Source organism: Agromyces sp. NPDC060279, from assembly GCF_042726785.1.
Taxonomy (GTDB): domain Bacteria; phylum Actinomycetota; class Actinomycetes; order Actinomycetales; family Microbacteriaceae; genus Agromyces.
Genome location: NZ_JBHXBK010000001.1, coordinates 1,201,523 through 1,312,449 on the forward strand (window position 1 = coordinate 1,201,523; position 110,927 = coordinate 1,312,449).

The following is a 110,927-nucleotide window of genomic DNA, read 5'->3' on the forward strand; positions in this document are numbered from 1 at the left end:
CTCGGCGCGAGCCCCGCGGGCGCGGGGGGGTGCCGGGGGGGCCCCGGATAACAGATCGTCGCGGGGGGGACAACCCCCCCCACCACCGCACCCACCCTTCCCTTCCCCCCTCTCTTCCCCCCCCCCCCCGCTGCTCCGATCGCTCAGGCGACCACGTCGTCGAGGCGGGCGTAGCTCTCGGTGAGGCCGCGCTCCATGCCGCTCGCGACCATGCCGTCGCGGGCCTCGACGCTCGGGTAGACCGAGTGGATGGCGAGCCGGGTGCGACCGCCGCCGAGGTCCTCGAACCGGATCGTCTCGATGGCCACGACGTCGGGGTAACCCTCGAACTCGAAGGTCTGCACGGCGAGCTCGTTCTCGCGCACGGAGTGGAAGCTGCCGTTGAACGCGTAGCGCTCGCCCTGACCGTCGACGTGGACGTAGCGGTAGCCGCCGTGGCTCACGAAGTCCCACTGCTCGATCTGCATCTCGTAGCCGTTCGGCCCGAGCCACTGCTTCACGAGCTCGGGCTCGCGATGCGCCCGGAAGAGGCGTTCGACCGGCGCGTCGAACTCGCGGACGATGTCGATGAAGGGCAGGCCTTCGGGGGCGGTGATGGTGACGGGGTTCGTCATGATGGACTCGATTCCGGTGCGGGGCCGGCGGCGCCGGCGCCCGGGTCGGATGCCTCGGCCGAGGCATCCTGCTTCGTGGAAGGCGACCCGCCCGCTGGCGGGTCGTCGGCGAGCAGCGCGTCGAGCGAACGGAAACGCTGCTCGTGGATCAGCCGGTAGCGGTCGATCCACGCGGTGAGGGCTTCGAGGGCGGCGGGGTCGAGGTGCACGGGCCGACGCTGCGCGTCGCGCGTGCGCGTGACGAGCCCCGCGTGCTCGAGCACCTGGATGTGCTTCGACACCGCCTGCTTGCTGATGGCGAACGGCTCGGCGAGCTCGTTGACCGTCGCGGGCCCGCGGCTCAGGCGGGCGATGATGCGGCGGCGCACCGGGTCGGCGAGGGCGAGGAAGGCGCGGTCGAGGCGCTCGTCGGACGACGGGTCCAGGATCATCTCGCGCCCCCTCTCGTTCAGTGCCGTTCTTGATCAATCTGTCGCTTGATCAACCATCTGGTTGATTACCATACGCCGGGGCGCCCTGCGCGTCAAGCGATCTCCGAAACTCGTCGGCCCCGATATCCGCGCACCCCTCGCGCGCGGCCGACGAGGGGAGCAGAATCGGCGCGAAAGCCGATTCGATCGAAGGAGCAGTGATGTCCGTCACGCTGAATCCGTACCTGAACTTCCGCGACGAGGCGCGCCAGGCGCTCGAGTTCTACCACTCGGTGTTCGGCGGCACGCTGAACATGTCGACCTTCGCCGACTTCGGCCAGGCCGACGACGCGGCCGACGCCGACAAGATCATGCACGGCCAGATCGACGGCGACCACGGCGTCACGCTGATGGCGGCCGACACCCCGTCGCACCTCGAGTACCGCCCAGCCGCCGGATTCTCGGTCTCGCTCTCGGGCGACGACGACGCCGTGCTGCGCGGCTACTACGACCGGCTCGTCGACGGCGGCACCGTCGTGGAGCCGCTCGTCGTCGCGCCGTGGGGCGACGCGTTCGGCATGCTGGTCGACCGCTTCGGGATCAGCTGGGTCGTGAACATCTCGGGCAGCCCGCAGGCGTAGCGCGCCGGGCGCGCTCCCGCGCTTCCGCGCTCCCGCGCTCCCGCGCTCCCGCGGCGAAAGGGTCGCATTCCGACATCCGGTGCCCATCTCGGGCATCCCAGTGTCGGAATGCGACCCTCTCGTCAGTGTGGAGCCGGCGGGGTGGGACGGCTCAGTCGAAGAGCTCGGAGAGCCAGCTCTCCTTCTTCTTCTTGCGGTAGTGGCCCTGCTCGTAGCCCTGGCCCTGTCCGGTCATCTGACGCAGCAGGTCCATCGGATTCTGACCGCCCTGCTGCGCGGGCTGCTGGTACTGCGGCTGCTGGTACTGCGGCTGCTGCGGCGGGGCGGGCTGCTGGGGCGCCTGCGCACCCAGCTCGCGAGCCGCGCGCTCGAGGACCTTGTCGAGCTCGCCACGGTCGAGCCAGACGCCGCGGCAGGTGGGGCAGTAGTCGATCTCGATTCCGCTGCGCTCGCTCATCACGAGCACGGCGCCGTCAACGGGGCACTGCATCGGACTGGTTCCTTCCAGGTGCGTGTCGCCGGACCGGGCGATCCGATTCCCGCGAGCGTATTCGCCGAAGCTGTGGCGACGCTGGGGCGGCCCGGCAGCCGGTCGGCACCTGGACGGCGCCCGGAAACGATGAACGCCGCGGGGAGTTCACCCCGCGGCGTTCAGGTCGTTCGGTGCCGAGATCAGATCGCGCGGATCTTCTCCGCCTGCGGGCCCTTCTGACCCTGCGCGACGTCGAACTCGACCTTCTGCCCCTCGTCGAGCGAGCGGTAGCCGTTGCCGTCGATCGCGCTGAAGTGCGCGAAGACGTCAGCGCTGCCGTCGTCCGGGGAGATGAAGCCGTAGCCCTTTTCGGCGTTGAACCACTTGACGGTTCCGGTTGCCATGCTGTGTTTCCTTCGTTCGTGCCTATGGGCGGCTCGTGCCCGCCCTGCGCAGGCGACCGGACCGGTCGTCGCGCTCCGCGGATGCCCCGCGGGGGCCGAGGCGGAACGCTCATGGCGGCCGCACTCGAATCGGGTCATGCCGCACGGATGGATCCGCCCCCGGGCAATCAACGTGGAGGCACGGGCGGACGCCCGCTGAGTTGGAGTACTGGCTAACATAGCCCACCTGTGTCTTCCATCGGAAGACTCTCCACATCACGAAATCGGCACAGGATCCGGCTGTGTGTCGGAGTGTGACGCCGATCAGCATCCCGGCCCGCTGGGATTCGCCCGGCAATCGCCGTCGGTGAGCACGGTTTCGAACGTGCCGACCAGCAGCTCGAGCTCGCCGGCCTCGACCGGCAGAGTGCCGGGGATGCCTCGCCACGCGGACCCCGCGAAGCGGTACTCGGCGGCGTAGTGCACGGTCAGACGCACGGTGACGCGCCCCGCGCGCTGGAGGCGGAGCGAGCTGTCGGTGACCGCGAGTTCCGGGAGACCGAGCGCATCCCAGCTGCGGCCTGCGGATTCGGTCACGACCCGCTCACCCGTCGACGCGGACCACTCGTACGAAACCGGGGTGAACACGACCTCGACCGGGCGCCCCAGCAACGTGCCGCTGCGTGCGACGACGCCGGCATCGGCGAGGAGGTTCACCGGCCGCCCGACGATCGCCCAGCCCGACGGCTCGCTCGCGAGCCCGGACGGCCCAGGGTTGAACGAGGCGAGGTCGCGGAGCGTGAGTGCCGGCTCAGGCAGTGCCGGATCCGAGGGCGGCGGCTCCTCGCTCTCCGGAACCGCACAGATCGCCGGGTTCATCGGGCTGCAGTTCGCCGGCGGGGGTGGGGGTGGGGGTGCCTCAGTCACGATCGGCGCAGTTCGCCCCTCGTTGCCTTCATGTGGCTGCTCTTGGGCGTCACTCGGGGACTCGAGCGTTGCCCAGACATCAACCCCATCGGCGACGATTCCTCCCCCTGCAGACACATCAGACCCACAGACACCGCCTTTGATCGCCGAAGCCGTGCATGCAAATGCAGGCGTCGTGGCCACGAGGGACGCAGCGACGACCGCCATCACTGCAACTACTGACAGAAGGTGTCGCCGTCCCACGCTTCACTCCTAACAAGCCGCACTTGATCCTCCGAGGCCCCAAACTCCAGAATCACGGCAACATCGGCTTTGCGATCATCTGGCGTCACGTCGGTCCCACGACTGTCAAAGATCCTTGTCTCACCGACGCCGATGCACGCGTAGGCACGGATGATCTCGGGGTCGGCAGTCGCCACGTACTCGACCAGCCGGATCGACCTGAGCTCAACCGCACCGGTAGCTCTATAGCCCAATCGGGCCATCTCGTCGTAATCAGAGTTCAACTCTTCCAGGAACGGCGGGCCCACCACTTCGCTCAGTCCTGCCCGATCCGCGCCGCCCTTGGCGCTGATTTCGGCATCCACGGCCGCATACGCGGCATACGCGTCCTCGGCGGCGGCGAGGGCCTCCTCGTCGCTCGCGAAGATCGGCGGTGCCGGCGACGTGGGCGGCGCCGAGGGCGGCTCGGCGGGCTCCGCATCGCACCCGGCGAGCGCGGCGGCCAGGCCGAGCACCAGCGCAGCGGCGACGAGGGATCGACGGGTTCGAGGCATCCCTGCACGCTAGGCGACTCCGCCCACCCGGGCGGCCGACTGTCCACAGGCCCGCATCCGCCGCATCCCAGCGCGTCGCAGCGCGACATCCGATCTCTGACCCCCCTACGCTTGGGAACGTGATCTCCCCCACTCGCGCCTCCCTGCTCGCCGCGGCCGCACTGACCGCGCTCGCGCTCGCCGGCTGCACCGGGCAGCCCGCCCCGTCGCCCGCCGCCACTGACGCCGCGGCCACCGAGCCGGCGACCGGCACCTGCAGCGGCATCACGGTCATCGTCGACACCGGCGACCTCGAGCTCACCGACGACGCCTCGGTCGACAGCTGCGTGATCACCGAAGATCCGATGATCGCGGCCGACGCGCTCGCCCGCGCCGGCGTCGAGACCGAGGGCACCGCGCAGTACGGCGACCAGGTCGTCTGCCGGGTGAACGGCGTGCCGCAGCAGGACCTCGCGATCCCGGCCGCAGACGGCAGCGAGTACCACGAGGCCTGCGAAGCGATGCCGGCCGCGTTCGCGTACTGGGCGCTGTGGCAGAAGCCGGCCGACGGCGAGTGGGGCTACGCGCAGGAGGGCCTCAGCACCCTCGAACTGCAGCCCGGCGACGCCGTCGAGCTCCTCTTCACCCTCAACGACGAACCGGCCGCGCCCGCGGAGTGATCCCGCCGGCGCCTTCCACCTCCCCGGGTCACGCCATGTTCCGAATCCGAGCCGCACCGCTGCGGCACGCGGCGATCCTCGCCGTCGGATTCATCGTCGTGCGCGTGCTGTACCGCATCCTCTTCCACGGCGTCGACGGCAGCGGTGCCGTGCTGCTCGACCTGCCGGTCGTGCGCCTGCCCACCCCGTTCGCGCACGTCACGATGCTCGGGCCCATCACGAGCGGCGGACTCTGGAGCTCGGTCGAGAGCGCCCTGCCCATCGCGGCCGTCATCTTCGCGTTCGGGGCGATCAACGCGTGCATCGACCTGTCGAAGCTCTTCGCCCGCGGTGCGCGCGGCGGGCCGCTCCGCGGGGCGGCGCGCACCCTGGTGATCGCCTGGGCGACGGTCCCCGCGCTCGGCGACGCGGTCCGCCAGGTGGCGCTCGCCCGCAAGCTCCGCGGCTCCCGCGGCGCCGCCGCCCTGCTCGTGCCCCTCCTCGAGCGCACCGTCGAGCGCGCCGTCGCGATCGCCGCGGCGATGGAGGTGCGCGGCTTCGGCGCGCAGCGCTCGGTGGACGCCGGGAACGCGACCCCGATCGAGTTCCGCAACGTCGTGCTCGCGTACGGCGCGTGCGCGGACGCCGCGGACGCCGACCCCGGTGCGCCCGTCGAGGGGTGGACGCTCGCCGTCGACGAGTTCGTCGTACCCGCCGGCAGCCTCGTGCTCGTGAGCGGCCCGACCGGCTCGGGCAAATCGACCATGCTGCACGCGCTGAGCGGCCTGCACACGCACTTCGACGACGGCGAGCTGCACGGCTCCGCGCGGGTCGGCGGCATCGACCGCCGCACCGTCCCGCCGCGCGAGACCGCCGGTTTCGTCGGTGTCGTGCTGCAGAACCCGCGGATCGGCTTCGCGAGCGAGACCGTCGCCGACGAGATCGGGTTCGCCCCGACCGCCCGCGGCGTCGTCGCCTCGATCGTCTCCGCCCGCGTCGCCGAGGCCGCGGCGCGCGTCGGCGTGACGGCGTTGCTCGGCCGGGACATCCGCGCCCTGTCGGCCGGCGAGGCGACCCTCGTCGCGATCGCCGCCGCGCTCGTCGAGCGCCCGCGCATCCTCCTCGTCGACGAGCCGCTCGCCGACCTCGACGCCGAGGCGCGGCTGCGGATCCGCGCCCTGCTCGACTCCCTCGCCCACGAGCACGGCGTCTGCGTCGTCGTCGCCGAGCACCGCGTCGGCGAGCTCGCCGCGGTCGCCGACGCCCGCTTCGACATCCGCGACGGCCGCGTCGTGCGCATTCCGACCGGCGCGCAGCTCGAGCCGGCGGACGGGGCGGATGCCGCGAGCGGCGACCGCCCCGCGAGCGGGACGACGGGCGAGGCACGGCTCGAGGCCCGCGGCATCCACGTCGTGCTCGGCGGCCGGGTCGCGGTCGACGAGGCATCCCTCGATCTCTGCGCGGGCGAGATCGTCGCGCTCACCGGCCCCAACGGCGCCGGCAAGTCCACTCTGCTGCTCGCCCTCGCGCTGCCGAAGGACGCGGGCGCCGTCCGCGTGAACGGAACCGACGTGGCGCGCCTGCGGCGCCGGAGTCGGCGCGCGGCGGTCGCCCTCGTGCCCGAGGCGTCCGACGACCTGCTCTGCGCGACGAGCGCCGAGGACGAATGCCGCCGGGCCGACCGCGAGGCCGGTGCGGTGACCGGCACGACGCGCGCCCGCTTCCTCGCCTTCCTCGGCGCGCAGAACGGCACCACCACCGCCGCGCGGCTGCTCGCGAGCCATCCGCGGGACCTCTCCACCGGCGAGCGGCGCTGCCTCGCGATCGCGATCCAGCTGGCGGCGGATGCCTCGGTGCTGCTCATCGACGAGCCCACCCGCGGCCTCGACGCCCGCGCCAGATCGCTCGTCGCGGCGGCGCTGCGCACGGTCGCCGGCGAGGGCCGCGCGGTCGCGATCGCCACCCACGACCACGGCTTCGCGCGCGAGCTCGCCGAGCGCACCGTCGAGATGCGCGACGGCCGCCTCGGCGCCGGCGCCCTGCGGACGGCGGTGTCGTCGTGAAGTGGAGCCCCCGAGTGCAGACCCCGCTCGTCTGGGGCGGCCACCTGCTCGCCGCGGCGGCGTTCGCCTGGCCGCTGTTCGCCCCGGCCGTGCCGGCGGAGGCGCAGGGCGCGGTGCCGTTCGTCGCGCTCGCCCTCGCGCCGCTCGCCGCGGTGACGCTCGTGTTCGTGCTCGACGGGAGCGTGCGCTCCGCGAAGGTGCTCGCGCTGCTCGGCACACTCACCGCGGTCGGGGCCGCGGTGCGGGTGGTCGGTACCGGCGTCGGCGGCATCGAGGCGGTGTTCGTGCTGCTGATCCTCACCGGGCGGGCGTACGGGGCGCGCTTCGGATTCCTGCTCGGGGTGTTCGTGATCCTGCTGTCCTCGACGCTGCAGGGCGGCTTCGGGCCGTGGACGCCGTTCCAGATGTTCGCGTGCGGCTGGGTCGGCGCCGGGGCTGGGCTACTCCCCCGCCTCCGCGGACCGCGCGCGACCCTCGCCGAGATCGCCATGCTCGCGGGCTACGGCGTGCTCGCCTCGTACGCCTTCGGGCTCGTCATGAACTTCTGGTACTGGCCGTTCGCCGTCGGCACCGGTGCCGGGATCTCCTACGAGCCGGGCGCGTCGCTCGGCGAGAACCTCGGCAGCTTCCTGCTGTACTCGCTGATCACGTCGACCGCCAGCTGGGACACGCTGCGCGCCATCACGACGGTGATCGGCCTGGCGGTGGCGGGGCCGGCGGTGCTCGCGGCCCTGCGGCGGGCGAAGTTGCCGCGCGACGCGCTGCGCTGAGGGCTGGGCCCGTGGTTCGACGAGCCTGGTTCGCTGAGCCTGGTTCGCTGAGCCTGGTTCGCTGAGCCCGTCGAAGCGGACGCCCCTTCGACGAGCTCAGGGGACCAACCCTTCGACGAGCTCAGGGAACCAGCCGTTCGACGGGCTCAGGGGGCCAGTCAGACGGAGAAGTACTTCGCCTCGGGGTGGTGGAACACGAAGGCATCCGTCGACTGCTCGGGGTGCAGCTGCAGCTCCTCGCTCAGCTCAACCCCCATGCGCTCTGGGCGCAGCAGCTCGACGACCTTGCGGCGGTCCTCCATGTCGGGGCAGGCGGGGTAGCCGAGCGAGAACCGCGCACCCCGGTACTCGAGCTTGAAGAGACCCGCGGCATCCGCCGGGTCCTCGGCGGCGAAGCCGAGCTCCGCCCGGATGCGCGCGTGCCAGAACTCGGCGAGCGCCTCGGTGAGCTGCATGACGAGGCCGTTCAGCTCGTAGTAGTCGCGGTAGCGGTTCTCGGCGAAGAGCTTCGCGGTGACCGCGTCGATGCTCGCGCCCGCCGTGACGAGCTGCACGGGCAGGACATCGACCGCGCCCGACTCCCGCGACCGCACGAAGTCGGCGAGGCAAAGGTGACGGTCGCGACGCTGCCGCGGGAAGCGGAAACGCAGCCGCTCGGCACCGAGCTCGCCGCCCGAGCCGCCGTCGGGCGCGAGCAGGCCAGCCCTGCCCAGCACCCCCTGCGGATCGTCGCCGTGGTGCAGGATCACGACGTCGTCGCCCTCGGAGACGACCGGGAAGTAGCCGTACGCGACCGAGGCGTCGAGCATGCCCTCGGCGAGGATGCGGTCGAGCCAGTACCGGAGTCTCGGCCGCCCCTCGCGCTCGACGAGTTCCTCGTAGCTCGCGCCGCCGTCGCCGCGGCCGGGCTTCAGCCCCCACTGGCCGAGGAACGTCGCCCGCTCGTCGAGGAACGCCGCGTAGTCGGCGAGCGCGATGCCGCGCACGATGCGGGTGCCCCAGAACGGCGGGGCGGGCACGGCGTTGTCGCGCGCGACGTCGGAGCGCGCGGGCATCGCGTCGGGCTCGGTGAGCGTCAGCCGTGAGCCGGCGGAGTGGATGCGCTTCTTCAGCGCCGGCAACCCCACCTCGGCGGGGTCGGCGCCGCGGGCGATGCGCACGAGCGGCTCCATCAGGGCGAGTCCTTCGAAGGCGTCGCGCGCGTATCGGACCTCGCCGTCGAAGAGGCCGGCGAGGTCGTCTTCCACGTAGGTGCGGGTGAGCGCCGCGCCGCCGAGGATGACGGGCCAGCGTTTCGCGAGGCCTCGGGCGTTCAGCTCCTCGAGGTTCTCCTTCATGACGACCGTGGACTTCACGAGCAGCCCGGACATGCCGATCACGTCGGCGTCGTGCTGCTCGGCGGCGGCGATGATGTCCGCGATGGGCTGCTTGATGCCGAGGTTGATCACCTCGTAGCCGTTGTTCGTCAGGATGATGTCGACGAGGTTCTTGCCGATGTCGTGCACGTCGCCGCGCACGGTGGCGAGGACGATGCGGCCCTTGCCCGCGGCATCCGCCTTCTCCATGTGCGGTTCGAGCAGGGCGACGGCGTTCTTCATGACCTCGGCCGATTGCAGCACGAAGGGCAGCTGCATCTCGCCCGCGCCGAAGCGTTCGCCGACGGCCTTCATGCCCTCGAGCAGGTGGTCGTTGATGATGCCGAGCGCCGTCATGCCGTCGGCGAGCGCGAGCTGGAGGTCGGCTTCGAGCCCCTTGCCCTCGCCGTCGACGATGCGGCGTTCGAGGCGCTCGCCGACGGGAAGGGCGGCGAGCTCGGCGGCGCGCTGGTCGCGGAGCGCGGCGGTGTCGACGCCGGCGAAGAGGTCGAGCATGCGGGCCAGCGGGTCGGAGGTGACGTTGCCCTCGGCGTCGAAGGCGCGGCGGTCCCAGACGAGGTCGAGGGCGACCTCGCGCTGCTCGGGCGAGAGCGAGGCGAGCGGCACGATCTTGGCGGCGTCGATGATGCCGGAGTCGAGGCCCGCCTCGACCGCCTCGTGCAGGAAGACGGAGTTCAGCACGCTGCGAGCGGCCGGGTTCAACCCGAAGGAGACGTTGGAGACGCCGAGCGTGAAGTGCAGCCCCGGGTACGTCTCGTGCAGGCGGCGGATCGCCTCGATCGTCTCGATCGCGTCGCGGCGCGTCTCCTCCTGACCGGTCGCGATCGGGAAGGTGAGCGCGTCGAGCACGATGTCGTGCTCATGCAGCCCCCACTCCCCCGTGAGCTCCTCGACGAGGCGGGTGGCGATGCGCACCTTGTCGTCGGCGGTGCGCGCCTGCCCCTGCTCGTCGATCGTCAGGGCGACGACGGCGGCGCCGTGCTCCTTCACGAGCGGCATGATGCGGCCGAAGCGGGAGGCGGGGCCGTCGCCGTCCTCATAGTTGACGGAGTTCACGACGGGCCGGCCGCCGATCAACTCGAGCCCGGCGGCGATCACGGCGGGCTCGGTGGAGTCGACGACGAGCGGCAGGGTCGAGGCGCTCGCGAGCCGGGAGACGATCTCGCGGATGTCGGCGACGCCGTCGCGGCCGACGTAGTCGACGCAGACGTCGAGGAGGTGGGCGCCGACGCGGGTCTGCTGCTTCGCGATCTCGACGCAGTCCTCGTAGCGTCCCTCGAGCATGGCCTCGCGGAACGCCTTCGAGCCGTTCGCGTTGGTGCGCTCGCCGATCGCGAGGTACGCGGCATCCTGGTCGAAGGGCACGTGCTGGTAGAGCGAGGCGACGCCCGGCTCGATGCGCGGGCGGCGGGATGCCTCGCCGACGACGGGCGCCGAGGCATCCGCTCCCTCGGGCCGGAGCCGCGCGACGACCGCGGCGAGGTGCTCGGGCGTCGTGCCGCAGCAGCCGCCGACGAGGGCGAGGCCGAACTCGCGCACGAACTGCTCGTGCGCCGTCGCCAGCTCGGCTGGGGTGAGCGGGTAGTGCGCGCCGTCGGCGCCGAGCACCGGCAGGCCGGCGTTCGGCATGCACGCGACCGGCACGGGCGAGTGCTTGGAGAGGTGGCGGAGGTGCTCGCTCATCTCAGCCGGGCCCGTGGCGCAGTTCAGGCCGATCGCGTCGACGCCGAGGGGTTCGAGCGCGGTGAGGGCCGCGCCGATCTCGGAGCCCATGAGCATGGTGCCGGTGGTCTCGACGGTCACCTCGACGAGGATGGGCAGGCGGATGCCGCGGGCGACGATCGCCTGCTTGCAGCCGTTCACCGCGGCCTTCGTCTGCAGCAGGTCCTGCGAGGTCTCGATGAGGAAGGCGTCGGCGCCGCCGTCGATGAGCCCTTCGGCCTGCAGGGCGAAGGTCTGCTTGAGGTGCTCGTACGTGGTGTGGCCGAGGCTCGGCAGCTTCGTGCCGGGGCCCATGGAGCCGAGCACCCAGCGGAGGCGCCCGTCGGCGCGCTCGGCGGCCTCGACGCGCTCGCGGGCGATGCGGGCGCCCGCCTCGGCGAGCTCGGCGATGCGCTCGTCGATGCCGTAGTCGGAGAGGTTCGACCAGTTGGCGCCGAAGGTGTTCGTCTCGACGGCGTCGATGCCGACGGCGAGATAGGCGTCGTGGATGCCGCCGATGACGTCGGGGCGCGTGACGTTCAGGATCTCGTTGCAGCCCTCGTGCCCCTCGAAGTCGGCCTCGAGGGAGAGCTCGTGCTGCTGCAGCATGGTGCCCATCGCGCCGTCGGCGATGACCACCCGGCTGCGCAGGGCGTCGAGCAGCGCCGCGGCGCGCGGCGCACGGGGCACCGCCTCGGTGTCGAGGGGGAAACGCGGGGCGCTCGCGCCCGGGGCGGTGGTCAGGCCGGTCACGCGGGCGAGTCTAATCGGGAGGCCCGACGCCGGGCGCGGATGGGTCGCCATGCTGCGCCGGCACTGGGATGCCGATCGGAACGGAGATGGTACCCCGGGACCATGCCGCCTCCCCCGAGCGGTGGTTGCGGGATTTCAAAACACGATATATCGTGACTCCTCGTCGAACGCGATATATCGTGATTTTCCTTGCGTTCGCGGACCGCGTACGCGGATGTCGGCGGGGCGCTGCACAATGGAGCGTCCCTCCGCACCGACACGATCGAATCCCGGAGTCTCCCGTGCTTGCAAAGCTGCTCGTCAGATACCTCAAACCGTACAAATGGCTCTTGCTGGGGGTGCTGGTCTTCCAGTTCCTCTCCGCACTCGCGAGCCTCTACCTCCCGCGCCTGAACGCCGACATCGTCGACGAGGGCGTCTCCCGCGGCGACACCGCCTACATCTGGTCGACGGGCACCTTCATGCTCACGATCTCGCTCGGCCAGATCCTGTGCTCGATCATCGCCACGTACTTCGCCGCTCGCGCGGCCATGCAGCTCGGCCGCGACATCCGCAACGACGTCTTCGAGCGCGTCTCGAGCTTCTCCGAGCGCGAGGTGTCGAAGTTCGGCCCCGGCTCGCTCATCACCCGCAACACGAACGACGTGCAGCAGGTGCAGATGCTCGCGATGATGGCGGCGACGTTCCTCGTGACGGCGCCGCTGCTCGCGATCGGCGGCATCATCATGGCGCTCCAGCAGGACGTCGGGCTGAGCTGGATCATCGGCGTCGCAGTGCCGACCCTGCTCGTGCTCGCCGCCCTCGTCATCGGCCGCATGGTGCCGCTGTTCCGCTCCTACCAGCGCAAGCTCGACGGCGTGAACCGGGTCATGCGCGAGCAGCTCACCGGCATCCGCGTCATCCGCGCCTTCGTGCGCGAGCCGATCGAAGAAGAGCGCTTCCGCGAGGCGAACACCGACATCATGGTCGTCGGCCGCAAGGTCGGCTCGCTCTTCGTGCTGCTCTTCCCCCTCTTCATGCTGATCCTGAACGTCACCACCATCGCGGTGATCTGGTTCGGCGCGATCGAGGTCGACCAGGGCGGCGTGCAGATCGGCACGCTCCTCGCCTTCATGCAGTACATCGGCATCATCCTCGGCGGCGTGCTCATGGCGAGCTTCATGACGATGATGATCCCGCGTGCGGCGGTCTCGGCCGACCGCATCGGCGAGGTGCTGCACGCCGACACCTCCCTCGAGCGCCCGGCCGACGCCATCAGCGAGTTCCCCGAGACCGGCACGGTGACCTTCCGCGACGCGGCGTTCACCTACCCCGGCGCCGAGCACCCCGTGCTCGAGGGCATCTCCTTCAGCGCCGCCCGCGGCGAGACCGTCGCCATCGTCGGCTCCACCGGCGCCGGCAAGACGACGCTCGTCTCGCTCATCCCGCGGCTGTTCGACGCGACGAGCGGCGAGGTCGTCGTGAACGGCGTCGACGTGCGCCGCGCCGACCTCGACGCGCTCTGGCAGACGATCGGCCTCGTGCCGCAGCGCCCCTTCCTGTTCAGCGGCACCGTGGGCTCGAACCTGCGCTTCGGCCGCGAGGACGCCACCGACGAGGAGCTCTGGCACGCGCTCGAGATCGCACAGGGCCGCGACTTCGTCGAAGAGATGCCGGGCGGGCTCGACGCCCGCATCGCGCAGGGCGGCACCAACGTGTCGGGCGGGCAGCGTCAGCGGCTCGCCATCGCCCGGGCGATCGTGCACGCGCCCGAGATCCTCGTCTTCGACGACTCGTTCTCGGCGCTCGACCTCACGACCGACGCCAGACTCCGCCAGGCGCTCTGGCGGGAGCTCCCCGAGGTCACCAAGATCGTGGTCGCGCAGCGCGTCTCCACGATCACCGACGCCGACCGCATCGTCGTCCTCGAGGACGGCGGCATGGTGGGCGTCGGCACGCACGCCGAGCTCCTCGAGACGTGCCAGACGTATCGCGAGATCGTCGAATCCCAGCTCGGAGTGGAGGCCGCACGATGACCCGCACGACCCCGCAGCAGCCGGAGCTCAGCGAAGAGGAGAAGCTCGAACTCGAGCTCGCCGAGCAGGCTCGCATCTCCGCCGACGACTGGTCGGGGGCGGTCGCGCCCGGCAAGGCGAAGAACTTCCGCCAGTCCTTCGGCCGGCTCCTCGGCCTCCTGGCCCCGCACAAGTACGCCTTCGCCCTGGTCTCGCTCCTCGGCGCGGTCGGCGTGGTGCTCACCGTGCTCGGCCCGAAGGTGCTCGGTGAGGCGACCAACCTCGTCTTCGCCGGCGTCATCGGCTCGCAGCTCCCGGCCGGAACGACGACCGATCAGGCCGTCGAGCAGCTCCGAGCAGCCGGCCAGGAGGAGATCGCGAACATCGTCGCCGCCGCCGGGGTCGTCCCCGGCGAGGGCATCGACTTCGTGCGCCTCAGCCAGGTCATCATCCTGGTGCTCGGCCTGTACTTCGCGGCGGCGGTGCTCACCTGGCTCCAGGGCTACGTGATCAACGTCATCATGGTCCGCACCATGTGGCGCCTGCGCGAAGAGGTCGAGGCGAAGATCAACCGCCTGCCCCTCAGCTACTTCGACAAGGTGCAGCGCGGCGAGCTGATCTCGCGCGTGACGAACGACATCGACAACATCACCCAGATGATGCAGCAGTCGCTCTCCGGGGCGCTCACCGCGGTGCTCACCGTGGTCGGCGTGCTCATCATGATGTTCTCGATCTCGTGGCAGCTCTCGCTCGTCGCCCTCGTCTCGCTGCCGCTCATGGCCGTGATCTTCGGCATCATCGGCCCGAAGTCGCAGAAGGCCTTCGGCATCCAGTGGCGCAAGGTCGGCCGGCTGAACGCCCGCGTCGAGGAGTCCTTCTCCGGTCACGCGCTCGTCAAGGTCTTCGGCCGCGAGCAGTCGAGCCTCGAGGCGTTCAAGGCCGAGAACGAGGAGCTCTACCGCGCCTCGTTCAAGGCGCAGTTCCTCTCGAACATCATGATGCCCGGGATGATGTTCATCGGGAACCTGACCTACGTCGGCATCGCGGTGCTCGGCGGGCTCATGGTGGCCGGCGGCCAGCTGCGGCTCGGCGACGTGCAGGCGTTCATCCAGTACTCGCAGCAGTTCACGCAGCCCCTCTCGGAGCTCGGCGGCATGGCCGCCGTGGTGCAGTCGGGCACGGCCTCGGCCGAGCGCGTCTTCGAGCTGCTCGACCAGGACGAGCAGGAGGCCGACGCGGCCGACGCGCCCGCCCCGGCGAACGGCGACGGCACGATCGAGTTCGAGCACGTCTCCTTCGCGTACCACCCCGACCGGCCGCTCATCCGCGACCTCTCGTTCCGGGTCGAACCCGGGCAGACCGTCGCGATCGTGGGGCCGACGGGCGCCGGTAAGACGACGCTCGTGAACCTCATCATGCGGTTCTACGAGCTGAACGGCGGCCGCATCCTGCTGAACGGCCAGGACATCGCCGAGCTCACCCGGCACGACGTCCGCGCCCGCACCGGCATGGTGCTGCAGGACCCGTGGCTGTTCGCCGGCACGATCCGCGAGAACATCCGCTACGGCCGGCAGTCGGCGAGCGACGACGAGATCGTCGCCGCGGCGAAGGCCACCTACGTGGACCGCTTCGTGCACTCGCTGCCCGACGGGTACGACACCGTGCTCGACGAGGACGCCGCCAACGTGTCCGCCGGCGAGAAGCAGCTCATCACGATCGCCCGCGCGTTCGTGTCGCAGCCCTCGGTGCTGATCCTCGACGAGGCGACGAGCTCCGTCGACACCCGCACCGAACTGCTGCTGCAGAACGCGATGGCGGCGCTCCGCGAGGGGCGCACCTCCTTCGTGATCGCGCACCGGCTCTCGACGATCCGCGACGCCGACCTCATCCTCGTGATGGAGCACGGCGACATCGTCGAGCAGGGCAACCACGAGCAGCTGATCGAGAAGAAGGGCGCGTACTACCGCCTCTACAACTCGCAGTTCGAGCAGGCGGCCACCGATCTCGACGCCGAGGCGGCGCTCGGCGACGGCACCGTCGTCACGGGCGAGGCCGACGACGAGTCGGTCGACGGCGAGCGCGGCAATGGCGATGGCCTGAGCGAGGGCGGCGCGACCGCCGACGCCCAGGGCGGGGCTCCGGCCACGGCCCAGCGTTCGGCGGGCTCCGCCGAGACGAGCTAGCCGCTCACCCCACGCAGAACGCCCGCCCCTCCGAGTGGAGGGGCGGGCGTTCCGTCGTTCGCGGGAGCCGGCGGCGGCTCAGGCCGCGGGGTAGGTGTAGAAGCCCTCGCCCGTGGCGACGCCGAGCTTGCCCTGGTCGATGTAGCGCTCCTTGATGAGCGCGGCGAAGGCGCGTTGCTTCTCGTCGCCCATCATCGAGATGTTGTACGCCGTCGTCAGGCCGACGATGTCGTAGATCTGGAACGGCCCCATCGGCGCGCCGGTGCCGATGCGCCAGGTCTGGTCGATCGCCTCGGGCTCGGCGATGCCGTCGACGAGCAGCTCGCCCGCGGCCTGCAGGAACGGCACGAGCAGCGAGTTCAGCAGGTAGCCGGCCTTCTCCTTCTTGATCTCGATCGGGACCATGCCGATCTGCCCGGCGAACTCGACGACCGCGCGGTACACGGCCGGGTCGGTCTGCTCGGTTCCCATCACCTCGGCGGTGTTGTGCGCCCAGACGCGGTTCGCGAAGTGCAGCGCCAGGAACTGCTCGGGCCGCCCGGTGAACGGCGCGAGGGCGCTCGGCAGCAGGGTCGAGGAGTTCGTCGCGAAGATGGTGCGGGCGGGGGCGACCCGGCCGAGCTCCTCGTAGACGGACTTCTTGATGTCGGGGTTCTCCGGCACGGCCTCGATCACGAGGTCCGCGTCGGCGACGGCGTCGGCGAGCACGTGGCTCGTGCGGATGCGCGCGAGCGCCTCCTCGGCCTTGCCCTCGGCTGCGCCGGCCACGCCCTCGGCGCGGTAGGTCTCGGCGAGCTTGGCGAAGCGGTCCTTCGCCGCGGCGAGCGCGGGCTCGTCGACGTCGTAGGCCACCACGTCGAAGCCGTGGTACGCGGTCTGGAACGCGATCTGCGAGCCGAGCACTCCGGTGCCGAGCACGGTGATGTGTTGCATGGTCATTCCTCTTCTCTTGTGGAGCTTCTGGTGGAGCTGCGCGAGCGGCGGCGGACCTCCCGCTCGGGCGACGTCAGGGGCGGGTCTCGCCCTCGGCGTCGCGGTTGAAGCGCTGCAGGTCGCGCGCGAAACGCGCCACCTCGTCATCGCTCCAGTCGGACAGGTGGCGGTCGACGACGCCCTGCAGGATGCCGATCGCCTCGTGGTACGCGGCCCACCCGTCCTCGGTGAGTTCGAGGGGCGTGCCTCGGCCCGAGGCGTCGGCGAGCTCGCGCACGACGCCGAGGCGGACGAGGCCGGCGAGCTGCCGGGACACGGTCGAGCGGTTCAGCCGGAACGCCTGCGCGATGTCGGTGGAGCGGGCGCCCGGGTGCTCGACGAGGTAGCCGAGGATCGACTGCTCGGTCATCGAGAGCCGGGTGCGCGCGGTCCGGGCGTCGGCGACGCCGCGGCGGGAGACGACGATGAGGGCGCTCAGGATGGCGGCGGCGTCCGCGCGCCGCGGGCTTCCGTCGGCGCCCCGCGCTGCTGCTGCGACCATCTCGACCTCCCGGTTCTGCTGTTGCTATATGCAACGCTACGCTCGCCCGTTGCATTCCGCAACACCGAACTGGCGCGGCCGCTCCGCCTCGCTTGCCTCGCCCCGGCCGGGCTGCGAGGCTTGACGCGGAGGTCCCCACCAGATGCCAGCTTCACCATCCACGTCCCACGAGCCGCCCGCCCCCTTCGCGTTCGATCCCGCGAACCCCGTGCACGCCCGGGCGCTCGCACGGCTCGGCACCGAGGAGGTCGCCTGGCTCGGCACGATCGATCGGCACGGCTTCCCGCACGCGGTGCCGGTGTGGTTCCTCTGGGAGGGCGACACGATCCAGGTGCTCGTGCAGCCCGGCTCGGTGAAGACGCGCAACGTGCGCCGCGACCCGAAGGTGCTCGTGCACTTCGAGACCGACGCCGAGGGCGAGGACGTCACCGTGTTCCAGGGCGTCGCCGAGCTCGGCGAGGAGTCCGCGGCCGAGTGGATGCAGCGGCTCGGCGAGCCCTATCTCGCGAAGTACCGCGCCGGGCTCGATCGGCTCGGCTGGTCGCTCGACCGGATGACGAGCGACTACTCCGCCGTGCTCCGCGTGCGCCCCACGAAGCTCATCGGATGGTGACCCGCGTCGCCGCCGCAGCGCCCTGGCGCATCTGGGTCGTCTGGGCGGTCGGCGTCGCGGCGTACATCGTCTCGGTCACGAACCGCACGTCCCTCTCCGCCGTCGGCGTCGACGCGGCGGAGCGCTTCCAGGCGGATGCCTCGACGCTGTCGATGTTCGCCGTCATCCAGCTCGCGGTCTACGGGCTCATGCAGATCCCCGTCGGCCTGCTGCTCGACCGCTACGGCGCGCGGCCGATCATCACGATCGGCATGCTGCTGATGGCCACGGGCCAGCTCGTGATGGCCTTCGCGCCGAACGTGGGCATCGCGATCTTCGCGCGCATGCTGCTCGGGGCCGGCGATGCGGCGATCTTCCCGAGCGTGCTGCGCGTGGTCGCGACGTGGTTCCCCGATCAGCGCTCGCCGTTCATCGTGCAGATGACGGGCATCGTCGGCCAGCTCGGCCAGCTGCTCGCGCTGCTGCCGATGGCCGCCCTGCTGCACGCGACGAGCTGGTCGGTGGCCTTCGGCAGCCTCGCCGGGCTCGGCGTGCTCTTCGCCGTGCTGACGTTCGGGGTCATCCGCAACCGGCCGCCCGGCCGCGACGCCGACATCGCGGTCAACACCGAGACAGGCGCGATCCGCGTCGTCACCTCGGCCGCCGACCTGCGCGAGGGATTCCGCGAGAGCTGGGGGCACCCCGCGACCCGGCTGGCGTTCTGGTCGCACTTCACCACGCCGTTCGCCGGCACCGCATTCGTGATGCTCTGGGGCTTCCCATTCCTCACGAGCGGGCAGGGCTTGAGCCCCGCGACCGCCTCGCTCATCGTGAGCGTCTTCGTCGTGTTCGGCATGATCGTCGGTCCGGTGATCGGGCTGCTCTCGAGTCGGCATCCGATGCGCCGTTCGCGTCTGCTGGTGCTGCCGATCGTCGGCATCCAGGCGGTGGTCTGGATCGCCGTCATCGTGTGGCCGGGCCAGACGCCGCTGTGGCTGCTGTTCGGGCTCGCGCTCGCGCTCGCGACGGGCGGACCGGCCTCGATGATCGCCTTCGACCACGCGCGCACCTACAACCCGAGCCACCGGCTCAGCACGGCGAACGGCATCGTGAACGGCGGCGGCTTCATCGCGGCGCTCATCGCGATCTTCCTGATCGGCCTCGCGATGGACCTGCAGGGCGCGGGCACGCCCGAGAACTACTCGCTCGAGGCGTTCAAGATCGCGTTCCTCACGCAGCTGCCGCTCTGGGCGCTCGGCTCGCTCATGATCGTCATCGAGCGCAAGCGCACCCGGGTGCACCTCGGCATCGAGGAACCCCGCCGCCGGCGCCCGCGCCCTGGCTCCAACCCCAACCCCAACCCCGGGGCATGACGTCAGTATTCGCGGGTCGTGAGCACTCGGCACCCGCGAAAACTGACGTCGTGCGGTGAGCGAGGGCCGGAGGCGGGCTCAGCCGTCGAGGAGGGCGCGCAGCTCGTCCGCGCTGAACCGTGCCTCGGCGAAGTCGACGTCGTCGGGGCCGAGCGCGTCGGACTCGGATGCCTCGCCCCGGCCCTCGGCGTCGACCTGCTCCGACCCCCCTGCCCCCGCCCCGAGCACCCCCGCGACCAGCTCGCCCTTGCGTGCCTGCAGAGCGAGCACCTTCTCCTCGATAGTGTCGGCGGCGACGAGCCGGTAGACCATCACCCGCTCGGTGCGGCCGATGCGGTGCGCGCGGTCGATCGCCTGCTGCTCGCTGGCCGGGTTCCACCACGGGTCGAGCAGGAACACGTAGTCCGCCTCGACGAGGTTCAGCCCGAAGCCGCCCGCCTTGAGGCTGATCAGGAACACCTGCGCCTCCCCCGCCCGGAACCGGGCCGCCTCGGCATCCCGCCGCGTCACCGGCGTCGAACCGTCGAGCAGCGCGAAGGGGATGCCGGCCCCCTCGAGCCGCGCCGCGGCGCGCGCGAGAAACGAGGTGAACTGGCTGAAGACGATCGCCCGGTGCCCCTCGGCGATGAGCTCCTCGAGCTGCTCGAGCAGCGCGTCGAGCTTCGCCGAGCCGAGGCCGTCGTGCGCGGGGTCGATGAGCCCGGGGTCGAGGGCGAGCATGCGCAGCAGGGTGAGCGAGCGGTAGAGGATGAAGCGGCCGCTCTCGTCCTTCACGAGATCGAGCAGCTTCTGCCGCTCGCGCTGCAGGGTCGCGTCGTAGATGCGCCGGTGGGCGGCCGAGAGCTCGACGGCGATCGTCTGCTCCTGCTTCTCGGGCAGCTCGGGCGCGACGAGCTCCTTCGTGCGGCGCAGCAGGAACGGGCGGATGCGTCGCCGCAGCTTCGCGAGACGCTCAGCGTTGCCGTCGTCCTCGATCGGGCGGCGGTAGCGCTCGTCGAAGCCGCGCCGGCTCGGGAAGAGCCCTGGTGCGACGAGGCGCAGGATCGCCCACAGCTCGTCGAGGTGGTTCTCGATCGGCGTGCCGGTGAGGGCGAGCACGAAGGGCGCGCGGATGGCCCGGGCCGCCTCGTGCACCCGCGTTTTCGGGTTCTTCACGAACTGGGCCTCGTCGAGCACGAGCCCGCCCCACGCCACCTCGGCGAAGCGCGCCGCCTCGAGCCGGAGCACCGCGTAGCTCGTCACCACGAGGTCGGCGGCGGCCGCCGCCTCGGCGATGCCCGGCCGCCCCGCGCGCTCGGTCGTGGTGAGGCGCGCGACGCGGAGGCCGGGCACGAAGCGCGCCGCCTCGGCGACCCAGTTCGACGCCACCGAGGTGGGCGCGACGACGAGGAACGGACCCGAGCCCTCCTGCACGCCGTGGGCGACGAGCGCGAGCGCCTGCGCCGTCTTGCCGAGCCCCATGTCGTCGGCGAGGACCGCCCCGAGCCCCGCCGACCGCATGCGGGCCAGCCAGCGGAAACCCTCGAGCTGGTACGGCCGGAGCGGCACCGCGAACCCGGCGGGCGGCTCGATCCGGGCCGGCGCGGCCGAGGCATCCGCGCCCTCCGAGGGCGCCCCGACCGCGGCGACGAGCGCACGCCAGGCGATCGCGGGCCCCTCGAACTCGGCGAGATCCTCGAAGTCCGCGTACAGGGCGAGCGCCTGCTCGCGCGGCATCCTGAGGCCCGCCTCCCACTCGACCAGCCCCTCGGCTTCGGCGATGAGCGCGCGCAGCTCGTCGAAGACGGGCAGCTCCAGCGACAGGTAGCTGCGGTCGACGAGGAGCAACCGCTTGCGCCCCTGCGCGAGCGCACGGAACAGCGGCAGGAACGGCACCGGCTTGCCGTTCACGGTGACCACGACGCCGAGGTCGAGCCAGTCGGTCTTGGGCGACTCGACCATCGTGACCCGCAGCTCGGGCGGGTCGAGCAGCTCGCGGTAGTCGGGGCGCTCGCCGCGCTCCTCGATCACGAGGCGCCGCGTCTCGGCAAGGCGCTCGAGCTCGGGCAGCCGCTCGGCGACGAAGCGCGCGGCGTCGATGCCGCGCAGCACGACCGCCTCGAACGGCACCCAGCCGAGCACGTCGAGCACGCGCGCGACGAGGTCGGGGTCGCGCTCGGCATCCGCCCGGCCTTCGCCATCCTCCGCGTCGGCTGCGGTCGCCTCGGCGACGCGGCCGTCGGCGAAGCGCCAGCTCCACGCGACGCGCACGACGTCGCCCGTCTCGTAGCGCAGCTGCAGCACGAGCTCGGCCGGTGGGGCGGGCGGCGGCTCGAAACTGCCGTCGGCGCTCTGCACCGGCACCGCCTGGGCGAGCGCGAAGTAGTGCGTGCGGGTGAACTCCGCGAGCTCGGCGGCGGGGACCCGCACGGGATCGGGCCACTCGAGGAGTGCGAGCTGCGCGGCCGACGGCGGCGCGGCGAACGGGGCCAGCTCGATCGCGCCCCGTTCGAAGGCGGCGCGGTACAGGCCGTGCCGGCCGATCGTCCGCACCCCGGTGAGCGGCACCGGGGCCGGCGCCCGCGGGCCGGCGAAGCGCGCCACCGGGGCGAGGCTGAGGCCGCCGTCGTCGGCGCTCGCGTCGAGGCCGAGCTCGGCGGGCCCGAGCACGTGCACGGTCGGGGTCGCCTCGCCGCCCACGAGCGGGATGCCGAGGCGCACCGCCTCGGCGAGCAGCGCCCAGAGCACGGGGCTCTCGTACTCGTCGAGCGTGATCCAGTCGGAGCCGTAGGGGGTGTAGACGCCGGGGTTGCCGCCCTTCAGCAGCGCGAACTGGGCGAACCAGCGGGCGTGCACCGGGTCGTAGCCGCCCGCCTCGCCCTGGTAGGCGACGTTCTGCCAGGTGAGCCCCTGCTTCACCCAGGCCCCGCGGGCGCCGCGCGTCATCGGCCGGGCGGCGAGCCGATCGACCTGGGCGAGGCGGGTGGCCGGCTCGTCCTTCGGGCCGCGCCACTGCCCCGGGCGGAGCTCGAGCCGGTGCCGCAGTTCGAACTGCAGCGCGAGCGGGGTCGGCATCTGCCTGCCCGCCGCGGCTGACGCACGCCCCTCGGGTGCGGCCGACGCGCCGCGCGCGCCCGGGTCTCGTGCTGGGACGAGTCCGTCGAGCGCCGCGCGCCAGTCGGCGGGGTCGGTCGGCGTCACCACACCATGCTCGCAGCTCCCGCCGACGTGCGGGCGCCGGGCGCGTACGAGGTGCACGACGGATGCCTCGGCGCCCCCTCTGCGCCGGCGCGCCGAGGCATCCGTCGTGCGAATCGCGTGTGTGTCGGGGCGGGGCGGGGCGGGGCGGGGCGGGGCGGGGCAGGGCGGGGCAGGGCAGGGCAGGGCAGGGCAGGGCGGCTCAGCCGAGCACGTCGGCGAAGAAGGCGTCGATGCGCTCGGCGAGGCCCGCGACCCGGGCCGCGACGATCTCCTCGACCGGCGGATCGAGCGGACCGCGCAGCGGCGGCTGCCGCACTCGGGCGTGGCAGCCGAGGTCCTCGCACGCGAGCACGCCGACGGTGTCTCCGCGCGGCCCCGCCGCACCGGCGCGCGGCGCGGTGAACATCGCCACCTCCTCGAACCGGGCGGTGAACCGGCAGAAGGTGCACATCACGGCCCGGTCGGGCCGGCCGGGCGCGCGGGCGATCGTGAGCAGCAGCCCCTCCGGCCGAGGTGGTCCCGAGGGCGTCGCCGCCCAGCGCACGAGGTAGCCGCGGTGGCGAGCCCGGCCATCGCGCCAGGCGAGCACGTCCCGCGCCGACCAGTCGAGTTCGCCGAGGGCGCGCGGCAGCAGCATGGTGCGGCGCACCCGTTCGTCGGTGTTCCGGATCGACCCGCGGATCTCCGCTGGGGTCATCGCGCGCATGAGTGCACTCCTCTCTTGAATTGGGCATGTGCCCAACTTCACGCTAGAGCAGTTTTGGGCGCGTGTACAATTCGAGGGTGAGCTACCTGTCGCACGACGAACGACGCACCGAGCTGCTGCACGCCGCCGTTCGCGTGCTCGAGCGCGACGGCCTCGCCGCCGTCACCTCGCGCGCCGTCGCGAGCGAGGCCGGCGTCTCCCCCGGGCTCGTGCACCACCGCTTCGCGAGCACCTCCGAGCTCGCCGCCGAGGCCTGGCTCGCCTACGTCGAGCGCGAGCGCACCGCCTACGAGCTCGAGACGCCGACCCCGGGCCGGGCCGCGGTGGACGCGTTCTTCGCCCCGTTCGCCGACGGCGACCTCGCCGGGCTCGCCCGGTGGGCGGATGCCTGGCGCCACGCCCAGAGCGACGAACGCTTCGCCGGGGCCTTCGCCGAGAGCTACCGCGCGCTCGAACGCTCCCTCGCCGCGCGCCTGCCCGGCGCGGGCGACCGCACGGCCGCCGCGAGCCGCCTGCTGCTCATCGCCTTCGGCGTGGCCGGAGCGCAGCGGATCGATCCGGCCCTGCTCCCCGCCCCCGGGGCACTCATGGCCGCCGCCATCGACCGGGAGCTCGCCACCCCCTGAGCCCGCGCGCCGCCATCCACCCCGCGCCATCCGCCAGCCTGCGCACCCTCCCGCCCCTCATGACGTCACTTTTTGCGGGTGCGCGAGCCCCGGCACCCGCAAAAAGTGACGTCATGAGGGGCGGGAGGGGCGGGAGGGACGGCAGGTCAGGGCTGCTGCTCGACGATGCCCTCGGCGTGCTCGGCGACCCAGCCGACGAGGGGCAGCATGCGCTGCATGAGCTCCTCGCCGAGGGGGCTCAGCGAGTACTCCACGCGCGGCGGCACCTCGGGATAGGAGGTGCGCACCACGATGCCGTCGGCCTCGAGCGTGCGCAGCGTGGAGGCGAGCATCTTCTCGCTGATGCCGTCGACCTCGCGGCGCAGTTCGCCCCACCGCAGGGTGCCCTCACTGAGGGCGAGCAGCACGAGCACGCCCCAGCGGCTCATGACGTGGTCGAGCACGACGCGGGTCGGGCAGCCGTGGGTGAAGATCTTCGGGCGCTCGATGCGCAGATCCGCAAGACTTACCTGCATGTGGGTACCTTACCGAAAAGTGGGTACCCTCCGGAAGGAATGCGGATGTCGCGGCATCCGGTTGGCCCATGGTGACGCCGGAGAGGCCGGCGCTTCCGAAAGGACCATCGCATGACCATCCTCGTCACCGCCGCCTCCGGCCAGCTCGGCCGCCTCGTCGTCGACGCGCTGCTCGAGCGCGGCGTCGCCCCCGCCGAGCTCGTCGCCACCGCCCGCGACACGGCGAAGCTGCAGTCCGCCGCCGAGCGCGGCGTGCGCACCGCCGTACTCGACTACGACCGCCCGGAGACGATCGCCGCCGCGCTCGACGGCGTCGACACCGTGCTGCTGATCTCGGGCAGCGCCCCCGGCGCCCGCGCCGCCGGGCACCGCAACGTCATCGACGCCGCGAAGGCTGCCGGCGTCGCGAAGCTCGTCTACACGAGCGTGCCGAACGCGACCACCGCCGAGTTCGTGCTCGCGCCCGACCACAAGGCGACCGAGGAGGCGATCGTCGCGTCCGGCGTGCCCGCCGTCATCGCCCGCCACAACTGGTACACCGAGAACTACGTCGGCGACGTGCAGCAGGCCGCCGAGTCGGGCACGATCGTCGCGAGCGTCGGCGACGGCAAGGTCGCGAGCGCGACCCGCGCGGACCTCGCCGCCGGGCTCGCGGTGCTGCTGACCGAGGACGGCCACCTCGGCGCCGTGTACGACTTCTCCGGCGAGCACGCCTGGGGGTACGAGGAGCTCGCCGCCGCGGCATCCGAGCTCACCGGCCGCGAGGTCGTGTACACCCCGGTGTCGAGCGAGGAGCACGTCGCCGCACTGCAGGCCGCCGGCCTCGACGCGGGCACCGCCGGCTTCGTCGCGGGGATCGACGACGGCATCCGCCGCGGCGTGCTCGCGAACGCCGACGGCACCCTCGCGCGCCTCATCGGCCGGCCGACGACCTCGCTCGTCGAGGGGCTCCGCCAGGCGATCTCCGCCTGAGCCGGCCCTACACCCACCGTGTCGTCACTTTTTGCGGGTCTGGAGCGCCCGCCACCCGCAAAAAGTGACTTCACGGGCATGGGTAGGGATCGGGCGCGGGTGGGGATCGGGGCGCGGGCGGGGATGGCGCGGGTGGGGCGGATGGCGCGGGCCGCCCGGCGCCTCAGCCGAGCCAGAGCGACGGCGCGCGGGCGACGAGCTCGCCCCGCGCCGCCCGCTCGGCGAGCCGCAGCGCGCCGTCGAGCGGGTCGCCGGCCGGCGCGCGCAGCTCGGCATCCGGTCGCAGCTCGGCGAGCGTCGCCCGGAACCGCTCGACCAGCGCCCCGCCGGCGCCGAACAGGCCGCCCGTCGCGGCGACCCGCGGGGCGAGTCCGGGCACGAGCGCGGCGGCCGCGCTGCGGGCGGCTTCTGCCCCCGCAGCCGACACGATCGCGAGCGCGGCCCCGTCGCCGTCGGCGGCGAGCGCGACGACGTCGGGCACGAAGCCCGCGAGCACCCCGGCCCGGTCGTCGCGGGTGTAGAGCTGCGCCGGCCAGCTCGCGGGCTCGCCGAAGCGGGCCCGTGCGGCCGCGAGCAGCGCGGCGCCCGAGGCATCCACCCCGTCGTGCGCGAGGAGCGCAGCCTCGAGGGCGCGCCGTCCGATCCAGGCGCCGCCGCCACGGTCGCCGAGCAGGTGGCCCCAGCCGTCGACGCGGTGCCAGATCTCGCGGCCGTCGGAGCCGAAGGCGATCGCGCCGGTGCCGAGCGCGACGATCGCGCCGGACTCGCCGCCGAGTGCGCCGAGGTGGGCGGTCACGGCGTCGATCGCGACGGCCACGGCGGGCGCCGGGCCGCCGACGCGCCCGCCCGATTCGCCCGACGCGGCGCCCGAATCGGCGAGCGACGCACGGAGCGACGCGGCGAGCGCGGCGGGATCCGCGACGAGGCTCGCGAGGCCCGTCGCGCCGACCCCGCAGCCGGCGACGGCGGCGAACTCGGCCGGCCGCGCCGCACGGAGGCCGGCGAGCAGGCCGTGCGCGAGCTCGCCGGCGGTGCTGCCGTCGGCGGTGACCGCGACGCGGGGCCCGGCGAGTTCGAATCGCGGTCCGCCGCCGAGCGGGGCGATCGCCGCGCGGCTGCCGGTGCCGCCGATGTCGATGCCGACGACGAAGCCGGCGGCCGCCGGGGTCATCCCTTGATGCCGCTCGCCGCGATGCCCTGCACGAACACCCGCTGGGTCACGATGAACACGATGAGGGTCGGCAGCGAGGCGATGAGGGCGCCCGCGAGCACGACGTTCTGGTACTCGAAGCTCATCGTGTACGACATCAGCCGGTTCAGCGTCAGCACGACCGGGTACAGCGCGTCGGAGCGCAGGATCGACAGCGGCCAGAGGAAGTTGTTCCAGCTGTACACGAACATGAACACCGCGAGCGTCACGATCGCGGGCTTCAGCAGCGGCACGACGAACTGCCAGACGATGCGGAACTCACCGGCGCCGTCGAGCCGCGCGGCCTCGATGAGCTCGTCGGGGATGTCCATGATGAACTGCCGCATCAGGAAGATGCCGAAGGCGTTCGCGAGCCACGGCAGCATGACACCCAGGTAGGTGTCGCTCAGCCCCATGCTCGACACGAGGTAGTAGAGCGGCACGAGCGTCACGATCGGCGGCAGGAACATCGTCGCCACGACCGACCAGAACAGCAGGTCGCGCCCGCGGAAGTGGTGCTTCGCGAAGACGTAGCCGGCGAAGATGCTCGTCACCAGCACCGAGATCGTGCAGCCGCCCGCGATGATGATGCTGTTCATCATCGACTGCAGGAACGGCACCTCGGTGAGCGCGGTGACGGTCGGGTCGATCGTCGGCGAGGCGGGGAACCACGTCGGCGGGATCTGCGCGAACTCCGCCGGCGTCTTGAACGCCGAGATCACGAGCCAGTACAGCGGGAACAGCGGGATGAGCACGACGACGGCGAGCAGCGCGTAGAGCAGCGCCGTGGTCCAGGGGTTCCGCCGCCGGCGGCGGCCTTGCACCGGGCGCGCCCGCTCGACGGGGATCGGCTTCTCGGTGACGGCGGTCATCGCTTGCGTCCCTTCATGACCATGCCGAGCACGGCGCCGGCGACCACGATCATCATGAACAGCGAGACGGCGAGCGCCGAGGATTCGCCGGCCATGCCGTACTGGAAGGCGGTGCGCTGGATCTCGAACGACACCACGTTGGTGGAGTTCGCCGGTCCGCCCTGCGTGAGCAGGTAGATGGGATCGAACACCTGGATCGAGTTGATGAACGTCATCAGCGCGACGAACACGAGCGAGGGCCGCAGCAACGGGATCGTGATCGACCAGGTCTGCCGCACGATGCCGGCGCCGTCGATCTTCGCCGCCTCGTAGAGCTCCTCGGAGATCTGGGTGAGCCCCGCGATGAGCAGGATGACGTAGTAGCCGAGCATCTGCCAGACGTTGAAGATCACGAGGGAGACGAGCGCCCAGCTCGGGTCGCTCAGCCAGCCCGGCGCGGGGATGCCGATCGCGCCGAGCATCGCGCTCAGCGGGCCGTAGCCGGGGGCGTAGATGTTGCCCCAGATGATGACGATCGCGATCGTCGGGATGACGTACGTCGCGAACAGGATGACGCGGACGACGCCCTTGCCCTTGATCTTCGGGAAGTACAGCAGCAACGCGACGAGCAACGCGAGCGGCACGGTGATGAGCGCCGAGAGCCCGACGTAGGCGACGGTGTTCCAGATCGCCTGCACGCGCGCGGAGTCCGCGAACAGCCGGCCGTAGTTGTCGAGGCCGACCCAGCTCATCTCGGTGATGGGGGTGAACATCGACCAGCGGTGGAAGCTGATCCACACCGTCATGAGCATCGGGATCAGCGTGAACACGCCGATGATGAGCAGGGCCGGGCTGAGGAACAGCGCCGACCAGCGGCCCTGCCCGCGTCGTCTGCGGGCGGGTCGGCTCGCGCGGGGCGCGGCCGCTGGGGCACCCGCCGTCGCGGGCGGGGTCTGCAGGGTGGTCACACGGGCCTCTCGGGGGAACGGTGGGGGCCGCCGGGCGGCGACCCCCACCTCGAATACTGCTACTGCGCGGCCGCGAGCGCCGCGTCGACGTCCTTCGCCGCGTTCGCCATGGCCGTCTTCGCGTCGATCTGGCCGTTGATCAGCGCCTCGAGCTGACGCTGCAGGGCGTCGGTCGCCGCGGGGCCGCCGAGCACGGTCGGGAACGGCGTCGCCTGGGCGAGCTGCTCGACGTACGACGTGAGGAAGGGCGTCTCGAGCTGCGCCTGGTGCGCCTCGAGGTCGGAGGTGCGGCTCGGCAGGATGCCCATCGAGACGAGGATGTCCGCCATCGCCGAGGAGCCGGCCTCGCCCGAGTCGGGCCCGTTCAGGTAGCTGAGGAACTTCCAGGCGGCCTCCTGCTTGGCGTCGCTCGCCTTGCCATTCACCATCGTCATCCACGAGTACGAGATCGAGGACGACTCGGTGCCGCTCGGGCCGACGGGGATCGGCGCCGTCGCGACGTTCGCGAAGCCGTCGCCCATGCCGTCCTTCAGCGCGCTCTCCCACCAGTTCGCCATGATGATCATGCCGGTCTGGTTGTTGACGAAGGCGTCGAGGTACGGGCCGGTGGTGTTCGCGTTCGCCGGCGACTTCGCCGGGTCGGTCGAGCCGGCGTCGACGAGCTGCTGGTACAGCTCCGCCGTCTCGAGGGCCTCCGGGCTGTCGAGCGCGGACTTGGTGCCGTCCTCGTTCAGGAAGGAGCCGCCGTTCGAGGCGAGCAGCGACAGGAAGGGATGCACCACGCCGGAGTTCCAGTTCGTGATGAAGCCGATGCCCTGCTGCTGGCCGGTGGTGAGCGCGGCGGCGTCCTTCACGAGGGCGTCCCAGTCGGCGGGCGGCTCGGCGATGCCCGCCGCGTCGAACAGCTTCGTGTTGTAGTTCAGCTGGTAGAGGTCGATCTCGTTCGGGATGCCGTAGACGGCGCCCTGCTGCGAGGCCGCCGTGACGACGCCGGCGGGCCAGTTCGCCTCGACGTCGGCGGCGACGTCGTCGGGCGCCTGCGCCGCGAGGCCGTCGCGGACGAGCTCCGGCAGCCAGGCGTCGTAGATGCCGACGATGGCCGGGCCGTCGGCCGAGGCGCCCTGGGTGCGCAGGGTGGAGAGCAGGTTGCCGAACGGCACCGCCTGCACCTTGATGGTGATGTCGGGGTGGTCGGCGGTGAACGCGTCACCGGCGGCTTCGAGCATTTTCACCTGGTCGGGACCCCAATGGGTGAGGAAGGTGAGCTCCTGTGCTCCCCCTTCCGCATCGCCCGTCGAGGCGGAGCATCCGGCGAGGCCGAGCGCGAGCGACAGGCCGAGGCCCACCGTCGCAAGGACTGACTTCTTCATGGTCTCCTTCATTTCTGTCGGGGGTGGTGCTGGAGGCGATGGCGCGGGCTCAGGGGCCGGCGAGTGCGAACTTCTCGGTGCCGGCGGACTTGAACGCCGCGGCGCGCGGGACGCCGGCGAGGCATCCCTTCACCTGCATGAGTGCCGAGTAGTAGTCGATGAAGCGGAAGCCGTACGTCTCGCCGCGCGCGAAGGCGTGCTCGTCGATGCCGGTGCGCCAGCGCTGGTACGCCTCCTCGGGGATCTCGAAGTAGGTGTCGGCCTCGAACCCCTCCATGTCCTCCCAGTTCTCGGCGTGCAGGATCGTCGGCACCGAGTGGCGCTCGGCCTCGATCTCCTCGATCGGGATCGACGCGAGGAAGGCGCCGCGGAGCGCGGCCTGGGCCGCACGCTCGTGGTCGCGGTGCATGGAGTGCAGCCAGTGGGTGATCAGGATGTCGGGCTTCGCCTCGCGGATGATCGCGGCGATCTGCTCGGCGACCTCCTCGGAGTCCGGCAGGAAGCCGTCGGAGTAGTCGAGCGCGACGAACTCGGCCCCGATCGAGTCGGCGAAGTGGCGGCCCTCGCGGAGCTTCTGCTCGCGGTACACGCTCGGCGCGAGCACGGGGTGGCCGCGCTCGCCGTAGGTGCAGTCGACGATGATCGCCCGGCCGCCCTCGAGCACGACCTTGGCGAGAGTCGGGCCCGCGGTGAGTTCCATGTCGCCGATGTGGCCGCCGACGGCGATGACGGTGCTGCTCACGTCAGTCCTTTCGTTGCGATGTGGCCGGCCCGCTCAGGCGAGCTCGGCGGCGAGGATGTCGAAGGTGCGGGTCGCGGCGAAGCCGGTCTTCGCGTAGAGCGCCGAGGCGGTGGAACCCTCGTCGGCCCAGAGGAACCAGGCGCTGTGCGCACCGAGGGCGGTCATCCGCTCGAGCGTGAGGTGCAGCAGCACCTTGCCGAGCCCGGTGCCGCGGCTCTCCGGCAGCACCCCGAAGGGGCCGAAGCGCTCGATGACGGATTCGTAGGTGCCGTGCATGGCCCAGCCGAGCACCTCGCCCGCGGGGTTCTTCGCGATGATGATGCGCTCGAGCGGCATGCCGGCGACGATGCCCTCGCGGATGGCGCGCGCCCAGTCGGAGTTGAAGGCGTCGCCGGCGATGCGGATGAGCGGCACGAGGTCGTCGTTCTGCGGGGAGTCCAGGGTCCAGCCCTCGGCGCGCAGCGCGTCGACGCGTTCGCGGACGTCCTCGGGCATCGCGTAGCCGATGAGGGAGCGGTCCATCGCGCTCGGGTGCTCGATGCGGGTGAAGCCGAGCGAGGCGAGCAGGGCGGATGCCTCGGGGTAGCGTTCGGCGTCGAGGCCGGGCAGCACGTAGTTCGGGGTGTAGGCGGAGAAGACGACCCGGCGGGCGCCCTCGTCGCGCAGCCAGCCGAGGGCGCGGCCGACGAGCTCGCGGCCGAGGCCCTGTCCCCGTTCGCCGGGCACGACGAAGAAGAAGGGCAGCCAGCCGGTGTCGGGCTCGAGGTCGTCGCCGTGATGCGCGACCCGACGGCGGACGGCGTAGGCGGCGCCGACGACCCGCCCGGCGCGCTCGGCCACGAAGAGCCCGCGCTCGTCGAAGTTGCGGTCGAGCAGCACGAGGTCGCGGAAGCGCCCCTCGGTCATGCCGTCGCGGGGCGCTGCGGCGGTCCAGGCCGCAGGGATCGCGCGGCCGTCGCCGAAGCGGAACGGCCGGATCTCGATCGCCTGGTCGAGGGTGCTCAACGTCGTCGTCCTTCCTCGCCGGCGAACGTCGCCGGCTCGATCAGTATGGCAAGAATTTTCATTCCTGTCGATCTGATTGGAGATGGTTTACACGATCGCAATGAACGAGGCCGGGCGACGACCGTCGCAACCGGCCATCCGCCCGTCGGTCGCGGCTCAGCGACCGCGCAGCGCCCGGGTGACCTCGCGGGTGCGGCGGAGCGCCTCGACCGTCTCGTCGTAGCGGCGCTGCGCGACCCCGACGAAGAGGCAGTCGATCACGGCGAGCTGGGCGATGCGGCTCACCATCGCGCCGGCCCGGAAGGCCGTCTCCCGCACCGCGGTGAAGAGGGCGTGATCGGCGGTGCGGGCGATCGTCGAGTCCTTCACCGCGGTCAGCGCGACCGTCGTCGCCCCGCTCTCCGCGGCGACCTCGAGGAAGCGCACGCACTCGACCGTCTCGCCGAGGTGCGAGAAGCCGATCGCGACGGTGCCCGGGATCTGCAGCGACGCCGCCGCGACGGCCTCGTGCGGGTCGGAGAGCACGACCGCGTTGCGGCCGAGGCGGAGCAGCTTGTGCCCGAGGTCCTCGCCGACGAACTGGCTCGCACCGACGCCGTACAGCAGGATGCGGGACGCCCCGTCGAGCGCGTCGACCACGCGCTCCGCCACCGCGAAGTCGAGATCGCCGAGGGTCTCCTCGATCGCGAGCATCTCGAGCGAGGCGAGCTTCGCCGCCATCTGCGGCAGGGTGTCGTCGCGGCCGAGGTCGGCCCCGAAGTCGGCCTGCCCGACGAACTGCGCCGACTGCCGGCCGAGCTCCGTGGCGAGGGCCATCCGCAGCGGGGCGTAGCCGGCGAAGCCGATCGCGTGGCAGAAACGCACCACCGAGGCGACCGAGGTGTCGCAGGCCGCGGCGAGCTCGTTGATCGTGTTGTCGATCACGATCGAGGGGTTGTCGCGCACGACCGCGGCGATGCGGGCGAGCGACGGGGAGAGCGAGGCCGCGGCGGCGTCGATCGTCGACTGGATGCTCACTTGGTCCCCCGTCTCGGCCGGTCGGTCGCTCCAAGTATGCCCGCCGCGACCCCGGCTCGGCGCCCGGAGCGCTGCGCGTCTCGAAAATCAGTTACATTAATTGCGCATCCACCGTAGACTCTTTACATGGCCGAGCGGATCGGCCCGACCCTCCAGGAGCCTGTCATGCCCCAGTCACCGGCGGCCGATCGCAGCGAGCCCGTTCTGGGCGCCGACGAGCTCGAGGCGCTGATGGACGAGCTCGCCACGCTCACGACCGAGCAGGCGGAGCAGCGCGGCGACCTCGACCTGCTCAGCACCGAGGAGCTCGTGCTCGCGATGAACGCGGAGGACCGCCGGGTGCCGGAGGCCGTCGCGGCGCGGGCACCGGAGATCACCAGGGCGATCGACGGCATCGTCGAGCGGATGCGCCGCGGCGGGCGCCTCGTCTACCTGGGCGCGGGCACCGCGGGACGCATCGGCGTGCTCGACGCGAGCGAGTGCCCGCCGACGTTCGGCACCGACCCCGCGCTCATCGTCGGCCTCATCGCGGGCGGCGACACCGCCATCCGCGAGGCCGTCGAGAACGCCGAGGACGACGAGGACGGCGCGCCCGCGCAGCTCGCCGAGCTCGCCGTCGGCCCCGCCGACGTCGTCGTCGGCATCTCCGCCTCCGGCCGCACGCCCTACGCCGTCGGCGGGCTCCGGTACGCGCGCGAGCGCGGGGCCCTCACGATCGCGATCGCCTCGAACGCCCCCTCGGCGATCGGCGCCATCGCCGACATCGCGATTGACGTCGTCGTGGGCCCGGAGTTCGTGGCGGGATCGACGCGGCTGAAGTCGGGCACCGCGCAGAAGCTCGTCGCGAACATGCTGACGACGATCTCGATGATCAAGCTCGGCAAGACCTATCAGGGCATCATGGTCGATCTGCAGGCCACGAACCGCAAGCTGCACGCGCGCTCGGTGCGCACCATCATGGCGCTCGCGGAGGTCGACGCCGACACGGCGAGCGAGGCGCTCGCCGCCGTGGGTGGCTCGGTCAAGCAGGCGATCCTGGTGCTGCGCACCGGCCTGCCCGCGGCCGCCGCCCCGGCCGCCCTCGACGCGGCCGACGGGGTGCTCCGCGCGGCGATCGCCGCGAACTCGGCCGCCTGAGCGCAGACGGAGCGGGGCGGCGCGCCCTGCGCACCGCCCCGCTCGTCGTCTTGCCGTTCGCGGCGCCTGTCGCCGTTCGCGGCGCCTGTCGCCGTTCGCGGCTCAGCTCGCCGCGACCTCCTTGGGCGCGTCCGCGCCGGCACCTTGGCGGACCTCGACCTTGCGCGGCTTCGCGCGCTCGGACACCGGCAGCAGCACGCTCAGCACGCCATTGTCGTAGTGCGCGCTGATCGATGCCGTGTCGATGCCCTCGCCCACGCTGAGCTGGCGGAGGAACGAGCCGCTCGGCCGCTCGTGCGCGAGCCACTTCACGCCCTCGTCGCCGCGGAGCGTGCGCTCGGCGCGGATGGTCAGCAGCTGTCCGTCGATGTCGATGTCGATCGAGCCCGGGTCGACGCCCGGAAGGTCGGCGGAGAGCACGTAGTGATCGCCGTCGCGATGCAGGTCGATGGGCATCATGCGCGGCCCCTGCCGCGAGTCGAGCATGGTCGCCGCGAGCCGGTCGAGGTCGCGGAACGGGTCCCAGGTCAGTGCCATGGGCGTCTCCTCTCACTCGTGCGGGCCGCGGGTCTGCGGCCCGAGGTTTCAGAGTTGAGTCGCATCGACTCAACACTCCCAGATTAGCACTCGACCCGGGAGAGTGCCAACGCCCGGACCGCTCAGAACAGCCGCCGCTGCGCCACCACCTCGGCGCCCTCGAGCTCGAGCAGCGTGCGCTTGCGCTCGAGCCCGCCCGCATAGCCCGTGAGCGAGCCGTCGGCGCCGACGACCCGGTGGCACGGCACCAGGATGCTGATCGGGTTGTGCCCGACCGCGCGCCCCACCATGCGGGCGAGGTTCCGGTCGCCGAGCCGGAGCGCGAGCTCGCCGTACGTCGTGGTCGCCCCGAACGGGATCTCGCGAAGCATCGCCCACACCCGGTGCTCGAACGCGTCACCGGCCGGCTCCATCGGCACGTCGAAGTCGCGACGCCGCCCGGCGAGGTAGTCGTCGAGCTGCCGCGCGAGCTCCGTCAGCAGCGGGTCGGCCAAGGCATCCACCCCCGCGCCCAGCGAGCCCGCGGCCGGCGGGTGCCAGTGCGCCGGGAAGTAGAGCCCGGCGATCCCGCCCGCGTCCGCGACGACGAGCAGCTCGCCGAGCGCGGTCGGCAGGGTGGCGTGGCGGCGGGTCATGCCCCCATTCTCGCCGCGCCGCGCCGAGCGGGAGCCCTGTCGGGCAGCGGATTTCGGACCTCTGCGCAGAGCTAGGCTGAACGGATGCCTCAGCTCCCCCGCGTCGCCGGCGCGCACCTCGTCGGATCCGTCAACCAGCCCACCGCCGAGGCCGTCTTCCGCCTCGCAGCGGGCGAGCTCGGAGCGGCGCTACCCCGCATCCCCGACGGCGAGGTGGGCGAACGCTTCCACTGGATCCTCTTCCAGGGCGCCGCGTTCGACCGGGTCGCCGGCCTCGTGCGCGCGCCCATCGACCCCATCGTCGTCGCCGGCTTCGACCTTCGCCCGCTGCTCCTCGACGGCACGGTGCCGGCCGCAGAGCTGTCGTTCGGCCCGCTCGGGTATGCAGCCGCCGCGATCGAGAGCCACGCCGAGTTCGTGCGGCTGCGGGAGGCGGGCGTCATCCCCGCGGGCACCCGCTTCCAGGTCTGCCTGCCCTCGCCGCTCGCCCCGGTGACGAGCTTCGTCGCCCCCGCCGACCGGGCCGCCGTGTATCCGGCGTACGCCGCGGCGCTCGTTGCGGAACTGCACGCGATCACGGCGGCGATCCCGGCGGAAGACCTGGCCGTGCAGCTCGACCTCGCGACCGAGTTCGCCTACCTCGAGGGCATCAGCCTCGGGGGCGGCCCCCTCGAGGCCTTCTTCGCAGCCGCGGACGGCACCGACGGCGGCGGCGACGAGGCCGACGCGCTCGTCGCCGAGGTCGCACGCCTCGCCGCCGAGCTCGCCGACGCGGTGCCGGAGGGCGCGGAGCTCGGCTTCCACCTCTGCTACGGCGACGTCGGCGAGAAGCACTTCGTCGAGCCGCAGGATGCCGGCCGCCTCGTCGCCGTCGCCAACGCGCTCGGCACGGCCGTCGCCCGGCGCATCGACTGGGTGCACCTGCCGGTGCCGATCGAGCGGACGGATGCCGCCTACGCGGCACCGCTCGCCGGCTGGGCGCTGCCCGCCGGGACGACGCCGTTCCTCGGGCTCGTGCACCACGAGGACGGAATCGACGGCGCGCTCGCCCGCATCGCCCCCGCGCGCGAGGCGCTCGCCGCCGCGGGCGTCGCCGAGTTCGGCATCGGCACCGAGTGCGGCTTCGGCCGCGGGCCCGCCGAGCGCACCGCCGGGCTGCTCGCCCTGCACCGGCAGATCCTCGCCGCCGCGCAGTAGCGCGCGTCAGGTGTCGGCGCGGGGCGCGAGCCGGGCGAGTGCGGCGCAGGGGCGGGCGCACGTCGGCGGCGGGCGCTACGCTCGGCGCATGCGCATCCGATTCGAGGCCGAGATCTACGAGTGGGCGGCCCGGCGCAACTGGTTCTTCGTCGATGTGCCGCCCGAGCCGAGCGCCGACATCTCCGAGCAGCCGCGCATGCCCCGCGGCTTCGGGGCCGTCAAGGTCACGGTCTCCCTCGGCGGCAGCACCTGGAGCACCTCGATCTTCCCGAGCGGCGGGGTCTACGTGCTACCGCTGAAGCGGGCGGTGCTCCGCGCCGAGCAGGTGGGCGAGGGCGACACCGTGCTCGTCTCGCTCGACGTGCACGACGGGTGAGGGGTGTCGGCGGCCGCGGGTAGCGTCGCCCCATGAGCGAGATCTCGGGTACGACGAGCGGCGGTGTCCCCTACACGGCGCGCGCGGCGAGGCATCCCGGCGCCCCCGTCGTCGTCGCCTGGCACCTGCTCGACCCGCCGAACACGCCGGCGGCCATGGCCGCCGCGCTCCCGCTCGCCGGTCTCGACGCGCACCTCGTCTGCCTCGGGCTGCCGCTGAGCGGGCCGCGCGCCGTGCACGACGACTTCGAGGCGCTCCTCGCCAGCGGCGTCGACCTGGTCACCGAGTTCTTCGGCCCCATGCACGAGCAGGCGAACGACGAGTTCCCCGCCGCGTTCGCCGAGCTCCACGAACGGCTCGGCGCCGACCCCGAGGCGCCCCTCGTCGTCCTCGGCGGCTCCGCTGGGGCGTCCGTCGCCGCCGAGGTCGCCGTCACCCGCGGCGCGGCACTCGGGCTCCGCGCCACCGTGCTCGTGAACCCGATGCTGCGGCTGCGACCGATGGTCGACGCGATGGCCGAGTTCCTGCCCGAGCCCTACCGCTGGACGGATGCCTCGAGCGCCGTCGCCGCCCGCATGGACTTCGTGGCCCGCGCCGACGAGCTCCGCGAGCTCGGCTCGCCGCTGCTCATCGTCGAGGGCGATGCCGACGAGGCGCCGTTCCTCGACGCGGTGCGCGCGTTCGAGCGGCTCGAGCAGGCCGAGGTGCGCTACGTGCCCGGCGTCGAGCACGCCCTCGCCGAATGGCCGGGCACCGACCCCGCGCCGCAGACCGACGCCGCCCGCGCCTACGACCGGATCGTGGTCGACTGGCTGCGCCCGATGCTCGCCCGCTGATCCCCCGAACGGGCTACAGTAGACCCGTCAGCACTGGGGATGCCAGACCGGGGGCACAATGTCGGAGCTTCGCACCACTGCACTCGCGACGTGCGCACTCGCGCTCGCCGCACTCACCGCGTGCACTGCGCCGCCGGCGGCGAGCCCGGCTCCGAGCGCGCCTCCGACCGCGACGGGCACGCCGCCGCTCCCGGCCGGTGAGCTCGAGGTGGTGCACCAGGCGCCGCAGATCGCCGACGTCGACCGCAGCACGAGCCCGATCATGCAGCCCGGCATCTCCGTTTCCGAGAATTGGATCGCCGTCGTCTCCCCACCCGACGGCACGCTCACCGTCTTCGAGCGGGCCACGCTCGAAGAGGCCTGGTCCGCGCCAGGCGGGCCCGCCGACTGGGGTCCGTGCGACGCGCCGTACTTCCTCTCCGAGCAGCGACTCGTGCTGCTCACCGGCATCGAGGGCGGCGGGCCCTGCTCGCGCTTCGTCGTCTACGACCTCGAGAGCGGCGAGGCGGTCGACGGCTTCGAGTTCGTCTCAGCGGAATACCAGGGCACCAAGAGCTACGAGCAGGTCACCGGCACCGCGGCCGTCGACGGCCGGCTGTGGTTCGTCACCTCGTTCCACGGTTTGGGCTTCCTCGATCCCGAGACCGGCGAGCCGGTGCCGGTGCTCGACGGCGAGGAACTGGGCGCCTTCACCGACGACGACGGCGGGCGCGCGCACGTGAGCTCGCTCGCCGTCGACCCCGAATCCGGGCTGCTCGTCACGACCCTGCTGCACGGCGAGCTGCTCGGCGACGCGCCCGCCTCCGACGTGTACGGCATCCGGGTCGACGGCGCCGAGGCCGAGGTGGTCTGGAAGTTCGGCGACACCATCGACGGCAACGCCGCGCTCGGCGTCGGCGAGCTCGACGCATCCGATCCGTTCCTCTTCGTCGACGACCGCGAACCGGGCGTACTCGCCATCGCCGAGCTCGCCGACGGCAGCGCGGTGCTCGGCCGCCTCGATCCCGAGACCGGGCGCATGCCGGCACCGATCTCGCCGGCCACGCCGGTCGAGTTCGCGGCCGGGCTCACCGACGGCCACGGCGGCTACGAGGTCGTCGGCGATCTGCTCGTCACCGGCGCGAGGGGATCCGACGGCGGCTCGGTCGACCTCGTCGGCTACGACCTCGCCACGGGCGAGGAGCGCTGGCGCACGACGCCGCCCGCACCGTTCAGCGCGACCGTGCAGGACGTCAGCGTGGGCACCGACGGGCAGCTCTACGCGCTGAGCATCGGCCTCGTGAACGGCGACGCCGCCCTGAACCGCATCGACCCGGAGACCGGCGAGAGCACCGAGAGCTGGCAGATCCCCTCGGGGCTCTTCGGCGAGACCGGCGTCACGGCGCGGGTCGTCGACGATGCGGTCGTGCTCGCCTTCGAGAGCGCTCAGACGATCGCCTTCCCGACGTCACCGCTCGTCATCCTCGCCGCGCCGCAGCGCGACTGAAGCTCGCGGCGCGACGCCTCGGCGCCCCGAGGCGACGCGGGCCCCTCGGCCACGCGGCTACGCGGCGCGCTCGGCCTTCGCGAGGTTCGTGACGAGCTCCTCGCGCGTCTGCGCGCCCGCCGAGTACGCGGGCTGGTCGCGCTCGACCCGCCAGCTCTCGGCGAGCGGCCCGACGTTGACCGTGTCGTAGCCGAACTCGTCGTAGAGCCGGGCGACGGCGGCCGCGGCATCCTCGTGGTCGCTCGCCGTGGCGAGCGCGCGGCGACCCGCGGTGCCGGCCGGGCGCCCCTCGGTCGTGATGTCGGCGGCGGTGATGTGGTTGAAGCCCTTCGCGACGCGGCTCGTCGGCAGGTGCGCCTGGAGCATGCCGCTGACGGTGTCGCGCCCCTCGTCGAGCGCGGGGACGTGCCCGTCGCGCTCCCAGTAGTAGTTGTTCGTGTCGATCACGATCTTGCCGGCGAGCGGCTCGACCGGCACCGCCGGGTACGCCTTGAACGGCACGGTCACGACCGCGAGGTCGGCTGCCGCTGCCGCCTCCTGCGCGGTCGCCGCGCGCGCCTGCGGGCCGAGCTCGGCCACGAGCTCCGCGAGCGTCTCCGGGCCGCGCGAGTTGGCGATCACGACCTCGTAGCCGTTCGCCACCGCCGCTCGCGCGATCTGGCTGCCGATGTGTCCTGCGCCGATGATTCCGAGGGTCGTCATGCAGAGGTGGAACGCTCGGGCGGCGCGATTGCTTCCCCGACCGGGGCATCCCGTCGATGCCGGGTGACGAGGTAGGAACCGAGCAGCACGAGGACGAAGCCGACGACCGTCCACACCGTGACCCGCTCGCCGAGCACGAGCACGCCCGCGACGATCGCGACCGCCGGGTTCACGTAGGTGATCGTGGTCGCCTTCACCGGACCGATCTCGGCGATCAGCCCGACCATCAGCAGGAACGCGAGCGCGCTGCAGACCACGGCGAGCACGAGCACCGCGACCACGACCTCGGTCGAGGGCCAGCTCGTCGGCACGCCGCCCGTGAGCAGCACGAACGGCACGAACACGACGGCGGCTCCCGCGAGCGAGACGGCGACGATGCCGATGCCCGGCAGATCGGACATCCAGCGGGCGAGAATGGCGGGGCCGAGCGCGTAGCCCACCACCACGACGCCCATCTCCGCCACGGCGAAGAGGTCGGAGCCCGCGACGTCGAGGCCGACGAGCGCGGCGACGCCGAGCATGCCGAGCAGGATGCCGAGCCAGTTCACCCCCGAGAGGCGCTCCGGACGGCCCATCAGGAAGGCGATCGCGACGCCGGCGAGCGGGACGGCCGCGAGCAGGAGGCCGGCGGTTGAGCTCGGCAGCTGCTGCTCGGCGGAGCTCAGGAAGTACCACGGGAACACGATCTCGACGAGGGTGTAGGCGAGCATCGGCTTCCACCGCTTCAGCACCGGCCAGACCTGGTGGCGGAAGAGCGCGAGCGGCAGCAGCAGGATGGCGGCGAGGCCCGAGCGCGCGAGCACGACCATGCCGGGATCGAGTTCCGACACCGCCACCTTGATGAAGAGGTAGGGGATGCCCCACGCGATCCCGAGCGCGGCGAACAGGATGATCCCCCGGCGAGTCACCCGCCCATTCTGCAGCCTCGGACGCCGGCGCGCGCGGGCGTGGCTGCCGTCCTCCCGCGACATCCGGCCAGCTGGGCGCGGGGTCCGGCCGGCTTGCCGTCAGTATTTGCGGGTGCGTCGGCGCCGGCACCCGCAAATACTGACGGCTTGCCGCGGTGGGTGGCTCGCTGGGCGGGGTGGGAACCGCGGGCTCAGGGAACCAGTGGGAGTCCCTTCGACGGGCTCAGGGAACCAGTGGGAGTCCCTTCCACGGGCTCAGGGAACCACGGGCTCAGGGAACCACGGGCTCAGGGAACCACGGCGGGGTCGTCGGCGAGGGCGACGTAGGCCTCCAGCGGCACCGGCTTCACCGGGATGTGCGCGGCGAAGCGCCCGGCCTGCCCGACACCGGTGCCGCGCGCCTTCGCGACCAGACCGGCCACCGCCGACTCGCAGTACCGCCCCTGGCACGGGCCCATGCCGCTGCGGCAGGCGAGCTTCACGGCATCCGCGGTGCCGGCGAAGGGGTTCTCGTCGAGGAAACCGTCGATCGTGCCCCGCGTCACCGTCTCGCAGCGGCAGATCTCCGTCGCCGGCGTCGCGAGCTCGAGCAGGGCCTCGCGGCGCGGGGCGAATATCCGCTGCACCACGCCCGAGAACCGCGAGGCCGAGCGGATGCGCCGCCGGGCCGCTGCGAGCGCGCGCTCGGACACGGGGCGGCCGAGGGCCGCGGCGATCGTGAGGCCGGCGAGCTCCCCCTCGGCCCGGGACTGCTCGGCCCCGGCGACGCCGCTCGGCTCCCCCGCGACGTGCACCCCGGGGACGGTCGTCTCGAGCTGCGCGTCGTGGCGGACGATCCAGCCGCCCTGCGCCGAGTCCCAGTCGAGTCCGCAGCCGAGCTGACGGGCGAGCTCGGTCGAGGGGTGGAAGCCGTAGCCGAGCACGAGCGCGTCCGCGTCGACCGTGCGCGCCGGCCCGGTCTGCCGCCAGCCGCGGTCGGCGCGGGCGAGCCGCACCCCCTGCACGCGACCGTCGCCGAGCACCTCGGTCGGCACCGTGCCGGTCGAGATCCGCACGCCGGCCCGCAGCAGCCGCAGCACGCAGCCGGCGAGCTCGCCGAGGAGGCGCACGTGACCGGGCACGGCGGGCAGCGCCCGCAGCAGCTCGACGGGCGAGGGCATGCCTCGGGCGATCGCGACCTCCTCGATCCGAGCCCCGGCCGCGAGCAGCTGGTCGGCGACGATCAGGAGGAGCGGGTGGGAGCCGGCCAGCACGACGCGGTCGGCGACGCGCAGGCGCTGCGACTTCAGGAAGCCCTGCACCGCGCCCGCCATCATCACGCCGGGCAGCGTCCAGCCGGGGATCGCCACGGGCATGTCGTAGGCGCCGGAGGCGATGAGCACCCGTCGCGCACGCACGCGGCCGGAGCCGGCGGGATCGGCCGGATCGCTCGTCAGCACGTCGAAGCCCGCCGGGGCGGCTCCCGCCGAGGCATCCGCGGCATCCGCCGACGCGGCATCCGCCGCGACCGGCAGGATGCCGAACACGGTCGCGCCGTGCCGCCAGGCGATGCCCGGGTGCGAGCGCGCGCGATCGAGGAGCTCGCCGGCCCAGGGGTAGCCGGTCGGCAGCTTCCGGCGCCCGCCGAACTCCGGCGGCGTGGTGCGGAAGATCTGCCCGCCCGCGGCGCGCTGCTCGTCGACGAGGAGCACGTCGAGGCCGGCGTCGGCGGCGGCGAGCGCAGCCGCGGCACCGGCGGGGCCCGCGCCGACGACGACGAGGTCGTGGGCGGGGCTCATCGCTCGCTCGTCTCGACGCGCATGCCGTCGCGCACCGTGGTGAGGCAGGAGCGCGTCAACGGCACACCGTCGACGGTCACGCCGCACTCGAAGCAGGTGCCCATGTTGCAGAGCGGGATGCGCGGCTCGCCGTTGCGGTGCGAGAACGCGGGCACCCCGGCGGCGAGCATCGCCGTGGCGACGGTCTCGCCGGCGAAGCAGCCGACGGGGCGGCCGTCGACGGTGATCTCCGCGGGCTCGCCGCGCTCCGAGGGCAGGCGCGCGGCGCGCCCGCTCGTGGCCTCAGCGTCGGGCATGGCTCAGCCTTTCGAATCGTGCGGGGTCGTAGGGGTGCAGATCGATGCCGGGCGTCCGCCCGTCGGCGAGGGCGATGAGCGAGCGGGCGAAGCTCGGCCCGAGGGTGAAGGCCGAGCCGCCCGTCGCGACGAACACCCCGGGCCGGCCGGGCACCTGCCCGACGAGCGGCAGCTGGTCGGGGGTGACGGTCGTCGTGCCGACCCAGCTGCGCACGATCGGCAGCGAGGCGGTGCGCGGCACGACGCCGATCGCGGCGGCGGCGTTGCCGACGAGGGAGGACTGCAGCAACGTCGGCCGGCTCTCCAGGTCGGGCGTGCCGTCGGCGGCGAGCGGCAGGCGGGCGGGCCAGCCGCCGCCGATGAGCACGGTGCCGTTGCCGGTCTGCTTCAGGGAGAGCTTCGTGCCGGCGTGCTGCACGAGGTGCGGCACGAACGGCGCGGTCGGGGCGCTGACGCTCATCATGAGCGCGAGCGGGATGGTCGGCAGCGAGACGTCGAGCAGCTGCCCGAGCCGCGTCGTCCAGACCCCGGCGGCGAGCATCACCGTGTCGGCCTCCAGGCGGAGCCTCCGCTCCCCCGCCTCGCTGCGCTCGACCGCGTGCACCGCCCAGCCGGAGCCGGCGGGCACCAGGTCGACGACCTCGGTGCGGGTGCGCACCTCGGCGCCGAGCCGCAGCGCGCCGCGGGCGAGCGCCGGACCGGCGATGCGGGTATCGGCCTTGCCTTCGAGCGGGCAGAACGCGGCGGCGAGCACCGAGTCGGAGAGGTACGGGGCGAGGCGGCGGGCCTCCTCGCCGTCGAGGAGGCGCACGTCGAGGCCCCACTCCTGCTCCAGCGCGGTCTTGCGCCGCAGCACCTCCACCTGCTCGGCCGTCTCGGCGAGCATGAAGCCGCCCTGCTGGGCAACCCCGAGCGATTCGCCGAGCTCGTCGCCGAGCGCCGCCCACTCGCGGGCGGCCTCGAGGTGCAGCGGCATCGCCTCGGCGGCGGTGCGCGCCGACTCCCAGCCGTGCTCGACCATGCGGTACTCGAGCTGGAAGTGCAGGCTGCCCGCGTTCTGGCCGGAGGCGTGCTGGTTCAGCTGGTCGCGTTCGAGGAGCGCCACCCTGGCGCCCTCGCGGGCGAGCATCCAGGCGAGCGCGGCGCCGAGCAGTCCGCCGCCGACGACGATGCTGTCGTATCGCTCGCTCACGAGAGTGGAACGGTCGCGATCCCCAGGTCCTCGAGGGTCGAGCGGACGATCGAGACCTGCGCGTCGTCGAGCTCGAGGAGGGGGCGCCGGACGTAGCCGGCCGAGACGCCGCGGAGGCGCAGCGCCGTCTTCATGATCGCCTGCTGGTTGCCGAACTTCGCGCCGTAGTCGGGGCCGAACCACCGGGTCATGACGACCCGGTCGCGGGCGCCGAGCTCGATGGCGCGCTCGCGCTCGCCGGCGGCGAGCGCGTTCCAGAAGTCGGGGTGGTCGCGGCCGAGCGGGGCGCCGGAGCCCATCAGGCCGTCGCCGCGGCCGAGGGCGGCGAGGTCGGCGCCGAGCTCGCTCGTCGGGATGCCGAAGTAGCGCACCCGGTCGCCGAGGGCGTAGAGGCCCGCGAGGAAGCCGGCGAAGTTCCCCGTGGAGTTCTTGATCGCCACGACGTTGTCGATCTCGGCGAGTTCGCCGAGGGTGTCCACGTCGAGGTCGACGATGCAGCCGCGGGGCCAGTTGTAGACGCAGATCGGCAGCTCGGTGCCGGCGGCGACCTCGCGGTAGAACTCGACGATCTCGGCGCGGCTCGGCACGAGGTAGGGCGGCGGGGTGAGCAGGATGCCGTCGAGCCCGGCCCGCTCGGCGGCGCGGGCGTGCCGGATCGCCTCGGCCGCGGTGAAGGCGTTGCAGCCGCCGAGCACGCGCATGCCGGCGCCGAGCCGGGCGCCCTGCGTGAACAGTTCGGCCCGCTCGTCCTCGTTGAGGCTGAACCATTCACCCGAGGTCCCGGCGAGGATGACGCCGTGCATGCCCTCGTCGGCGAGCCAGCCCATCTGCCCCTCGAAGGCGGCGACGTCGAAGTCGCCGTCCCGGGTGAACGGGGTCGTGATGGCCGGGATGTAGCCGTGCCAGTCGACGCTCGTGCGATCCATCTTCCTCGTCCTCTCAGTTCGCGCCGTCGGCGGGCAGGTCCTGCGCGTGGTGGTGCACGATGCGCCAGCCCTCGTCGCCGTCGCGGAGCACGTCGGTGACCCGCACCCGTTCGAGCAGCCGGCCGTCGGCCGGGTCGCGCACCTCGAGCACGTAGCGCACGAGGCCGGTGCCGTCGCCGAAGTCGTCGCTGACGATCTCGACGGGGCGCACGGCGGGCAGCGGCTCGGCGCGGTCCTCGGGCGCGACGGCGGGGCCGCGCAGTTCGTCGAGCTCGGCGATGCCGCGCATGAGCGTCGGCCACGGCGTCTCCCACACGGTCACCGCGGGGTCGAGGCGGGCGTCGAAGGCGGCGCGGTCGCCGAGGTCGCGGTAGAGGGCGACGACGAAGTCGTCGAGGGAGGCAGAGGTCATGGTCGGTCCGTCGATTCGGTGGTGAGCAGGTGCTGGAGCGGGCCGAGGCCCATGGGGCCGTAGGACAGCGCTCGGTGGTGGAAGTCCTTGGCGGCGATCCCGGATGCCTCGGCGCTCGCCCGCGCCTCGGTCCAGAGCTTCGCGCCCACCTTGAAGGCGAGCGCCTGCCCCGGCCAGGCGAGGTAGCGGTCGACCTCGAAGCCGGCCGTCCTGGGGTCGACGAGGGCGAGTTCGGTGAGGAAGCGGCGGCCGAGCTCGGGCGTCCACCGGCCGGTCGCGCCGAGCGGGTTCGGCCGCAGCTCGCGGCCGGTGTGCAGGCCGAGGTCGACGACGATCCGCACCGCGCGCCAGATCTGGCCGAGCACCATCCCGAGCTGCTCGGCGGGGTCGCGCAGCAGGCCGATCGAGTCGGACAGCTGCTCGGAGTAGTGCGCCCAGCCCTCGGCGTAGCCGTGGATCTCGCACAGGTAGCGCTGCCACGGGTGCAGGCCCGCGTTGCTGCGGTTGATGGTGTGCTCGAGGTGGTGCCCGGGCACGCCCTCGTGGTGGAAGCTCGTGACCTCCTGCCAGGTGCCGATCGCCTCGGCGCCCTCGGGGATGGTCCAGACGATCTTGCTGCGCACGGAGCCGTCGGGGGCGCCGGGGGTGTAGTAGACGACGCCGCTCGCGGCGGTCGGCACGACGACGTCGACCTCGCGGATGGCCCGGGGCAGGTCGAAGGCGACGCCGTCGACGCGGGCGAAGGTGTCCTCGAGGCGGTCCTGCAGCCAGGCGACGATGCGCTCGTGCCCCGCGACCCGGTACCGCGGGTCGGCGTCGAGCAGGCGCGCCGCGGCGCGCACCGCCCCGGTGTCGTCGGAGCCGGTGCCGGCTCCCGCGCCGTCGCCGAGCACGATCGCGGCGAGGCGCCGGGCCTCGCCGAGGAGCCGCTCGAGCTCCGACCAGCCGTAGTCGTACACCTCGTCGAGGTCGAGCCGGGTGCCGAGGAAGCTCTGCGCGATCTGGCGGTAGACGTGCTCGCCGACGGCGTCCTCGACGGGGGCGCTCGGCAGCAGCTCGGTGCGGAGCCATCCGCTCAGCTCGCCGAAGGCGCGCGTCGCCCGCTCGCCGGCGCGCGCGAGGGCCGCGGCGCGCGACCCGCTCAGCGGCGCGGCCGAGATGCGGGAGAAGTAGTCGAGTCCGGCCGGGTCGATCCAGGTGTCGATCTGCCCCGCGACGACCTCGAGCTGACGCGCCGCCGCGACCCCCGATCCGCTGAACCGGCCGGCGCGGCCGGCGTCGCGCGCCCACTCGAGGCGGCGGCGGAACTCGCCGAGGGCGGGCTCGACGGAGGCGAGCCGTTCGATGACCGCGTCGCCCGCCTCGTCGTCCGTGACGGTGACGTCGTCGAAGCGCTCCCGGATCTCCTGCACGGGCGAGGCGAGCGGGGCCAGCAGCCGCGCGGTGAAGCCGGTGTCGAAGAGCTCGGCCTCGCTCGCGGCGCGTTCCGCGAGCGCGGCGTCGAGGGCGGCGTCGGCGGCGCGCTCCTCGGCGGGCAGCGCGGCCAGGGCGGCGGCGGTGCGGCCGAGCAGCGCCCGGCGCTCCTCCGCCCACTCGGGGCCGTAATCCGCGAGGCGCGCGGCGGCGCCCCGGCCGAGCGCCTGCGCGGCGGCGGGCTCGTGCTCGGCGAGCGCGGCGAGGTGCGCGTCGGCGACGGAGCGGACGGTGGCGTGATCCGTCATCGGGCGCCGGCCCGGTCGTCTCGTACGACGACGCCGTCCTTCATGACCCAGTCGATGCCGCGCAGCGCGGAGATGTCGCGCGTCGGGTCCTCGTCCGTGACGATGAAGTCGGCGTGGGCGCCGGGCTCGATGACGCCGATGCCGGGCGCGCCGAGGAGCTCCGCCGCCCGCCCGGTCGCCGAGCGCATCACGTCGAGGTCCGTCATCCCGGCCTCCACCATGAACTCCATCTCGCGGACCGTGGCCGTCGTGCCGTCGAAGTCGGCGGCCGGCGGCATGTCCGTGCCCATCGCGATCGGCACGCCGCTCGCGATGGCGTGCTGCAGGCTCTCCCAGTGCCGGGGGCCCGCGCCGAGCGCGCGCTCCTTCATCCACGCGGGCACGCCCTGCGCGTCGAAGAACTCCTCGCAGCGGCTCACCGTGATGGTCGGCACGTACCAGACGCCGCGCTCGGCCATGAGCTCGGTGATCTCCCGCGTGAGCTGGTAGCCGTGCTCGACGCAGTCGAGGCCGAGCTCGATCGCGCGGCGCAGCGTCTCCGAGGGGCCGACGTGCGCGGTGACCTTGCGGCCCCAGTCGTGGGCGACCTGGATGATGGAGGCCATCTCCTCGTCGGTGAGCTGCGGGGTGTCGATCTGCTCGTGCTCGCCGGCGATGCCGCCCGAGATGCAGACCTTCATGAGGTCGGCCCCGTGCCGGATCTGCAGCCGGGCGAGCCGGCGCAGCTCGTCGGCACCGTCGCCCTCGAGGGCGTCGGAGTCCCAGCCGTGGCCGCCCGTGCAGCAGAGCGCGTGGCCGGCGGTGAAGATGCGCGGGCCCGGCACGATGCCCGCGTCGATGCCGCGGCGCAGCGCGAAGTCGAGGTAGCGGCTCTCGCCGACGAGACGGGTGGTCGTGACGCCCGCCTGCAGCGTGCGCTTCGCGCCGTCGGCCATCACGAGGAGCAGGTCGGGGTCCGACTTGCTCGCGATCGCGGCGCCCGCCGTGCCGGGCAGGGCGAGGCCGAGGTGCACGTGCATGTTCACGAGGCCGGGGCTCAGCACCCGGCCGGCGAGCTCGACGACGCGGGCGTCGGCGGCGTCGGGGCGGGCGCGGAGCTCCGCCTCGGGGCCGACCGCCGCGATGCGGCCGTCGGCGGCCACGAGCACCGCGGCGCCGTCGAGGAGCTCGGCATCCGTGCCGGTGAAGATCCGGGCCCCGACGAGCAGGGTGGGGGCGGTGGTCGCGCTGGTCATGCTGATGCTCCGTTCGTGGCTGCCGCGTCGACGCCGGCCGCTGCCGGCTCGACGACGTCCTCGTCGAGGCCCGGCAGCTTCTTGACGGGTCCGATCTCGGGGATCGCGGCGATGAGGGTCTTCGTGTAGGGATGCGTCGGCCGCTCCCAGAGCTGCTCGCTCGGGCCGCGCTCCACGATCTCGCCGGCGTACATCACCGCGGTCTCGTCGGCGATGGCGCGCACGAGGGAGAGGTCGTGGGAGATGAAGAGCATCCCCATGCCGAGCTCCCGCACGAGCGACTGCAGCAGCTGCACGATCTGCGCCGAGGAGAAGGCGTCGAGGGCGGTCACCGGCTCGTCGGCGACGACGAGGCTCGGCTTCGCGGCGAGGGCGCGGGCGATCGCGAGCCGCTGCCGCTGCCCCCCGGAGAACTGCGAGGGGTAGCGGCTGCCCGCCGTCGCGTCGAGGCCGACGAGCTCCAGGAGCCGCGCGACCTCCGCCGCCCGCTGCTCCCGCGGGATCGGCTCCGTCACGCCGTCGAGCAGCTGGCTCGCGATCGTGCGGCGCGGGCTCAGCGAGGCGTAGGGGTTCTGGAACACCATCTGCAGCTTGCGGTCGGCGGCGGGCCGCTGCCGCATCCGGAGCGGTTCCAGCGGCGCGCCCTCGAAGCGCACCGCGCCCGAGGTGGGGGCGTGGATGCCGCAGGCGACCCGGGCGAGCGACGACTTGCCGCAGCCCGACTCGCCGACGAGCCCGACGACCTGGCCGGGCGCCACGGTCAGCGAGACCCCGCGGACGGCCTGCACCGCCGGGCCGCCGCTGCGGCGGTGGGTGACGACGATGTCCTCGAGTTCGAGCACGTTGGCGGTCATGGGCGGGCCTCCTGCTGCACGCGCTCCTCGGCGAGCGACTGCGCGCGCGAGGCGATGAGCGCCTTCGTGTACTCGTGGCTCGGCTCGTTCAGGATGGTGGTGGTGACGCCCGACTCCACGACGGTGCCGTCCTTGAACACGTAGGTGCGGTCGGCGATCGAGTTCATGACGCCGAGGTCGTGGGTGATGAAGAGCATCGAGACCCCGGTCTCCCGGGCGAGCCGGTCGAAGAGCCGCAGGATGCCGGCCTGCACCGTCACGTCGAGCGCCGTCGTCGGCTCGTCGGCGATGAGCAGCCGCGGCTCGCAGGCGAGCGCGATGGCGATCGCCGCGCGCTGGCGCATGCCGCCCGAGAACTGGTGCGGGAACGCCTTGACCGCGTGGTGCGGGTCGCGGATGCGCACGAGGTCGAGCAGCTCGACCGCGCGGGCGTTCGCCTGCTTCTTCGTGACGCCCTTGTGGTGGATCAGGTGCTCGGTGAGCTGCGTGCCGATCGTGAGCAGCGGGTGCAGCGCCGCCGAGGGGTCCTGGAACACGATCGCGATGCGGTTGCCGCGCACCGTGTCGAGCTCGGCGCGGCTCAGCGAGAGCAGGTCGCGGCCCTCGAACATGATCCGGCCGCCGGCGCGCGCGCCGGGCGGCAGGATGCCCATGATCGCCGAAGCGGTCATCGTCTTGCCCGAGCCGCTCTCGCCGGCGAGGCCGACGATCTCGCCCTCGCCGATCTCGATGTCGGTGCGGTGCACGAGCTCGACCGGCCCCGACGGGGTCGGCATGGTCACCGAGAGGCCCTCGATGGAGAGCAGGGGGTCGGCTGCGGTCGTCATCGCGTCCTCGCATTCCGCGACCGGGGGTCGAGGTGGTCCTGGATGGCGTCGCCCAGGAGGTTGAAGGCCATCACGATCGTGAGGATGGCGAGGCCGGGGAACAGGCTCACCCACCAGTTGCCGAGGTTCTGCGAGCCGAGCGCGATCATCGCGCCCCACTCGGCGGCCGGCGGCCGCGGGCCGAGGCCGAGGAACGACAGGGCGGCGAGCATGAGGATGGCGTTGCCGAGCTCGATCGTCGACATGACGAGGGCGGGGCCGGCGCTGTTCGGGATGACGTCCTTCACGATCGAACGGAGCGTCGGCAGGCCGAGCATCCGGCCGGCGACGACGTACTCCTGCTCGCGCACGCTCAGCACCGAGCTGCGGATGATGCGCGCGTAGAGCGGCCACGACACGATGACGAGTGCGAGCACCGCGTTGCCGACGCTCGGGCCGAAGGCCGCGGCGACCGCCATCGCGAGGATGATCTGCGGGAACGCGAGCACGAGGTCGGCGAGCCGCATCGCGACGTTGTCGACGGCCTTGCCGAAGTAGCCGGCGGCGAGGCCGACGATGCCGCCGACGAGGAGCGAGCACGCGACGATGGCGACCGCGAGCGGCAGCGAGAGGCGCGAGCCCCAGATGAGCCGGCTGAGCACGTCGCGGCCGAGGTCGTCGGTGCCCATCCAGTGCGCGCCGGACGGCGGCTGCAGGTTGTCGCCGACGGTCTCGAGCGGGTCGTAGGGCGCCACCCACGGCGCGAAGGCCGCGAGCAGGCACCAGAGCACGATGATGCCGAGGGAGACCACGGTGAGCGGTCGCCAGAACGACCCCGTGCCGAGGCTGCCGCCGACGCGCAGGCGGTCGCGCCGGAAGCGCGAGGCGCGCGAGACGGCGACCCGGTCGGAGGGCAGGATGGTCATTTCGCTCCGATCCTCGGGTCGATGACGCTGTAGAGCACGTCGACGAGGAGGTTGATGAGGGTGTAGACGACCGCGATGAACAGGGTCACGCCGAGGATCGCCTGCAGGTCGAGCGAGATGGCGCTCTTGTAGGCGTACTGGCCGAGGCCGGGCCACGACAGCACCTGCTCGACGAGCACGGCGCCGCCGAGCAGCGAGGCGAGCATGAGGCCCGAGACGGTGAGCACCGGCAGGAGGCCCGCGCGGAACACGTGCCGCCAGGTGATGATGCGGCGCGGCAGGCCCTTCGCGATCGCCGAACGGATGTACTCGGCATCCAGCACCTCGATCATGGCCGAGCGCACGAAGCGGAGCAGGCCCGACACGGTGAGCGCGGTGAGGATGCCGACGGGCAGCACGAGGTGCCAGAGCGCGTCGCCGAAGACGTCCCACTGCCCGGCGATGGCCGCGTCGACGGTGTACATGCCGGTCACCGCGGGCGGCGGGTCGTAGATGTTGCTGAGCCGGCCGCCGTTGGGCACCCAGCCGAGCAGGTAGAAGAAGACGTAGAGCGCGACGAGCGCGAGCCAGAACGGCGGGGTGGAGAGGCCGACGAGGGCGGCGCTGCGGATGCCGGTGTCGGTCGGGCGGTTCTTGCGCATCGCGGCGAGCATGCCGAGGCCGACCGCGATCACGATGGCGAGGGCCATGGCCGGCAGCGCGATCTCGATCGTCGCCGGCACGTACTGGCCGAGGTCCTCGGCGACCGGACGGTGCGTCTGCTGCGAGGTGCCGAGGTCGCCCTGCAGGATGTTGCCGAGGTAGCGCACGTACTGCACCCAGATCGGCTGGTCGAGGCCCCACTTGGCCTCGAAGGCGGCCCGGATCTCCGGGTCGTCGTACGCCTGCTGCGAGAGGTTCGCCGCGGCGGCGTCGCCGGGGACGACGTTCACGAGCAGGAAGGTCACGACCGTGACGCCCCAGAGCAGCACGAGGGCGCTCAGCAGGCGTTTGCCGATCATCTTGAGGAGGGGTGGCATCGAAGCTCCGTCTCGGGTCGCGGTGGCGACGGGTGGTCGCTCGCGCGACGGGGTCGCATGCGCGACGGGGGAAGCGGGCGCCCCTGACAGGAAGAGAGCAGGGGCGCCCGCGGTCCGTTCCGGCTACTTGCCGGCGATCGCCGCGAGGTCGACCGTCCAGCCGGCGGGCGTGTAGTCCGCGCCGGTCAGGTCGCTCGTCGCGACGACGATGCCGGCGTTGTTCGCCAGGGCGATGTAGGGCGAGACCTCGTTCATGACGTGCTGCCACTCGATCATGGCCTCGTTGCGCCCCTCGGGGGTGAGCTCCGCGGTCACGGCGTTGCTGGCGTCGATCGCCGACTGGTCGGCGCGCTCGAGGGTCCAGCCGGTGCGCAGCGAGGTCGAGGCGCCGGGGGCCATGTTGTTCACGAGCGACGACGAGGCCGGGTAGTTCAGGCTGTTCGGCGAGAAGTTGATCTCGTTCTTGCCCTCGGACTGCGACTGCAGGAACACGTTGATCGGCTGCGGGGTGAGCTCGATCTCGATGCCGGCCTTCTTGGCGTCCTGCTGCACCTTCGTGACGATGGTGCCGAGGTCGACGCCGCGGTAGGTGATCGCCGGGTAGACGAGCGCCACCTTCACGTCGCTGAGGCCCGCGTCGGCGAGCAGCTTCTTCGCGCCGTCGATGTCCTGCACGGGGTTCTCCGACTCGTCGAGCGCGCCGGCGAAGGCGGGCGGCACGAGGCCGGCCGCGGGGGTCGCCCCCTCGCCGAAGAGCTTCGCGAGGCCCTCGCCGTCGACGGTCAGGCGCAGGGCCTTGACGAACGCCGGGTTCGAGGTGACGGCCGAGACGGCCGGGTCCTGGTTGAGGCTCAGGAAGTACGAGGTGTCGGCGACGCCCGAGACCTGGAGGTCGTCGGACAGCTCGGCGGCCTGCGGGCCCGAGAGGTCGAGCGCGATCTCGTCGCCCTTGGCCTTCGAGATGGTGAGCTTCTGGTTCTGCACGTCGACGTTCTGGATGACGACACGGCTGTAGGCCGGCTGCTCGCCCCAGTACTTCGGGTTCGCGGTGAGCACGATCTTCGTGCTCGGGTCGTAGCTCTTCAGCACGTACGGGCCGCTGCCGAGGCTCGCGGTGTCGAGCTGGGTGCCGATCTGGTCGCTCGTGGCGGCGTCCTCGGCGTCGGTCGCGCCGAGCTTCTTGGCCTCGGCCGAGTTCAGCACGCTCGCCGCGGGCATCGCGAGGATGACCGGGACGTCGGGGTTCGGCGTCTCGGAGGTGACGACGACCGTGTCGTCCCCCTCGGCGGCGAAGTCGAGGCCCTGCACGGTCTGCGAGGCGGAGCCCTGCAGGTTCTTCAGGCGGTTGAGGCTGAAGACGGCGTCCTCGGCGGTGACGGCGGCGCCGTCCGAGAAGACCGCGTCGTCGCGGAGGGTGAAGGTCCAGGTGGTGCCGTCGCTCGACTGCTCCCAGCTCTCGGCGAGCTCGGGCTGGAGGGTCGTGACGTCCGAACCCTCGTACGTCACCAGGGTGTCGTAGAGCGCGTGCACGGCGATGTTGCCCGTCTGCTCGTACACTGTGCCGGGGTCGAGTGTCTTCACGACGAATGAGGTGTCGACGGTGAGCGTCTGGTCGCCCGCGTTGGAGGTGTTGGCGCCTCCGGCGCATCCGGCGAGCGCGAGCGTCACCGCGACGGCGCCGGCGGGCACTGCGAGCTTGGCTGTGAGGGATCTCATGTGCTTCTTTCCCCGGTCGGCGACGGTGACGAAGGAGTTGGAGGAGCGCTCAGCCTCGCTGCCAGTCAGTGCCCGGTGTCGTGTGGATGATGTTCAATCCAGGTACCATGAATTCAAGCACATTAAACACGTGCGGACTCACATGTCAAAACGCGACCGCCCGTCACACCCAGACGGGGGACGCACAGGAAGGATGACTCAGCGTGCTCGGTGACCGATTGAAGGCCCTGCGCCAGGCCAAGGGCCTGACCCTCCGCGAGCTCTCCGAGCGGACGGGCTTGTCGGTCAGCATGCTGAGCCAGATCGAGAACGGCGCCGCCGACCCCAGCCTCGGCTCCGTGCGCAAGCTCGCCGAGGTGTTCGAGGCATCCATCGCGACCCTCTTCAGCGACCCCGACGCGCCCGCCATCCACATCAGCCGGCCCGGCGAACGGCACAGCCTCGGCGTCGCCGACGCGAGCTTCGCCTACGAGCGACTCACCCCCGGGCGCGGCGACCTCGAGGTGCTGCGCGCCGAGATCCCGCCGGGGCAGGCGACCTCGCCCCGGCTGTGGGGCCACCCCTCGACCGAGTGCGCCTACGTCATCTCCGGCGAGCTGACCGTCGAGCTCGGCGCCGAGCGGGTGAGCCTCGCGACCGGCGAGTCCGTCACGTTCGACTCGCGCGAACCGCACCGCTACGTGAACGAGAGCGACGGCGTCACCACGATCGTCATCGCGGTGACGCCGCCGTCCCCGTAGGCCGCTGGCCCGCTGAGCTTGTCGAAGCGGCGTTCCCTTCGACGAGCTCAGGGAACCAGGATGGCGTTCCCTTCGACGAGCTCAGGGAACCAGGGCGGCGTTCCCTTCGACGAGCTCAGGGAACCACCGTCAGTCGCCCTTCACGTTGACGATCTGCCGCAGCGTGTGCCGCACCGCGACGAGCGACGAGGCATCCGCCATCACCCGGTCGATCGGCTTGTACGCCTGCGGGATCTCATCGATGAAGGCATCCGTGTCCCGGAACTCGATGCCGACCATCGCCTCCCGGAGCTGCTCGTGGGTGAAGGTCTTCCTGGCCTTCGACCGCGAGTACTCCCGGCCCGCGCCGTGCGGCGAGGAGTTCAACGACATCGGGTCTCCGAGGCCCTCCACGACGTACGAGGCGGTGCCCATCGACCCCGGGATCAGGCCCGGCCGGCCGACGTCGGCCTGGATCGCGCCCTTCCGCGACACCCACACCCGCTTGCCGAAGTGCTCCTCGCTCTCGGTGAAGTTGTGGTGGCAGTTGATCCGCTCCTGCTCCTCCACCGGCACGCCGGTCCACTCGGACACCTGCCGGATGACCCGGTCCATCATCTCCTCCCGGTTGAGCAGCGCGAAGTGCTGCGCCCACCGGAGTTCGGCGATGTACCGGGTGAACTCCGGCGTGCCCTCGACGAGGTACGCGAGGTCGGGGTCGGGCAGCTCGATCCACCACTGCTTCGCGAGCCGCCGGGCGATGCCGATGTGCCGCTGGGCGATCTTGTTGCCGACGCCCCGGCTGCCGGAGTGCAGGAACAGCCACACCCGGTCGGCCTCGTCGAGCGAGACCTCGATGAAGTGGTTGCCGCTGCCGAGGGAACCGAGCTGCTCCCGCCAGTTGCCCGCGTAGGAGGCCGGGTCGAAGCCGCTGCGCTCCGCGAGCTCCTCGAGCTCGGCGACCCGGGGCTGCGCCGTCGCGACGACCTTGCGGTTGTACTTGCCCGCGGACAGCGGGATGGCCCGCTCGATCTGCTCCCGCAGCTCCCGCCGGTCGGCGGGCAGCTCGCTCGCATGGAACTGGGTCCGCACGGCGATCATGCCGCAGCCGATGTCGACCCCGACCGCGGCGGGGATGATCGCCCCGAGCGTCGGGATGACCGAGCCGACCGTCGCGCCGAGGCCCAGGTGGGCGTCGGGCATCAGGGCCAGGTGCGGGTGGATGAACGGCATCGTCGACGAGGTGCGCGCCTGCGCGACGGTCTGCTCGTCGAGCAGGCTCGCCCAGGAGACGAGCCGGTCGGAGAGTCTCTCCATGATGGTGATTCCTGTCTGCTTTCCCGGAGCCCGCGGTGGCGGGCTCCGCTCTGGTGGGTCCTCGGGCCCGAGGGTCCACCGTCGCGCGCAGACGGAATCACCCCGGGCCTCGAAGCGGCACGGGGTGACGGTGGCGATGGATTCGCTGGCGTCAGGGTGCCGGCTCGAGAGCCTGCTCGAGCTTCGCTTCGGGGCGCTGCTGGCGCCCCGCATTCGCGGGCTCGGCGAAGGCGGGCGTGAAGGTGCGCTGCAGAGACACGGTCACGATTCCACCTGCTTTCAGACTCCGGGGATGCCGCGCGATCGCGCAGCCTTGGAACCCTAGCGGCCCGGAGCGGCCGAGGTCAAGGACGGATGGCTCGCTGGGCCCGCTTGGTCCGCTGAGCCCGTCGAAGCAGCGGCGCCCTTCGACCGGCTCAGGGAACCAGAACTGGTCCGCTGAGCCCGTCGAAGCGGCGGCGGCGTCCCCTTCGACAGGCTCAGGGAACCAGGGGCGGCGCTCCCTTCGACAGGCTCAGGGAACCAGTCTTCGACAGGCTCAGCGAACCAGGGGTAGGCTCACCCACAGTGACACGGGGTGCCGCACGACCGCGGCTGAGAACACACCCGTCGAACCTGATCTAGTTCGGACTAGCGAAGGGATGTCGCGATGCAGACGCACGCCGCCATCGACCCTGCCCACCTCATCGACACGAGCGGCGAGCTGCTCGACCTCGTGCGATCGACGACACCGCTGGTGCACTGCATCACGAACGCCGTCGTCACGAACTTCACCGCGAATGCGCTCCTCGCCCTCGGCGCGGCGCCCGCCATGGTCGACCTCGTCGGCGAGGCCGGGCCGTTCGCGACGGTCGCGAGCGGCCTGCTCGTGAACCTCGGCACGCCCCAGCCCGAGCAGAGCGCCGCCGCGCGCGAGGCGGTCGCCGCCGCCCGCCAGGCCGGCACGCCCTGGGTGCTCGACCCGGTCGCGATCGGTGCGCTGCCGATCCGCACGGAGCTCGCGCACGACCTCGCCGAGCTGCGCCCGGCCGCCATCCGCGGCAACGCCTCCGAGATCCTCGCCCTCGCCGGCGTCGGCGCGGGCGGACGCGGCGTCGACGCCGCCGACGACACCGATGCCGCGGCTGAACCGGCCGCGGCGCTCGCCCGCCGGACGGGCGCCGTCGTCGCCGTCTCGGGTCCGGTGGACCTCGTGACCGACGGCACCGCGACCGTGCGCCTCGCGAACGGCGACGCACTCCTCACCCGCGTCACGGGCGGCGGCTGCGCCCTCGGCGCCGTCGTCGCGGCGTTCCTCGGCGCCGCGCGCGGAACCGGCATCGGGGCGCTCGAGGCCGTCGTCGCCGCGCACCTCGCGTACACGGTGGCCGCCGAGCACGCCGCCGACGGCGCGGCGGGCCCGGGCAGCTTCGCCGTGCGGTTCCTCGACGCGCTCGCCGCGGTCGAGGCATCCGAGCTTCGCGCGCTCGCCCGGGTCTCGATCGGCGCGCCGCTCGGAGCCGCCGCGTGAGCGCCCGGCGCGCCCTCGACCTCTCGCTGTACCTCGTGACCGACGCCGTGCTCTGCGGCGAACGCGGAGTCGCAGCGACCGTCGAGGCGGCCGTCTCGGGCGGTGCGACGGTCGTGCAGCTGCGCGACAAGCACGCGAGCGACGAGGAGCTCCTCGCCCTGCTCGGCCGGCTCGACGAGGCGATCGCGGGCCGGGTGCCGCTCGTCGTCAACGATCGGCTCGAGCTCGTGCTGCGAGCCCGCGCCGCGGGCCTTCGCGTCGACGGCGTGCACCTCGGGCAGGGCGACGCGGCAGTGCTCCGCGCGCGGGCCGAGCTCGGTCCGGACGCCATCGTCGGGCTCACCGCGAACACGCCCGCGCATCTCGCCGCGGTCGCCGCCCTGCCCGCGGGCACGGTCGACTACCTCGGCGTGGGCGTGCTGCGGCCGACCTCGACGAAGCCGGACCATCCGCCGGCTCTCGGCATCGCGGGATTCGCCGGTCTGCAGGCGGCCGCACGGGATGCCGCGGGCGCGCCGGTGCCGTGCGTCGCGATCGGCGGGGTGCGCCTGGAGGATGCCGCGCCGCTGCGCGCCGTGGGCGCCGCCGGGCTCGCGATCGTCTCGGCGATCTGCGCGGCCCCGGACCCGCGGCGCGCCGCCGCCGACTTCGCCGCCGCCTGGCGGGAGGTGCCGGGGCGGGGCGGGGCACGTCGGACCGACGACGACCAGCCGCCGCGGGCCCCGCGGGTGCCGCGCGTCCTCAGCATCGCGGGCAGCGATCCCTCCGGCGGTGCCGGCATCCAGGCCGACCTGAAGTCGATCGCCGCGGTCGGCGGCTACGGCATGGCGGCGATCACGGCGCTCACCGCGCAGAACACCCGGGGCGTGCGCAGCGTGCACGTGCCGCCCGCCGCGTCGCTGCTGGCGCAGCTCGACGCGCTCTCCGACGACATCGCCGTCGACGCCGTGAAGCTCGGCATGCTCGCGAACGCGGAGCTCATCCGCACCGTCGCGGAGTGGCTCACCCGGGTGCGCCCGCCGCTCGTCGTGCTCGACCCCGTCATGGTCTCGACGAGCGGCGACCGCCTGCTCGACCCGGAGGCCGAGGCCGCCCTGCGCGAGCTCCTGCCGCTCGCCGACCTCGTGACGCCGAACCTCGCGGAACTCGCCGTGCTCGCGGGCGCCCATCGGCCCGCCCCTGACTGGGCGAGCGCCCTGGCGCAGGCGACCGCGCTGTCCGCCCGGACCGGGGTGCTCGTGCTCGCGAAGGGCGGCCACCTCGGCGGCACCGAGGCGCCCGACGCCCTCGTCGACGCCCGCGCGGGCGCGGCGCTCGCGGAGATCGTCGAGTTCCACGGGGAGCGCATCGCGACGCGCGCGACGCACGGCACCGGCTGCTCCCTCTCTTCGGCGATCGCGACGCTCCGCGCGCGCCACGGGGCGTGGGAGCCCGCCGTCGCCGAGGCGCGCCGCTGGCTGCGGGAGTCCCTGCGGCACGGCGAGTCGCTGGAGGTGGGCGGCGGGCACGGCCCGGTGCACCACTTCGCCGGGCTGTGGTCCCGCGGCGGTCTCGACACGGCGCCCACGGCGGCCGAACTCGAGGCCGAGTGGTGGGCGGGCATCGCCGAGCTGCGCCGGGCGATCGACGAGCTGCCGTTCATCCGCGGGCTCGCGGACGGCAGCCTGCCCCGCGCCGCGTTCGAGGAGTACCTCTCGCAGGACGCGCACTACCTGCGCGAGTACGCCCGCGCGCTCGCCGAGGCGGCGCGGCTCGCCCCGGATGCCTCGGCGCAGGCGTTCTGGGCGGCGGGCTCCCGCGAGTGCCTGACGGGCGAGCTCGCCCGGCACGAACGGGATCTGGCCGGACGGCCGGGCACCGCGGCCACGCCGGTCGAGCCGAACGCCGTGAACCTCGGCTACCTCGACCACCTGCTCGCGAGCGGGGCCCGCGGCGGCTACCCCGAGCTCGTCGCCGCGGTGCTGCCCTGCTACTGGATCTACGACGATCTCGGCCGCCGGCTGCTCGCCGGGGAGTTCGGCCCGGAGCCCGGCTCGCCGGAGCATCCCTACGCCGAGTGGCTCGCGATGTACGCCGAGCCGTCCTTCGCCGTGTCGACGCGGCGGGCGATCGAGCTGGTCACCGGCGTCGCCGCAGCGGCCGCGCCGGAGGTGCGCGAGCGGATGCACCGGGCGTTCCGCCGCTCGGCCGAGTTCGAGCTGGCCTTCTTCGCGGCCCCGCTCGCGGCTCAGCTCACGTCGTAGACGGCCTTGACGACGCCGTTCGCGTACGCCGCGCGGTCGACGAGCTCGAGCTTCGTGCGGGGCCCGGGGTCATCGCCGAAGAGGCGCTTGCCCGCGCCGAGCAGCACCGGGAAGACGAGCAGGTGGTACCGGTCGACGAGGCCGGCGGCGGCGAGCGAACGGGCGAGCGTCGCGCTGCCCTGCACGATGACGGGGCCGCCGTCGCCCGCCTTCAGCTCGGCGACGTCGTCGAGGGAGCGGAGCAGGTGGCAGTTCGGCCACTCCGGCACGAGTTCGTCCTCCCCGAGCGTCGTGGAGACGACGTACTTGGGCATGGCGTTGTAGCGTGCGAACTCCTCGGTCATGGTGGGCCAGATCGGCGCGAACTCCTGGTAGCTGACCCGGCCGATGAGCATGGCTTCGGCCTCCTCCTGCTCGGCGCCCTTCAGCTCGTAGGCCTCCTCGGCGAACGGCACCTCCGTGAAGGTCCATCCCGCGCGCGGGTGGTCGCCGCCGCCAGGAGAGTCGATGACCCCGTCGAGGCTGATGAACTCCGTCACGATGAGCGTGCGCATGTCGTGTCCTTCCGTCGTCGCGGAGCCGAGTACCCCGCCCTATCCTTGCGTCGAACGAGCGCGCCCGGAATCGACACGGGGATGCCGCGCCGATACCCCCAGGATGCGGGGCACCCGGCGTTTCTGACACGATCGGAGCATGACCGACCCGAACACCGCCCCCGCCGGCTGGTACGACGACGGCTCCGGCCGGCTTCGCTACTGGGACGGCGCGAGCTGGACCGAGCACTTCGCCCCGCTGCCCGAGGCCGCGCCCGCCGAGGCATCCGCCGCCGAACCGGCCCCCGAGGCATCCGCCGCGACGACCGAGGTGATCGCGCCCCAGCCGGCTGAGGCGGCCGCGCCGGAACCGACCGCGGTGCCGCCGGTCGAGGCGAACCCGGCGTTCCCGGGGGCGCAGCCCGCGTACGGCCAGCAGGCGTACGGGCAGCAGCCCTACGGAGCCCAGCAGGCGTACGGGCAGCAGCCGTACGGCGCCCAGCAGGCCTACGGTCAGCCCGCCGCCTACGGGAGCTACACGCCGGTCGCCCCGAAGAAGGCGAACGTGCTCGGCCTCGTCGCGCTCGGCGTGGCCGTGCTCGGTGTGATCGGCGTCTGCATCCCGTTCGTAACGCTCATCGGCTTCGTGCTGCTCGTGATCGCGTTCATCCTGTCGATCGTGTCGTTCTTCCTGGCGGGTCAGCAGAAGTGGCCGGGCTTCGTGGCCCTCGGGCTCTCGGTGCTCGGCGGGATCATCGCGGGCGTCGTGCTGCTCGTGTCGATCTTCGTCGGCCTGGCCAACAGCGTTCCCGACGTTTCGGACTCGTCGAGCGACTGGCCCGAGTCGAGCGAGGAGGAGCTCGCTCCCAGTGATCCGCCCGCCGACGCGAGCGGCTTCGGCGAGACCTTCGTCTACGACGACGGCGTCGAGCTCACGGTCTCCGCGCCGGCGCCCTACACGCCGACCGAGCTCGCGGCGGGGGCGACGTACCCCGACAACGTGTACTTCACGGTGACGCTGAAGAACAGCTCGGACGCACCGGTCGACGTCTTCGCCTTCGGCGAGCTGGTGTCGGCCGGCGAGTACGGCAGCTCGATCTTCGACTTCGACGGCCCGCAGGGCGAGATCAGCCTGCCGCCGACCGAGACGGTCGAACCGGGCGGGACGCTCACGTGGGTGGAGGCGTGGTCCGTGGCCGACCCGGCCTCGCTCACCTACACGATCTCCCCGGGCTTCGACTACGACGACGCGGTCTTCACGACCGAGTAGTCGCGCAGCACGCACGGAACGGGCCGGACCTCCGCGAGGAGATCCGGCCCGTTCCGCATTCCGGCTCCGGCTCCGGCTCCGGCTCCGACGAAGTCGGACGCGCACCGAGCGGGCTCCACACCGGTCGATACGCATCCGGCCTCGCCCGGGACGCGCGCGCGGGAAGGTCGCGCGCGGCCCGGGAAGCCGGTGGGGCGAGGTCGTCATCCCCGCCCCTGGGCTCAGGCGCCGGCGAGCAGCCCGAGCGAGTCGACGACGCGGTTGGAGAAGCCCCACTCGTTGTCGTACCAGGCGACGACCTTCACATGGCGGCCGTGCACGCGGGTGAGGGCCGCGTCGAAGATCGAGGAGTGCGGGTTGCCCTCGATGTCGCTCGACACGATCGGGTCCTCGGTGTATTCGAGGATGCCCCGCAGCGGCCCTTCGGCGGCGGCGCGGTAGGCGGCGAGCACCTCGTCGAGCGTGACGTCCTTCGCGACGGTCGTGTTCAGCTCGACGATGGAGCCGACGGGCACCGGCACGCGGATCGAGTCGCCCTGCAGCTTGCCGTCGAGGCCGGGCAGCACGAGGCCGATGGCCTTCGCGGCGCCGGTCGAGGTCGGCACGATGTTGACGCCGGCGGCGCGGGCGCGGCGCAGGTCGCGGTGCGGGCCGTCCTGCAGGTTCTGCTCCTGCGTGTAGGCGTGCACGGTGGTCATGAAGCCGTGCTCGATGCCGGCGAGCTCGTCGAGCACGTGCGCGAGCGGCGCGAGCGCGTTCGTCGTGCACGAGGCGTTCGAGACGATCGTGTGCGAGGCCGGGTCGTAGTCGGTGTGGTTGACGCCGAAGGCGATCGTCGCGTCGGCGCCGTCGGAGGGCGCCGAGACGAGCACGCGCTTCGCGCCGGCCTCGAGGTGGGCGCGGGCGGCGTCGGCCGAGGTGAAGCGGCCGGTCGACTCGAGCACGAGCTCGACGTCCAGCTCGCCCCAGGGGAGCTTCGCGGGCTCGCGCTCGGCGAGCACCCGGATGCGCGCGCCGTCGATGACGAGCGCCTCGCCCTCGACGGTCACCTCGCGGTCGAAACGGCCGAGGGTGCTGTCGTACTTCAGCAGGTGCGCGAGCGTGGCCGGGGCGGTGAGGTCGTTGATCGCGACGACCTCGAAGTCGGCGCCGCGCTCGACGATCGCGCGCAGCACGTTGCGGCCGATCCGGCCGAATCCGTTGATGGCGATGCGAGTGGTCATGCCTCCAGCATCGTCGCGGAACGCCTCGCGCAGCAGTGGCTCGTAAGCCAGTGTCCGAAAGGATCGCGCCAGGCCTGCGCCGGGCCGCCACCGAGGCCGCCGCAGGCTGCCTCACTCGCCCCGGGCGAACGTCTCCCGGTAGCCGCTCGGCGAGGTGCCGAGGATGCGCTGGAAGTGCAGCCGCAGGTTCGCCCCGGTGCCCAGGCCGACCTGCGCGGCCACCTGCTCCACGCCGAGCTCGGTGCGCTCGAGCAGCTCGCGCGCGACGTCCACCCGGGCCCGCAGCACCCACTGCATCGGCGTGTAACCGGTGTCCTCGACGAAGCGGCGCGAGAAGGTGCGCGGCGAGACGTTCGCGTTGCGGGCGAGGTCGCCGAGCGTCAGCGGCTCGCCGAGCCGCTCCAGCGCCCACTGCCGCGTCGCGGCGAACACCGGGCCGAGCTCCTCGGGCAGGCTCCGCGGCACGTACTGCGCCTGCCCGCCGCTGCGATACGGCGCGGCGACGAGCCGGCGGGCGGCGTGGTTCGCGACGCCGACGCCCAGGTCGCGGCGCACGAGGTGCAGGCACAGGTCGATGCCGCTCGCGGCGCCCGCCGAGGTGAGCACGCTGCCCTCGTCGACGAAGAGCACGTTCGCGTCGACCCGGACGAGCGGATGCCTCGCTCGCAGCGCCTGCGTGTAGTGCCAGTGCGTCGTCGCCCGGCGGCCGTCGAGCAGGCCCGTCGCGGCGAGCGCGAACGCGCCCGTCGAGATCGCGGCGAGCCGGGCACCGCGCTCGTGCGCGGCCCGCAACGCCTCGACGACGACGACGGGCGGCGGCTCGCGGTCGGGGTGCCGGTAGCCGGGGATGAACACCGTGTCGGCCCACTCGAGCGCCTCGAGGCCGTGGGCCACGTGGTACGAGAGCCCGTCGCCGCCCGTGACGAGGCCCGGCGCCGCGCCGCAGACGTGCACCTCGTAGGGCATGCTCGCGCGGGTCGTGAAGACCTGCGCCGGAATGCCGACATCGAGGGGCTTCGCCCCCTCGAGCACGAGCACCGCGATCCGGTGCAGGGAAGTGGTCACCTGGCAAGGATGCCACGGACCGCAAGCCGATCGCCCGCGCAGGCGATCGGCTCGCGGCGGTGCGTCAGCGCTGCCCGACGGGCGCCCACGCCCCCGTTCCGACCGCCCCGGGCGCCTGACCGCCGTCGAAGCGCCCCAGCCCGAACGCGGCCAGCACCGGCGACGGCGTCCCGCTCAGGACCTCCTCGGCGAGCAGCTCGCCGAGGATCAGCCCGAGCGTCGCACCGGAATGGGTGAAGACCGCGTAGAGGCCGTCGATCGAGGGCACCGCGCCGACGACCGGCTCCCCGTCGCCGGGGATCGGCTTGAGGCCCGCACCGACGCGCGCCGCGCGCAGCCTCGGCCCGCCCGCGAGGACGCGCGAGGCCTCGTCGAGCAGACCCTGGACCGACGCAGCGGGCACCTCCACCGTGCCGTCCTCGGCGATCGTGACCGTCTGCTCGGCCCAGTCCGCGTCGAGGACGAGCCGGCCGTCGGGGGTGGGCCGCACCGCGACGCGCGGCGTGTTCAGCACCGTGCGCACGGCCGGCTCGACGGGATCGGTGAACAGGACGAACGCGCCCGGCGTGGCGTCCGGGATCGCTGCGCCGAGCTCGGCGAGCTGCACCGGCACGCCGGCGCCGGTGGCGAGCACCACCCGATCGGCCTCGATGAGCGTGCCGTCGGCGAGCACGACCCCCCGCGCGGCCCCGGCGTCGACCGAGACCCGGGCGGCGCCGGCGTGCTCGATCACCCGGGCGCCGTCGGCCTCCGCGTCGGCGACGAGCGCGGCGATCAGTTCGGGCAGGCTCACCCAGCCCTCGCCCGGATTGAAGATCGCCCCCTCCTCGGCGACGGCCGAGGCATCCACGTCCGGAGCGAACGCCGCCACCTCGTCGCGCTCCACCCAGACCGAGTCGTACCCGACGGAGCGCTCGAAGGCGAACGTGTCGCGGAAGCTCTCGCCCGGACCGGCCCACTTCATGCCCCCGTCGAAGCGCAGGTAGCCGGCGCTCTCCGGCCTCGCCGCGCGCCAGCTGCGGTACCGGTCGAGCGCGAGCAGCCGCAGATAGTGGTACGCGCTCGAGCGGTCGCCGGAGGAGTTCAGCCAGGCGATCGAGCGGCCGGACGCGCCGTCGGCGAGCCGCCCGGCGGTGATCAGCGTGACCCGCGCGCCGCCGCGGGCGAGCTGGGCGGCGGTCGACGCGCCGAGGATGCCGCCGCCGACGACGGCGACGTGAAGTGGAGTGGTGCTCATCGGATTCCTTCGTTCGGGGTGGATTGGTCCGCCGTCGTCGCGGCGCGCGGGGTGCGGAGGGGGGTCTCGGCGTGGAGCTGCTCGATCAGCTCGAGCACGGCGACGGCGTCGTCCGGTGCGACTGGAACCGGCGCGCCGTCCCGGATGGCTCGCGCGAGCTCGCGGTAGAACGCGCCGTAGTCGCCGCGCTCGGTGGGCCGCGGCGCGAGCGCGCCCTCGATGCCGACGACGCCCCACCGCTCGGGCGGGGTCTCGCCGTACCCCGGCGCGTCGGGCGAGACGCCGGCGTCGAGCGCGGCCTCCTGCCCGTCGAGGCCGTGCACGGTGTAGCCCCCGCTCGACCCGAGCACGTGGAATCGGGGCCCGAACTGCGCGGCGAGCGAGTTCATCCAGAGGTGCGACACGGCGCCGGACTCGTGGCGGAGGGCGACGAACGCATCGTCGTCGGCGATCCCGTCGGGCCGGTGCGCGGCGAGCTCGGCACGAGCCTCGGCGACGGGGCCGAGCAGCTGCAGCGCCTGGTCGATGAGGTGCGTCCCCAGGTCGTAGAGCATCCCGCCTCCCGCCGCGGGCGCAGCCTCGGCCTTCCAGCTCGCCCGCACCTCCGGCTTCCACCACTCGAAGCGGGATTCGAACCGACGGACGTCGCCGAGGGCGCCCTCCGCGAGGAGCCGCCGCAGCGTGAGGAAGTCCCCGTCCCAGCGGCGGTTCTGGAAGACCGTCAGCCGGCGGCCGAGCCGTCGGGCGATCGCGATGAGCTCGCGCCCCTCGGGCGCCGTCACGGTGAAGGGCTTGTCCACGACGACGTCGAGACCGGCCTCGAGCGCCGCGGCCGCCAGTTCGGCATGCGTCGCCGGCGGCGTGCCGATGACGGCGAGATCCAGGTCCCCGGCGGCGTCCAGCATCGCCGCGGCCGTCGGCAGCACCCGCGCGGCGGGGTACCGCGCGGCGACCTCGGCGGCGCGCCCGGGGTCGCCGGTCACGACGGCGTCGAGCGAGTAGGCGGGGTCCGCGTCGAGGAAGGGGGCGTGGAAGACGCGGCCGGAGACGCCGTAGCCGACGACGACGGTGCGGATCGGCACGGTCGGGGCATCCGCCATCAGAGCACCTCCGAGAGGAAGCGCTTCAGCCGGTCGCTCCGCGGCTCGTCGAAGAGCTGCTGCGGCGGCCCGGCCTCCACGACGCGGCCCTCGTCCATGAAGACGAGCTGATCGGCGACCTTTCGCGCGAACCCCATCTCGTGCGTGACGACGAGCATCGTCATCCCGCGCTGCGCCAAGCTCGCCATGAGGTTCAGCACCCCCTTCACGAGCTCGGGGTCGAGCGCGCTCGTCGCCTCGTCGAAGAGCATGACCTCGGGCTGCATGGCGAGCGCCCGGGCGATCGCGACGCGCTGCTGCTGCCCGCCGGACAGGTCCCGGGGGCGGTGGTCGGCGCGCTCCGCCAGCCCGACCTCGCCGAGGCGCTCGGCGGCGACCCGCCGGGCCTCCGCCTTCGACAGGCGCTTCACGTTCCGCAGCGCGAGCGCGACGTTGTCGAGGGCGGTGTGGTCGGGGAAGAGGTTGAAGTGCTGGAAGACGAGCCCGATGCGTCGGCGCACGACGTCGGGCTTCAGTCCGAGCGCGCTCTCGCCGGCGAGGAGCACCTCGCCGGACTTCGGCTCGTGCAGCCGGTTCACCCCGCGCAGCAGCGTCGACTTGCCGGAACCGGACGGCCCGATGATGCAGGTCGTCGTGCCCGGCGGCACCGTCAGCGAGACACCGCGGAGGACGTCGATGTCGCCGTAGGCCATGGTGAGCTCGCGGAGCTCGAGGCTCGACCCTTCGTAGAAGCGTCCGTCGGAGACGGGCACGGGCGAGGTGTAGGTCATGAGTTCTCCCCGTAGGTGAGGGTGACTTCTTCGACCTCGTCGAGGCCGCTCTGCGGCGGCGCGGGCTTGCGCCGTCCGGCGCGGAACCGGTGGTCGAAGTAGTTCACGAGGTGGGTGAGGGGCACGGTGATCACCAGGTAGAAGAGCCCGGCCATGACGAGCGGCGAGAGGTTGCCGGTGAGGACCGCGGCATCCTGGCCCACCCGGAAGAGCTCGCGCTCGCTGACGAGGAGCCCCAGGAAGTAGACGAGGCTCGAGTCCTTCACGATCGCGATGAACTGGTTGACCAGGGCGGGCAGCACGCGGCGCACGCCCTGCGGGACGACGACGAGCCGCATCGCGCTGCCGTAGCTCATGCCGAGCGCGCGACAGGCCTCGAGCTGTCCGCGATCGACGCTCTGGATGCCGGCGCGGAAGATCTCGCCGATGTACGCGCTCGCGATGAGGCTGAGGGCGAGGATGCCGAGCGGGTAGGGCGAGGGGCCGAACAGCTGCTGGCTGAACCGGGCGAAGCCCTGTCCGATGAGCAGGATGGTCAGAATCGCGGGCAGTCCCCGGAAGACGTCCGTGTAGACGCGCGCCGGGACCCGCAGCCAGGCGGTCTTCGAGATGCCCATGATGGCGATGATCATGCCCAGCACGATCCCGATCACGGTCGCCCAGACCGAGATCACGAGGGTGTTCACGAGTCCGACGCCGAGCAGCTGCGGGAGCACCTGCCACATCGCGTCGAAGTCGAAGAAGGTTCTGATGAGGTTGTCGAGCCAGTCCATCGGATGCTCCGTCGTGTCGGTGACGCCGGGCGGCCCCGTGGGAGCCGCCCGGCGTCAGCGGTGGCTACTGGGCCGGCGTCTCCGCCGGCGCCTCGGTCTGCTCGTCCGAGGGCAGGTACTGCTCGGGCATCGGCGAGCCCGGGAACCACTTCTGGTAGAGCTCCTTCCAGGTGCCGTCCTCCATCGCGGCGTGGAGCGCCTCGTTCAGCGCGGCCTGGAACTCGGGCTTGCCCTTGGCGATCGCGAAGCCGGCGGGTGCGTCGAAGGAGGGGATGTCGATCGCGTTCACCAGGCCGAACTGCTCGGCGTACTCCTTGGCCGCTTCGTAGTCGAGGAAGTGCGCGTCGATCGAGCCGCTGTTCACCGCGGAGATGGCCGCGTTGTTGTCGGGGAAGCGGACGAGCTCGGTGTCGGTGAAGTGCGTGACCGCGTAGGCCTCCTGGAGCGTGCCCTGCACGACGCCGAGCCGCTTGCCGGCGAGGCTCGCCTCGTCGGTGATGCCCGAATCGGGTGCGGCCATGACGGTGAGGTAGCCCGCGAGGTAGCCGTCCGAGAAGTCGACCGTCTGCTCGCGTTCCTCGGTGATGCCGATCGCTGCGACGCCGACGTCGAACTGCCCGTTCGCGACGGCGGCGAGCAGGCCGGAGAAGTCCTGGCCCGTGAAGACCACGTCGTCGATGCCGATGCGGTGGGCGACATCGGTGAACAGCTCCACGTCGAAGCCCGTGAATTCGCCGGAGGCATCCGTGAAGGTGTACGGCTTCGCGTCGCCGAGGCTCGCGACCCGGATCTGACCGGGGGTGATGAGCCCGTAGGGATTGTCGTCGCCGCCGGCGGTGGCGGCGGGGCCGCCGCCACTCGAGCAGGCGGCGAGGACGAGTGCTGCAGCGGCGGCCGCGACGGCGGCGACCGTCCTGCGGACGCGGGTGGGGGCGGGGGTCATGATGGTTCCTCTCTGAACACGGGACGCTGAGCGCGGAAGGTGATGCGGGGCGGGACTGACGGAGTGAGACCGGTCTCAATGTGCGAGAATGAGACCGGTCTCAATCGCGTTTCTGGGAGCGTACCCGGGCGATGGCCACCCGTCAACCGATAGCGTCGATCCGACGCCCGTGAACGGCGGACCACCGAGGAGGCGATGTGGGCGAGCACGGCACCGGACGCCGCGAGATCACCGTGAGCGACGTCGCATCCGCCGCACGCGTCTCGAAGGCGACCGCCGCACGCGCCCTCGGCGACTACGGCGCGGTGAGCGATGCCGTGCGGGATCGCGTGCAGAAGGCCGCCGAAGAGCTCGGCTACCGGCCGAACGCGCTCGCGCGGACCATGAGCACCGGCCGCTCGCACACCATCGGCATCGTCATCGGCGACATCGAGAACCCGTACTTCGCCCAGGCGACGCGCGCCGCCGCCGATGTCGCCGCCGCCGCGGGCTACGACGTCATCCTCTCGAACTCCGACGAGGAGCCGGACCGCGAGGCGCAGGCCGTCGCGGTCCAGTTGGCCAAACGCGTCGACGGCCTCCTCGTGGCGCCCGCCTCCTCGCTCGCGCCGGACACCCTCCAGCCCGTGCTCGACGCGGCGCGCCCCCTCGTGCTCTTCGACCGCGCGGTGCCGTCCCTCGACGTCGACACCGTGATCACGGCGAATCGCAGCGGCGCGCGTCGACTGACCGCGCTCCTCCTCGCCGCGGGCCACCGTCGGATCGCCTTCGTCTCCACCCTCGCCCACGCGGGCGGCTACCGGCTCGGCGAGGTCCTCGCCTCGTCGTCGGTGGCCGAACGCGTGCAGGGCTTCACCGAAACGCTCGCCGAGGCCGGCATCGAACACCCCGAACGGTTCGTGCATCTGAACGCGAAGGAGCACGGGGTGGAGGAGCTCGTGGTACGACTCCTCCGGGCCGAGGAGCCCCCGACCGCGATCATCGCCTCGGACAGCCTCGTCGCCCTCGCCGCCTTCCGGGCGGCCAGGCGGCTCGGCATCCCGATCCCCGGACGGCTCTCGCTCGTGGCGTTCGACGACGCCGATTGGACGGGCCTCACGACGCCCGGCATCACCGTCATGGCCCAGCCGATCCACGAGATCGGCGCCGAAGCGGCACGGGCCCTCCTGCGCCGGATCGGCGGCGACGGCTCGCCGGCCGCCACGACGGTCCTCGACCAGCAACTCGTCGAGCGCGAGTCGGTGGCGCCGCCGGCGGACTGACCCGGTCGCGCGCCGGCATCAGTCCGTCACCGGGCTCGCGGAACACCCGGGCGGGCGCATACGTTCTTCTCTGTGGGCGCGTGCGACCGCGTGCCCACGAGAACGAAGGAGCGGACCATGACCGACACCGGCGCCATCACCACCATCCCCGGCACCGAGACCGCGGTGCTCGCCGGCGGCTGCTTCTGGGGCATGCAGGACCTCATCCGCCGCCGCCCCGGCGTCATCAGCACCCGCGTCGGGTACACCGGCGGGCAGAACGACCACGCGACGTACCGCAACCACCCGGGCCACGCCGAGGCGATCGAGATCGTCTACGACCCGACGAAGACGAGCTTCCGCGAGCAGCTGGAGTTCTTCTTCCAGATCCACGACCCGACGACCCTGAACCGCCAGGGCAACGACCTCGGCACGAGCTACCGCTCGGCCATCTTCCCGACGAGCCCCGAGCAGGAGCAGATCGCCAGGGAGACCATCGCCGACGTGGATGCCTCGGGCCTGTGGCCGGGCGAGGCGGTCACGACGATCGAGCCGAGCGGCCCCTTCTGGGAGGCCGAGCCCGAGCACCAGGACTACCTGGAGCGCATCCCCAACGGCTACACCTGCCACTTCGCGCGCCCGGGCTGGGTGCTGCCGAAGCGCGAGCAGGCGAGCGCGGCGGAGTAACCGGTTCAGGCGGTGCGGTCGAGTGCGGCTTCGAGCCGGCCGACCGTGCCGCCGAGGTTCCACTCGGCGCCGAGCTGCTCGAGCCGCTCGCGGGCGGCGGCGTCGAGCGGCCGGAGCTTCGCCGTGTCCGGCTCGAAGCCGAGCGGCAGCTCGCGGCGCACCCGCACCACCTCGGGGGCCACGGCGAGGTAGTCGGCCGCCGCGGCGAGCTTCGCCCGCACCCCCGCCGACATACCGGGCTCCCCCGCATCGGCCGCGGCGAGCACCCCGTCGAGCGTGCCGAAGGTCTGCAGCAGACCCGCAGCCGTCTTCTCGCCGACGCCGGCGACACCCGGCAGCCCGTCCGAGGCATCCCCGCGCAGCGTGGCGAAGTCCGCGTACTGCTGCGGCAGCACCCCGTACTTGCCGACCACCGTCGCCTCGGTGACGAGCTCGAGCTTGCTCATGCCGCGCGCGGTGTTGATGAGCCGCACGCCGGCGGCGTCGTCGACGAGCTGGAAGAGGTCGCGGTCGCCCGTGACGATGTCGACGGGCATGGGCGCGCCCGTCGCGAGCGTGCCGATGACGTCATCCGCCTCGGCCTCCGGCGCGCCGACCACGGCGATGCCGAGCACGTCGAGGAGCTCGCGGATGCGCGGGATCTGCGCGACGAGCCCCGGCGGCGTCTCCTCGACGTCGACCCCGCCCGGCACCGCCTCGACCACACGGTGCGCCTTGTAGCTCGGGATGCGCTCGACCCGCCAGGCGGGCCGCCAGTCGTCGTCCCAGCACGCGACGAGGTGCGTCGCCTCGTAGTCCGTCGTGAGCCGCGCGATCATGTCGCCGAGGCCGCGCACGGCGTTCACCGGGGTGCCGTCGGGCGAGACGATCGAGTCGGGCACGCCGAAGAAGGCGCGGAAGTAGAGCGACGCGGTGTCGAGGAGCATCATGCGGTCGGCCATGCGCCGATCCTGCCACGGCTCGCTACCTTTGACGCATGGAGAAACGACTTCCGCCTGTTCAGCGCTGGGTGTTCTGGCCCGCGGCGGTCGTGATCGTCGCCTTCGTGGTGTTCGCCCTCGTCGCCCCCGACGCCGCCGAGACGGTGTTCGGCGCCATCCAGTCGGGCATCGTGAACACCTTCAACTGGTACTACGTGCTCATCGCCGCGTTCTTCGTCGCGGTCAGCCTGTTCTTCGGGTTCAGCCGCTTCGGCGACATCAAGCTCGGCCGGGACGACGACGAGCCGGAGTTCTCGTTCCCGGCGTGGCTGTCGCTGCTCTTCGCCGCGGGCATGGGCATCGGCCTCGTCTTCTACGGCGTGAGCGAGCCGCTCAGCCACTTCGTCTCGCCGCGGCCGGGCGTCACCGGCACGCCGGAGCAGCTCGCCCAGGCCGCGCTCAGCCAGACGTACCTGCACTGGGGCATCCACGCCTGGGCGATCTACGTCGTCATCGGACTGGCGCTCGCGTACGCCATCCACCGTCGCCGCCGGCCGATCTCGATCCGGTGGACGCTCGAGCCGCTGCTCGGCAAGCGCGTCGAAGGCGGGTGGGGGCACGCGATCGACGTGATCGCCCTCGTCGGCACCCTCTTCGGCGTCGCGACCTCGCTCGGCCTCGGCGTGCTGCAGATCAGCGCCGGCCTGCACGCCGCCGGCTTCGCCGAGCCGGACGAGTTCACCCAGGTGATCATCATCCTGGTGATCTCGGTGTTCGTGCTGTTCTCGGTGCTCTCGGGCGTCACGAAGGGCATGAAGTGGCTGTCGACGGCGAACCTCGTGCTCGCCGGGCTGCTCGTGCTCTACCTGCTCGTGTTCGGGCAGAGCGAGTTCCTGCTGCGCGAGTTCGTGCAGTCCATCGGCAACTACATTCAGAACTTCGTCGGCCTCTCGTTCAACACGAGCGCGTTCCAGGGCGCGGCCGGCGAACAGTGGCAGGCGTCGTGGACGTCGTTCTACTGGGGCTGGTGGATCTCGTGGGCGCCGTTCGTCGGCATCTTCATCGCGCGCGTCTCGAAGGGCCGCACCGTGCGCGAGTTCGTGATGGGCGTCATCATCGTGCCCACGCTGCTCGGCATCCTGTGGTTCGCGGTGCTCGGCGGATCGGCGCTCGCGATCGAGCTGCAGACCCCCGGGGCGTTGACCCGGCCCGACGGCACGGTCGACGTGCAGGGGGCGCTGTTCCAGCTGCTCGAGTACGTGCCGGGCACGCAGGTGGTGACGATCGGCGTCATCATCCTGATCGCGATCTTCTTCGTCACCTCGGCCGATTCCGGCGCGCTCGTGATGGGCATGATCGCGACGGGCGGGCAGCTGAACCCGAAGCGCTGGATCCGCACCTTCTTCACCGCGATCACGGCGCTGCTCGCGATCGCGCTCCTGCTGAGCGGCGGGCTCACCGCCCTGCAGACCGCGGCGATCATCATCGCGCTGCCGTTCAGCGTCGTGATGCTGCTGATCTGCTGGTCGACGATCATCGCGTTCCGCCGGGAGCGGCGGGCGTACGAGCGGGCGCAGCGTGCGGCCTTCATCGACCGGATCGGCGAGGTGTACGGGCTCGAGGCGGAGCCGGGCGAGGGCGCCCCGGTGGGCGCGCAGCCGCGCTGGGTGCGCTCGCTGCGGCGGCGCTTCGGCCTGGCGGATGCCCCGACGACGGAGCGCCGGCTGTCGGCGACCGCGCTCGAGGCGGAGCGGCGAGACGAGCTCGGCGTCCCGGGCGCCGACGTCGACGAACTCGTCGACCGCGACGAGCTGGCCGTGCTCGACGATCCGGAGATCCCCGCGCACGGCGAGGACGAGCCGCGGGGCACGCCCCAGTAGCGTGGCCCCGGGCGGCGCGCAGTAGCGTGGTCGCATGGGCATGACCGCCGTCTTCCGGGCCGCGAAGCGGGCGTCGCTGCTGCAGGTGGCGAAGTCGGCGGTGGCGACGTTCGCCGCGTGGCTCGTGGCGGGCTGGATCGTGCAGGGGCAGCTGCCCGTGTTCGCCGCGATCGCGGCGCTGCTCGTGGTGCAGCCGAGCGTGAACCAGTCGTTCGCGAAGGCGATCGAGCGCAGCATCGGGGTGATCGCGGGCGTCGTGATCGCCTCGGCGCTCGGCCTCGTGTTCGGCTCGGCGAGCTGGGTGGTGCTCGTCGCGATCGTGGTGGCGATGCTCGTCGCGTGGGCGCTGAAGGTGACGCCGGGCACCGGCAACCAGGTCGCGATCAGCGCGATGCTCGTGCTGGCGCTCGGCTCCTCGAGCCCGGAGTACGCGGTCGACCGCATCTTCGAGACCCTGATCGGCGCCGCGATCGGCATCGTCGTGAACGCGCTCATCGTGCCGCCCGTGCTCGTCGGTCCGGCTCGGCGGGATCTGGCGCTCCTCGGCGGGGAGCTCGCGGCGAGCCTCAGCCGACTGGCGGCGGCCCTCGAGTCGCCGCAGTCGGCGCACGCGATGCAGCAGCTCATGCTCGAGGCGCGGCTCATGCGGCCGATGCGGGATGCCGCCGAGGCATCCATCACCGCCGGCGAGGAGTCGCTCACCCTGAACCCGCGGCGCTCGGCGCACCGCGACGAGCTCCGCGAGCTGCGCGCGCTGGTCGAGAAGCTGAGCCCGATCGTGACACAGGTGATCGGGATGACCCGGGCGACCCTCGACCACTACGACCCGGCGCTCTCGGAGGAGCCCGCGGTACAGGCGATCGCGGAGCAGCTGCGCCGCGCAGCGCACGACGTGCGGCTCGCGGTGCATCTCGCGGACATCGAGCCGGAGCCCGCCCCGATGACCTCGGCGGTGCCGGCGCTCACGGCCCCGCTCGTCGTGACGGCGCCGCGCTCGGGCCACTGGATCCTCATCGGCTCGCTGCTGGAGGACCTGCGCCGCATCCACGCCGAGCTGCTCGACGAGGGCTGAGCCTCCCTCCCGGCGCCCATGAAGTCAGTATTTGCGGGTCGCCGCGGCCCCGCACCCGCAAATACTGACGTCGTGCCTGCCTCCGGGGGGCGAGCGTAGGCTGACGGGGTGACCCGGGCCGTTCGAACGGCGCGACGCCGCGACGCGGCGCTCGCGGGGATCGTCGCGGTCGGCGCCGGCCTCGGAGTCGGCGAGCTCGTCGCCGCGTTCGTCGCCCCGAGCGGCGGCCCGATCACCGACGTCGGCGGTCTCGCGGTGGATCTCGCCCCGGCCTGGGCGAAGGATGCCGCGATCGCCCTCTTCGGGACGGCCGACAAGCTCGCACTCCTCGTCGGCATCGCGCTCGTGCTCGCGCTGCTCGCGGCCGCCGCCGGCGTGCTCGAGGCGATCCGCCCGCCGATCGGCACCCTGCTCGTCATCGCGGCGGGCGCCGCGGGCGTCGTCGCCACCGCGACCCGGGCGCAGTTCTCGCCGCTCGGCCTCGCACCCCCGCTCATCACCGCACTCGTCGCCGTGCTGCTGCTGCGGCGGCTCGTTCGCCTCGCGGCGCTCGCGGCACCGCGAGCGGACTCCGCCGGGACTGTGGATGCCGAGGCATCCACCCTGCCGGCCGGGCCCGACCGCCGCCGCTTCCTCGCCTGGGCCGCCGGATCCGCGGCGCTCGGCGTGCTCGCCGGGATCGGCGGCTGGACCCTGCGGGCCGGCGCGAGGGTCGCGAGCGCCGCGCGTGACGCCATCCGACTGCCCGCACCTGCGACGCCCGCCCCGGCGATCCCCGCCGGCGCCGCCTTCGACGTCGACGGACTCACTCCGCTGATCACGCCGAACGAGGACTTCTACCGGATCGACACGGCGCTGCAGGTGCCGATCATCGATCCCGCCGACTGGCAGCTGCGGGTGCACGGGCTGGTCGACCGCGACGTAACGCTCGGTTGGGACGAGCTGCTCGCCCTGCCGCTCGAGGAGCACGCCGTCACCCTCGCCTGCGTGTCGAACGAGGTCGGCGGCTCGCTCATCGGCAACGCCACCTGGCTCGGCTACCCGATCGCCGCGCTGCTCGACCGCGCCGGCGTCTCGGCGGACGCGGACATGGTGCTCTCCCGCAGCATCGACGGGTTCACCGCGGGCACGCCGCTCGAGGTGCTGCGCGACGGGCGAGCTGCGCTGCTCGCGATCGGGATGAACGGTGAGCCGCTGCCCGCCGAGCACGGCTTCCCCGTGCGACTCGTCGTGCCCGGGCTGTACGGCTACGTCTCGGCGACGAAGTGGGTGACGGCGCTCGAGGTGACCCGCTTCGACCGGGCTCGGGCGTACTGGACCGACCGCGGCTGGAGCGAACGCGGCCCGGTGAAGCTGTCCAGCCGCATCGACGTGCCGCGCGAGCCGGTCGGGGCGGGCCCGGTCGTCGTCGCGGGGGTTGCCTGGTATCAGCACGTCGGCGTCGCGCGGGTCGAGGTGCGCGTCGACGGCGGCGCCTGGCGGGAGGCTGAGCTCGCGAGCGCCATCTCGGACGACACCTGGGTGCAGTGGCGCTGGACCTGGGATGCCTCACCGGGATCCCACGAGCTGCAGGTGCGCGCCGTCGGATCGGACGGCACGGTGCAGACCTCCGAGGAGCGGCCTCCGGCCCCCGACGGCGCGACCGGCCTCGACCGCCGCGTCGTCGAGGTGCGGTGAACGTGCCCCGTCGGGGCGCCGCTCAGCCGAGCAGCTCGCGGACGGCGAGGCCCCACTCGAAGCCGCACTCGTGGCAATCGAAGATGGGCGCGTCATCGAAGGTGAAGCCGTCGAGCCCGGTGTCGGGGTCGGCGGCGGCCTCGACCTCGAGGTCGAGCGGGCCGTAGAGGATCACGTGCACCGCGTGCGAGTCGCACCGCGGGCAGCGCTCGTCGACGGCCCGGGCGGGCGCGGGGCCGGCGGCGGGGTCGGATTCGAGGCTCATCGTGCGGTTCGTCATGGCAGCCACGGTACGCGCGGCCTCCGACATCGACCGCAGCGCCGCGGCGCGTCGCCGCCGGAGCCCTAGGCTGGCAGCGTGCCCGCATCGACGCCCGCTCCCGCCCCAGGCCGGTCGACCCCGGAGTCGCCGACGAGCCGCATCCTGCGCGCGAGCTTCGCCACCGAGGAGGCCGTCTACGGCGTCATCCTCGTCGCCGGCCTGATCGCCGTGTCCGGAGTGCACGGAGCGACCTCGTTCACCGTCTTCGCGACCGTGATGATCACGGTCGTCGTGTTCTGGCTCGCCCATCTCTACGCCGGCACGGTCGCCGGGCACGGTCTCGCCCACGACCGCATCGTCGGCATCCGCGAGTCGTTCCGCGCCGCGTTCCGCCGCTCGCTCGGCCTGCTGCTGTCCGCCCTCATCCCCTCGAGCATCCTGCTGCTCGGCACCGCCCGGGTCATCGACGACCGCGCCACCATCTGGGTCGCCCTGTGGACGTGCGTCGCCGTGCTCGCCGTGCTCGGCTTCGTCGCCTTCCAGCGGCGCGGCGCCCCGTGGCCCATCCGCGTGCTCGGCTCGCTCACGACCGCCGCGTTCGGCGTCGTGATCATCGTCGCGAAAGCCCTCATCCACTGACCTGGAATCCACCGACATGGAACGGACGAACGACCCCATGCCCGACGCGCCCCGCGGCTTCGACTTCTTCAGCGCCGGCGAGCTCCCCGCCCCGAACCTGCCGGCCGACGAGGTCGCCGCGATCGCCCGAGACCACTGGGGGCTCGAACTCGCGCTCGCCCCGCTCGGCAGCCAGCAGGACCAGAACTTCCTCGCCCGGCTCGCCAACGACGGGTCGAGGGATGCCTCGGCCGGCACCCCGATCGGCGTCGTGAAGATCACCAACCCCGCCTTCGGCGCCGAGGAGCTCGCCGCCCAGGACGCGGCGGCCGCCCGCATCGCCGAGGCCTCCCCCGCCGTCCGCGTCGCGACGACGCTGCGCAACGCGGAAGGCGCCCCGCTACACGTCCGCGCCGAGACGAGCGAGGGCGGCCTCGACCTCCGCGTGCTGCGCTTCCTCGACGGCGGCACCCTCACCGGCGACGCGTACCTCTCCCCCGCGGTCGTCGCCGGGCTGGGCGAGCTCGCCGCGAGCTCGGTGCTCGCGCTCGCGGACTTCGACCACGCCGGGCTCGACCGGGTGCTGCAGTGGGACCCGCGGGTCGCGGACCGCGTCGTCGCGCTCCTCGCGACTCACCACCCGGATGCCTCGCGGCGCGCCCTCGTCGAGGCCGCGACGGCCGAGGCCTGGGCGGTGCTCGCGCCGCTCGCCGAGGCGCTGCCGATGCAGGCCGTGCACCTCGACCTCACCGACGACAACGTCGTCTGCCGCACCGAGCGCGGCATCCGTCGCCCTGACGGCATGATCGACTTCGGCGACGTGACCCGCAGCTGGGCGGTCGCCGAGCTCGCCATCTCGATCTCGTCGGTACTGCACCACGACGGCGCCGAGCCCGCGTCGGTGCTGCCCGCGGTGCGGGCCTTCCACGCGCGGCGGCCGCTCAGCGAGGCCGAGATCGCCGCCATCTGGCCGATCGTCGTGCTGCGGGCCGCGGTGCTCGTCGTGAGCGGCGAGCACCAGGTGCAGCTCGACGGCGGCGAGAACGCGTACGCGGCCGCGGGAATCGCCCGGGAGTGGCGCATCTTCGAGCGGGCGAGCTCGGTGCCCATCGAGGTGATGACGGCCGTCATCGCCGACGCGCTCCGCGAGGACGAGCACGGGGGCGGCGCGGCGACGGCGGCGACCGACGCGAGCACGGCGAGTGAGCGCCCGGGCATCGCCCGGCTCGACGTCTCCGTCTTCGCCGACGCCGTCGACGGCGGCGCCTGGCTCGACGGCGCAGCGCTCGAGGAGCGGCTCGCCGTCCGCGCGCTCGACGCCGGGGCATCCGCCGCCTGGCTGCCGCGCGCCGTACCGCGGCTGACCGCGAGCACCCGCCGCTCGGCGGAGTCGCCCGCGACGATCCCGCTCGGCGTCGACGTCTGGTTCGCCGAGCAGACCCGCCTCGAGGCCTCCGAGCACCTGATCCTGGACGGCGCGCTGCAGCAGGCCGACGGCGAGTGGATCGCGCCCGCGCGCACCCGGGTGCGCGCCCGCCTCGGCCGTCCCGACGCCCCGCACCTCGTGCGCCCGGAGTATGCCGCGGGCTGGCTCGCGGTCACCGACGATCCCGCACCGATGTTGGGCCTCGCCGACCCGGAGCCGGCGCGGGTGTCCGCCGCGAGCACCGGCCCGTCCCTGCTCGCCCGCCGCGACGCCTCCTTCGCCGAGGTGCAGGAGCACTACTACGACGCCCCGCCGCAGATCGAGCGCGGCTGGCGCGAGCACCTCGTCGGCACCGACGGCCGGGTCTACCTCGACATGGTGAACAACGTCACGCCGCTCGGGCACGGGCACCCGGGCGTCGCCGAGGCCGTCGCTCGGCAGCTGCGCCGGCTGAACACGAATTCGCGCTTCCACTACGCGGCCGTCGTCGAGTTCTCGGAGCGGCTCGCCGCGCTCCTGCCAGAGCCGCTCGACACCGTGTTCCTCGTGAACTCCGGATCCGAGGCCGCCGATCTCGCCATCCGCGTCGCCCTCGCCGCGACCGGCCGGCGCGACGTCGTCAGCGTGCTCGAGTCGTACCACGGCTGGACGTACGGCTCGGATGCCGTCTCGACCTCGATCGCGGACAACCCGAACGCCCTCGCCACGCGCCCGGACTGGGTGCACCCGATCGAGGCGCCGAACCCCTACCGCGGCCGGTACCGCGGCGCCGAGGCCGCACGCTACGCCCCGGAGGCCGCGGCCGCGATCCGCGAGCTCACCGCCTCGGGCCGCCCGCCCGCCGCCTTCATCGCCGAGACCTTCACGGGCAACGCCGGCGGCATCCCGCTGCCCGACGGCTACCTCGCCGAGGTCTACGCCGCCGTGCGCGCCGAGGGCGGGCTCGCGATCGCCGACGAGGTGCAGGCCGGGTACGGCCGGCTCGGCGAGTGGTTCTGGGGCTTCGAGCAGCAGGGCGTCGTGCCCGACGTCGTCGCCGTCGCCAAGGCGATGGGCAACGGCCACCCGCTCGGCGCGGTCATCACGAGCCGGGAGATCGCCGCCCGCTTCCGCAGCCAGGGCTACTTCTTCAGCTCCACCGGCGGCAGCCCGGCGTCCTCGGTCGCCGGACTCGCCGTGCTCGACGGCTACGCCGAGGAGGGCCTGCAGCAGCACGCGAGCGAGACCGGCGCGTACCTCAAGGGCCTCCTCGAGGAGCTGCAGACCCGGCATCCGCTCATCGGCACGGTGCACGGGCTCGGCCTGTACCTCGGCGTCGAGTTCGTCCGCGACCGCGAGACCCTCGAGCCGGCGACCGAGGAGACGGCGGCCATCTGCGACCGCCTGCTCGAGCTCGGCGTCGTGATGCAGCCGACGGGCGACCACCAGAACGTGCTGAAGACGAAGCCGCCGCTCGTCGTCACCAGGGAGAGCTGCGACTTCTTCGTCGCGATGCTCGACCGGGTGCTCGCGGAGGGTTGGTGACGCGCCGCGACGCGGCCCGCTCCGGGTCATCCCTAGACTGAGCCCGTGCTGCCCCTCGTCGTCTCCGTCGCGCTCGTGCCGGCGATCGTCATCCTGGCGTTCGGCATCGCAGTGCGACTGGTCTCCCGGCAGCCGGCGGTCTCGCCGGTCGTGCAGTACCTGCCCGACCGCGCCTCAACGGTGCTGCGGGACGCGCTCCTCGCCGACGCCGACCGTCGCGCCGTGCCTGCCGCGCTCATCGAGCTGGCCGTTCGGCGCAAGATCCGGCTGGTGGCGGATGCCTCGGCCGGCGACCGTGCGCCGATCGGCGTCGTCATCGTGGCCGGCGCGCGATTCACGCCCGAGGAGTACGCCGTGCTCGAGGCGCTCGTCGGCCCGGACCACGTGCCCGGGCGGCTGCGCCGCTTCTCGGCGGACCGGCGCGCCCTCGGCCTGCGGATCAAGGCGCTGCTGCGCTTCACGGAGGACTCGCTCGCCCGCGAGGGCCTCGTCGCGACCCGCCGCATCAGCTGGCCGGGCACGACGCTCACGGTGCTCGCGTACCTCGGCATGCTCTCCGAGGCGGTGCTCATCGTCTTCACCCTCGTCGCGAACGACTGGCTCGCCCTCGGCGTGACCCTCGTCGCGACGGCGGCCACGATCCTCACGGTGATCATCACCCCGGCGTCCTGGCGGAAGTACCTGCCCGCGGCCCGCCCGAAGCGGGAGCACCTCGACGGGCTGCGCCAGTACCTGCAGGTGGCGGAGGCCGACCGCCTCCGGGCGCTGCAGTCGCCCCGCGGCGCACCGCTCGTGCCGGAGCCGGCCGAGAGCGCCCCGGCCGAGCCGGGCGGCGACCCGGGTGAGCCGGGCGGCGACGTCCTCGCGCGGTTCCACCTGCACGAGCGGCTGCTGCCGTACGCCGTCGTGTTCGGCGTCGAGCGCGAGTGGGCGGCCAAGCTGAAGCTCGAGGCCGCCGAGGCGGCGAACGCGTCGAATGCGTCGAACGCCGAGACGCTCGCCGGGCTCGTCGAGCTCACGGCGGAGCTCGCGCAGCTCATCGAGCTCGCGGGCGGCGCCGTCGAACTGCTCGCCTCGCTCGGCGAGCTGCGCGATGCCACGGGCGCCGTGATCGAGGGCGCCGGCGCCTTCTTCGACGCCCTCAACCCGTGACCCGAGCCGGAAACCGAGCCGTGACCCCGTCCGTGCCGCGAGAGGAACCGAGATGACCGAGCAGGAGTCGCCCGACGCCGCTGTCGCCGAGCGGGAGCTGCAGATCGACGTCGAGGGGACCCCGGTCTCCGCGGTCGCGACCCGGCCGGACGACGCGCTCGCCACGGTCGTCGTCGCGCACGGTGCCGGCGCCGGCATGGCGCATCCGTTCATGTCGGGCTTCACCCGGGAACTCACCCGGCTCGGCTTCGCCACGCTGCGCTTCAACTTCGCGTACGTCGAGGCCGGACGGCGGATGCCCGGCCGCCCCGCCGCGGCGATCGCCGCGTGGCGGGCGGCGGTCGACACGGCGCGCGGGCTCGCCGCGGAGGCCGTCGCCGCCGAGGAGCCGATCTGGGCGGCCGGCAAGTCGTACGGCGGACGGATGGCCTCGATGGCGGTCGCGGAGGGGATGCCGGTCGACGGGCTCGTCTACCTCGGCTACCCCTTGCATGCGCCGGGCAAGGCGGGTCAGCTCCGTGATGCGCACCTGTACGGCGTGACGACGCCGATGCTGTTCCTGCAGGGCACGAACGACCCCTTCGCGACGCCGAACTCGGAGCTCGACGAGGTCGTCGCCGGCATCGGCCCGACGGCCGTGCTCGAGTGGGTCGACGGCGGCGGGCACTCCTTCGAGGTGAAGGGGAAGAAGCGCGCACCCGCCGAGATCGCCGCGGGCCTCGCTCCGCTCGTCGCCGAGTTCATCCGGTCGCGGCTCGGCTGAACCGGGCGGGCGGGCCGATCCGGCTCGGCTGATGCGGGCCGACGCGGCCGGGGCGCCGCTACGGCACGAGGATGAGCTTGCCGCGCACGTGCCCGGCCTCGCTCAACCGGTGCGCCTCGGCGGCGTCGGCGAGCGGGAGCACCTGCGCGATCTCGACGTCGAAGCGCCCGGCCGCGAGCAGCAGCGCGGCGAGCGGCACGGCGTCCGCGCGCAGTCCCAGCTCCTCCGGCGTGAGCGGGATCGGGCTGCCGCCGCTCCAGGCGCGGATGCCGAGCTCCTCCGCCTGCGGCCCGAGCACGATGGTGCCGATGCGAGCCGGGTCGCGGACGAACTGCTTCGAGACGGCGATCGCCTCGTCGGTGCCGACGAGGTCGAGCGCGGCGTCGACCCCCTGCGGGGCGAGGGCGCGCACCCGCTCGGCGAGGCCGTCACCGTAGCGCACTGGCTCCGCGCCGAGCTCGCGCAGCCGCTCGTGGTTGCGTTCGCTCGCCGTGGCGATGACCCGGGCGCCGACCCGGCGGGCGAGCTGGATGGCGGCCTGGCCGACCGCACCCGCGCCGGCGTGCACGAGCACGGTCTCGCCGGCGGAGACGTCGAGCGAGACGAGCGCCTGGTGGGCGGTGCCGACCGGGACGCCGAGCGCGGCGGCCTGCTCGAAGGAGACGCCCGCGGGCTTCGGCGTGAGCAGGGAGGCGTGCACGGCGACCTCGCTCGCGTACGTGCGGGCCGCCCAGGCGACGATGACCTCGTCACCCGGCTGCCAGCCGGCGACGTCGGCGCCGACGGCGGTGATGACGCCCGAGGCATCCGCCCCCGGCCGGCGCGGTGTCGTGATCGGCCCGCTCGGCCGGAACGCCCGGCGCACCTTGGCGTCGATCGGATTCACCCCGATCGCGCGCACGGAGACGACCACCTCGCCCGGCGCCGCCTCGACCGCTGGAACCTCCCGGTACCGCAGCACCTCGGGTCCGCCGAACTCCTCGTACTCGATCGCGAAAGCCATGCGCCCAGCCTAAGCAGGCCGGGCGCACGGCGGTCGCGGATGACGCCGGGCTACCGCCCGGTTCAGTCGGCCAGGCGCGGGGTGCGCGGCGGCTCGGTGCGGCGGTCGCCCGTCGCCTCGAACGCCGCCGCGAGGGCGAGCAGCGCGGTGTCGTCGTACGCGCGCCCGGCGAGGGTGAGACCGACCGGCATGCCGATGTCGGCCATGGTGCCCATCGGCACGGTCACCGTCGGGATGCCGAGGTGGCGCGGCACGAGGTTGCCGTTCGCGACCCAGACGCCGTTGCGCCAGCCGAGCTCGGCCGAGGCCTCGTTCACGTCCATGTCGGCGGGGCCGACGTCGGCGACCGCGGGGAAGGCGACGGCGTCGAGTCCGAGGCCGTCCATCCACTCCTCGAGGTCGAGACGGCGGGTCTCCTCGAGCCCGCGGACGCCGGCCTCGAGCTCGGGGATCTCCGTGAACGACGCGTACGGGTGCTCGCGAACCTGCTCGGGGTACGCCGCGATGTCGTCGTCGAAGCCGTCGACCCGGTCGGGCAGCGCTCCCTCGGGGTGTGGGAAGATCAGCGCGCCGTCGACGCCCACGAGGGTGCGCAACGCCGGGTCGCCGTTGGCCTGCAGGAAGTCCTCCCACGCCCACGCCGAGAGGTCGAGGATCTCGCGCTGCAGGAACGCCTCGCTGACGAGCCCGCGGGTCTTCAGGGTGGGGGCACCGGGCCGGTCGCCCTCGTAGTTCGAGACCACCGGGAAGTCGACGAGCACGACCTCGGCCCCGGCCGCTTCGAGGTCGCGGCGCGCGGCCTCCCACAGCTCCATGATCGAGGCACGGGTCTCGATGCGCTGCCCGGTCGGCCCGCCGATGCCGCCCGCCGGGTTCGTGCCGGCCTCGGGGTCGGCGTTCACGTACATGCGGGGCACCCCGATGCGCGTGCCCGCGAGCACCGCGCGCGCGGCCGCCGCGTCGCTCGGTAGGAGGGCGGGGTACGAGCTCGGGCGCACCTCGGACGCCGTCGGGATGGGCACCCAGGGCTGCGCGCGCCAGAAGTCGCCGCGCGTCTCGGGGTCGTCGGCGACGATCACGTCGAGCAGCTCGAAGAGGTCGGCCATGGTGCGGGTGTGCGGCACCACGACGTCCATCGTCGGCACGAGCGGCCAGTTGCCGCGCACCGAGATCACTCCGCGCGAGGGCGTGTACGCGCACAGCGCGTTGTTCGTCGCCGGCGCCCGGCCGCTCGACCAGGTCTCCTCGCCGAGGCCGAACGCCCCGAAGGAGGCCGCGGTCGCGGTGCCCGAGCCGTTGGACGAGCCCGAGCCGAAGGCGGCGGTCAGGTAGTCGCCGTTGTACGGGCTCTCGGCGCGGCCGTAGACGCCGCGCTGCATGCCACCGTTCGCCATCGGCGGCATGTTCGTGAGGCCGATCAGCACGGCGCCCGCCTCGCGCAGCCGCTGGATCGTGAACGCGTCGCGCTGCGCCACGAGCTGTTCGAAGGCCGGACTGCCCGCCGCGGCGGTCAGGCCCTTCGCGAGATAGCTGTCCTTCGCGGTGTACGGGATGCCGTCGAGCGGGCCGAGCGTCTCGCCGCGGGCGCGGCGGGCGTCGGAGGCCTCGGCCTCGGCGCGGGCGGCCGGGTTCATCACGACGAGGGCGTTGAGCGCCGTGGGCGTGCCGGGAGCGTCGTAGGCGGCGATGCGGGTGAGGTACGCGTCGAGCAGCTCGACCGAGGTGGTCTCGCCCGATTCGAGGGCGGCGCGGAGGCGGGCGATGGGCGCCTCGACGACGTCGAAGCGGCTCATCGGACACTCCCCTCGACCGTGGGCTGCTGCTGGGTGATGCAGTGGATGCCGCCGCCGCGGGCGAAGATCGGCCGCGAGTCGACGGTGACCGCCCGGCGACCGGGGTAGGCGGCCTCGAGGATCTCGCGGGCGCGGGCGTCGGCCGCCTCCTCGCCGAAGCCGCAGGCGATGATGCCGTCGTTCACGACGAGGTGGTTCACGTAGCTGTAGTCGACGAAGCCCTCCTCGTCGCGCAGGGTGTCGGGCGCCGGGAGGTCGACGACCTCGAAGGCGCGGCCCGAGGCATCCGTCGCCGCTTCGAGCACCCGGCGGATCTCGCGCGAGACCTCGAAGTCGGGGTGCTCGGGGTTCTGCTGCGCGTGCAGCAGCACGGTGCCCGGGGCGGTGATCGTCGCGACGATATCGACGTGGCCGTTCGTGCCGAACTCGTCGTAGTCGCGGGTGAGCCCGCGGGGCAGCCAGACGACCTTCGTCGCACCGATCGTGCGGGCCAGCTCGGCCTCGACGCGCAGCTTGTCGGCGAAGGGGTTGCGGCGCGGGTCGAGCTGCACGGTCTCGGTGACGAGCACGGTGCCCTCGCCGTCGACGTGGATGCCGCCGCCCTCGTTCACGAGCACGGAGCTCACGAGCTCGGCGCCGGTGTGCGCGGCGGCGAAGCGGGCGATCTCGGCCGACTTCTGCCACTCGGCCCACTCGGGGGCGCCCCAGCCGTTGAAGATCCAGTCGACGGCGCCGAGCACGCCGGGGCGCTCGTCGTCGACGACGAAGGTGGGGCCGAAATCGCGCATCCAGAACTCGTCGAGCGGCGCCTCGAGCAGCTCGATCTCGGAACTCAGCATGCGGCGCGCCCGCGCGATCTCGCTCGGGTCGACGACCATCGTGACCGGCTCGAACTCGGCGACGGCGTGCGCCACGGCCGTCCACGCGTCGTACCCCGTCTGCCGGAAGGCCTCGCCCTCGCCGAGGGTGAGGCCCTCGCGCGGGAACGCCATCCAGGTGCGATCGTGCGGTGCGGTCTCTGAGGGCATGCGCCAGCTCATCGGGGGCCTCCACTTCGAGGTTCGGGACGCCCGGGCGGAGCACGGCGTCACGGCTTGATTCGCAGATTGTATTGATCAATCGATCAATATCTGCGCCGAGGCTATCTAGAATGGGGGATCATGTCAACGCCGACCCGCCAGCGCGCCCCCAGGATGTCCCCTGCGGAGCGGGCGCTCTCCATCGCGAACGCCGCCCGCGCGCTCGCGCTCGAGGAGGGGCTCGCCGCGGTCACCCTGCGCGCCGTCGCGGCCCGCGCCGGCGTCGCCCCCGCGCTCGTCGCGCACTACGTGCCGAGCATGGACGTGCTGATCGCGCGCACCTTCGCCTCGGTCGTCTCGGCCGAGGTCGCCGAGATCGAGGCACTGATCGACGAGTCGCCCGGCCCGCGCGAGCAGCTCGGCGTGCTCGTGCGCACGATCCTCGACGGCAGCCGCGACGACGTCACGCTCGTCTGGGTCGAGGCCTGGGCCCTCGGCCGACGCAACGAGACCCTCGCCGCCGAGGTGCGCGCGCAGATGGATGCCTGGCAGGGCGTGATCCAGGACGTCATCGAGGCCGGGGTCGCCGAGGGCGGGTTCGAGACCGACGACCCGGCCGCGGTCGCCTGGCAGCTGCTCGGCATGGTCGACGGGCTGAACGCGCAGGCGCTCGTGCGCTGGGGCGACACGAGCGACCGGGGCTCGCTCATCAGCCACGCCGTCGAGGGCATGCTCGGGCTGCCGCGCGGCGCCCTCGACGCGCCCGCGGCGTAGGCGGCGCTCAGTCCGGGTGGGCGTCGAGCCACTCCCGGCCGAGCTTCGGCGGCGCCATCAGCAGCCAGGCCTCCTCGACGAGCTCCTCGAGCCGCCGATCCGAGATGCGGTCGAGCCGCGCGAGGATCGCCGACCAGCCGTCGAAGTGGTGGATCGTGAAGAACACCGCCGGGTCCTCCTCGATCAGGGCGAGCTTCACCGCCTCGTCCTCGACTCTGGCGCCCATGATCGGGCCGGGCTGCTCGTCGAGGCCGAGCTCCGCCAGGTCGGTCTTGCGCAGCGGCCGCTCCCAGACGAAGCCCTTTCCGTGCACGCGCCAGTGCGCCGACCCCCAGCTCGTGCCCTCGCTCGTGTCGGGCAGGGCGAGGGCGAGACGGCGGAGCTGCTCCCAGTCGGCCATGCGGCACACCCTACGCCGATGCTGTGTCGGACGCACCGGCTAGCGTGGAGGCATCCCGAACGAAGGAGCCCGATGTACCTGCTGAACGGCTCCGTGGTGACGAGCGCGAGCGACCTCAAGAAGGCGAGCGACTGCGAGTTCGCCTTCCTGCGCGAGCTCGACCAGAAGCTCGGCCGCGACGCGCTGTTCGCCCCGCTCGACGATCCCATGCTGCGCCGGGCCGGCGAACTGGGCGACGCGCACGAGCTGCGCGTGCTCGAACGCTACCGGGCCGAGTTCGGCGACGGCGTGGTCGAGATCGAGCGCCCCGACGTGCGCGACCTCGAGCAGGTGTCCGCCGCCGTCGCCGCGACGAGCGCCGCGTTCGCCGCCGGCGCGCCCGTGGTGTTCCAGGCGACCTTCGCCGAGCCCGACTTCATCGGCTTCGCCGACTTCATCGTGCGCCGGCCCAACGGCAGCTACCGCGTGCAGGACTCCAAGCTCGCCCGGCACGCGCGGGTCACCGCACTGCTGCAGCTCGGGGCCTACGCCGAGCAGCTCGCGCGGCTCGGCGTGCCGCTCGACGACACCGTCGAGCTCCTGCTCGGCGACGGCTCCGTGAGCGCGCACTCGCTCGCCGACATCCTGCCGGTGTACCGCGAGCGCCTCGCCCGCATGCGCCGCATCGTCGCCGAGCGCGAGGCCGACACCGCGCCGGTCGCCTGGGGCGACCCGCGCTACACGCACGACGGGCGCTGCCCCACCTGCGAGCTCGAGGTGCAGGCCAACCGCGACGTGCTCATGGTCGGCGGGCTGCGCACCACGCAGCGGGAACCCCTCGCGGCGGCCGGCATCACGACGATCGACGGGCTCGCCGCGTCGACCGGGCCCGTGCCCCACCTCGCCGAGGCGACGCTCGAGAACCTGCGCGCCCAGGCGCGGCTGCAGCTGCGCGCCGAGTCCGAGGCGAGCGCCGCCGAGGCGTCCGGGGCCTGGCGCGAGGGCGACCCGCCGCTCGCCCCGCCCGTCGAGCTCCGCGAGGCGCGCGCGATCGCCGCCATCCCCGAGCCGAGTCCCGGCGACCTGTTCTTCGACTTCGAGGGCGACCCGCTCTACACCGAGGGCGACGGCACGAAGTGGAACCTCGACTACCTCTGGGGCATGGTCGACACCGCCGAGCAGTACACGGCGTTCTGGGCGCACTCCTTCGCCGAAGAGCGCGAGGCGCTCGTCCGGTTCCTCGAGCTCGTCAAGCTGCGCCGCCAGGTGCACCCCGAGCTGCACATCTTCCACTACGCGAGCTACGAGCGCACGCACCTGACCGCCATCGCCGCCCGGCACGGCGTGGGCGAGGCCGAGGTCGATCAGCTCCTCGCCGACGGCGTGCTCGTCGACCTCTACCCGATCGTGAAGCGGGCGGTGCGGGTGGGCAGCCGCTCCTACTCCATCAAGAAGCTCGAGCCGCTCTACATGGGCGCCGAGCTGCGCGAGGCCGACGTCAAGTCGGGCGCCGACTCCATCACCGAGTACGTGCGGGCGAGCGAGCTGCAGGCGGCGGCGCAGCTCGAGGGCGATGCGGATGCCGCGGCCGAGGCCGCCCGCATCCTCGCCGACCTGGCCGACTACAACCGCTACGACTGCGTCTCCACCCTGCGCCTGCGGGACTGGCTGCTCGAACTGGGCCGCGGGGCCGGCGTCGCACCGGTGCCGGGTGCGCTGCTGGCCGACCGGGCACCCGGGCGCATCTACGAGGCCTCGCCGCTCGCGCTCCGCCTGCGGGCGATGGTGCAGCAGCGCGAGGCCGCCCGGCCGACCCTCGACGGCGTCCGGCGCGACGCCGACACCGAGGCGCTCGCGCTCGCCTCCGCCGCCATCGACTACCACGCCCGAGAGGCCAAGAGCTTCTGGTGGTCGCACTACCTGCGCTGCGACCAGCCCGTCGAGAGCTGGGAAGACCATCGCGACGTGCTCGTCGTCGACCCGGCGCGTTCGCGTGCGCTCGGCAACTGGTACGAGGAGCCGCGCTGGCAGAGCGCCCGCCGCGAACTGCTGCTCGACGGCCGGGTCGCCCCCGGCTCCCGCTTCAGCCCCGGCGCCGAGGTGTTCCTCCTCTACGACTGGCCGGCGCCGTTCGACGCGCAGTCCGCGCGGCCGGGGCAACGGGCCTGGTCGAACGCCGTCGTGGTGGAGGCCGGTGACGCCGGCGTGCGGGTCGAGGAGCGCGGCCAACCCGGGCGCACGTGGCGCGACCTGCCCGTCGCGATCGCACCCGGCGCTCCCCCGCGGGCCGACGCCTTGCGCGATGCGATCGCCGAGTGGGCGGCGGCGATCCCGACGCTCGATCCCGAGCTTCCACGTACCCCGGCGATGGACGTGCTGCGGCGACGCCCGCCGCGCACTACGGGCTCGCTCGCACCGGTCGGCGCCGAGCACGACTACCTCGGTGCCGTCGTCGACTCGGTGCGCCGGCTCGATCACTCCTACCTCGCCGTGCAGGGCCCGCCTGGCACCGGCAAGACCTACCTCGCCGCGCATGTCATCGCCCGGCTCGTCCGCGAGCACGGCTGGCGCGTCGGGGTCGTCGCCCAGTCGCACACCGTCGTCGAGCACCTGCTCGAGGCGATCGTCGCCGCGGGGCTCGACGCGGGGCTCGTCGGCAAGGCCGTGAAAGACCCGGCCGAGGCGGGGCTGCGCGCGTTCACCACGTTCGCCCGAAAAGACGAACTCACGGCGTTCGTCTCGGAACGGCCCGACGGTCACGTCGTCGGCGGCACCGCCTGGGACTTCTGCAACGTGCGCCGCATCCCGCGGGGCTCGCTCGACCTGCTCGTCATCGACGAGGCCGGCCAGTTCTCCCTCGCCTCGACCATCGCGGTCTCGGTGGCGGCCCGCAATCTGCTGCTGCTCGGCGATCCGCAGCAGCTCCCGCAGGTGAGCCAGGCGCTGCACCCGGAGCCGGTGGATGCCTCGGCGCTCGGCTGGGTCGCCGACGGTCACGACGTGCTGCCGGCCGAGTTCGGCTACTTCCTCGCCGAAAGCCGGCGCATGCACCCGGCCGTGGCGGCCCCCGTGTCGCGGCTCTCCTACGAGGGCGAGCTGCAGTCGCACCCGGTCGCCGCCAGTCGTGCGCTCGACGGCGTCGCGCCGGGGCTCACGCCGATCCCGGTCGAGCACGAGGGCAACTCGACGCACTCGCCGGAAGAGGCGAAGGCAGTGGTCGAGCTCGCCCGCTCGTTGCTCGGGCGCGAGTGGGTCGACGCCGACGACTCGGCCGATGGACCGGTGCGCGCGGCGCCCCGCCCGCTCGAGCCCGCCGACCTCATCGTCGTCACCCCGTACAACGCGCAACTGGGCGTCGTGCGGGAGGCGCTCGACGCCGCCGGGCTGCACGAGGTGCCGGTCGGCACGGTCGACAAGTTCCAGGGGCAGGAGGCGGTGATCGCGATCGTGTCGCTCGCGGCATCCTCGGCGCGTTCGGCGCCACGCGGGCTGGAGTTCCTGCTGCTCAAGAACCGGCTGAACGTGGCGATCTCGCGCGCGAAGTGGGCGGCGTACCTCGTCTACTCGCCCGGGCTGCTCGACGGACTCCCGCACCGGGCCGAGGGGGTGGCCCAGCTCAGTGGCTTCATGCGTCTCGTCGGCCGCGCCTGAGGTCGGCCGCGCCTGAGGTCAGCCGCGCGTAAGCGAGGTGCGCGCCGGGGTTCAGCCCGCGATGAGCTTCGCGACCGCGGCGTCGATGCGGCGCTGCCGGGTTTCGGCGGCCTTCGCCTGCTCGATCGCGGTGACGTGGGCCTTCTTGTGGCTCGGCGCCAGCGCCTCGAACGCGGCGAGGGCACCGGGGGCGGCGTCGAGCGCGGCCCGGAAGTCCGCGGGCACTTCGACGGTGCGCGGGGCCGTGTCCAGCTCCACCTCGACCTCGATGGCGTCGCCGCCGCCGATGCCGGTCTCCGCCCGCTTGTCCGAGCTGAACGGGATGAGCGAGCGCCCGCCCATCGCCCCGACCGTGCTGCGGTACTCGTAGCCGTTCACCCGCACGAGCACGGGCGGCCGCTTGCCGCCGCCGAGCGCCTCGATCACCTCGGGCGGCACCTCGATGCCCGTGTTGTTGCCCAGCTGGGACATCGTCGTCTCGAATCGCATGCCCCCAGTCTGACCGCCGGGCGGCGTTCGGGAATACCCCAGCCAGGTAATGCGTACAGTATCGATGTGACTGCTACTGCTGCGAACCCCGACCGGATCACCATGTACGGCGCCGCCTGGTGCGGTGACTGCCGTCGCTCGAAGGCGCTGCTCGACCGCCGCGGCGTCGACTACGAGTACGTCGACCTCGAGGTGCACGTCGAGGCCGCCGAGACGGCGAAGTCGATCTCCGGCCGCACGAACATCCCCGTCGTGGTCTTCCCCGACGGCACCCACTTCACCGAGCCCACCGACGCCGAGCTCGGCGCGAAGCTCGACGCCGTCGGCGCGTAGCCGAGGGCCGTCAGCGCAGCGCGGGGATGACCTCGCGCTCGAAGAGCTCCAGCCCGCTGCGGTCGTAGGCCGCCTCCGGGAAGTAGTGGATCGCGTAGCCGAGGCCGCGCTCGCGCATGTCCCGGAGCCGCTCCACGACGGCGTCGACCGTGCCGACGGCGATCGCGGCATCCGCCCGGAAGTCGGCGATGAAGGTGTCGGCCGCCGCCTCGCCGGCTGAACCGGCGAGGCGCGCGTGCACGGCGTCGAGGCGTCGCTCCACGTCGGCCTCGTCGACGCCGATGACGGTGTTGAAGTTCGCCGAGCGGGTGATCTGCTCGAAGGGTCGGCCGAGCCGCTCGCAGTGCCCCCGCAGCACCTCGCTCTTGCGGCTGAACTCCTCTGGGCTGCCGTAGAAGTTCGTCGCGCTCGCGTACTTCGCCGCGATGCGGAGCGTCACCTTCTCACCGCCGCCGGCGATCCACATGGGGATGCCGCCAGGCTGCAACGGTTGCGGCTGCACGATCGCGCCGTTCACCTGGTAGTGCTCCCCGTCGAGGGTCGCACTGCCCGTCGTCCACGCCTGGTGCATGATCTCGACGCCCTCGCGGAGCCGAGCCAGCCGCTCGGGCACCTCCGGGAAGCCGTAGCCGTACGCGCGCCACTCGTGCTCGTACCAGCCGGCGCCGATGCCCATCTCGACCCGCCCGCCTGAGACGATGTCGACGGTCGCCGCGACCTTCGCGAGGTACGCGGGATTGCGGTAGCTCATGCACGTGCACATCTGCCCGAGCCGCACGCGCGAGGTCGATGCCGCGAACGCGGCCATCAGCGACCATGCCTCGTGCGTCGCCTCGTGCTCGCTCGGCACGGGCACGGTGTGGAAGTGGTCGTAGACCCAGATCGACTCCCACGGCGACCCTTCGCGGTCGGCGAACTCGGCGAGGGAGCGCATCACGCCCCACTGCTCGCGGGGATCGATGCCGACGAGGTCGTGACGCCAGCCCTGGGGGACGAACATTCCGAAGCGCATGGTCACGATCGTACGCGCGGCGCCGGGCTAGCCGAGCGCGGTCTGGGGCACGTGCACGAACTGCACCCCGCCCGCCGCGATGGCCGCCGCGATCGTCGGCGCCACCTCCTCCGCACGCCCGACCCGCTGGGCGCTCGCCCCGAACGCGGCGGCGAGCGCGGCCCAGTCGGGCTGGACGAGGTCGACGCCGATGGGCTGGATGCCTCGGTCGACCTCGTTCTGCCTGATCTCGGCGTACCCGCCGTTGTCGACGCAGACGACCGTGAGGTCGAGCCGCTGCTCGATCGCCGTGACGAACTCGTTGACGCAGAACATGAGCGCCCCGTCGCCGATCACCGTGACCACCGGCCGCTCGGTCTGCGCGACCCGGGCGCCGATCGCAGCCGGCAGGCCGTATCCGAGCGTCGCGTACGTCGGCGTATACAGCAGCGAGTGCGGACGCGACTGGCGCAGCACGTTGGCCAGGGCGAGGTAGACGATCTGCGAGGAGTCGCCGGCGACGATCGCGTCCTCGGGCAGTGCGCCCGCGATGCGCTCGGCCAGCTCGACCGTCTCGGGGAGGATGCCGTGCACCTCTGCCGCGATGGCGGCACGGCGCGCGTCGAGCTCGGGCCAGGCGCGCGGCGCGGCATCCGCACCCGCCGATCCCTCCGCGTCGAGTGCGGCGAGCAGGCCGGCGACCACCGCGGCGGTGTCCCCGACGATGCCGACGCTCGCCTCCAGGTTCTTGTGCAGCTGCGCCGCGGAGATGTCGACGCGGACGACGGCGCCGCCGGCCTCGAGCCGGGGCACCCACAGCTCGGCCTCGCCGAGCTTCGAGCCGAGCACGATGAGCACGTCGGCGGTCTCGGCCACTTCGCGCGCGGACGCGATACGGAGGTTCGAGCCGAGGGAGAGCGGGTGGGTCTCGTCGAGCACGCCCTTGCCGTTCAGCGTGGTCACAACGGGGGCGCCGAGCCGCTCGGCGAGCGCGGTCACCTCGGCCACGGCGCCGGTCGATCCACCGCCGGCGACGATGACGGGCGAACTCGCCCGGGCGATGAGGGCCGCAGCCGTCGCGACCGCCTCGGGGTCGCCGGGCTCGGGAGCGGGCGCCGGGCGGGCGGCCCGGGCGGCGGCCGGCACCCCGGCGGCCCCTTCGAGCACGTCGAGCGGGATCTCGATGTGCACGGGCCGGGGGCGCCCGGTGCGGAACAGCGCGAACGCGTCGTGCACAGCATCCACCGCTTCCGCGGCGCTCGTGACGCGCCGCGACCACTCGGCGATCGCCGCGACCATCGCGGTCGCGTCCTTCGTCTCGTGCAGGGTGCCGACGTCGCGGAACTCGGCACCGAGGGCGACCCCGGGCGAGAGCACGAGGAGCGGCCGCGACTCGCAGAAGGCTGTGCCGATGGCGCTCATCGCATTCTGCAGCCCGGGGCCCGAGGTCGTGATGACCACGCCGGGGAGCCCCGTCTGCTGCGCCCAGCCGTCGGCGCCGTAGCCGGCGCCCTGCTCGTGCCGGTTCGTCACGGCCCGCATGCCGAGCTCGGCCAGGGGACGGTAGAGCTCCAGGTTGTGGGTGCCGGGGATGCCGAAGACGGTGGTGACGCCGTAGGCGCGGATGGTCTCGAGAACGGCTCGCCCGGCCGTGTCGGCGTACTGCTCGTCGGTCACGGCTTCCATCCTTCCGGCGCGGCGGCCCGGTGCCGGCGCTCCCCGCCCACCCAGGTCTCGAGCACGGGGATCTCGGCGATCCGCTCGGCCGCGAACGTGAGCGGATCGGCACCGAGGACGGCGAAGTCGGCGTACTTGCCGACCTCGAGCGAGCCCAGGTCGTCCTCGCGGCCGAGGGACACCGCGGCCTCGAGGGTGTGCGCTCGGAGGGCGGCGGCGGCCGAGATGCGCAGCCCCTCGTCGCCGAGCCGGTGCCCCCGACGGGTCACCCTGGTGACGGCGGTCTGGATCGCCTCGAGGGGGATGGGGTCCGCGACGGGGGCGTCGGAGGAGATCGTCATGGGCACGCCGGCGGCCTCGAACTCGCCGAGCGGGTTGAACCGCTCGCCCGGGGTGCCGATCGCCTCCTCGACTCCCTCGCCCCAGTTGTAGTAGTGCTGCGGCTGGTTGACGGGGCGGATGCCGGAGGCGGCCATCCGCCCGATCTGCTCGGGCGTCGGCAGCCCGCAGTGCTCGATGCGGTGGCGGGCGTCGGCGTCGGGGCGCTCGGCGAGCGCGGCCTCGATCGCGGAGACGACCATCTCGATCGCAGTCGGGGACTGCGCGTGCGTCGCGGTCTGCAGCCCGGCGGCGTGCGCCTTGCGGATGAGCTCGGCGTAGTCGGCGGGCTCGTGGTACAGCTGCCCGGTGCGGCAGGGATCGCCGACGTAGCCGTCGGGGAAGTACGCCGTCCACCCGCCGAGCGTGCCGTCCGCGTAGAACTTGATGCCCGCGAAGCTCAGGTGCGCGTTGCCGAACTGCCCGACGAGCCCCATCTCGAGGGCGTCGTCCAGCAGGTGCGAGAGCAGGTACATCGAGACCCGCAGCTCGAGCCGGCCAGCCTCGGCGAGACGCAGGTACATGTCGAACTCGCGCCGCGAGACCTGGGCGTCCCCGATCGTGGTGACACCGCCGGCCAGGAACTGGCGGGTGGCGAGGTCGAGCTGGCGCAGGTGCTCCTCGGGCTCGTCGGCGAGGTGGAAGTTCGGCCCGTGGTGGCCGATCTTCACGCCGTGCACGCCGGTGAGGATGTTGCACGCGGCGTCCGAGAGCTCACCGGTGAGTTCACCGTCGGCGTCGCGGAAGAACTCGCCGCCCTCGGGGTTCGGGGTGTCGCGGTCGACGCCATTCCGCTCGAAGGTGAAGGAGTTGACGACCCCGCCGTGGCCGGAGGCGTTCATCAGGTACACCTCGCGGTCGGTGGCGACCTCGTCGAGCTCGAACCGGGTGGGGTGACGCTGCTCGGCGAGGTTGCGGTGCTCGTAGCCGTAGCCGCGCACCGGCCGGCCGGCGGGCAGCCGCTCGGCCGCGGCCTTCAGCAGCGCGACGATCTCCGGGATGCTGCCCGCTTGCGCCGGCCCGCAGTCGACCCAGGTCATCATCTGCCCGTACATCAGCGGGTGCGCGTGCGCGTCGATGAAGCCGGGCACGACGACCGCGTTGCCGAGCTCGATCCGCTCGGGGGCGAGGCCCGCGCGCTCCGCGGCGGCCTCGCACTCGGCGGGCGTGCCGATCGCGACGATCCGGCCGCGGTCGGTGAGCATCGCGGTCGCGGTGGTGCCCGCATCGTCGACGAGGTGGATGGCCCGGGCCGTGACGAGCCGCGGGGCGGTCTGGCTCGGCCGGTCGAATGCGGTCAGTTTCCTCATGGCAGCGGCGTCTCCTTGGTGTCGAGGCGGGGCGTGAACGAAGCGGTGACGGGGGCCTCGTCGGAGTGCTGGGGGGCGAGCCGCGTGCAGATGCCGGCGAGCACGGCCATGCCGACGAACATCGCGATGACCGACCAGATGCTGCCGGTCCAGGCGATGAGCTGCGTCGCGAACCACGGCGAGAAGCCGGCCCAGATCGCCGCGCCGACGCCGTAGGAGAGGGCGATGGAGGTGTACCGCGCCTGCGGGCGGAACATCTGCGCGAGGATCGCGGCGATGGGCGCGTAGGTGGCGCTCATGGCGATGCGGACGAGCGAGGCGAGGAGGAAGATCAGCGGTTCGACCTTGCCCGGCATCGCGAGCATGAACGGGATGAACGTCGCCACCGAGCCGACGAGGCCGAGGTACATGATGTTCTTCCGCCCCCACTTGTCGCCGAGCCAGGCGACCGGCAGGGTGACGACGAACTCGACGAAGGAGGCGATCGTCATGGCGTCGAGGATGACCTGCTCGCTGAGCCCGATCGGGGCGCCGGTCGCGTAGGCCGTGGCGAAGGTGGTGGCGAGGTAGTAGCCGCCGGTCGAGATCGGCAGGAGGCCGATGCCGAGGAGGATGGGCAGCCAGTTCGTGCGGAGCGCGAAGGCGAGCGGCATCGACTGCTTGCGGCCCTCGACCTTCTGCTCGAACACGGGCGACTCCTCGACCCGGTAGCGCACCCAGAATCCGACGCCCACGAGCACGATCGACAGCAGGAAGGGGATGCGCCATCCGCCGTTCAGGATGAAGTCGTCGCCGGCGCGGGCCATGATGGCGAAGATGCCGGAGGCGAGGAGTGCGCCGGCCGGGTTGCCGAGCTGGGTGAAGCCGCCGTAGAACGTCTTCGACTTCTCGGGGGCGTGCTCGACGCTCATGAGCACCGCGCCGCCCCACTCGCCGCCGACGGCGAGCCCCTGCATCGCGCGCAGCAGGATCAGCAGCACGGGCGCGAGGAAGCCGATGGTGTCGTAGGTCGGCAGGCAGCCGACGAGGACGGTCGAGACACCCATGAGCAGCAGGGTGATGACGAGCGAGGTCCGCCGGCCCAGCTTGTCGCCGATGTGGCCGAAGATGATGCCGCCGAGGGGGCGCACGAGGAACGCGACGGCGAAGGTGGCGAAGGCGGCAGCGGTCTCGGCGAGCGGGTCGCCGCTCGGGAAGAACAGGGGGCCGAAGACGAGCGCGGCCGCGGTCGCGTAGACGTAGAAGTCGTACCACTCGATGGTGGTGCCGACGAACGCGGCGATGCCCGCCCTGCGGGCTCTGCTGTGCGTGGTGGTCATGACCGCTCCTTCGCGGATGATTCAGGGGACAGCGATGGATGCTACGAGCCTCCGTCGGCGCCAGCAAGCACAGAACTCCAGCAGGACGCCTGACCCACTGGAGTTTTGCTCGCTCAGCGAAGCAGAACTGTTCCGATCATCGGCAGATCCGGCGGCTACACTGCTGTTGTGCAGGTGATCACTCGCGATCAGCGGAATCTCGGAACGGTCGGCGTAGCCGCGTGGACTTCGACGCCGAGCTGATCCGCGCCCTCCAGGAGGACGGCCGCGCGAGCATCCACGCCCTCGCCGGCCGCCTCGGCCAATCGCGCGCGGCGGTGTCCGCGCGATTGCGCACGATGCTGGCCGACGGCACCGTGCGTGTCGTCGCCGCGGTCGATCCCTCGTTCCTCGGCCAGCACGTGCTCGCGCATGTGTCGATCCGCACGGACGGCGACGTCGAGCCCGTCGCCGAGCAGCTGCGCGGGCTCGCCGAGACCGTCCTCGTCTCCGCCGTCGGCGGGGTGTACGACCTCGTCACCGAGGTGCGACTCTCCTCCATGGCGGCGCTGCACCGACTGCTCGCCCGCATCCGCGCGATGGCAAACGTCGTCGAGATCAACACGCTCATCTATTCGAAGGTGATCCGCGGCTTCTTCGTCTCCGAGTACCACGGGGGCATCACGATCGACGCCATCGACACCGCCCTCATCGAGCAGCTGCAGCGCGATGGCCGGGCGAGCTTCCGCGCACTCGGCGAAGCGGTGCGGCTCTCGCCGTCCGCGGTCGCGACCCGGGTGCAACGACTCGTCGACGGCGGCGTGATCAAGGTGAGCGCGGTCGAGGCGCGCGGCCTCGCCCACCGGCAGCTCTCGATGGGCGTCGGCCTGAACCTCGCCGGCGCCGACGACGCCCTCCTCACCGCGCTGCAGAGCTGGCGCGGCGTCGACTTCGCCGCGAAGACGCTCGGCCGCTTCGACGCCATCATGACGCTCGTCGAGCCGTCGCCCGGTGCCCTCTACGCGAGCCTCGAGCGCATCCGCGCCGTGCCCGGCGTCGTGCACACCGAGTCCTGGCTGCACCTGGCCGTGCTGAAGGAGCACTACGCGCGGACGCTCCGAACGCCCGCCTCGAGCGGCGGTGCGGGCGCGACCCGCCCCTGAGACGCGAACGGCGGGATGCCTCGACCGAGGCATCCCGCCGTTCCGCGCATGCGCGAGGGTGTGCTCAGGCGAGGGCGAAGCGCAGCTCCGCCATCGCCGGTGCCGACCAGACGCCGCCGTCGAGTTCGCTGGCCCGCACGGTGACGACCTTGCCGCCCTTCGAGACGACGAGCAGGGCGAGCTGCGGCAGTAGATCTCCCGCCGGCGTGCCGTCGGGAAGCGCGTCACCGGCGCCGTGGTCGGTGGCGAACTCGATCGCGCCGGACTCCCGGTCGAGGGTGCCGTTGACCGAGCTGGTGAAGTCGAACCAGAAGGTCTCGACGGCGCCGTCGGCCGCCTCCCTCGCGATCGCCGCGAGGTCGCGTTCGACGCGGCCGGCACTGCCCTCGGCGAGCGCGCGGAGCGCCCGCTCGGCCTCGCGCACGTTCAGTCGGCCGAGTTCGCGGCGGAGGATCTCGTCGAGCTCGGCCGCGCCGAGCCGGTCGGGCGAGCCGGGCACAGCGACGACGCGGCGCGAGTTCCTGGTGTTCTGCAGGAAGAGGCTGAGCAGCGGCTCGGCGGCGAAGACGAACACCGGCACCCGCTCGTCGGGGTCGCGTTCGAGCAGCTCCCGCCGGGCGACCTCGATCACGCGCTTCGCGTACAGGTCGAGGAGGGTCTTGCGGCCCTCGTCGCCGAGCAGCCGGCTGGCGCCGCCGAACTGGCTCGCGGTGCCGCGGTTCGAGCCGCGGGGCTTGTCCTCGCCGGGCTCGCGGTTGGTGGCCTCGTCGAGGTTCGCGGTGCCCTGCTGATCGATCGGCAGCTTCACGGCGCGGTCGGTCGGGGTCGCGTGCCAGAGCGCCCACTCGCTCGCCGAGATGGTGATCGCGAAGGCCTCCTGGTCCTGGCTCGGGGCGCGCAGCAGCTGGCCGAGCGTGAAGTGGGAGCCGACGTGCACGGCGTCGTCGAGCCGGTTCGGCAGTACGAACACCTCGCTCACGTCCGGCGAGACGAACAGCGCGAGCGAGCGGGCGAGGCCGCCCCAGAGCTGCTGGTCGCCGAGGATCCGGTCGCGCTCGGCGCGGATCGCGTCGAGCTCGGCGGTGTCGGCGCCCGCGGCCTTCAGGTGCTCGAGCGCCTCGTCGAAGCCGCTCTTGACCGCCACCTCGGCGCGTTCGCGCTCGCTCACCACGGGTGAGGTCGAGGCGTAGATCGTGACCGCCGGGTGATGCGCCCCCGCCAGCACCGAGAAATCCGCGGCCGTGGGCAGTTCGTAGTGGACCGTCATCCGTACCCCCTCGAGGATCGTGAGCGACGGCGATGTCGCTCCCTCCCCACCATAGGAAGGCGCACCGCTCGGCAACACCCCCAGCTGCGGCATCCGGATGGCATGTTCAGGATCGGCCGCTGGAATAGCGGCCGCCGCTCCCGGCGTTGGCAGGAGTGATGACCACGACGCCGAAGCTCTCCGTCCTCGACCTCATTCCCGTCCGCGACGGCCAGACGAGTGCCGAGGCGGTGCGCGCCTCGATCGGGCTCGCCCGGCTCGCGGACCGCGCGGGCTACGAGCGGTACTGGTTCGCCGAGCACCACAACATGCCCTCGGTCGCCTCGACCACGCCGCCCGTGCTGATCGCGGCGGCCGCGGCGAGCACCGAGCGCATCCGGGTGGGCTCCGGCGGCGTGATGCTGCCGAACCACGCGCCGCTCGTCGTCGCCGAGCAGTTCGCCGCGCTCGAGGCGCTCGCGCCGGGGCGCATCGATCTCGGCATCGGCCGGGCGCCCGGCAGCGATCCGGTGATCACGCAGCTGCTGCGCATCTCGGGCCCGACGGCCGACGTCGACCGCTTCCCCGACCACATCGCAGACATCCTCGCGCTGCTCTCCCCCGACGGCGCGACCCTGCGGCTCACGAGCGGCCGGGAGTACGCGATCCAGGCGACGCCGGCGGCGACCGAGGTGCCGACGCTGTGGCTGCTCGGCTCGAGCGACTACTCGGCGAAGCTCGCCGCCGAGCTGGGGCTGCCGTACGTGTTCGCGAACCACTTCTCGGGCGAGGGGCTCGAGCGCGCGCTCGAGCTGTACCGCAGCGGCTACCGGCCGAGCGAGGCGCACCCCGAGCCGGAGACGTTCCTCACGGCGAACGTCGTCGTCGCGCCGACGGCCGAGGAGGCCGCCGAGCGGGCGCTCCCCCAGCTGCGGGCGATGGCGAGGCTCCGGCTGAACCGGCCGATGCGCCCGCTCGAGACCGTCGACCAGGCGCTCGCAGCTCCCCGCGACTCCGACGCCGAGCAGCTCATCGACGCGATGCGGCACCGCTGGATCATCGGCGACGCGGATGCCGCGGCCGCCGAGCTGCGCACGCTCGCCACCCGGCACGGGGTCGAGGAGATCATGGTGTCGCCCGTGGCGGGCGCCCGGGCGGACGAGCCGCGCGACGCCGCCCCGGGCCGGGAGCAGTCGCTCACCCTGCTCGCGGAGGCGCTCGCGGCGTAGCCCGCCGAGGGCCTCCGTTCAGGATTCACCCGGGCCTCCGCGGAGGTGATCGCCCGCCGCGGAGGACGATTTCGGCCGGAGCATCCTCCCGCGCGGTCAATCTCCTCCCGCGAGGAGATTCGCAAACACCGGGGATGGGAGTCCGGCCCGGCCAGGGGGTGGCCGGGCCGGACGGCGGGCTCAGGCCGCGAGGCCGAGCCGGCGCAGGTCGTCGCTCGAGGGCCGGTACTCGGTGCCCTCGGCGACGGACGTGTCACGGGGGACGCGGGCACCGTTGTGCACCTTCGCGTCCGGGCCCACCGTCGCGTACGGGCCGACGACCGCGCTGCGGCCGACGACGGCACCGTGCCCGATGCGGGCGTTCACTCCGATGACCGCGCGCTCGGCGACGATCGCATCGGCCTCGACCCATCCGCCGTGCTCGATGGAGGCGCCGCGCTGCACGACGGCACCCGGATCGACGTAGGCGGTCGGATCGACGTAGGCCGTCGGGTCGACCTTCGCGGTGGTCGCGACGAGGCCGCGTCCATTCGCGTGCTTGCGGTAGCGGCGCAGAACTCCGTGCTCGTCTTCGAATTCGACGTAGCTGATGCCCACGTTCCGCCTCCTTCACTGTCGAGACGGACTCTCCGCCCCGAACACAGACACAACACGGGTAGGCGGCGGGGTATTCCCGAGCTGACCGGGCTCTCGGCATCCGCCCGGCCCACGTGGTTAGGCTTGCCTCATGCCCGACGCCCCGCTGCTGCAGCTCGAGGGCGTCCGCATCCGGCACGAGGGCGCCGAACGCGCCACGCCCGACGGCGTCGACCTCGTCGTGCGGCCCGGCGAGGTGGTGCTCCTGCTCGGCCCGTCCGGCTGCGGCAAGTCGACCCTCGCGCTCGCGCTGAACGGGCTCGTGCCGCACTCGGTGCCGGCCGAACTCGACGGCCGGGTGCTCGTCGGCGGGCTCGACACCCGCGAGCACCGCGTGGGCGAGCTGGCCGAGCGGGTCGCGATGGTGTTCCAGGACCCCGACGCGCAGGTCGTGACGACCACGCTGCTCGACGAGGTCTGCTTCGGCCCCGAGAACCTGCGCCTGCCCGTCGCCGAGGTGCTCGAGCGCGCCGAGCGGGCGCTGAAGCTCGTCGGCCTCTGGGAGCGGCGCGCCGACGACCCCGCGCGGCTCTCCGGCGGCGGACGGCAGCGGCTCGCGATCGCCGCGGCCCTCGCCATGGGCTCCCCCGTGCTCGTGCTCGACGAGCCCACGGCGAACCTCGACCCGGCGGGCATCGACGAGGTGTACGCGGTGCTGCGCGAGCTCGCCTCCGATCGAGACCACGCGATCGTGCTCGTCGAGCACAACCTCGACGCCGCCGCCGACCTCGTCGACCGCGTCGTCGTGCTCGACGCCGACGGCCGGCTCGTCGCCGACGGCCCCACCCGCGAGGTGCTCACCGGCCGCGCCGAGGAGCTCGCCGCGCTCGGCGTGTGGCTGCCCGTCTCCACGCTCGCCGCGCTGCGCCTGCGCGAGACCGGCGTCGCGATCGAGCCGCTGCCGATCACCCCGGCCGAGCTCGGCGCCGCCCTCGACGCCGCGCCGACGCTGCCCGCGCCGCGCGAAGCGGCACCGGCGCCGATGCCCGTCGAGGCCGGCTCGCCGGCCGTTCCCCCGGTGGTCTCGGCCCACGGCGTCTCGGTGCGCCGGGGCGGGCGGCGCGGCCCGCTCGTCGTGCACGAGATCGACCTCGAGGTGCCCGCCGGCGACTTCCTCGCGGTGGTCGGCGTGAACGGCGCCGGCAAGTCGAGCCTGCTGCAGGCGCTCGCCGGGGTGCTCGCGCCCGCGGCCGGACGCATCGAGGCGGCGGGCATCGATCCGTCGAGGGCGGATGCCGCGACGCGCAGCCGCGCGATCGGCTACGTCTTCCAGAACCCCGAGCACCAGTTCGTCGCCGGGACCGTCGCGGGTGAACTCGAGCAGGCGCTCGCACTCCAGGGCGTGCCCGAGGCGGAGCGGGCGGCGTCGGTCGCTTCGATGCTCGAGCGCTTCGGCCTGGCCGAGGCTGCGACGAGGCATCCCTTCCTGCTCTCCGGCGGGCAGAAGCGCCGGCTCTCGGTCGGCACGGCGCTCATCGCCGGCGCGCCGCTGCTGGTGCTCGACGAGCCGACGTTCGGCCAGGACCGCGAGCGGGCGGGCGAGCTCGTCGCGCTGCTGCGCGAGCTGAACGACGCGGGCACGACCGTGATCGCCGCGACCCACGACCTGCAGCTCGTCGCCGATCACGCGAGCCGGGTCGCCGTCATGGCGGAGGGTCGGCTGCTCGGCGTCGGGCCGACCGCCGAGGTGCTCGCCGGTCCCCTGATCGAGCAGGCCGGCCTCCGGCATCCGCCGCTCGCCCGCGCCACCCGCGGACTCGCGAACCACCCGGAGTGGCGCGCCGTCACCCGCTGGGCGCAGCTGCCCGCCCCGGGCGGCCGCGCATGAGCGCGCTCGGCGAGACGACCGTCGCGCGCGGCGGCGCCCTGCGCTCGCTCAACGCGCTCGCGACGCTCGCGGGCCCCGTGCCCGTGATGATCGCGCTCGTCTTCACCCGCGGCGTGCCGCTGCCGCTCGCCTTCGCGGTGTTCGCGGCGCTCGTGCTGCTCGTCGGGGCTCGGCTCGGCCTGCGCTGGGTGCTCGTGATCCTGCTCGGCGTGCCGGCGCTCGCGGCCGTGCTCGGCGTGAGCTTCGGCATCTGGGTCGATCCGGCCACGCTGCCGGCGGACGCGACCGGCTCGCAGCTCGTGCTCGCCGAGCTCGGCGCCTGGCGCTTCACCGGCGCGATGTACCTCGTCGGGCTCGCGACGGCGCTGCGGATCGCGGCGATCATCCTGCTCGCGTTCGTCTCGGGGCTCACGACGACGGGCGCCGAGCTCGTGCGGGCGCTCGTGCAGCAGCTGCGGGTGCCGTACCGGCTCGGCTACACCGCGCTCGCGGCGATGCGCTTCGTGCCGCGTTTCGGCCACGAGCTCGAGGTCATCCGCGCGGCCCGGCGCGTGCGCGGGGTCGACCGCGGACGCGGGCCGATCGCGTGGCTGCGCGGCACCGTCGGCCTCGCCGTGCCGCTGCTCGCGAGCGCCATCCGGCACGCCGAGCGCGTCGCCCTCGCGATGGACGCCCGCGCCTTCGGCGCCCACGACTCGCGCACCGAGCGCACGATCAGCCGCTGGCGCCGCCGCGACACGGTCTTCGTGCTCGGCTTCTGGTTCGCCTCGGCGCTCCTCTGGTGGGCGGTCGAGACGGCGGTGGGCTGAACCGCGAACACGGCTGAGGCCCGGGCGATGCGCCCGGGCCTCAGCCGTCGATGCTCAGCGTGCGGGGATCAGCCCGCCGAGGCGGTGTCGACGATCTCGACGACGAAGACGAGGGTGCGGCCGGCGAGCTCGTTCGAGTCGCTCTTCTCCGCGCCGTAGCCGAGGGCCGGCGGGATCGTCACGATGAGCTTCGTGCCGACCTTCTGCCCGACGAGCGCCGCGCCGAAGCCCTGGATCACGCCCGAGGTGGAGAACGTCGCCGGCTCGCCGCGCGAGTAGCTGTCGTCGAAGACCTGGCCGTCGTCCCAGGTGAGGCCCGCGTACTGCACGGTCACCTGGTCGCCGTCGGCCACGGTCTTGCCGTCGCCGGGCTCGAGCACCTTCAGCTCGAGTTCGGTCGAGGCATCCGTCTTCGGGATGACGACCGTAGGGGTCTTGTCGCCGTTGAAGGTGACCTCAGGCACGTTCGTGGTCCACTCGGCCGGGGTCGGCAGCGGCTCGGGGGTCGGCTCGACGTACTCCTCGACGACGTCGGCGACGATCACGACGGTGTCGTCGGCGGCGACGCCGAGCGACTCGTTGCCGGTCTCGCCGTAGAGCGAGGCGGCGGGCGCCACGGTGACGGTGCGGGTGCCGTACGGCTGGCAGTCGATGGCCGAGCGGAACGCCTCGAGCAGGCTCGTGTCGCCCATCGCGAGCGGCACCTCCTGCGAGACGATCTGCTCGCCGCTCGTGCCGTTGAACATGGTGAGCATGACGTTCGCGCTCACGCCCGACTCGGTCTTGTCGCCGTCGCCCTTGATCGCGACGGTGGTCTGCAGCTCGTCGGCGGCGAGCGGCGTGGCGAACTCCGCGGTCGGCGTGCCACCGAAGTCGCCCGACACCTTCACGGCGTCGCTCTCGGCGCCCGGCTTCGCCTCGAAGCAGGCGGCCGCGGTGGCGGCGGGATCGCTCGACGAGGCCGGCGCGTCGGCGCTGCCGGCGCATCCGGCGAGCACGAGGGCGGAGGCGGCGGCGAGCGCGATGGGCGCGGTGCGGCGCAGGGCGCGGTTCATGAGGTCTCGATTCGTGATGCGGGATCGGAGCGCGGCCTCCAGGCGGTGCGGGCCTGCGGGCGCTGCCGCCCAGTCTGCCGCATGCGCCTTTCGATTCGCTGAGACGGGCTGCGACGGGGCCGCCGCGGCGAGCACCGAGACGGCCTCGACGGGGCGCGGCATTGCGCCTGACGCCCCGATGGGGGCCACAATAGTCGGATGGGGGACGAGCAGCAGCAACCCGACGCCGTCCGGCGCTTCGTCAGGCACGCCGACGCCGTCCTCGCGATCGATGAGGAGCTCTGGCAGCCGATCTCGCTGTCCGCGGTCGCGCGCAGCGCACCGCAGTTCGGTGAGACGGTGCTCGACGCATGCTGCGGCACCGGCGCCTCCGCCGTGCCGACCGCGGAGCTCGTCGGCCCCGACGGGCTCGTCGACGCGGTCGACGCCGCCGCGCCGATGGTCGAGCTCGCCCGCGCCCGCGCTGAGGCGGTCGGCGGCCTGCCCCGGCTCCGTCTGCACGTCGGCGACGTGCGGGAGTGGGAGCCGGCCGGCTACGACCTCGTGCAGTGCGTGCTCGGCGTGTTCTTCTTCGACGAGCTCGACGACGGCACCCGTGCCCTGATCGAGCGCGCCCGGCCCGGTGGCCGGGTGGCGGTCACGGTCTGGCAGCACGGCGCCTTCCACTCCTTCCGGCAGGCGCTGGCGGATGCCGTCGCCGAGGTCGGCGGCGGCTCCCCCGAAGCCCCGCAGGAGGCGGACCGCACGCCCGGCACGACGGGCGCGGTGGCCGGCTGGCTGCACGGGCTCGGCTTGGAGCGGGTACGCGCCGACGCCGTGCCGCGTCATCTCGCGCTCGACGACGACTTCGCCTGGCGGCTCGTGCTCGGCACGGGGCGGCGCAGCCTCCTCGACGGTCTCGGCAAGAAGGCCAGGCACCGGGTGCGCGAGCGCTTCACCGCCCTGCTCGCCGAGCGCGGCATCGACCGGGTGGATGCCTCGACGATCACCGCCGTGGGGTACCGCCCGGCCTGATCGAGGGTGGCATACCTACCTCTAGGTATGGCATGCTTCGGGGCATGACCACCGAGGCACGACGCATCCTCATCGAGGCCGCGCAGGAGCTGTACGCGGCGAACGGCGTCGCCGCGACGACCCCGCGCGAGGTGCTCGCCCGCAGCGGCGTGGGGCAGGGCAGCCTCTACCACCACTTCCCGTCGAAGCGGGATCTCGCCGCAGCCGCCGTCGCGCAGACCGTCGACGACACGCTCGGCTCCGCCGCCGCGACGCTCGACGGAGCCGACGAGCCGCAGCGGCGCATCACCGACTACCTCGAACGGCCGCGCGAAGCGACCGCGGGCTGCCGGGTCGGCCGGCTCACGGCCGATCCCGTCGTCATGGGCGACGAGACCCTGCGGGGCGAGGTGTCCCGCTACTTCACCGGGCTCATCGAGCTCGTCGCGCAGGCGTTCGCCGAGCAGGGGCTCGACGCCGCCGCGGCCCGCGGCCGGGCGACCACCGCGGTCGCGGTCATCCAGGGCGGCTACGTCCTGTCCCGCGCACTCGGCGACGACACCGCGATGCGCTCCGCCGTGCGCGGGCTCCTCGAGCTGCTGGAGCCCCGCACCGAGCGGGCCCGACGAACGGAGCAGGCATGAGCGACTACGAGGTGCTCGAGATCGGCGCGCTCGACGCGTGGCGATCGCACCACGGCGGCTTCGACGCCGCGCGTTCCCGCGACGGGCGCCGCATCGTCGACCACGAGCTGGCCATGCAGTACCTGGGTCTGTCGGCCAACGCGCTCGAACCCGGCGAGGAGGCGGGCTACTGGCACACGCACGCCCGCATCGAGGAGCTCTACGTGTTCCTCGCCGGCACCGGCCAGATGGGGCTCGACGACGAGGTCGTCGACGTCGGCCCCGGCAGCGTCGTCCGCGTCGGCCAGGACGTGTGGCGCACCTGGCGCGCGCACCCCGACAGCGAGGGCGAGCTGCGCTGGCTCTGCATCCGCGGCGGCGGCGAACCGCTCCCCCGCACCCCCGACGACGGCCGGCGCGACCCGGACCGCCCCTCGCCGTGGTGAGCCGGCGGATGCTCGGGAGCATGCACTGCGCACGGCGGGGATCGCCGAACCCGACTAGGCCGGCTCCTCCCCCGTCGCGACGGGGCGGGCCGGATCGTTCGACCACTGGCTCCACGAGCCCGGGTAGAGGGCTGCGGCGACGCCGGCGAGGGCGAGCGCCGCGACGCCGTGCGAGGCGGTGACGCCGGAGCCGCAGTACACCGCGACGGGCCGCTCGCCGTCGGCGCCGAGCGCGGCGAAGCGTTCGCGGAGCGCCTCGGGCGGCAGGAAGCGCCCGTCGGCGTCGAGGTTGCCGGCGCTCGGCGCGGAGCGCGCGCCGGGGATGTGGCCCGCGGCCGGGTCGATCGGTTCGACCTCGCCCCGATACCGTTCGGCAGCGCGCGCGTCGAGCAGCACGCCGTGCTCGGGGAGGGCGGCCGCGGCATCCGCATCGATCACCGGCATCGCGCCGAAGTGCGCGGTCGCGTCGCCCGGCTCAGGCTCGACGTCGCCCGTCTCGAGCGCGCCGCCCGCGGCGCGCCACGCGGCGAGGCCGCCGTCGAGCAGGCGGACGTCGGCGACGCCCGCGTGGCGCAGCAGCCACCAGGCGCGGGCGGCCGACTGGTTGCCGAGGTCGTCCATGACGACGACGGCGTCGCCCTCGCGCAGGCCCCAGCGGCGCATCGTCGCGGTGAACGCGGCCTCGTCGGGCAGCGGATGCCGCCCCGCGGCGGGCGACGGCGGCGCCGTCAGCTCGGACTCGAGGTCGACGTAGACCGCGCCGGGCACGTGGCCGGCTCGGTAGGCGGGGCGGCCGTCCGGGGCGGCGAGGCTCCAGCGCACATCGAGCACGACCGGGCGGGATGCCTCGTCGGCGAGCCGCTCGGCCAGCTCCTCGGCGGTGATGAGGATCGACATGCCTCCAGCTTGCCCTGCCGCGCCCACTCCCACCCCGACTTGCCCGACTTTCATGAAAGTCGGGCAACCCTGGGTCTGTGAAACCGACTTGCCCGACTTTCATGAAAGTCGGGCAAGTCGGGTGTTGGGCGGACGGGTCGGTCAGTCGGGCTTGCGGGGGCGGCGCTGCACCTCGGGTACGACGAGCTCGGGCATCGCGCGCCGCATGAACGCGTCGAAGTCGGGGGCGGTGAACGCCGCGTAGCCGTGCTCGGGCGTGTAGAGCAGCCCGAGGTCGATGAGCTCGGCACGGGTCGGGCCGACCTGGGTCGATTCGCGGTGCATGACGCGGGCGACGTCGCCCGCCTTCTGCGGCTCGGGCCCGAGCTCGGCCATCGCCCGGAGGTACGCCGTCTGCAGCGGCGTCGCCCGGTCGAGCCGCACCCGGAAGAAGGCGCCGTCGAGCTTCGCCTCGTACGCCTCCCGGGCGAGCGCGACGTCGGCGCGGCAGACCCGCGGGGCCTCGGCGACGCTCCAGACCTGCGCGCCGAGCTCCTGCAGGAAGCAGGGATAGCCGTGGGTGAGCTCCAGGGCGAGCTCGAGCGCGTCTTCGTCGAACTCGATGCCCTCGAGCCGGGCGGGCTCGGCGAGCGCCCGGCGCGCGTCCTCGCCGCCGAGCGCGCCGAGGTGCGAGAAGCTGAACAGCCGCTCGGCGTACGCCTTGACGTCGCCGGCGAGCTCCACGGTCTGCGGCAGGCCGGCGCCGACGAAGGCGACGGGGAGCTTGCGCTGCACGGTCTTGTGCACCGCCTGGATGAGCGCCTCCAGCTGCGTGCGGGCGAGGAACTGCACCTCGTCGACGAGCAGCGCGATGCCGTGGCCCTGCTCGTCGGCGGCCTCGCCGAAGGCGAGCAGCACGTCGGTGAGGTCCATGCCGAGGTCGCCGTGGTCGCCGGCGCCCTCGGCGGGCGTCACGTCCCAGGAGAGCCCGAACGCGCCGTGCTTCACGACCGGCAGGGCGAAGGCGCTCAGCACCTCGGCGGCCCGGCGCCCGCACGCCGTCCACCGCGCGCGCGGCGAAAGCCGCAGCAGCGTCGACTTCAGCTGGGAGAACATCAGCTGGCGGAAGCGGGCTTCGTCGTGCCGGCTGGCCTCGAACTCCACGACCTCCCAGTGGGCGGCCCGGGCGAGTTCGCCGAATCGGCCGAGCAGGACGGTCTTGCCCACGCCGCGGAGGCCGGTGATGATCATCGACTGCTCGGTGCGGTGCCGCTCGAGCCGTTGGAGGAGCACGCGGAAGGCCTCGAGCTGTTCGTCGCGGCCGACCATGACCTCGGGCGCCGCCCCCGCATTCGGAGTGTACGGATTGCTGACGCTGTCCATGGAGGCATCTTAGTGAGTTTGGGCCGGTTTATCCAGAATGAATAAAACTGGATAAACCTCGGAACGATCAGGTACGCTGGAGGCCGGACGATTGCGACGTGAGGAGGGTGGATGCTCTTCAGCCTCGTCGTGTTCGGCGCCCTCTCCCTGCTGACGCCCCTGTTGACGAGGCTGATCGGCCGGCGCGCCTTCCTCGTCATCGCCCTGCTGCCCGCCGCCGTCTTCGGCTGGCTGCTCACGCTGCTCCCCGAGATCGTCGCCGGCGGCGTCGTCACCGAGCGGATCGAGTGGATCCAGGCGCTCGACGTCTCCCTCGCCTTCCGCCTCGACGGGCTCGCCCTGCTGCTCTCGCTCGTCGTGACCGGCGTCGGCGCGCTCGTGCTGGCCTACTGCACGTGGTACTTCCGCGACGACGAGCCCGCGCTCGGCCGCTTCGCCGCCCTGCTCCTCGCCTTCGCCGGCGTCATGCTGGGCCTCGTCACCTCCGACGACGTCTACGTGATGTTCATGTTCTGGGAGGCGACGAGCGTCCTCTCCTACCTGCTCATCGGCCACTACACCGGCCGCCGCGAGAGCCGCGGTGCCGCGCTGCAGGCGCTCACCGTGACGACCTTCGGCGGCCTCGCCATGCTCGTCGGCCTCGTGCTGCTCACGGTCGAGGGCGGCACCACCTCGATCGCCGAGCTCGTCGCGAACCCGGTCACCGGGGTCGCCGGCGAGTGGGGCATCGCCCTCGTGCTCGTCGGCGCCATCTCGAAGAGCGCGCTCGTGCCCTTCAACTTCTGGCTCCCCGCGGCGATGGCCGCGCCCACCCCGGTCTCGGCCTACCTGCACGCCGCCGCGATGGTGAAGGCCGGCGTCTACCTCGTCGCCCGCCTCGCGCCCGGCTACGCAGACCTCGAGGTGTGGCATCCGATCGTCATCGCCCTCGGCGGCCTGACCATGCTCGTCGGCGGCTGGCGCGCGCTGCGGCAGTACGACCTCAAGCTGCTGCTCGCGCACGGCACGGTGAGCCAGCTCGGCTTCCTCGTGCTCGTCACCGGCTTCGGCACGCGCGACGCGGCCCTCGCGGGCGTCGCGCTGCTCACCGCGCACGCGCTGTTCAAGTCGGCGCTGTTCCTCGTCGTCGGCATCGTCGACCACGCGGCCGGCACCCGCGACTGGCGCAAGCTCTCCGGGCTCGGCCGGCGGATGCCGGTGGTCGCGACGATCGGCTTCGTCGCCGCGGCCTCGATGGCCGGCGTGCCGCCGCTGCTCGGCTTCGTGGCGAAGGAGGGCGTGTTCACCTCGCTGCTCGAGGCGGGCACCGCGACCGCCGACGGCGGCCCCGCGGCCGGCTGGGGCTGGCTCGCCCTCGTGCTCGCCTTCCTCGGCTCGGTGCTCACCGTCGCGTACAGCGTGCGCTTCGTCTGGGGCGCGTTCTGGACCCGGCCGAACTGCGCGCCCACGCCGCTGCACCGCGAGCCCGCGATGGTCGCGGCGAGCCCCGCGGTGCTCGCCGCCGGGAGCCTCGTCGCCGCCGTCACGATCACGCTCATCGAGCCGCTCTACACGAGCTACGCCGACGAACTCCCCGGCCCGGAGGAGTACCACCTCGCGCTCTGGCACGGCCTCGAGCCCGCGCTCTGGCTCTCGCTCGCCGTCTTCGCGCTCGGCGCGATCCTCGTCTGGGGCCGCGCCAAGGTCGCCCGCATGCAGGCCTCGCTGCCTCCGCTCATCGACTCCGGCCGCGGCTACCTCGGCGTCGTCTCCGCGATCGACCGCTTCGCGGCCGCCGTCACGACCGCCATCCAGTACCGGGGCCTGCCCGGCTACCTCGGCATGATCGTGCTCGTGTTCATCGGCGGGCTCGGTGTCTCGGCGCTCGTCAACACGGCCTGGCCCGGCAGCGTGCGGCTGTGGGACTACCCGGCGCAGCCGTTCCTCGCGCTCGTGATGGGCATCGCGGCGATCGCGGCGGCGATCGTGAAGCAGCGCATGACGGCGGTGCTGCTCGTGAGCGTCACCGGCTACGGGCTCGTGCTCATCTTCGGCATGTCGGGCGCGCCCGACCTCGCGCTCACCCAGGCGCTCGTCGAGACCATCGTGCTCGTGGTCTTCGTGCTCGTCATGCGGCGCCTGCCGAAGCAGATCGCGACGACGCATCCGCCCGTCCACCGCCTCGGCCGCGCCCTCATCGGCGCGCTCGCCGGCACGGTCATGGGCGTCATCGGTTTCATCGCGCTCGGCGCGCGCACCGCGCCCGACATCGTCGACGGGCTCGCCGAGCGTGCGCTCGAGGCGCACGGCACGAACATCGTGAACGTCATGCTCGTCGACCTGCGCGCCTGGGACACGCTCGGCGAGATCTCCGTGCTCGTCGCCGTCGCCACGGGCGTCGCGAGCCTCATCTTCGTCTCCGGCCGCACGGGCGGCGCGCCGCGCCTCGACGAGCGGCCCGACCGGCGCAACCGGCTCCGTCCCGTCCCCGAGACGGCGTCGAGCATCGGCGGCGCGCGTCCGCGCCTCGCCGACGTCGAGGGCGAGTCGGATGCCGCGGCCGAAGCCGCGGCCACCCGCCAGACCTGGCTGCTGGCCGGCCGCACGCTGTCGCCGCGCCGGCGCTCGATCCTCATCGAGGTGCTCGTCCGGCTGCTCTTCCACC

At 73.0% G+C, this 110,927-nt stretch carries 99 protein-coding genes and 1 riboswitch (1 of these 100 cut by a window edge); of the genes, 39 read left to right on the forward strand and 60 right to left on the reverse strand.

The window, feature by feature from the left end:
• Positions 1-143: 143 nt before the first annotated feature.
• Both ACFWE1_RS05685 and ACFWE1_RS05690 read right to left on the reverse strand, forming a co-directional pair.
• Positions 144-614 carry an SRPBCC family protein gene (locus tag ACFWE1_RS05685; protein WP_376932506.1) on the reverse strand — a complete coding sequence of 157 codons (471 nt, stop codon included), beginning with the start codon at positions 612-614 and terminating at the stop codon, positions 144-146.
• The gene (locus ACFWE1_RS05690) at positions 611-1,045 is read right to left on the reverse strand and encodes an ArsR/SmtB family transcription factor (RefSeq protein WP_376932507.1); all 435 of its coding nucleotides are present in this window, start codon (positions 1,043-1,045) and stop codon (positions 611-613) included. The genes ACFWE1_RS05685 and ACFWE1_RS05690 overlap by 4 nt, the downstream gene beginning before the upstream one ends.
• Positions 1,046-1,245: 200 nt before the next feature.
• On the opposite strand from ACFWE1_RS05690, the gene ACFWE1_RS05695 reads away from it, so the two are divergent.
• A complete protein-coding gene (locus ACFWE1_RS05695) occupies positions 1,246-1,665 on the forward strand; it encodes a VOC family protein (RefSeq protein ID WP_376932508.1) in 420 nt (139 codons plus the stop codon).
• Positions 1,666-1,816: 151 nt separating this feature from the next.
• On the opposite strand, the gene ACFWE1_RS05700 is transcribed toward ACFWE1_RS05695, so the two are convergent.
• From ACFWE1_RS05700 to ACFWE1_RS05715, 4 genes are all read right to left on the reverse strand, one after another.
• Positions 1,817-2,155, reverse strand: coding sequence for a zf-TFIIB domain-containing protein (locus ACFWE1_RS05700; RefSeq protein WP_376932509.1), 339 nt, complete (start codon positions 2,153-2,155; stop codon positions 1,817-1,819).
• Between the two features lie 182 nt (positions 2,156-2,337).
• Positions 2,338-2,541, reverse strand: a complete 204-nt coding sequence (locus tag ACFWE1_RS05705; protein ID WP_189083548.1) for a cold-shock protein — start codon at positions 2,539-2,541, stop codon at positions 2,338-2,340.
• A 303-nt stretch (positions 2,542-2,844) separates the two neighbouring features.
• A complete protein-coding gene (locus tag ACFWE1_RS05710; protein ID WP_376932510.1) occupies positions 2,845-3,399 on the reverse strand; it encodes a hypothetical protein in 555 nt (184 codons plus the stop codon).
• A gap of 263 nt (positions 3,400-3,662) precedes the next feature.
• On the reverse strand, positions 3,663-4,223 hold the full coding sequence (locus tag ACFWE1_RS05715) for a hypothetical protein (RefSeq protein WP_376932511.1): 561 nt from the start codon (positions 4,221-4,223) through the stop codon (positions 3,663-3,665).
• A gap of 119 nt (positions 4,224-4,342) precedes the next feature.
• Between ACFWE1_RS05715 and ACFWE1_RS05720 the strand changes: the two genes are divergently transcribed.
• Genes ACFWE1_RS05720 through ACFWE1_RS05730 form a run of 3 tightly spaced genes read left to right on the forward strand, consistent with a single transcriptional unit; the run spans position 4,343 to position 7,694 of the window.
• Positions 4,343-4,882, forward strand: coding sequence for a hypothetical protein (locus tag ACFWE1_RS05720; RefSeq protein ID WP_376932512.1), 540 nt, complete (start codon positions 4,343-4,345; stop codon positions 4,880-4,882).
• A 35-nt stretch (positions 4,883-4,917) separates the two neighbouring features.
• Positions 4,918-6,924, forward strand: a complete 2,007-nt coding sequence (locus tag ACFWE1_RS05725; RefSeq protein WP_376932513.1) for an ATP-binding cassette domain-containing protein — start codon at positions 4,918-4,920, stop codon at positions 6,922-6,924.
• Between the two features lie 14 nt (positions 6,925-6,938).
• Positions 6,939-7,694 carry an ECF transporter S component gene (locus ACFWE1_RS05730; protein WP_376932514.1) on the forward strand — a complete coding sequence of 252 codons (756 nt, stop codon included), beginning with the start codon at positions 6,939-6,941 and terminating at the stop codon, positions 7,692-7,694.
• A 158-nt stretch (positions 7,695-7,852) separates the two neighbouring features.
• Here ACFWE1_RS05730 and metH read toward each other — a convergent pair whose 3' ends face one another.
• Positions 7,853-11,389: a methionine synthase gene (gene metH, locus ACFWE1_RS05735; RefSeq protein WP_376933072.1), complete on the reverse strand. Its 3,537-nt coding sequence runs from the start codon at positions 11,387-11,389 to the stop codon at positions 7,853-7,855.
• Between the two features lie 416 nt (positions 11,390-11,805).
• On the opposite strand from metH, the gene ACFWE1_RS05740 reads away from it, so the two are divergent.
• Positions 11,806-13,539 carry an ABC transporter ATP-binding protein gene (locus ACFWE1_RS05740; RefSeq protein ID WP_376932515.1) on the forward strand — a complete coding sequence of 578 codons (1,734 nt, stop codon included), beginning with the start codon at positions 11,806-11,808 and terminating at the stop codon, positions 13,537-13,539.
• Positions 13,536-15,701, forward strand: a complete 2,166-nt coding sequence (locus ACFWE1_RS05745) for an ABC transporter ATP-binding protein (protein WP_376932516.1) — start codon at positions 13,536-13,538, stop codon at positions 15,699-15,701. The genes ACFWE1_RS05740 and ACFWE1_RS05745 overlap by 4 nt, the downstream gene beginning before the upstream one ends.
• A 78-nt stretch (positions 15,702-15,779) precedes the next feature.
• Here the strand turns inward: ACFWE1_RS05745 and ACFWE1_RS05750 are convergent, their stop codons facing one another.
• Both ACFWE1_RS05750 and ACFWE1_RS05755 read right to left on the reverse strand, forming a co-directional pair.
• The gene (locus ACFWE1_RS05750) at positions 15,780-16,634 is read right to left on the reverse strand and encodes a 3-hydroxyacyl-CoA dehydrogenase (protein WP_376932517.1); all 855 of its coding nucleotides are present in this window, start codon (positions 16,632-16,634) and stop codon (positions 15,780-15,782) included.
• A 73-nt stretch (positions 16,635-16,707) separates the two neighbouring features.
• On the reverse strand, positions 16,708-17,175 hold the full coding sequence (locus tag ACFWE1_RS05755) for a MarR family winged helix-turn-helix transcriptional regulator (RefSeq protein WP_376932518.1): 468 nt from the start codon (positions 17,173-17,175) through the stop codon (positions 16,708-16,710).
• Positions 17,176-17,317: 142 nt separating this feature from the next.
• On the opposite strand from ACFWE1_RS05755, the gene ACFWE1_RS05760 reads away from it, so the two are divergent.
• Positions 17,318-17,788 carry a TIGR03618 family F420-dependent PPOX class oxidoreductase gene (locus tag ACFWE1_RS05760; protein WP_376932519.1) on the forward strand — a complete coding sequence of 157 codons (471 nt, stop codon included), beginning with the start codon at positions 17,318-17,320 and terminating at the stop codon, positions 17,786-17,788.
• On the forward strand, positions 17,782-19,140 hold the full coding sequence (locus ACFWE1_RS05765) for a nitrate/nitrite transporter (RefSeq protein WP_376932520.1): 1,359 nt from the start codon (positions 17,782-17,784) through the stop codon (positions 19,138-19,140). Before ACFWE1_RS05760 ends, ACFWE1_RS05765 begins: the two co-directional genes overlap by 7 nt.
• A gap of 78 nt (positions 19,141-19,218) precedes the next feature.
• On the opposite strand, the gene ACFWE1_RS05770 is transcribed toward ACFWE1_RS05765, so the two are convergent.
• The gene (locus ACFWE1_RS05770) at positions 19,219-22,320 is read right to left on the reverse strand and encodes a DEAD/DEAH box helicase (protein WP_376932521.1); all 3,102 of its coding nucleotides are present in this window, start codon (positions 22,318-22,320) and stop codon (positions 19,219-19,221) included.
• Positions 22,321-22,519: 199 nt separating this feature from the next.
• A complete protein-coding gene (locus tag ACFWE1_RS05775; RefSeq protein ID WP_376932522.1) occupies positions 22,520-23,026 on the reverse strand; it encodes an FBP domain-containing protein in 507 nt (168 codons plus the stop codon).
• A gap of 77 nt (positions 23,027-23,103) precedes the next feature.
• Here ACFWE1_RS05775 and ACFWE1_RS05780 point away from each other — a divergent pair, with 77 nt between their 5' ends.
• Positions 23,104-23,652 (forward strand): TetR family transcriptional regulator, encoded by a 549-nt coding sequence (locus ACFWE1_RS05780; RefSeq protein ID WP_376932523.1) that lies wholly within the window; start codon positions 23,104-23,106, stop codon positions 23,650-23,652.
• 146 nt (positions 23,653-23,798) lie between these two features.
• Here the strand turns inward: ACFWE1_RS05780 and ACFWE1_RS05785 are convergent, their stop codons facing one another.
• Positions 23,799-24,167, reverse strand: coding sequence for a winged helix-turn-helix transcriptional regulator (locus tag ACFWE1_RS05785; protein ID WP_376932524.1), 369 nt, complete (start codon positions 24,165-24,167; stop codon positions 23,799-23,801).
• A gap of 111 nt (positions 24,168-24,278) precedes the next feature.
• On the opposite strand from ACFWE1_RS05785, the gene ACFWE1_RS05790 reads away from it, so the two are divergent.
• Positions 24,279-25,139, forward strand: a complete 861-nt coding sequence (locus ACFWE1_RS05790; RefSeq protein WP_376932525.1) for an SDR family oxidoreductase — start codon at positions 24,279-24,281, stop codon at positions 25,137-25,139.
• Positions 25,140-25,302: 163 nt separating this feature from the next.
• Here the strand turns inward: ACFWE1_RS05790 and ACFWE1_RS05795 are convergent, their stop codons facing one another.
• The 7 genes from ACFWE1_RS05795 to ACFWE1_RS05825 all read right to left on the reverse strand — a co-directional run bounded on the left by ACFWE1_RS05795 (position 25,303) and on the right by ACFWE1_RS05825 (position 32,281).
• Complete coding sequence (locus ACFWE1_RS05795; protein WP_376932526.1) at positions 25,303-26,310, reverse strand: BadF/BadG/BcrA/BcrD ATPase family protein; 1,008 nt, start codon at positions 26,308-26,310, stop codon at positions 25,303-25,305.
• Positions 26,307-27,200 carry a carbohydrate ABC transporter permease gene (locus ACFWE1_RS05800; protein ID WP_376932527.1) on the reverse strand — a complete coding sequence of 298 codons (894 nt, stop codon included), beginning with the start codon at positions 27,198-27,200 and terminating at the stop codon, positions 26,307-26,309. Before ACFWE1_RS05800 ends, ACFWE1_RS05795 begins: the two co-directional genes overlap by 4 nt.
• On the reverse strand, positions 27,197-28,147 hold the full coding sequence (locus ACFWE1_RS05805; RefSeq protein ID WP_376932528.1) for a carbohydrate ABC transporter permease: 951 nt from the start codon (positions 28,145-28,147) through the stop codon (positions 27,197-27,199). The genes ACFWE1_RS05800 and ACFWE1_RS05805 overlap by 4 nt, the downstream gene beginning before the upstream one ends.
• Positions 28,148-28,206: 59 nt before the next feature.
• Positions 28,207-29,517 (reverse strand): extracellular solute-binding protein, encoded by a 1,311-nt coding sequence (locus ACFWE1_RS05810; protein ID WP_376932529.1) that lies wholly within the window; start codon positions 29,515-29,517, stop codon positions 28,207-28,209.
• Between the two features lie 49 nt (positions 29,518-29,566).
• Positions 29,567-30,259 (reverse strand): PIG-L deacetylase family protein, encoded by a 693-nt coding sequence (locus tag ACFWE1_RS05815; RefSeq protein WP_376932530.1) that lies wholly within the window; start codon positions 30,257-30,259, stop codon positions 29,567-29,569.
• A gap of 33 nt (positions 30,260-30,292) precedes the next feature.
• A complete protein-coding gene (locus ACFWE1_RS05820) occupies positions 30,293-31,264 on the reverse strand; it encodes a GNAT family N-acetyltransferase (RefSeq protein WP_376932531.1) in 972 nt (323 codons plus the stop codon).
• 156 nt (positions 31,265-31,420) lie between these two features.
• Positions 31,421-32,281 carry a MurR/RpiR family transcriptional regulator gene (locus tag ACFWE1_RS05825; protein ID WP_376932532.1) on the reverse strand — a complete coding sequence of 287 codons (861 nt, stop codon included), beginning with the start codon at positions 32,279-32,281 and terminating at the stop codon, positions 31,421-31,423.
• Positions 32,282-32,512: 231 nt separating this feature from the next.
• On the opposite strand from ACFWE1_RS05825, the gene murQ reads away from it, so the two are divergent.
• Complete coding sequence (murQ, locus tag ACFWE1_RS05830) at positions 32,513-33,418, forward strand: N-acetylmuramic acid 6-phosphate etherase (protein ID WP_376933073.1); 906 nt, start codon at positions 32,513-32,515, stop codon at positions 33,416-33,418.
• 102 nt (positions 33,419-33,520) lie between these two features.
• On the opposite strand, the gene ACFWE1_RS05835 is transcribed toward murQ, so the two are convergent.
• Both ACFWE1_RS05835 and ACFWE1_RS05840 read right to left on the reverse strand, forming a co-directional pair.
• Positions 33,521-33,955, reverse strand: a complete 435-nt coding sequence (locus tag ACFWE1_RS05835) for an Hsp20/alpha crystallin family protein (RefSeq protein ID WP_376932533.1) — start codon at positions 33,953-33,955, stop codon at positions 33,521-33,523.
• Between the two features lie 122 nt (positions 33,956-34,077).
• Positions 34,078-34,590, reverse strand: a complete 513-nt coding sequence (locus ACFWE1_RS05840) for a methylated-DNA--[protein]-cysteine S-methyltransferase (protein ID WP_376932534.1) — start codon at positions 34,588-34,590, stop codon at positions 34,078-34,080.
• 84 nt (positions 34,591-34,674) lie between these two features.
• Between ACFWE1_RS05840 and ACFWE1_RS05845 the strand changes: the two genes are divergently transcribed.
• The 4 genes from ACFWE1_RS05845 to ACFWE1_RS05860 all read left to right on the forward strand — a co-directional run bounded on the left by ACFWE1_RS05845 (position 34,675) and on the right by ACFWE1_RS05860 (position 38,485).
• On the forward strand, positions 34,675-35,787 hold the full coding sequence (locus tag ACFWE1_RS05845; protein ID WP_376932535.1) for a hypothetical protein: 1,113 nt from the start codon (positions 34,675-34,677) through the stop codon (positions 35,785-35,787).
• 88 nt (positions 35,788-35,875) lie between these two features.
• Positions 35,876-36,163: a DUF1905 domain-containing protein gene (locus ACFWE1_RS05850; RefSeq protein WP_243570554.1), complete on the forward strand. Its 288-nt coding sequence runs from the start codon at positions 35,876-35,878 to the stop codon at positions 36,161-36,163.
• A 32-nt stretch (positions 36,164-36,195) separates the two neighbouring features.
• Positions 36,196-36,999 carry an alpha/beta hydrolase family protein gene (locus tag ACFWE1_RS05855; protein WP_376932536.1) on the forward strand — a complete coding sequence of 268 codons (804 nt, stop codon included), beginning with the start codon at positions 36,196-36,198 and terminating at the stop codon, positions 36,997-36,999.
• Between the two features lie 58 nt (positions 37,000-37,057).
• Positions 37,058-38,485 (forward strand): PQQ-binding-like beta-propeller repeat protein, encoded by a 1,428-nt coding sequence (locus ACFWE1_RS05860; RefSeq protein WP_376932537.1) that lies wholly within the window; start codon positions 37,058-37,060, stop codon positions 38,483-38,485.
• Positions 38,486-38,542: 57 nt separating this feature from the next.
• Here the strand turns inward: ACFWE1_RS05860 and ACFWE1_RS05865 are convergent, their stop codons facing one another.
• The 14 genes from ACFWE1_RS05865 to ACFWE1_RS05930 all read right to left on the reverse strand — a co-directional run bounded on the left by ACFWE1_RS05865 (position 38,543) and on the right by ACFWE1_RS05930 (position 52,976).
• Positions 38,543-39,187: an NADPH-dependent F420 reductase gene (locus tag ACFWE1_RS05865; protein WP_376932538.1), complete on the reverse strand. Its 645-nt coding sequence runs from the start codon at positions 39,185-39,187 to the stop codon at positions 38,543-38,545.
• The gene (locus ACFWE1_RS05870; protein ID WP_376932539.1) at positions 39,184-40,095 is read right to left on the reverse strand and encodes a DMT family transporter; all 912 of its coding nucleotides are present in this window, start codon (positions 40,093-40,095) and stop codon (positions 39,184-39,186) included. The genes ACFWE1_RS05865 and ACFWE1_RS05870 overlap by 4 nt, the downstream gene beginning before the upstream one ends.
• A 287-nt stretch (positions 40,096-40,382) precedes the next feature.
• Positions 40,383-41,873 (reverse strand): NAD(P)/FAD-dependent oxidoreductase, encoded by a 1,491-nt coding sequence (locus ACFWE1_RS05875; protein WP_376932540.1) that lies wholly within the window; start codon positions 41,871-41,873, stop codon positions 40,383-40,385.
• A complete protein-coding gene (locus tag ACFWE1_RS05880) occupies positions 41,870-42,169 on the reverse strand; it encodes a (2Fe-2S)-binding protein (protein WP_243570549.1) in 300 nt (99 codons plus the stop codon). Before ACFWE1_RS05880 ends, ACFWE1_RS05875 begins: the two co-directional genes overlap by 4 nt.
• Positions 42,156-43,361 carry an NAD(P)/FAD-dependent oxidoreductase gene (locus tag ACFWE1_RS05885; RefSeq protein ID WP_376932541.1) on the reverse strand — a complete coding sequence of 402 codons (1,206 nt, stop codon included), beginning with the start codon at positions 43,359-43,361 and terminating at the stop codon, positions 42,156-42,158. Before ACFWE1_RS05885 ends, ACFWE1_RS05880 begins: the two co-directional genes overlap by 14 nt.
• Complete coding sequence (locus ACFWE1_RS05890) at positions 43,358-44,287, reverse strand: dihydrodipicolinate synthase family protein (RefSeq protein ID WP_376932542.1); 930 nt, start codon at positions 44,285-44,287, stop codon at positions 43,358-43,360. Before ACFWE1_RS05890 ends, ACFWE1_RS05885 begins: the two co-directional genes overlap by 4 nt.
• A 13-nt stretch (positions 44,288-44,300) precedes the next feature.
• Positions 44,301-44,699 carry a nuclear transport factor 2 family protein gene (locus tag ACFWE1_RS05895; protein ID WP_376932543.1) on the reverse strand — a complete coding sequence of 133 codons (399 nt, stop codon included), beginning with the start codon at positions 44,697-44,699 and terminating at the stop codon, positions 44,301-44,303.
• Positions 44,696-46,420 carry a DUF885 domain-containing protein gene (locus ACFWE1_RS05900; RefSeq protein ID WP_376932544.1) on the reverse strand — a complete coding sequence of 575 codons (1,725 nt, stop codon included), beginning with the start codon at positions 46,418-46,420 and terminating at the stop codon, positions 44,696-44,698. The genes ACFWE1_RS05895 and ACFWE1_RS05900 overlap by 4 nt, the downstream gene beginning before the upstream one ends.
• The gene (locus tag ACFWE1_RS05905; RefSeq protein WP_376932545.1) at positions 46,417-47,655 is read right to left on the reverse strand and encodes an amidohydrolase family protein; all 1,239 of its coding nucleotides are present in this window, start codon (positions 47,653-47,655) and stop codon (positions 46,417-46,419) included. Before ACFWE1_RS05905 ends, ACFWE1_RS05900 begins: the two co-directional genes overlap by 4 nt.
• Positions 47,652-48,509 carry an ABC transporter ATP-binding protein gene (locus ACFWE1_RS05910; RefSeq protein ID WP_376932546.1) on the reverse strand — a complete coding sequence of 286 codons (858 nt, stop codon included), beginning with the start codon at positions 48,507-48,509 and terminating at the stop codon, positions 47,652-47,654. The genes ACFWE1_RS05905 and ACFWE1_RS05910 overlap by 4 nt, the downstream gene beginning before the upstream one ends.
• Positions 48,506-49,336, reverse strand: a complete 831-nt coding sequence (locus ACFWE1_RS05915) for an ABC transporter ATP-binding protein (protein WP_189083477.1) — start codon at positions 49,334-49,336, stop codon at positions 48,506-48,508. Before ACFWE1_RS05915 ends, ACFWE1_RS05910 begins: the two co-directional genes overlap by 4 nt.
• Positions 49,333-50,241 carry an ABC transporter permease gene (locus ACFWE1_RS05920; protein WP_189083476.1) on the reverse strand — a complete coding sequence of 303 codons (909 nt, stop codon included), beginning with the start codon at positions 50,239-50,241 and terminating at the stop codon, positions 49,333-49,335. The genes ACFWE1_RS05915 and ACFWE1_RS05920 overlap by 4 nt, the downstream gene beginning before the upstream one ends.
• Entirely contained in the window at positions 50,238-51,260 is a 1,023-nt protein-coding gene (locus ACFWE1_RS05925) for an ABC transporter permease (protein ID WP_189083475.1), read from the reverse strand. The genes ACFWE1_RS05920 and ACFWE1_RS05925 overlap by 4 nt, the downstream gene beginning before the upstream one ends.
• A gap of 123 nt (positions 51,261-51,383) precedes the next feature.
• Positions 51,384-52,976: an ABC transporter substrate-binding protein gene (locus ACFWE1_RS05930; RefSeq protein WP_376932547.1), complete on the reverse strand. Its 1,593-nt coding sequence runs from the start codon at positions 52,974-52,976 to the stop codon at positions 51,384-51,386.
• Between the two features lie 203 nt (positions 52,977-53,179).
• Here ACFWE1_RS05930 and ACFWE1_RS05935 point away from each other — a divergent pair, with 203 nt between their 5' ends.
• Positions 53,180-53,716, forward strand: a complete 537-nt coding sequence (locus tag ACFWE1_RS05935) for a cupin domain-containing protein (RefSeq protein WP_376932548.1) — start codon at positions 53,180-53,182, stop codon at positions 53,714-53,716.
• Positions 53,717-53,845: 129 nt separating this feature from the next.
• Here the strand turns inward: ACFWE1_RS05935 and ACFWE1_RS05940 are convergent, their stop codons facing one another.
• Positions 53,846-55,012, reverse strand: coding sequence for an RtcB family protein (locus tag ACFWE1_RS05940; protein WP_376932549.1), 1,167 nt, complete (start codon positions 55,010-55,012; stop codon positions 53,846-53,848).
• A 563-nt stretch (positions 55,013-55,575) separates the two neighbouring features.
• Positions 55,576-55,671: riboswitch (TPP riboswitch) on the forward strand.
• Here ACFWE1_RS05940 and thiM point away from each other — a divergent pair.
• Both thiM and ACFWE1_RS05950 read left to right on the forward strand, forming a co-directional pair.
• Positions 55,662-56,522 (forward strand): hydroxyethylthiazole kinase, encoded by an 861-nt coding sequence (thiM, locus tag ACFWE1_RS05945; protein WP_376932550.1) that lies wholly within the window; start codon positions 55,662-55,664, stop codon positions 56,520-56,522. Its footprint overlaps the riboswitch before it by 10 nt.
• The gene (locus ACFWE1_RS05950; RefSeq protein ID WP_376932551.1) at positions 56,519-58,765 is read left to right on the forward strand and encodes a bifunctional hydroxymethylpyrimidine kinase/phosphomethylpyrimidine kinase; all 2,247 of its coding nucleotides are present in this window, start codon (positions 56,519-56,521) and stop codon (positions 58,763-58,765) included. The genes thiM and ACFWE1_RS05950 overlap by 4 nt, the downstream gene beginning before the upstream one ends.
• Here the strand turns inward: ACFWE1_RS05950 and ACFWE1_RS05955 are convergent.
• Entirely contained in the window at positions 58,750-59,319 is a 570-nt protein-coding gene (locus ACFWE1_RS05955; protein ID WP_376932552.1) for a dihydrofolate reductase family protein, read from the reverse strand. The genes ACFWE1_RS05950 and ACFWE1_RS05955 overlap by 16 nt on opposite strands.
• A gap of 139 nt (positions 59,320-59,458) precedes the next feature.
• Here ACFWE1_RS05955 and ACFWE1_RS05960 point away from each other — a divergent pair, with 139 nt between their 5' ends.
• A complete protein-coding gene (locus ACFWE1_RS05960; protein ID WP_376932553.1) occupies positions 59,459-60,568 on the forward strand; it encodes a DUF2510 domain-containing protein in 1,110 nt (369 codons plus the stop codon).
• A 221-nt stretch (positions 60,569-60,789) separates the two neighbouring features.
• Here ACFWE1_RS05960 and gap read toward each other — a convergent pair whose 3' ends face one another.
• The 7 genes from gap to ACFWE1_RS05995 form a co-directional block, all read right to left on the reverse strand.
• Complete coding sequence (gene gap, locus ACFWE1_RS05965; protein ID WP_376932554.1) at positions 60,790-61,791, reverse strand: type I glyceraldehyde-3-phosphate dehydrogenase; 1,002 nt, start codon at positions 61,789-61,791, stop codon at positions 60,790-60,792.
• A 111-nt stretch (positions 61,792-61,902) separates the two neighbouring features.
• Positions 61,903-62,856 (reverse strand): GlxA family transcriptional regulator, encoded by a 954-nt coding sequence (locus ACFWE1_RS05970; protein WP_376932555.1) that lies wholly within the window; start codon positions 62,854-62,856, stop codon positions 61,903-61,905.
• Positions 62,857-62,920: 64 nt separating this feature from the next.
• A complete protein-coding gene (locus ACFWE1_RS05975) occupies positions 62,921-64,093 on the reverse strand; it encodes an NAD(P)/FAD-dependent oxidoreductase (RefSeq protein ID WP_376932556.1) in 1,173 nt (390 codons plus the stop codon).
• Positions 64,090-65,193, reverse strand: coding sequence for a Gfo/Idh/MocA family oxidoreductase (locus ACFWE1_RS05980; protein ID WP_376932557.1), 1,104 nt, complete (start codon positions 65,191-65,193; stop codon positions 64,090-64,092). Before ACFWE1_RS05980 ends, ACFWE1_RS05975 begins: the two co-directional genes overlap by 4 nt.
• Positions 65,193-65,963: an amino acid ABC transporter ATP-binding protein gene (locus ACFWE1_RS05985; RefSeq protein WP_376932558.1), complete on the reverse strand. Its 771-nt coding sequence runs from the start codon at positions 65,961-65,963 to the stop codon at positions 65,193-65,195. The genes ACFWE1_RS05980 and ACFWE1_RS05985 overlap by 1 nt, the downstream gene beginning before the upstream one ends.
• Positions 65,960-66,736 (reverse strand): amino acid ABC transporter permease, encoded by a 777-nt coding sequence (locus tag ACFWE1_RS05990; RefSeq protein ID WP_376932559.1) that lies wholly within the window; start codon positions 66,734-66,736, stop codon positions 65,960-65,962. The genes ACFWE1_RS05985 and ACFWE1_RS05990 overlap by 4 nt, the downstream gene beginning before the upstream one ends.
• Before the next feature lie 64 nt (positions 66,737-66,800).
• Positions 66,801-67,679, reverse strand: a complete 879-nt coding sequence (locus tag ACFWE1_RS05995; protein WP_376932560.1) for an ABC transporter substrate-binding protein — start codon at positions 67,677-67,679, stop codon at positions 66,801-66,803.
• A 197-nt stretch (positions 67,680-67,876) separates the two neighbouring features.
• Between ACFWE1_RS05995 and ACFWE1_RS06000 the strand changes: the two genes are divergently transcribed.
• Together ACFWE1_RS06000 and msrA are read left to right on the forward strand one after the other, a co-directional pair.
• A complete protein-coding gene (locus tag ACFWE1_RS06000) occupies positions 67,877-68,941 on the forward strand; it encodes a LacI family DNA-binding transcriptional regulator (RefSeq protein WP_376932561.1) in 1,065 nt (354 codons plus the stop codon).
• A 117-nt stretch (positions 68,942-69,058) separates the two neighbouring features.
• Positions 69,059-69,607 carry a peptide-methionine (S)-S-oxide reductase MsrA gene (gene msrA / locus ACFWE1_RS06005; protein ID WP_376932562.1) on the forward strand — a complete coding sequence of 183 codons (549 nt, stop codon included), beginning with the start codon at positions 69,059-69,061 and terminating at the stop codon, positions 69,605-69,607.
• 5 nt (positions 69,608-69,612) lie between these two features.
• Here msrA and ACFWE1_RS06010 read toward each other — a convergent pair whose 3' ends face one another.
• Positions 69,613-70,548, reverse strand: coding sequence for a 5'-3' exonuclease H3TH domain-containing protein (locus ACFWE1_RS06010; RefSeq protein ID WP_376932563.1), 936 nt, complete (start codon positions 70,546-70,548; stop codon positions 69,613-69,615).
• 35 nt (positions 70,549-70,583) lie between these two features.
• Here ACFWE1_RS06010 and ACFWE1_RS06015 point away from each other — a divergent pair, with 35 nt between their 5' ends.
• From ACFWE1_RS06015 to ACFWE1_RS06025, 3 genes are all read left to right on the forward strand, one after another.
• A complete protein-coding gene (locus tag ACFWE1_RS06015; RefSeq protein WP_376932564.1) occupies positions 70,584-72,407 on the forward strand; it encodes a BCCT family transporter in 1,824 nt (607 codons plus the stop codon).
• Positions 72,408-72,441: 34 nt separating this feature from the next.
• Positions 72,442-73,479 carry an aromatic acid exporter family protein gene (locus ACFWE1_RS06020; RefSeq protein WP_376932565.1) on the forward strand — a complete coding sequence of 346 codons (1,038 nt, stop codon included), beginning with the start codon at positions 72,442-72,444 and terminating at the stop codon, positions 73,477-73,479.
• Positions 73,480-73,587: 108 nt separating this feature from the next.
• Entirely contained in the window at positions 73,588-75,156 is a 1,569-nt protein-coding gene (locus ACFWE1_RS06025; protein WP_376932566.1) for a molybdopterin-dependent oxidoreductase, read from the forward strand.
• A gap of 22 nt (positions 75,157-75,178) precedes the next feature.
• Here the strand turns inward: ACFWE1_RS06025 and ACFWE1_RS06030 are convergent, their stop codons facing one another.
• Positions 75,179-75,436 (reverse strand): hypothetical protein, encoded by a 258-nt coding sequence (locus ACFWE1_RS06030; RefSeq protein WP_376932567.1) that lies wholly within the window; start codon positions 75,434-75,436, stop codon positions 75,179-75,181.
• 78 nt (positions 75,437-75,514) lie between these two features.
• Here ACFWE1_RS06030 and ACFWE1_RS06035 point away from each other — a divergent pair, with 78 nt between their 5' ends.
• From ACFWE1_RS06035 to ACFWE1_RS06050, 4 genes are read left to right on the forward strand one after another with little or no spacing between them, the layout of a single operon-like run.
• Positions 75,515-76,057 carry a hypothetical protein gene (locus ACFWE1_RS06035; protein ID WP_376932568.1) on the forward strand — a complete coding sequence of 181 codons (543 nt, stop codon included), beginning with the start codon at positions 75,515-75,517 and terminating at the stop codon, positions 76,055-76,057.
• Between the two features lie 16 nt (positions 76,058-76,073).
• Positions 76,074-78,986 (forward strand): aminotransferase class III-fold pyridoxal phosphate-dependent enzyme, encoded by a 2,913-nt coding sequence (locus tag ACFWE1_RS06040; protein WP_376932569.1) that lies wholly within the window; start codon positions 76,074-76,076, stop codon positions 78,984-78,986.
• Positions 78,987-79,031: 45 nt separating this feature from the next.
• Positions 79,032-80,138, forward strand: a complete 1,107-nt coding sequence (locus ACFWE1_RS06045) for a hypothetical protein (protein ID WP_376932570.1) — start codon at positions 79,032-79,034, stop codon at positions 80,136-80,138.
• A 52-nt stretch (positions 80,139-80,190) separates the two neighbouring features.
• Complete coding sequence (locus ACFWE1_RS06050; RefSeq protein WP_376932571.1) at positions 80,191-80,901, forward strand: alpha/beta family hydrolase; 711 nt, start codon at positions 80,191-80,193, stop codon at positions 80,899-80,901.
• 58 nt (positions 80,902-80,959) lie between these two features.
• Here ACFWE1_RS06050 and ACFWE1_RS06055 read toward each other — a convergent pair whose 3' ends face one another.
• The 3 genes from ACFWE1_RS06055 to ACFWE1_RS06065 form a co-directional block, all read right to left on the reverse strand.
• Complete coding sequence (locus tag ACFWE1_RS06055; protein ID WP_376932572.1) at positions 80,960-81,904, reverse strand: NADP-dependent oxidoreductase; 945 nt, start codon at positions 81,902-81,904, stop codon at positions 80,960-80,962.
• Between the two features lie 62 nt (positions 81,905-81,966).
• Positions 81,967-83,697, reverse strand: a complete 1,731-nt coding sequence (locus ACFWE1_RS06060; RefSeq protein ID WP_376932573.1) for an amidase — start codon at positions 83,695-83,697, stop codon at positions 81,967-81,969.
• A complete protein-coding gene (locus ACFWE1_RS06065) occupies positions 83,694-84,737 on the reverse strand; it encodes an agmatine/peptidylarginine deiminase (protein WP_376932574.1) in 1,044 nt (347 codons plus the stop codon). The genes ACFWE1_RS06060 and ACFWE1_RS06065 overlap by 4 nt, the downstream gene beginning before the upstream one ends.
• 120 nt (positions 84,738-84,857) lie before the next feature.
• Here ACFWE1_RS06065 and ACFWE1_RS06070 point away from each other — a divergent pair, with 120 nt between their 5' ends.
• Positions 84,858-85,490, forward strand: a complete 633-nt coding sequence (locus ACFWE1_RS06070) for a TetR/AcrR family transcriptional regulator (protein WP_376932575.1) — start codon at positions 84,858-84,860, stop codon at positions 85,488-85,490.
• Positions 85,491-85,497: 7 nt separating this feature from the next.
• On the opposite strand, the gene ACFWE1_RS06075 is transcribed toward ACFWE1_RS06070, so the two are convergent.
• Positions 85,498-85,890 carry an MmcQ/YjbR family DNA-binding protein gene (locus ACFWE1_RS06075; RefSeq protein WP_376932576.1) on the reverse strand — a complete coding sequence of 131 codons (393 nt, stop codon included), beginning with the start codon at positions 85,888-85,890 and terminating at the stop codon, positions 85,498-85,500.
• Positions 85,891-85,962: 72 nt separating this feature from the next.
• Between ACFWE1_RS06075 and ACFWE1_RS06080 the strand changes: the two genes are divergently transcribed.
• Positions 85,963-89,520 carry a TM0106 family RecB-like putative nuclease gene (locus tag ACFWE1_RS06080; protein WP_376932577.1) on the forward strand — a complete coding sequence of 1,186 codons (3,558 nt, stop codon included), beginning with the start codon at positions 85,963-85,965 and terminating at the stop codon, positions 89,518-89,520.
• A 51-nt stretch (positions 89,521-89,571) separates the two neighbouring features.
• On the opposite strand, the gene ACFWE1_RS06085 is transcribed toward ACFWE1_RS06080, so the two are convergent.
• Positions 89,572-90,009, reverse strand: a complete 438-nt coding sequence (locus ACFWE1_RS06085; RefSeq protein ID WP_376932578.1) for a YdeI/OmpD-associated family protein — start codon at positions 90,007-90,009, stop codon at positions 89,572-89,574.
• A 66-nt stretch (positions 90,010-90,075) separates the two neighbouring features.
• Between ACFWE1_RS06085 and ACFWE1_RS06090 the strand changes: the two genes are divergently transcribed.
• Positions 90,076-90,342, forward strand: a complete 267-nt coding sequence (locus ACFWE1_RS06090; RefSeq protein WP_373292238.1) for a glutaredoxin family protein — start codon at positions 90,076-90,078, stop codon at positions 90,340-90,342.
• Between the two features lie 10 nt (positions 90,343-90,352).
• On the opposite strand, the gene ACFWE1_RS06095 is transcribed toward ACFWE1_RS06090, so the two are convergent.
• The 4 genes from ACFWE1_RS06095 to ACFWE1_RS06110 are packed head-to-tail and all read right to left on the reverse strand — an operon-like array spanning position 90,353 to position 96,017.
• Positions 90,353-91,354: an LLM class F420-dependent oxidoreductase gene (locus tag ACFWE1_RS06095; protein ID WP_376932579.1), complete on the reverse strand. Its 1,002-nt coding sequence runs from the start codon at positions 91,352-91,354 to the stop codon at positions 90,353-90,355.
• A 27-nt stretch (positions 91,355-91,381) separates the two neighbouring features.
• Positions 91,382-93,019 (reverse strand): thiamine pyrophosphate-binding protein, encoded by a 1,638-nt coding sequence (locus ACFWE1_RS06100; RefSeq protein WP_376932580.1) that lies wholly within the window; start codon positions 93,017-93,019, stop codon positions 91,382-91,384.
• Positions 93,007-94,698, reverse strand: a complete 1,692-nt coding sequence (locus ACFWE1_RS06105; protein WP_376932581.1) for an amidohydrolase — start codon at positions 94,696-94,698, stop codon at positions 93,007-93,009. The genes ACFWE1_RS06100 and ACFWE1_RS06105 overlap by 13 nt, the downstream gene beginning before the upstream one ends.
• Complete coding sequence (locus ACFWE1_RS06110; RefSeq protein ID WP_376932582.1) at positions 94,695-96,017, reverse strand: MFS transporter; 1,323 nt, start codon at positions 96,015-96,017, stop codon at positions 94,695-94,697. Before ACFWE1_RS06110 ends, ACFWE1_RS06105 begins: the two co-directional genes overlap by 4 nt.
• 221 nt (positions 96,018-96,238) lie before the next feature.
• Here ACFWE1_RS06110 and ACFWE1_RS06115 point away from each other — a divergent pair, with 221 nt between their 5' ends.
• A complete protein-coding gene (locus tag ACFWE1_RS06115; protein WP_376932583.1) occupies positions 96,239-97,159 on the forward strand; it encodes an Lrp/AsnC family transcriptional regulator in 921 nt (306 codons plus the stop codon).
• A gap of 64 nt (positions 97,160-97,223) precedes the next feature.
• Here ACFWE1_RS06115 and ACFWE1_RS06120 read toward each other — a convergent pair whose 3' ends face one another.
• Positions 97,224-98,426, reverse strand: coding sequence for a hypothetical protein (locus ACFWE1_RS06120; RefSeq protein ID WP_376932584.1), 1,203 nt, complete (start codon positions 98,424-98,426; stop codon positions 97,224-97,226).
• A gap of 158 nt (positions 98,427-98,584) precedes the next feature.
• On the opposite strand from ACFWE1_RS06120, the gene ACFWE1_RS06125 reads away from it, so the two are divergent.
• The gene (locus tag ACFWE1_RS06125) at positions 98,585-99,634 is read left to right on the forward strand and encodes an LLM class flavin-dependent oxidoreductase (RefSeq protein ID WP_376932585.1); all 1,050 of its coding nucleotides are present in this window, start codon (positions 98,585-98,587) and stop codon (positions 99,632-99,634) included.
• Positions 99,635-99,814: 180 nt separating this feature from the next.
• Here ACFWE1_RS06125 and ACFWE1_RS06130 read toward each other — a convergent pair whose 3' ends face one another.
• The gene (locus tag ACFWE1_RS06130) at positions 99,815-100,231 is read right to left on the reverse strand and encodes a transferase (RefSeq protein WP_189083430.1); all 417 of its coding nucleotides are present in this window, start codon (positions 100,229-100,231) and stop codon (positions 99,815-99,817) included.
• Positions 100,232-100,361: 130 nt separating this feature from the next.
• Between ACFWE1_RS06130 and ACFWE1_RS06135 the strand changes: the two genes are divergently transcribed.
• Both ACFWE1_RS06135 and ACFWE1_RS06140 read left to right on the forward strand, forming a co-directional pair.
• The gene (locus ACFWE1_RS06135; protein WP_376932586.1) at positions 100,362-102,098 is read left to right on the forward strand and encodes an ABC transporter ATP-binding protein; all 1,737 of its coding nucleotides are present in this window, start codon (positions 100,362-100,364) and stop codon (positions 102,096-102,098) included.
• Positions 102,095-102,907, forward strand: coding sequence for an energy-coupling factor transporter transmembrane component T family protein (locus ACFWE1_RS06140; RefSeq protein WP_376932587.1), 813 nt, complete (start codon positions 102,095-102,097; stop codon positions 102,905-102,907). The genes ACFWE1_RS06135 and ACFWE1_RS06140 overlap by 4 nt, the downstream gene beginning before the upstream one ends.
• Positions 102,908-102,975: 68 nt before the next feature.
• Here the strand turns inward: ACFWE1_RS06140 and ACFWE1_RS06145 are convergent, their stop codons facing one another.
• Positions 102,976-103,962 (reverse strand): FKBP-type peptidyl-prolyl cis-trans isomerase, encoded by a 987-nt coding sequence (locus tag ACFWE1_RS06145; RefSeq protein WP_376932588.1) that lies wholly within the window; start codon positions 103,960-103,962, stop codon positions 102,976-102,978.
• 198 nt (positions 103,963-104,160) lie between these two features.
• On the opposite strand from ACFWE1_RS06145, the gene ACFWE1_RS06150 reads away from it, so the two are divergent.
• From ACFWE1_RS06150 to ACFWE1_RS06160, 3 genes are read left to right on the forward strand one after another with little or no spacing between them, the layout of a single operon-like run.
• Positions 104,161-104,976 (forward strand): class I SAM-dependent methyltransferase, encoded by an 816-nt coding sequence (locus ACFWE1_RS06150; protein ID WP_376932589.1) that lies wholly within the window; start codon positions 104,161-104,163, stop codon positions 104,974-104,976.
• A gap of 44 nt (positions 104,977-105,020) precedes the next feature.
• Positions 105,021-105,599 (forward strand): TetR/AcrR family transcriptional regulator, encoded by a 579-nt coding sequence (locus ACFWE1_RS06155; RefSeq protein ID WP_376932590.1) that lies wholly within the window; start codon positions 105,021-105,023, stop codon positions 105,597-105,599.
• A complete protein-coding gene (locus tag ACFWE1_RS06160) occupies positions 105,596-106,024 on the forward strand; it encodes a cupin domain-containing protein (RefSeq protein WP_376932591.1) in 429 nt (142 codons plus the stop codon). The genes ACFWE1_RS06155 and ACFWE1_RS06160 overlap by 4 nt, the downstream gene beginning before the upstream one ends.
• A 54-nt stretch (positions 106,025-106,078) precedes the next feature.
• On the opposite strand, the gene ACFWE1_RS06165 is transcribed toward ACFWE1_RS06160, so the two are convergent.
• Both ACFWE1_RS06165 and ACFWE1_RS06170 read right to left on the reverse strand, forming a co-directional pair.
• The gene (locus tag ACFWE1_RS06165) at positions 106,079-106,921 is read right to left on the reverse strand and encodes a sulfurtransferase (protein ID WP_376932592.1); all 843 of its coding nucleotides are present in this window, start codon (positions 106,919-106,921) and stop codon (positions 106,079-106,081) included.
• 141 nt (positions 106,922-107,062) lie between these two features.
• Positions 107,063-108,283 (reverse strand): ATP-binding protein, encoded by a 1,221-nt coding sequence (locus tag ACFWE1_RS06170; protein ID WP_376932593.1) that lies wholly within the window; start codon positions 108,281-108,283, stop codon positions 107,063-107,065.
• 111 nt (positions 108,284-108,394) lie between these two features.
• Between ACFWE1_RS06170 and ACFWE1_RS06175 the strand changes: the two genes are divergently transcribed.
• On the forward strand, positions 108,395-110,927 hold the 5' portion of the coding sequence (locus tag ACFWE1_RS06175; protein WP_376932594.1) for a Na+/H+ antiporter subunit A. The gene runs 431 nt beyond the window's last position; only the first 2,533 of its 2,964 coding nucleotides appear in the window; it begins with the start codon at positions 108,395-108,397; its stop codon lies off the right edge, out of view.

Excerpts from the sequence above, each read along its gene's own strand:
- ACFWE1_RS05685 (WP_376932506.1), bottom strand. The coding sequence starts at position 614 with ATGACGAACCCCGTCACCATCACCGCCCCCGAAGGCCTGCCCTTCATC.
- ACFWE1_RS05690 (WP_376932507.1), bottom strand. The coding sequence starts at position 1,045 with ATGATCCTGGACCCGTCGTCCGACGAGCGCCTCGACCGCGCCTTCCTC.
- ACFWE1_RS05695 (WP_376932508.1), top strand. The coding sequence starts at position 1,246 with ATGTCCGTCACGCTGAATCCGTACCTGAACTTCCGCGACGAGGCGCGC.
- ACFWE1_RS05700 (WP_376932509.1), bottom strand. The coding sequence starts at position 2,155 with ATGCAGTGCCCCGTTGACGGCGCCGTGCTCGTGATGAGCGAGCGCAGC.
- ACFWE1_RS05705 (WP_189083548.1), bottom strand. The coding sequence starts at position 2,541 with ATGGCAACCGGAACCGTCAAGTGGTTCAACGCCGAAAAGGGCTACGGC.
- ACFWE1_RS05710 (WP_376932510.1), bottom strand. The coding sequence starts at position 3,399 with ATGAACCCGGCGATCTGTGCGGTTCCGGAGAGCGAGGAGCCGCCGCCC.
- ACFWE1_RS05715 (WP_376932511.1), bottom strand. The coding sequence starts at position 4,223 with ATGCCTCGAACCCGTCGATCCCTCGTCGCCGCTGCGCTGGTGCTCGGC.
- ACFWE1_RS05725 (WP_376932513.1), top strand. The coding sequence starts at position 4,918 with ATGTTCCGAATCCGAGCCGCACCGCTGCGGCACGCGGCGATCCTCGCC.
- metH (WP_376933072.1), bottom strand. The coding sequence starts at position 11,389 with ATGGGCACCATGCTGCAGCAGCACGAGCTCTCCCTCGAGGCCGACTTC.
- ACFWE1_RS05745 (WP_376932516.1), top strand. The coding sequence starts at position 13,536 with ATGACCCGCACGACCCCGCAGCAGCCGGAGCTCAGCGAAGAGGAGAAG.
- ACFWE1_RS05750 (WP_376932517.1), bottom strand. The coding sequence starts at position 16,634 with ATGCAACACATCACCGTGCTCGGCACCGGAGTGCTCGGCTCGCAGATC.
- ACFWE1_RS05755 (WP_376932518.1), bottom strand. The coding sequence starts at position 17,175 with ATGGTCGCAGCAGCAGCGCGGGGCGCCGACGGAAGCCCGCGGCGCGCG.
- ACFWE1_RS05760 (WP_376932519.1), top strand. The coding sequence starts at position 17,318 with ATGCCAGCTTCACCATCCACGTCCCACGAGCCGCCCGCCCCCTTCGCG.
- ACFWE1_RS05765 (WP_376932520.1), top strand. The coding sequence starts at position 17,782 with ATGGTGACCCGCGTCGCCGCCGCAGCGCCCTGGCGCATCTGGGTCGTC.
- ACFWE1_RS05775 (WP_376932522.1), bottom strand. The coding sequence starts at position 23,026 with ATGCGCGCGATGACCCCAGCGGAGATCCGCGGGTCGATCCGGAACACC.
- ACFWE1_RS05785 (WP_376932524.1), bottom strand. The coding sequence starts at position 24,167 with ATGCAGGTAAGTCTTGCGGATCTGCGCATCGAGCGCCCGAAGATCTTC.
- ACFWE1_RS05790 (WP_376932525.1), top strand. The coding sequence starts at position 24,279 with ATGACCATCCTCGTCACCGCCGCCTCCGGCCAGCTCGGCCGCCTCGTC.
- ACFWE1_RS05795 (WP_376932526.1), bottom strand. The coding sequence starts at position 26,310 with ATGACCCCGGCGGCCGCCGGCTTCGTCGTCGGCATCGACATCGGCGGC.
- ACFWE1_RS05800 (WP_376932527.1), bottom strand. The coding sequence starts at position 27,200 with ATGACCGCCGTCACCGAGAAGCCGATCCCCGTCGAGCGGGCGCGCCCG.
- ACFWE1_RS05810 (WP_376932529.1), bottom strand. The coding sequence starts at position 29,517 with ATGAAGAAGTCAGTCCTTGCGACGGTGGGCCTCGGCCTGTCGCTCGCG.
- murQ (WP_376933073.1), top strand. The coding sequence starts at position 32,513 with ATGGACGAGCTCGCCACGCTCACGACCGAGCAGGCGGAGCAGCGCGGC.
- ACFWE1_RS05835 (WP_376932533.1), bottom strand. The coding sequence starts at position 33,955 with ATGGCACTGACCTGGGACCCGTTCCGCGACCTCGACCGGCTCGCGGCG.
- ACFWE1_RS05840 (WP_376932534.1), bottom strand. The coding sequence starts at position 34,590 with ATGACCCGCCGCCACGCCACCCTGCCGACCGCGCTCGGCGAGCTGCTC.
- ACFWE1_RS05845 (WP_376932535.1), top strand. The coding sequence starts at position 34,675 with ATGCCTCAGCTCCCCCGCGTCGCCGGCGCGCACCTCGTCGGATCCGTC.
- ACFWE1_RS05850 (WP_243570554.1), top strand. The coding sequence starts at position 35,876 with ATGCGCATCCGATTCGAGGCCGAGATCTACGAGTGGGCGGCCCGGCGC.
- ACFWE1_RS05855 (WP_376932536.1), top strand. The coding sequence starts at position 36,196 with ATGAGCGAGATCTCGGGTACGACGAGCGGCGGTGTCCCCTACACGGCG.
- ACFWE1_RS05860 (WP_376932537.1), top strand. The coding sequence starts at position 37,058 with ATGTCGGAGCTTCGCACCACTGCACTCGCGACGTGCGCACTCGCGCTC.
- ACFWE1_RS05865 (WP_376932538.1), bottom strand. The coding sequence starts at position 39,187 with ATGACGACCCTCGGAATCATCGGCGCAGGACACATCGGCAGCCAGATC.
- ACFWE1_RS05875 (WP_376932540.1), bottom strand. The coding sequence starts at position 41,873 with ATGAGCCCCGCCCACGACCTCGTCGTCGTCGGCGCGGGCCCCGCCGGT.
- ACFWE1_RS05880 (WP_243570549.1), bottom strand. The coding sequence starts at position 42,169 with ATGCCCGACGCTGAGGCCACGAGCGGGCGCGCCGCGCGCCTGCCCTCG.
- ACFWE1_RS05890 (WP_376932542.1), bottom strand. The coding sequence starts at position 44,287 with ATGGATCGCACGAGCGTCGACTGGCACGGCTACATCCCGGCCATCACG.
- ACFWE1_RS05895 (WP_376932543.1), bottom strand. The coding sequence starts at position 44,699 with ATGACCTCTGCCTCCCTCGACGACTTCGTCGTCGCCCTCTACCGCGAC.
- ACFWE1_RS05900 (WP_376932544.1), bottom strand. The coding sequence starts at position 46,420 with ATGACGGATCACGCCACCGTCCGCTCCGTCGCCGACGCGCACCTCGCC.
- ACFWE1_RS05905 (WP_376932545.1), bottom strand. The coding sequence starts at position 47,655 with ATGACCAGCGCGACCACCGCCCCCACCCTGCTCGTCGGGGCCCGGATC.
- ACFWE1_RS05910 (WP_376932546.1), bottom strand. The coding sequence starts at position 48,509 with ATGACCGCCAACGTGCTCGAACTCGAGGACATCGTCGTCACCCACCGC.
- ACFWE1_RS05915 (WP_189083477.1), bottom strand. The coding sequence starts at position 49,336 with ATGACGACCGCAGCCGACCCCCTGCTCTCCATCGAGGGCCTCTCGGTG.
- ACFWE1_RS05920 (WP_189083476.1), bottom strand. The coding sequence starts at position 50,241 with ATGACCATCCTGCCCTCCGACCGGGTCGCCGTCTCGCGCGCCTCGCGC.
- ACFWE1_RS05925 (WP_189083475.1), bottom strand. The coding sequence starts at position 51,260 with ATGCCACCCCTCCTCAAGATGATCGGCAAACGCCTGCTGAGCGCCCTC.
- ACFWE1_RS05930 (WP_376932547.1), bottom strand. The coding sequence starts at position 52,976 with ATGAGATCCCTCACAGCCAAGCTCGCAGTGCCCGCCGGCGCCGTCGCG.
- ACFWE1_RS05940 (WP_376932549.1), bottom strand. The coding sequence starts at position 55,012 with ATGGAGAGACTCTCCGACCGGCTCGTCTCCTGGGCGAGCCTGCTCGAC.
- thiM (WP_376932550.1), top strand. The coding sequence starts at position 55,662 with ATGCAGACGCACGCCGCCATCGACCCTGCCCACCTCATCGACACGAGC.
- ACFWE1_RS05955 (WP_376932552.1), bottom strand. The coding sequence starts at position 59,319 with ATGCGCACGCTCATCGTGACGGAGTTCATCAGCCTCGACGGGGTCATC.
- ACFWE1_RS05960 (WP_376932553.1), top strand. The coding sequence starts at position 59,459 with ATGACCGACCCGAACACCGCCCCCGCCGGCTGGTACGACGACGGCTCC.
- gap (WP_376932554.1), bottom strand. The coding sequence starts at position 61,791 with ATGACCACTCGCATCGCCATCAACGGATTCGGCCGGATCGGCCGCAAC.
- ACFWE1_RS05975 (WP_376932556.1), bottom strand. The coding sequence starts at position 64,093 with ATGAGCACCACTCCACTTCACGTCGCCGTCGTCGGCGGCGGCATCCTC.
- ACFWE1_RS05980 (WP_376932557.1), bottom strand. The coding sequence starts at position 65,193 with ATGGCGGATGCCCCGACCGTGCCGATCCGCACCGTCGTCGTCGGCTAC.
- ACFWE1_RS05985 (WP_376932558.1), bottom strand. The coding sequence starts at position 65,963 with ATGACCTACACCTCGCCCGTGCCCGTCTCCGACGGACGCTTCTACGAA.
- ACFWE1_RS05990 (WP_376932559.1), bottom strand. The coding sequence starts at position 66,736 with ATGGACTGGCTCGACAACCTCATCAGAACCTTCTTCGACTTCGACGCG.
- ACFWE1_RS05995 (WP_376932560.1), bottom strand. The coding sequence starts at position 67,679 with ATGACCCCCGCCCCCACCCGCGTCCGCAGGACGGTCGCCGCCGTCGCG.
- msrA (WP_376932562.1), top strand. The coding sequence starts at position 69,059 with ATGACCGACACCGGCGCCATCACCACCATCCCCGGCACCGAGACCGCG.
- ACFWE1_RS06010 (WP_376932563.1), bottom strand. The coding sequence starts at position 70,548 with ATGGCCGACCGCATGATGCTCCTCGACACCGCGTCGCTCTACTTCCGC.
- ACFWE1_RS06015 (WP_376932564.1), top strand. The coding sequence starts at position 70,584 with ATGGAGAAACGACTTCCGCCTGTTCAGCGCTGGGTGTTCTGGCCCGCG.
- ACFWE1_RS06020 (WP_376932565.1), top strand. The coding sequence starts at position 72,442 with ATGGGCATGACCGCCGTCTTCCGGGCCGCGAAGCGGGCGTCGCTGCTG.
- ACFWE1_RS06030 (WP_376932567.1), bottom strand. The coding sequence starts at position 75,436 with ATGACGAACCGCACGATGAGCCTCGAATCCGACCCCGCCGCCGGCCCC.
- ACFWE1_RS06040 (WP_376932569.1), top strand. The coding sequence starts at position 76,074 with ATGGAACGGACGAACGACCCCATGCCCGACGCGCCCCGCGGCTTCGAC.
- ACFWE1_RS06050 (WP_376932571.1), top strand. The coding sequence starts at position 80,191 with ATGACCGAGCAGGAGTCGCCCGACGCCGCTGTCGCCGAGCGGGAGCTG.
- ACFWE1_RS06055 (WP_376932572.1), bottom strand. The coding sequence starts at position 81,904 with ATGGCTTTCGCGATCGAGTACGAGGAGTTCGGCGGACCCGAGGTGCTG.
- ACFWE1_RS06060 (WP_376932573.1), bottom strand. The coding sequence starts at position 83,697 with ATGAGCCGCTTCGACGTCGTCGAGGCGCCCATCGCCCGCCTCCGCGCC.
- ACFWE1_RS06065 (WP_376932574.1), bottom strand. The coding sequence starts at position 84,737 with ATGAGCTGGCGCATGCCCTCAGAGACCGCACCGCACGATCGCACCTGG.
- ACFWE1_RS06070 (WP_376932575.1), top strand. The coding sequence starts at position 84,858 with ATGTCAACGCCGACCCGCCAGCGCGCCCCCAGGATGTCCCCTGCGGAG.
- ACFWE1_RS06075 (WP_376932576.1), bottom strand. The coding sequence starts at position 85,890 with ATGGCCGACTGGGAGCAGCTCCGCCGTCTCGCCCTCGCCCTGCCCGAC.
- ACFWE1_RS06080 (WP_376932577.1), top strand. The coding sequence starts at position 85,963 with ATGTACCTGCTGAACGGCTCCGTGGTGACGAGCGCGAGCGACCTCAAG.
- ACFWE1_RS06085 (WP_376932578.1), bottom strand. The coding sequence starts at position 90,009 with ATGCGATTCGAGACGACGATGTCCCAGCTGGGCAACAACACGGGCATC.
- ACFWE1_RS06095 (WP_376932579.1), bottom strand. The coding sequence starts at position 91,354 with ATGCGCTTCGGAATGTTCGTCCCCCAGGGCTGGCGTCACGACCTCGTC.
- ACFWE1_RS06100 (WP_376932580.1), bottom strand. The coding sequence starts at position 93,019 with ATGGAAGCCGTGACCGACGAGCAGTACGCCGACACGGCCGGGCGAGCC.
- ACFWE1_RS06105 (WP_376932581.1), bottom strand. The coding sequence starts at position 94,698 with ATGAGGAAACTGACCGCATTCGACCGGCCGAGCCAGACCGCCCCGCGG.
- ACFWE1_RS06110 (WP_376932582.1), bottom strand. The coding sequence starts at position 96,017 with ATGACCACCACGCACAGCAGAGCCCGCAGGGCGGGCATCGCCGCGTTC.
- ACFWE1_RS06120 (WP_376932584.1), bottom strand. The coding sequence starts at position 98,426 with ATGACGGTCCACTACGAACTGCCCACGGCCGCGGATTTCTCGGTGCTG.
- ACFWE1_RS06125 (WP_376932585.1), top strand. The coding sequence starts at position 98,585 with ATGACCACGACGCCGAAGCTCTCCGTCCTCGACCTCATTCCCGTCCGC.
- ACFWE1_RS06135 (WP_376932586.1), top strand. The coding sequence starts at position 100,362 with ATGCCCGACGCCCCGCTGCTGCAGCTCGAGGGCGTCCGCATCCGGCAC.
- ACFWE1_RS06140 (WP_376932587.1), top strand. The coding sequence starts at position 102,095 with ATGAGCGCGCTCGGCGAGACGACCGTCGCGCGCGGCGGCGCCCTGCGC.
- ACFWE1_RS06145 (WP_376932588.1), bottom strand. The coding sequence starts at position 103,962 with ATGAACCGCGCCCTGCGCCGCACCGCGCCCATCGCGCTCGCCGCCGCC.
- ACFWE1_RS06150 (WP_376932589.1), top strand. The coding sequence starts at position 104,161 with ATGGGGGACGAGCAGCAGCAACCCGACGCCGTCCGGCGCTTCGTCAGG.
- ACFWE1_RS06155 (WP_376932590.1), top strand. The coding sequence starts at position 105,021 with ATGACCACCGAGGCACGACGCATCCTCATCGAGGCCGCGCAGGAGCTG.
- ACFWE1_RS06160 (WP_376932591.1), top strand. The coding sequence starts at position 105,596 with ATGAGCGACTACGAGGTGCTCGAGATCGGCGCGCTCGACGCGTGGCGA.
- ACFWE1_RS06165 (WP_376932592.1), bottom strand. The coding sequence starts at position 106,921 with ATGTCGATCCTCATCACCGCCGAGGAGCTGGCCGAGCGGCTCGCCGAC.
- ACFWE1_RS06170 (WP_376932593.1), bottom strand. The coding sequence starts at position 108,283 with ATGGACAGCGTCAGCAATCCGTACACTCCGAATGCGGGGGCGGCGCCC.